108 protein-coding genes, 4 tRNA genes and 3 pseudogenes (1 of these 115 cut by a window edge) are annotated in these 113,618 nt (G+C 67.9%); 55 read left to right on the top strand and 60 right to left on the bottom strand.

From position 1 onward, the window contains the following. Positions 1 to 517, bottom strand: the 5' end (the start) of a protein-coding gene (locus AB0L91_RS29420) for a glycoside hydrolase family 13 protein (RefSeq protein ID WP_365015632.1). 1,085 nt of this gene lie to the left of the window's left edge; only the first 517 of its 1,602 coding nucleotides appear in the window; the start codon lies at positions 515 to 517; its stop codon lies beyond the left edge, outside the window. Positions 518 to 693: 176 nt separating this feature from the next. Then, positions 694 to 1,107, bottom strand: coding sequence for a globin (locus tag AB0L91_RS29415; RefSeq protein ID WP_355276981.1), 414 nt, complete (start codon positions 1,105 to 1,107; stop codon positions 694 to 696). Between the two features lie 185 nt (positions 1,108 to 1,292). On the opposite strand from AB0L91_RS29415, the gene AB0L91_RS29410 reads away from it, so the two are divergent. Next, positions 1,293 to 2,006: an HNH endonuclease gene (locus AB0L91_RS29410; RefSeq protein ID WP_255588610.1), complete on the top strand. Its 714-nt coding sequence runs from the start codon at positions 1,293 to 1,295 to the stop codon at positions 2,004 to 2,006. A 1-nt stretch (position 2,007) separates the two neighbouring features. Here the strand turns inward: AB0L91_RS29410 and AB0L91_RS29405 are convergent, their stop codons facing one another. Continuing rightward, positions 2,008 to 2,577: an XRE family transcriptional regulator gene (locus AB0L91_RS29405; RefSeq protein ID WP_355276977.1), complete on the bottom strand. Its 570-nt coding sequence runs from the start codon at positions 2,575 to 2,577 to the stop codon at positions 2,008 to 2,010. A 67-nt stretch (positions 2,578 to 2,644) separates the two neighbouring features. On the opposite strand from AB0L91_RS29405, the gene AB0L91_RS29400 reads away from it, so the two are divergent. The 3 genes from AB0L91_RS29400 (at position 2,645) to AB0L91_RS29390 (ending at position 4,846) form a co-directional block, all read left to right on the top strand. Further along, positions 2,645 to 3,343, top strand: a complete 699-nt coding sequence (locus tag AB0L91_RS29400; RefSeq protein WP_365015629.1) for an AzlC family ABC transporter permease — start codon at positions 2,645 to 2,647, stop codon at positions 3,341 to 3,343. 118 nt (positions 3,344 to 3,461) lie between these two features. Beyond that, a complete protein-coding gene (locus tag AB0L91_RS29395; RefSeq protein ID WP_365015627.1) occupies positions 3,462 to 3,782 on the top strand; it encodes an AzlD domain-containing protein in 321 nt (106 codons plus the stop codon). 554 nt (positions 3,783 to 4,336) lie between these two features. Then, on the top strand, positions 4,337 to 4,846 hold the full coding sequence (locus AB0L91_RS29390) for a DinB family protein (RefSeq protein WP_365015625.1): 510 nt from the start codon (positions 4,337 to 4,339) through the stop codon (positions 4,844 to 4,846). 48 nt (positions 4,847 to 4,894) lie between these two features. On the opposite strand, the gene AB0L91_RS29385 is transcribed toward AB0L91_RS29390, so the two are convergent. From AB0L91_RS29385 to AB0L91_RS29355, 7 genes are all read right to left on the bottom strand, one after another. Then, on the bottom strand, positions 4,895 to 5,566 hold the full coding sequence (locus AB0L91_RS29385) for a hypothetical protein (protein ID WP_365015623.1): 672 nt from the start codon (positions 5,564 to 5,566) through the stop codon (positions 4,895 to 4,897). Positions 5,567 to 5,571: 5 nt separating this feature from the next. Beyond that, on the bottom strand, positions 5,572 to 5,997 hold the full coding sequence (locus tag AB0L91_RS29380; protein ID WP_355277193.1) for a thioesterase family protein: 426 nt from the start codon (positions 5,995 to 5,997) through the stop codon (positions 5,572 to 5,574). A 41-nt stretch (positions 5,998 to 6,038) separates the two neighbouring features. After that, positions 6,039 to 10,919 (bottom strand): NAD-glutamate dehydrogenase, encoded by a 4,881-nt coding sequence (locus AB0L91_RS29375; RefSeq protein WP_365015621.1) that lies wholly within the window; start codon positions 10,917 to 10,919, stop codon positions 6,039 to 6,041. A 246-nt stretch (positions 10,920 to 11,165) separates the two neighbouring features. Continuing rightward, entirely contained in the window at positions 11,166 to 12,842 is a 1,677-nt protein-coding gene (ettA, locus tag AB0L91_RS29370) for an energy-dependent translational throttle protein EttA (protein ID WP_355276963.1), read from the bottom strand. Between the two features lie 69 nt (positions 12,843 to 12,911). After that, positions 12,912 to 13,475: a single-stranded DNA-binding protein gene (locus tag AB0L91_RS29365; protein ID WP_365015619.1), complete on the bottom strand. Its 564-nt coding sequence runs from the start codon at positions 13,473 to 13,475 to the stop codon at positions 12,912 to 12,914. Between the two features lie 125 nt (positions 13,476 to 13,600). Next, entirely contained in the window at positions 13,601 to 14,554 is a 954-nt protein-coding gene (locus AB0L91_RS29360) for a serine/threonine dehydratase (protein WP_365015617.1), read from the bottom strand. A 17-nt stretch (positions 14,555 to 14,571) separates the two neighbouring features. After that, positions 14,572 to 16,638: a cytochrome c oxidase assembly protein gene (locus AB0L91_RS29355; RefSeq protein ID WP_365015615.1), complete on the bottom strand. Its 2,067-nt coding sequence runs from the start codon at positions 16,636 to 16,638 to the stop codon at positions 14,572 to 14,574. 135 nt (positions 16,639 to 16,773) lie between these two features. On the opposite strand from AB0L91_RS29355, the gene AB0L91_RS29350 reads away from it, so the two are divergent. After that, positions 16,774 to 16,847 (top strand) — tRNA-Arg (locus tag AB0L91_RS29350). Positions 16,848 to 17,104: 257 nt separating this feature from the next. Here the strand turns inward: AB0L91_RS29350 and AB0L91_RS29345 are convergent. Further along, positions 17,105 to 17,362 (bottom strand): hypothetical protein, encoded by a 258-nt coding sequence (locus AB0L91_RS29345; RefSeq protein WP_365015613.1) that lies wholly within the window; start codon positions 17,360 to 17,362, stop codon positions 17,105 to 17,107. Positions 17,363 to 17,435: 73 nt separating this feature from the next. Here AB0L91_RS29345 and AB0L91_RS29340 point away from each other — a divergent pair, with 73 nt between their 5' ends. Continuing rightward, positions 17,436 to 17,588 carry a hypothetical protein gene (locus AB0L91_RS29340; protein WP_365015612.1) on the top strand — a complete coding sequence of 51 codons (153 nt, stop codon included), beginning with the start codon at positions 17,436 to 17,438 and terminating at the stop codon, positions 17,586 to 17,588. Between the two features lie 109 nt (positions 17,589 to 17,697). Here the strand turns inward: AB0L91_RS29340 and AB0L91_RS29335 are convergent, their stop codons facing one another. Further along, the gene (locus tag AB0L91_RS29335) at positions 17,698 to 17,820 is read right to left on the bottom strand and encodes a hypothetical protein (RefSeq protein WP_365015610.1); all 123 of its coding nucleotides are present in this window, start codon (positions 17,818 to 17,820) and stop codon (positions 17,698 to 17,700) included. Positions 17,821 to 18,154: 334 nt separating this feature from the next. Here AB0L91_RS29335 and AB0L91_RS29330 point away from each other — a divergent pair, with 334 nt between their 5' ends. Beyond that, entirely contained in the window at positions 18,155 to 19,243 is a 1,089-nt protein-coding gene (locus tag AB0L91_RS29330) for a hypothetical protein (RefSeq protein ID WP_365015609.1), read from the top strand. A 267-nt stretch (positions 19,244 to 19,510) separates the two neighbouring features. Here the strand turns inward: AB0L91_RS29330 and AB0L91_RS29325 are convergent, their stop codons facing one another. From AB0L91_RS29325 to AB0L91_RS29310, 4 genes are all read right to left on the bottom strand, one after another. Beyond that, complete coding sequence (locus AB0L91_RS29325; RefSeq protein ID WP_365015607.1) at positions 19,511 to 22,207, bottom strand: NAD-glutamate dehydrogenase domain-containing protein; 2,697 nt, start codon at positions 22,205 to 22,207, stop codon at positions 19,511 to 19,513. Next, a complete protein-coding gene (locus tag AB0L91_RS29320; RefSeq protein WP_365015605.1) occupies positions 22,194 to 22,565 on the bottom strand; it encodes a hypothetical protein in 372 nt (123 codons plus the stop codon). The genes AB0L91_RS29325 and AB0L91_RS29320 overlap by 14 nt, the downstream gene beginning before the upstream one ends. Positions 22,566 to 24,449: 1,884 nt before the next feature. After that, complete coding sequence (locus AB0L91_RS29315; protein WP_365015603.1) at positions 24,450 to 25,577, bottom strand: XRE family transcriptional regulator; 1,128 nt, start codon at positions 25,575 to 25,577, stop codon at positions 24,450 to 24,452. Beyond that, positions 25,574 to 26,227 (bottom strand): hypothetical protein, encoded by a 654-nt coding sequence (locus AB0L91_RS29310; protein WP_365015601.1) that lies wholly within the window; start codon positions 26,225 to 26,227, stop codon positions 25,574 to 25,576. The genes AB0L91_RS29315 and AB0L91_RS29310 overlap by 4 nt, the downstream gene beginning before the upstream one ends. Before the next feature lie 751 nt (positions 26,228 to 26,978). On the opposite strand from AB0L91_RS29310, the gene AB0L91_RS29305 reads away from it, so the two are divergent. After that, positions 26,979 to 27,191 carry a hypothetical protein gene (locus AB0L91_RS29305; RefSeq protein WP_218720840.1) on the top strand — a complete coding sequence of 71 codons (213 nt, stop codon included), beginning with the start codon at positions 26,979 to 26,981 and terminating at the stop codon, positions 27,189 to 27,191. A gap of 60 nt (positions 27,192 to 27,251) precedes the next feature. On the opposite strand, the gene AB0L91_RS29300 is transcribed toward AB0L91_RS29305, so the two are convergent. The 3 genes from AB0L91_RS29300 to AB0L91_RS29290 form a co-directional block, all read right to left on the bottom strand. Continuing rightward, positions 27,252 to 27,431, bottom strand: a complete 180-nt coding sequence (locus AB0L91_RS29300; protein WP_355276921.1) for a hypothetical protein — start codon at positions 27,429 to 27,431, stop codon at positions 27,252 to 27,254. Positions 27,432 to 27,522: 91 nt separating this feature from the next. Continuing rightward, positions 27,523 to 27,861 carry a hypothetical protein gene (locus tag AB0L91_RS29295; RefSeq protein WP_365015599.1) on the bottom strand — a complete coding sequence of 113 codons (339 nt, stop codon included), beginning with the start codon at positions 27,859 to 27,861 and terminating at the stop codon, positions 27,523 to 27,525. 217 nt (positions 27,862 to 28,078) lie between these two features. Then, entirely contained in the window at positions 28,079 to 29,938 is a 1,860-nt protein-coding gene (locus tag AB0L91_RS29290; protein WP_365015597.1) for a cellulase family glycosylhydrolase, read from the bottom strand. Positions 29,939 to 30,042: 104 nt separating this feature from the next. On the opposite strand from AB0L91_RS29290, the gene AB0L91_RS29285 reads away from it, so the two are divergent. The 5 genes from AB0L91_RS29285 (at position 30,043) to AB0L91_RS29265 (ending at position 35,360) form a co-directional block, all read left to right on the top strand. Continuing rightward, positions 30,043 to 30,993 (top strand): LysR substrate-binding domain-containing protein, encoded by a 951-nt coding sequence (locus tag AB0L91_RS29285; RefSeq protein WP_365015596.1) that lies wholly within the window; start codon positions 30,043 to 30,045, stop codon positions 30,991 to 30,993. Positions 30,994 to 31,227: 234 nt separating this feature from the next. After that, the gene (locus AB0L91_RS29280; RefSeq protein WP_357348203.1) at positions 31,228 to 32,598 is read left to right on the top strand and encodes an ATP-binding protein; all 1,371 of its coding nucleotides are present in this window, start codon (positions 31,228 to 31,230) and stop codon (positions 32,596 to 32,598) included. Positions 32,599 to 32,660: 62 nt separating this feature from the next. After that, positions 32,661 to 33,536: an ABC-2 family transporter protein gene (locus tag AB0L91_RS29275; RefSeq protein ID WP_365015594.1), complete on the top strand. Its 876-nt coding sequence runs from the start codon at positions 32,661 to 32,663 to the stop codon at positions 33,534 to 33,536. Further along, positions 33,529 to 34,362 carry an ABC-2 family transporter protein gene (locus AB0L91_RS29270; protein ID WP_218720845.1) on the top strand — a complete coding sequence of 278 codons (834 nt, stop codon included), beginning with the start codon at positions 33,529 to 33,531 and terminating at the stop codon, positions 34,360 to 34,362. Before AB0L91_RS29275 ends, AB0L91_RS29270 begins: the two co-directional genes overlap by 8 nt. Before the next feature lie 2 nt (positions 34,363 to 34,364). Then, positions 34,365 to 35,360, top strand: a complete 996-nt coding sequence (locus AB0L91_RS29265; protein WP_355276906.1) for an ATP-binding cassette domain-containing protein — start codon at positions 34,365 to 34,367, stop codon at positions 35,358 to 35,360. Between the two features lies 1 nt (position 35,361). On the opposite strand, the gene AB0L91_RS29260 is transcribed toward AB0L91_RS29265, so the two are convergent. Then, positions 35,362 to 35,670: a hypothetical protein gene (locus tag AB0L91_RS29260; protein ID WP_355276904.1), complete on the bottom strand. Its 309-nt coding sequence runs from the start codon at positions 35,668 to 35,670 to the stop codon at positions 35,362 to 35,364. A gap of 368 nt (positions 35,671 to 36,038) precedes the next feature. Here AB0L91_RS29260 and AB0L91_RS29255 point away from each other — a divergent pair, with 368 nt between their 5' ends. Further along, positions 36,039 to 36,569 (top strand): DUF4254 domain-containing protein, encoded by a 531-nt coding sequence (locus AB0L91_RS29255; RefSeq protein ID WP_355276901.1) that lies wholly within the window; start codon positions 36,039 to 36,041, stop codon positions 36,567 to 36,569. 3 nt (positions 36,570 to 36,572) lie between these two features. Here the strand turns inward: AB0L91_RS29255 and AB0L91_RS29250 are convergent, their stop codons facing one another. The 3 genes from AB0L91_RS29250 to AB0L91_RS29240 are packed head-to-tail and all read right to left on the bottom strand — an operon-like array spanning position 36,573 to position 39,171. Then, entirely contained in the window at positions 36,573 to 36,890 is a 318-nt protein-coding gene (locus tag AB0L91_RS29250) for a hypothetical protein (RefSeq protein WP_365015591.1), read from the bottom strand. Beyond that, on the bottom strand, positions 36,891 to 38,039 hold the full coding sequence (locus AB0L91_RS29245) for an acyl-CoA desaturase (RefSeq protein WP_365015590.1): 1,149 nt from the start codon (positions 38,037 to 38,039) through the stop codon (positions 36,891 to 36,893). Between the two features lie 40 nt (positions 38,040 to 38,079). Continuing rightward, positions 38,080 to 39,171, bottom strand: coding sequence for a ferredoxin reductase (locus tag AB0L91_RS29240; protein ID WP_365015588.1), 1,092 nt, complete (start codon positions 39,169 to 39,171; stop codon positions 38,080 to 38,082). Between the two features lie 170 nt (positions 39,172 to 39,341). Here AB0L91_RS29240 and AB0L91_RS29235 point away from each other — a divergent pair, with 170 nt between their 5' ends. Then, positions 39,342 to 39,962: a TetR family transcriptional regulator gene (locus AB0L91_RS29235; protein WP_355276893.1), complete on the top strand. Its 621-nt coding sequence runs from the start codon at positions 39,342 to 39,344 to the stop codon at positions 39,960 to 39,962. 125 nt (positions 39,963 to 40,087) lie between these two features. Here the strand turns inward: AB0L91_RS29235 and AB0L91_RS29230 are convergent, their stop codons facing one another. Beyond that, positions 40,088 to 41,422 carry an MFS transporter gene (locus tag AB0L91_RS29230; protein WP_365015586.1) on the bottom strand — a complete coding sequence of 445 codons (1,335 nt, stop codon included), beginning with the start codon at positions 41,420 to 41,422 and terminating at the stop codon, positions 40,088 to 40,090. Positions 41,423 to 41,536: 114 nt separating this feature from the next. On the opposite strand from AB0L91_RS29230, the gene AB0L91_RS29225 reads away from it, so the two are divergent. After that, a complete protein-coding gene (locus tag AB0L91_RS29225) occupies positions 41,537 to 42,091 on the top strand; it encodes a PadR family transcriptional regulator (protein WP_355276889.1) in 555 nt (184 codons plus the stop codon). Continuing rightward, complete coding sequence (locus AB0L91_RS29220; RefSeq protein ID WP_365015584.1) at positions 42,088 to 44,118, top strand: NADPH-dependent 2,4-dienoyl-CoA reductase; 2,031 nt, start codon at positions 42,088 to 42,090, stop codon at positions 44,116 to 44,118. Before AB0L91_RS29225 ends, AB0L91_RS29220 begins: the two co-directional genes overlap by 4 nt. 112 nt (positions 44,119 to 44,230) lie before the next feature. On the opposite strand, the gene AB0L91_RS29215 is transcribed toward AB0L91_RS29220, so the two are convergent. Beyond that, positions 44,231 to 44,776, bottom strand: coding sequence for a phosphotransferase (locus tag AB0L91_RS29215; protein ID WP_365015582.1), 546 nt, complete (start codon positions 44,774 to 44,776; stop codon positions 44,231 to 44,233). Beyond that, positions 44,658 to 45,296, bottom strand: coding sequence for a phosphotransferase (locus AB0L91_RS29210; protein ID WP_365015580.1), 639 nt, complete (start codon positions 45,294 to 45,296; stop codon positions 44,658 to 44,660). Before AB0L91_RS29210 ends, AB0L91_RS29215 begins: the two co-directional genes overlap by 119 nt. A gap of 229 nt (positions 45,297 to 45,525) precedes the next feature. Between AB0L91_RS29210 and cmrA the strand changes: the two genes are divergently transcribed. The 3 genes from cmrA to AB0L91_RS29195 all read left to right on the top strand — a co-directional run bounded on the left by cmrA (position 45,526) and on the right by AB0L91_RS29195 (position 48,219). Next, a complete protein-coding gene (cmrA, locus tag AB0L91_RS29205) occupies positions 45,526 to 46,329 on the top strand; it encodes a mycolate reductase (RefSeq protein WP_355276883.1) in 804 nt (267 codons plus the stop codon). Positions 46,330 to 46,483: 154 nt separating this feature from the next. Continuing rightward, a complete protein-coding gene (locus AB0L91_RS29200) occupies positions 46,484 to 47,785 on the top strand; it encodes an alanine racemase (protein ID WP_365015579.1) in 1,302 nt (433 codons plus the stop codon). Positions 47,786 to 47,886: 101 nt separating this feature from the next. Further along, entirely contained in the window at positions 47,887 to 48,219 is a 333-nt protein-coding gene (locus AB0L91_RS29195) for a hypothetical protein (protein ID WP_365015578.1), read from the top strand. 62 nt (positions 48,220 to 48,281) lie between these two features. Here the strand turns inward: AB0L91_RS29195 and AB0L91_RS29190 are convergent, their stop codons facing one another. Next, on the bottom strand, positions 48,282 to 49,943 hold the full coding sequence (locus AB0L91_RS29190; RefSeq protein WP_365015577.1) for a helicase HerA-like domain-containing protein: 1,662 nt from the start codon (positions 49,941 to 49,943) through the stop codon (positions 48,282 to 48,284). Positions 49,944 to 50,045: 102 nt separating this feature from the next. Between AB0L91_RS29190 and orn the strand changes: the two genes are divergently transcribed. From orn to AB0L91_RS29175, 3 genes are all read left to right on the top strand, one after another. Further along, positions 50,046 to 50,684 carry an oligoribonuclease gene (gene orn / locus AB0L91_RS29185; protein WP_357348227.1) on the top strand — a complete coding sequence of 213 codons (639 nt, stop codon included), beginning with the start codon at positions 50,046 to 50,048 and terminating at the stop codon, positions 50,682 to 50,684. Between the two features lie 55 nt (positions 50,685 to 50,739). Next, a tRNA-His gene (locus AB0L91_RS29180) sits at positions 50,740 to 50,812 on the top strand. A 122-nt stretch (positions 50,813 to 50,934) separates the two neighbouring features. Then, positions 50,935 to 52,245 carry an FAD-binding oxidoreductase gene (locus AB0L91_RS29175; RefSeq protein WP_365015575.1) on the top strand — a complete coding sequence of 437 codons (1,311 nt, stop codon included), beginning with the start codon at positions 50,935 to 50,937 and terminating at the stop codon, positions 52,243 to 52,245. A 2-nt stretch (positions 52,246 to 52,247) separates the two neighbouring features. Here the strand turns inward: AB0L91_RS29175 and AB0L91_RS29170 are convergent, their stop codons facing one another. Then, positions 52,248 to 52,775: a CGNR zinc finger domain-containing protein gene (locus AB0L91_RS29170; RefSeq protein ID WP_365015573.1), complete on the bottom strand. Its 528-nt coding sequence runs from the start codon at positions 52,773 to 52,775 to the stop codon at positions 52,248 to 52,250. Positions 52,776 to 52,800: 25 nt separating this feature from the next. Between AB0L91_RS29170 and AB0L91_RS29165 the strand changes: the two genes are divergently transcribed. Both AB0L91_RS29165 and AB0L91_RS29160 read left to right on the top strand, forming a co-directional pair. Then, entirely contained in the window at positions 52,801 to 52,977 is a 177-nt protein-coding gene (locus tag AB0L91_RS29165; RefSeq protein ID WP_355276869.1) for a hypothetical protein, read from the top strand. A gap of 108 nt (positions 52,978 to 53,085) precedes the next feature. Further along, a complete protein-coding gene (locus tag AB0L91_RS29160; protein ID WP_218720864.1) occupies positions 53,086 to 53,439 on the top strand; it encodes a hypothetical protein in 354 nt (117 codons plus the stop codon). Positions 53,440 to 53,503: 64 nt separating this feature from the next. Here AB0L91_RS29160 and AB0L91_RS29155 read toward each other — a convergent pair whose 3' ends face one another. After that, positions 53,504 to 54,712 carry an Ig-like domain-containing protein gene (locus AB0L91_RS29155; RefSeq protein WP_365015570.1) on the bottom strand — a complete coding sequence of 403 codons (1,209 nt, stop codon included), beginning with the start codon at positions 54,710 to 54,712 and terminating at the stop codon, positions 53,504 to 53,506. A gap of 353 nt (positions 54,713 to 55,065) precedes the next feature. Between AB0L91_RS29155 and AB0L91_RS29150 the strand changes: the two genes are divergently transcribed. The 3 genes from AB0L91_RS29150 (at position 55,066) to AB0L91_RS29140 (ending at position 56,805) form a co-directional block, all read left to right on the top strand. Then, a tRNA-Lys gene (locus tag AB0L91_RS29150) sits at positions 55,066 to 55,138 on the top strand. A 618-nt stretch (positions 55,139 to 55,756) separates the two neighbouring features. Further along, on the top strand, positions 55,757 to 56,386 hold the full coding sequence (locus AB0L91_RS29145) for a transglycosylase SLT domain-containing protein (protein WP_355276867.1): 630 nt from the start codon (positions 55,757 to 55,759) through the stop codon (positions 56,384 to 56,386). 74 nt (positions 56,387 to 56,460) lie between these two features. Next, positions 56,461 to 56,805, top strand: a complete 345-nt coding sequence (locus AB0L91_RS29140) for a hypothetical protein (protein ID WP_365015567.1) — start codon at positions 56,461 to 56,463, stop codon at positions 56,803 to 56,805. A 9-nt stretch (positions 56,806 to 56,814) separates the two neighbouring features. Here AB0L91_RS29140 and AB0L91_RS29135 read toward each other — a convergent pair whose 3' ends face one another. Next, a complete protein-coding gene (locus AB0L91_RS29135; protein ID WP_365015565.1) occupies positions 56,815 to 57,435 on the bottom strand; it encodes a LysE/ArgO family amino acid transporter in 621 nt (206 codons plus the stop codon). Between the two features lie 72 nt (positions 57,436 to 57,507). Between AB0L91_RS29135 and AB0L91_RS29130 the strand changes: the two genes are divergently transcribed. After that, complete coding sequence (locus AB0L91_RS29130) at positions 57,508 to 58,407, top strand: LysR family transcriptional regulator ArgP (RefSeq protein ID WP_365015563.1); 900 nt, start codon at positions 57,508 to 57,510, stop codon at positions 58,405 to 58,407. An 11-nt stretch (positions 58,408 to 58,418) separates the two neighbouring features. On the opposite strand, the gene AB0L91_RS29125 is transcribed toward AB0L91_RS29130, so the two are convergent. Then, the gene (locus AB0L91_RS29125) at positions 58,419 to 59,222 is read right to left on the bottom strand and encodes an alpha/beta fold hydrolase (RefSeq protein ID WP_365015562.1); all 804 of its coding nucleotides are present in this window, start codon (positions 59,220 to 59,222) and stop codon (positions 58,419 to 58,421) included. A 52-nt stretch (positions 59,223 to 59,274) separates the two neighbouring features. Continuing rightward, a complete protein-coding gene (locus AB0L91_RS29120) occupies positions 59,275 to 60,255 on the bottom strand; it encodes a helix-turn-helix domain-containing protein (RefSeq protein ID WP_365015561.1) in 981 nt (326 codons plus the stop codon). Positions 60,256 to 60,306: 51 nt separating this feature from the next. Here AB0L91_RS29120 and AB0L91_RS29115 point away from each other — a divergent pair, with 51 nt between their 5' ends. Further along, positions 60,307 to 60,693 carry a cupin domain-containing protein gene (locus AB0L91_RS29115; protein WP_365015559.1) on the top strand — a complete coding sequence of 129 codons (387 nt, stop codon included), beginning with the start codon at positions 60,307 to 60,309 and terminating at the stop codon, positions 60,691 to 60,693. A gap of 160 nt (positions 60,694 to 60,853) precedes the next feature. On the opposite strand, the gene AB0L91_RS29110 is transcribed toward AB0L91_RS29115, so the two are convergent. After that, positions 60,854 to 61,723 carry a hypothetical protein gene (locus AB0L91_RS29110; protein ID WP_365015557.1) on the bottom strand — a complete coding sequence of 290 codons (870 nt, stop codon included), beginning with the start codon at positions 61,721 to 61,723 and terminating at the stop codon, positions 60,854 to 60,856. Positions 61,724 to 61,786: 63 nt separating this feature from the next. After that, positions 61,787 to 62,251: a MarR family transcriptional regulator gene (locus AB0L91_RS29105; RefSeq protein ID WP_365015556.1), complete on the bottom strand. Its 465-nt coding sequence runs from the start codon at positions 62,249 to 62,251 to the stop codon at positions 61,787 to 61,789. Between the two features lie 69 nt (positions 62,252 to 62,320). On the opposite strand from AB0L91_RS29105, the gene AB0L91_RS29100 reads away from it, so the two are divergent. Together AB0L91_RS29100 and AB0L91_RS29095 are read left to right on the top strand one after the other, a co-directional pair. Continuing rightward, positions 62,321 to 63,298 (top strand): pirin family protein, encoded by a 978-nt coding sequence (locus tag AB0L91_RS29100; protein WP_365015554.1) that lies wholly within the window; start codon positions 62,321 to 62,323, stop codon positions 63,296 to 63,298. A 135-nt stretch (positions 63,299 to 63,433) separates the two neighbouring features. Then, a complete protein-coding gene (locus tag AB0L91_RS29095; RefSeq protein WP_355276847.1) occupies positions 63,434 to 63,730 on the top strand; it encodes an excalibur calcium-binding domain-containing protein in 297 nt (98 codons plus the stop codon). Positions 63,731 to 63,797: 67 nt separating this feature from the next. Here AB0L91_RS29095 and AB0L91_RS29090 read toward each other — a convergent pair whose 3' ends face one another. Beyond that, positions 63,798 to 64,025 carry a DUF3618 domain-containing protein gene (locus tag AB0L91_RS29090; protein WP_022567119.1) on the bottom strand — a complete coding sequence of 76 codons (228 nt, stop codon included), beginning with the start codon at positions 64,023 to 64,025 and terminating at the stop codon, positions 63,798 to 63,800. An 80-nt stretch (positions 64,026 to 64,105) separates the two neighbouring features. On the opposite strand from AB0L91_RS29090, the gene bcp reads away from it, so the two are divergent. Continuing rightward, a complete protein-coding gene (gene bcp, locus AB0L91_RS29085) occupies positions 64,106 to 64,579 on the top strand; it encodes a thioredoxin-dependent thiol peroxidase (protein ID WP_365015553.1) in 474 nt (157 codons plus the stop codon). On the opposite strand, the gene AB0L91_RS29080 is transcribed toward bcp, so the two are convergent. Further along, complete coding sequence (locus tag AB0L91_RS29080; protein ID WP_365015551.1) at positions 64,580 to 65,296, bottom strand: TetR/AcrR family transcriptional regulator; 717 nt, start codon at positions 65,294 to 65,296, stop codon at positions 64,580 to 64,582. A gap of 112 nt (positions 65,297 to 65,408) precedes the next feature. Here AB0L91_RS29080 and AB0L91_RS29075 point away from each other — a divergent pair, with 112 nt between their 5' ends. Together AB0L91_RS29075 and AB0L91_RS29070 are read left to right on the top strand one after the other, a co-directional pair. Then, entirely contained in the window at positions 65,409 to 66,368 is a 960-nt protein-coding gene (locus AB0L91_RS29075; protein ID WP_365015550.1) for an ATP-binding cassette domain-containing protein, read from the top strand. A 23-nt stretch (positions 66,369 to 66,391) separates the two neighbouring features. Next, positions 66,392 to 67,168 carry an ABC transporter permease gene (locus AB0L91_RS29070; protein ID WP_365015548.1) on the top strand — a complete coding sequence of 259 codons (777 nt, stop codon included), beginning with the start codon at positions 66,392 to 66,394 and terminating at the stop codon, positions 67,166 to 67,168. 58 nt (positions 67,169 to 67,226) lie between these two features. On the opposite strand, the gene AB0L91_RS29065 is transcribed toward AB0L91_RS29070, so the two are convergent. Continuing rightward, positions 67,227 to 68,462 (bottom strand): hypothetical protein, encoded by a 1,236-nt coding sequence (locus AB0L91_RS29065; RefSeq protein ID WP_365015547.1) that lies wholly within the window; start codon positions 68,460 to 68,462, stop codon positions 67,227 to 67,229. A 313-nt stretch (positions 68,463 to 68,775) separates the two neighbouring features. Between AB0L91_RS29065 and AB0L91_RS29060 the strand changes: the two genes are divergently transcribed. Beyond that, the gene (locus AB0L91_RS29060) at positions 68,776 to 69,393 is read left to right on the top strand and encodes a TetR/AcrR family transcriptional regulator (RefSeq protein ID WP_355277186.1); all 618 of its coding nucleotides are present in this window, start codon (positions 68,776 to 68,778) and stop codon (positions 69,391 to 69,393) included. A 13-nt stretch (positions 69,394 to 69,406) separates the two neighbouring features. Here AB0L91_RS29060 and AB0L91_RS29055 read toward each other — a convergent pair whose 3' ends face one another. After that, entirely contained in the window at positions 69,407 to 69,844 is a 438-nt protein-coding gene (locus AB0L91_RS29055; protein WP_189032848.1) for a holo-ACP synthase, read from the bottom strand. 11 nt (positions 69,845 to 69,855) lie between these two features. Continuing rightward, entirely contained in the window at positions 69,856 to 79,194 is a 9,339-nt protein-coding gene (locus AB0L91_RS29050) for a fatty acid synthase subunit beta domain-containing protein (protein ID WP_365015544.1), read from the bottom strand. Positions 79,195 to 79,565: 371 nt separating this feature from the next. Between AB0L91_RS29050 and AB0L91_RS29045 the strand changes: the two genes are divergently transcribed. The 3 genes from AB0L91_RS29045 (at position 79,566) to AB0L91_RS29035 (ending at position 81,278) form a co-directional block, all read left to right on the top strand. Next, positions 79,566 to 79,647, top strand: a tRNA-Leu gene (locus tag AB0L91_RS29045). Between the two features lie 171 nt (positions 79,648 to 79,818). Then, positions 79,819 to 80,250: a hypothetical protein gene (locus AB0L91_RS29040; RefSeq protein WP_365015542.1), complete on the top strand. Its 432-nt coding sequence runs from the start codon at positions 79,819 to 79,821 to the stop codon at positions 80,248 to 80,250. Then, a complete protein-coding gene (locus AB0L91_RS29035; RefSeq protein ID WP_365015541.1) occupies positions 80,247 to 81,278 on the top strand; it encodes a tyrosine-type recombinase/integrase in 1,032 nt (343 codons plus the stop codon). The genes AB0L91_RS29040 and AB0L91_RS29035 overlap by 4 nt, the downstream gene beginning before the upstream one ends. 138 nt (positions 81,279 to 81,416) lie before the next feature. Here the strand turns inward: AB0L91_RS29035 and AB0L91_RS29030 are convergent, their stop codons facing one another. From AB0L91_RS29030 to AB0L91_RS29015, 4 genes are all read right to left on the bottom strand, one after another. Continuing rightward, a complete protein-coding gene (locus AB0L91_RS29030) occupies positions 81,417 to 81,671 on the bottom strand; it encodes a hypothetical protein (protein WP_365015539.1) in 255 nt (84 codons plus the stop codon). Between the two features lie 11 nt (positions 81,672 to 81,682). Continuing rightward, on the bottom strand, positions 81,683 to 82,096 hold the full coding sequence (locus tag AB0L91_RS29025; RefSeq protein ID WP_365015538.1) for a hypothetical protein: 414 nt from the start codon (positions 82,094 to 82,096) through the stop codon (positions 81,683 to 81,685). 39 nt (positions 82,097 to 82,135) lie between these two features. Continuing rightward, positions 82,136 to 82,699, bottom strand: coding sequence for a Scr1 family TA system antitoxin-like transcriptional regulator (locus AB0L91_RS29020; protein WP_365015965.1), 564 nt, complete (start codon positions 82,697 to 82,699; stop codon positions 82,136 to 82,138). A gap of 244 nt (positions 82,700 to 82,943) precedes the next feature. Beyond that, the gene (locus tag AB0L91_RS29015; RefSeq protein ID WP_365015536.1) at positions 82,944 to 83,435 is read right to left on the bottom strand and encodes a DNA-directed RNA polymerase subunit beta; all 492 of its coding nucleotides are present in this window, start codon (positions 83,433 to 83,435) and stop codon (positions 82,944 to 82,946) included. Between the two features lie 609 nt (positions 83,436 to 84,044). Between AB0L91_RS29015 and AB0L91_RS29010 the strand changes: the two genes are divergently transcribed. Then, on the top strand, positions 84,045 to 85,295 hold the full coding sequence (locus AB0L91_RS29010; RefSeq protein ID WP_365015535.1) for a hypothetical protein: 1,251 nt from the start codon (positions 84,045 to 84,047) through the stop codon (positions 85,293 to 85,295). Here the strand turns inward: AB0L91_RS29010 and AB0L91_RS29005 are convergent. Further along, positions 85,292 to 86,110, bottom strand: a complete 819-nt coding sequence (locus AB0L91_RS29005) for an alpha/beta fold hydrolase (RefSeq protein WP_365015533.1) — start codon at positions 86,108 to 86,110, stop codon at positions 85,292 to 85,294. The two genes, AB0L91_RS29010 and AB0L91_RS29005, sit on opposite strands and share 4 nt — an antisense overlap. Positions 86,111 to 86,143: 33 nt before the next feature. Further along, the gene (mobF, locus tag AB0L91_RS29000) at positions 86,144 to 90,253 is read right to left on the bottom strand and encodes a MobF family relaxase (RefSeq protein WP_365015531.1); all 4,110 of its coding nucleotides are present in this window, start codon (positions 90,251 to 90,253) and stop codon (positions 86,144 to 86,146) included. A gap of 594 nt (positions 90,254 to 90,847) precedes the next feature. Here mobF and AB0L91_RS28995 point away from each other — a divergent pair. Together AB0L91_RS28995 and AB0L91_RS28990 are read left to right on the top strand one after the other, a co-directional pair. Next, positions 90,848 to 91,915: a tyrosine-type recombinase/integrase gene (locus tag AB0L91_RS28995; RefSeq protein ID WP_365015529.1), complete on the top strand. Its 1,068-nt coding sequence runs from the start codon at positions 90,848 to 90,850 to the stop codon at positions 91,913 to 91,915. Positions 91,916 to 92,024: 109 nt separating this feature from the next. Continuing rightward, positions 92,025 to 92,231 (top strand): annotated as a pseudogene (locus tag AB0L91_RS28990) (hypothetical protein); the annotation flags it as partial. 151 nt (positions 92,232 to 92,382) lie between these two features. Here AB0L91_RS28990 and AB0L91_RS28985 read toward each other — a convergent pair. After that, entirely contained in the window at positions 92,383 to 94,533 is a 2,151-nt protein-coding gene (locus AB0L91_RS28985; RefSeq protein WP_365015528.1) for a hypothetical protein, read from the bottom strand. Between the two features lie 589 nt (positions 94,534 to 95,122). Between AB0L91_RS28985 and AB0L91_RS28980 the strand changes: the two genes are divergently transcribed. The 3 genes from AB0L91_RS28980 (at position 95,123) to AB0L91_RS28970 (ending at position 98,434) form a co-directional block, all read left to right on the top strand. Continuing rightward, positions 95,123 to 95,548 carry a hypothetical protein gene (locus AB0L91_RS28980; protein ID WP_365015526.1) on the top strand — a complete coding sequence of 142 codons (426 nt, stop codon included), beginning with the start codon at positions 95,123 to 95,125 and terminating at the stop codon, positions 95,546 to 95,548. Positions 95,549 to 95,619: 71 nt separating this feature from the next. Further along, positions 95,620 to 97,707 (top strand): tetratricopeptide repeat protein, encoded by a 2,088-nt coding sequence (locus AB0L91_RS28975; RefSeq protein ID WP_365015525.1) that lies wholly within the window; start codon positions 95,620 to 95,622, stop codon positions 97,705 to 97,707. A 121-nt stretch (positions 97,708 to 97,828) separates the two neighbouring features. Next, entirely contained in the window at positions 97,829 to 98,434 is a 606-nt protein-coding gene (locus AB0L91_RS28970) for a recombinase family protein (RefSeq protein WP_365015524.1), read from the top strand. Between the two features lie 237 nt (positions 98,435 to 98,671). Here AB0L91_RS28970 and AB0L91_RS28965 read toward each other — a convergent pair whose 3' ends face one another. Together AB0L91_RS28965 and AB0L91_RS28960 are read right to left on the bottom strand one after the other, a co-directional pair. Next, on the bottom strand, positions 98,672 to 99,607 hold the full coding sequence (locus AB0L91_RS28965; RefSeq protein WP_365015522.1) for a hypothetical protein: 936 nt from the start codon (positions 99,605 to 99,607) through the stop codon (positions 98,672 to 98,674). 231 nt (positions 99,608 to 99,838) lie between these two features. After that, positions 99,839 to 100,021, bottom strand: coding sequence for a hypothetical protein (locus tag AB0L91_RS28960; protein WP_365015520.1), 183 nt, complete (start codon positions 100,019 to 100,021; stop codon positions 99,839 to 99,841). A gap of 258 nt (positions 100,022 to 100,279) precedes the next feature. On the opposite strand from AB0L91_RS28960, the gene AB0L91_RS28955 reads away from it, so the two are divergent. The 3 genes from AB0L91_RS28955 to AB0L91_RS28945 all read left to right on the top strand — a co-directional run bounded on the left by AB0L91_RS28955 (position 100,280) and on the right by AB0L91_RS28945 (position 102,390). Next, positions 100,280 to 100,798 (top strand): hypothetical protein, encoded by a 519-nt coding sequence (locus AB0L91_RS28955; RefSeq protein ID WP_365015518.1) that lies wholly within the window; start codon positions 100,280 to 100,282, stop codon positions 100,796 to 100,798. A 129-nt stretch (positions 100,799 to 100,927) separates the two neighbouring features. Continuing rightward, a complete protein-coding gene (locus tag AB0L91_RS28950) occupies positions 100,928 to 102,034 on the top strand; it encodes a hypothetical protein (protein ID WP_365015516.1) in 1,107 nt (368 codons plus the stop codon). A gap of 41 nt (positions 102,035 to 102,075) precedes the next feature. Then, entirely contained in the window at positions 102,076 to 102,390 is a 315-nt protein-coding gene (locus tag AB0L91_RS28945) for a hypothetical protein (protein ID WP_365015514.1), read from the top strand. A gap of 76 nt (positions 102,391 to 102,466) precedes the next feature. On the opposite strand, the gene AB0L91_RS28940 is transcribed toward AB0L91_RS28945, so the two are convergent. Continuing rightward, positions 102,467 to 102,595: a hypothetical protein gene (locus AB0L91_RS28940; RefSeq protein WP_365015974.1), complete on the bottom strand. Its 129-nt coding sequence runs from the start codon at positions 102,593 to 102,595 to the stop codon at positions 102,467 to 102,469. On the opposite strand from AB0L91_RS28940, the pseudogene AB0L91_RS28935 reads away from it, so the two are divergent. Continuing rightward, a pseudogene (locus tag AB0L91_RS28935) lies at positions 102,572 to 102,868 on the top strand (hypothetical protein); the annotation flags it as partial. The gene AB0L91_RS28940 and the pseudogene AB0L91_RS28935 overlap by 24 nt on opposite strands. Positions 102,869 to 102,879: 11 nt before the next feature. Here AB0L91_RS28935 and AB0L91_RS28930 read toward each other — a convergent pair. After that, a complete protein-coding gene (locus tag AB0L91_RS28930) occupies positions 102,880 to 103,149 on the bottom strand; it encodes a hypothetical protein (protein ID WP_365015512.1) in 270 nt (89 codons plus the stop codon). Positions 103,150 to 103,333: 184 nt separating this feature from the next. On the opposite strand from AB0L91_RS28930, the gene AB0L91_RS28925 reads away from it, so the two are divergent. The 3 genes from AB0L91_RS28925 to AB0L91_RS28915 all read left to right on the top strand — a co-directional run bounded on the left by AB0L91_RS28925 (position 103,334) and on the right by AB0L91_RS28915 (position 104,400). After that, a complete protein-coding gene (locus tag AB0L91_RS28925; protein WP_357158154.1) occupies positions 103,334 to 103,525 on the top strand; it encodes a DUF305 domain-containing protein in 192 nt (63 codons plus the stop codon). A 549-nt stretch (positions 103,526 to 104,074) separates the two neighbouring features. Further along, positions 104,075 to 104,257 (top strand): hypothetical protein, encoded by a 183-nt coding sequence (locus tag AB0L91_RS28920; RefSeq protein ID WP_365015511.1) that lies wholly within the window; start codon positions 104,075 to 104,077, stop codon positions 104,255 to 104,257. A 2-nt stretch (positions 104,258 to 104,259) separates the two neighbouring features. Then, complete coding sequence (locus AB0L91_RS28915; protein ID WP_365015509.1) at positions 104,260 to 104,400, top strand: hypothetical protein; 141 nt, start codon at positions 104,260 to 104,262, stop codon at positions 104,398 to 104,400. Between the two features lie 267 nt (positions 104,401 to 104,667). On the opposite strand, the gene AB0L91_RS28910 is transcribed toward AB0L91_RS28915, so the two are convergent. From AB0L91_RS28910 to AB0L91_RS28885, 6 genes and pseudogenes are all read right to left on the bottom strand, one after another. Further along, entirely contained in the window at positions 104,668 to 104,922 is a 255-nt protein-coding gene (locus tag AB0L91_RS28910; protein WP_365015507.1) for a hypothetical protein, read from the bottom strand. A 211-nt stretch (positions 104,923 to 105,133) separates the two neighbouring features. Beyond that, positions 105,134 to 105,724, bottom strand: a complete 591-nt coding sequence (locus AB0L91_RS28905; RefSeq protein ID WP_365015505.1) for a hypothetical protein — start codon at positions 105,722 to 105,724, stop codon at positions 105,134 to 105,136. Positions 105,725 to 105,878: 154 nt separating this feature from the next. Beyond that, positions 105,879 to 106,214, bottom strand: a complete 336-nt coding sequence (locus AB0L91_RS28900; protein ID WP_365015504.1) for a YnfA family protein — start codon at positions 106,212 to 106,214, stop codon at positions 105,879 to 105,881. 22 nt (positions 106,215 to 106,236) lie between these two features. Continuing rightward, complete coding sequence (locus tag AB0L91_RS28895) at positions 106,237 to 106,539, bottom strand: hypothetical protein (protein WP_365015503.1); 303 nt, start codon at positions 106,537 to 106,539, stop codon at positions 106,237 to 106,239. Continuing rightward, positions 106,529 to 106,986: pseudogene (locus AB0L91_RS28890) on the bottom strand (MerR family transcriptional regulator). Before AB0L91_RS28890 ends, AB0L91_RS28895 begins: the two are co-directional and overlap by 11 nt. After that, complete coding sequence (locus tag AB0L91_RS28885) at positions 106,983 to 107,327, bottom strand: hypothetical protein (protein ID WP_365015501.1); 345 nt, start codon at positions 107,325 to 107,327, stop codon at positions 106,983 to 106,985. The pseudogene AB0L91_RS28890 and the gene AB0L91_RS28885 overlap by 4 nt, the downstream one beginning before the upstream one ends. 152 nt (positions 107,328 to 107,479) lie before the next feature. Here AB0L91_RS28885 and AB0L91_RS28880 point away from each other — a divergent pair, with 152 nt between their 5' ends. From AB0L91_RS28880 to AB0L91_RS28870, 3 genes are read left to right on the top strand one after another with little or no spacing between them, the layout of a single operon-like run. Then, a complete protein-coding gene (locus tag AB0L91_RS28880) occupies positions 107,480 to 107,857 on the top strand; it encodes a metalloregulator ArsR/SmtB family transcription factor (RefSeq protein ID WP_365015499.1) in 378 nt (125 codons plus the stop codon). Further along, positions 107,854 to 108,654, top strand: coding sequence for an MIP/aquaporin family protein (locus AB0L91_RS28875; protein ID WP_365015497.1), 801 nt, complete (start codon positions 107,854 to 107,856; stop codon positions 108,652 to 108,654). Before AB0L91_RS28880 ends, AB0L91_RS28875 begins: the two co-directional genes overlap by 4 nt. Next, positions 108,563 to 108,967 (top strand): arsenate reductase ArsC, encoded by a 405-nt coding sequence (locus AB0L91_RS28870; RefSeq protein ID WP_365015495.1) that lies wholly within the window; start codon positions 108,563 to 108,565, stop codon positions 108,965 to 108,967. The genes AB0L91_RS28875 and AB0L91_RS28870 overlap by 92 nt, the downstream gene beginning before the upstream one ends. Positions 108,968 to 108,976: 9 nt before the next feature. Here the strand turns inward: AB0L91_RS28870 and AB0L91_RS28865 are convergent, their stop codons facing one another. From AB0L91_RS28865 to modA, 4 genes are all read right to left on the bottom strand, one after another. Beyond that, positions 108,977 to 111,133 (bottom strand): elongation factor G-like protein EF-G2, encoded by a 2,157-nt coding sequence (locus tag AB0L91_RS28865; RefSeq protein WP_365015493.1) that lies wholly within the window; start codon positions 111,131 to 111,133, stop codon positions 108,977 to 108,979. Between the two features lie 275 nt (positions 111,134 to 111,408). Then, positions 111,409 to 111,951 (bottom strand): molybdopterin-binding oxidoreductase, encoded by a 543-nt coding sequence (locus AB0L91_RS28860; RefSeq protein ID WP_365015491.1) that lies wholly within the window; start codon positions 111,949 to 111,951, stop codon positions 111,409 to 111,411. A gap of 84 nt (positions 111,952 to 112,035) precedes the next feature. Next, a complete protein-coding gene (locus AB0L91_RS28855; RefSeq protein WP_365015489.1) occupies positions 112,036 to 112,674 on the bottom strand; it encodes a dienelactone hydrolase family protein in 639 nt (212 codons plus the stop codon). 33 nt (positions 112,675 to 112,707) lie between these two features. Beyond that, on the bottom strand, positions 112,708 to 113,487 hold the full coding sequence (gene modA, locus AB0L91_RS28850) for a molybdate ABC transporter substrate-binding protein (RefSeq protein ID WP_365015487.1): 780 nt from the start codon (positions 113,485 to 113,487) through the stop codon (positions 112,708 to 112,710). Positions 113,488 to 113,618: the final 131 nt, after the last annotated feature.

Raw genomic sequence — 113,618 nt, 5'->3', positions numbered from 1 at the left:
CCGGCTCGGTGACCCTGGTCCAGGCCGGGCCGCCGAAGATGCTCGGCCAGTTGTTGGGCGGCTCGGCGCCGTCGGGGCCGCGGCCGTCGCGGAACAGATAGCGGGCCCGCTCGGGGCTGCCCGGTGACGCCTCCAGCGCCGCGGCGAACCACGGGTGCTCGACGCTGGTGTGGTTGGGCACCAGGTCCATCGTCACCTTGATCTCGCGGTCGTGTGCCTCGGCGATCAGCTCGTCGAAGGCGGCCAGCCCGCCGAACAGGGGGTCGATGTCGCGCGGGTCGGCCACGTCGTAGCCGCCGTCGGCCTGCGGCGAGCGCATCACCGGACAGATCCACAGCGCGTCGATGCCCAGTAACTCCAGGTAGCCCAGCTTCTCGCGAACGCCGCCCAGGTCGCCGACGCCGTCACCGTCGGAGTCCGCGAACGAGCGTGGGTAGACCTGATAGAACACGGCGGTTGTCCACCACGGAGCGGTGCTGTTTTCCCCCGGCACCGGCGAGGCAGGTGTCTGTGTCACAACCGCAATATTGCCAAAGATTGCCCGGGATATTCCTACGGCGCGAGACTTTCTGCGAATCTGGCAAATCGCCAGCGTTCGCCACGCCGGGGTGAAACACCGGGGTAAACCTCGGCATCGAGCCGAAACCGCGGCGCCACCTGCCGGTCATCAGCGAACGCGGGGCACCCTCACCCTCAGCCGGGCGCGTTCTGCAGCGAGGCGGCCGCCATCTGGAAGTAGTCCATCAACTGCTTGCGGTGCGCGTCGTCCAGGATCGACGGCTCGATCTCGCCGACCGCGATGGTCATGCACCGCATCCAGGCGTCGCGCTCGAGCGGGCCGACGACGAACGGGTGGTGCCGCATCCGCAGCCGCGGGTGCCCGCGCTCGTCGGAGTAGGTGCGCGGACCACCCCAGTACTGCTCGAGGAACATCCGCAGCCTGCGCTCGGCCGGGCCGAGGTCCTCCTCCGGGTACAGCGGGCGCAGGATCTCGTCGGCAGCGACCTCGCGATAGAACACGGACACGATGCGGCGGAACGTCTCGGCGCCACCCACCGCTTCGTAGAACGAGGTCGTTGTCTGCTCACCTGAAGTCACGGCCTCCATTGTGCCCCGATGGCCCGGCGGGCGGCCGGGCGGCAGCCGCGGTCACGAACGCGCGGCCCTTCAACCACAGTTCACCCGAAAGTTTGAAAAATAGCCGTGCAATACCGGCGGAACCATGGTCAACTGGGGGGCAGTATCGGCCCCAGATACCACATGATCCTGCCAATCATGAAATTGAGGTCAAGATGAAGCAGCGACCAGGCGCCCGGTCACACGAGGCGCGCGCGCACCGACAACTCCAGCCCGCCGACGTCCACAATCGTGGCTCGGGGGCCATTCCGCTGCACATCTTGTCCGATCACCATCCGGGCGCACACGGTCATCACGACCTGCCGCATCACCCCGCGCCATTGCACCTTGCCGGAGACCACGACGCCGCCGCATGGCGCAAACGCCGGGTCCTCCTCCTCAACGCCACCTACGAGCCGCTCACCGCGCTGTCCGCGCGCCGTGCTGTCGTCCTGCTGATCTGCGCCAAAGCCGACGCCGTTCACGACAACCCCGAAGCCCCGGTCCTGCATTCGGCGGGTGCCGAAGTGGCGATTCCCTCCGTCATCCGGTTGCGCACCTATGTGCGCGTGCCCTATCGCGCCCGGGTGCCGATGACCCGTGCCGCGCTCATGCACCGTGACCGCTATCGCTGCGGATACTGCGGCGGCAAGGCCGAGACCATCGACCACGTGATCCCGCGCAGCCGCGGCGGCGAGCACTCGTGGGAGAACTGCGTCGCCAGCTGCGCCCCCTGTAACCACCGCAAGGCCGACAAGATGCTCACCGAGCTCGGCTGGACACTGCGCCATCCCCTGGTTTCCCCCAAGGGCCCGCACTGGCGGCTGCTGTCCACCACCGCCGACCTGGATCCGATCTGGTTGCAGTACCTCGGCGAAGGAGCCGCCTGACTCAGGGGCTCTCGATGACCATCGAGGCCCAGGTCCCCGGCTCGAGCGCCTCGAAGATGTGCGGAAGATCGCCCAGGTAGCGGACGTAGTCGCCGGGGCCGATCTCGATGGGCTCGTCCGCCGGGCCGACCAGCGCGCGCCCGGCGGCCAGCACCACGTGCTCGACCACGCCCGGGTTGTGCGGGTCGGAGCGGCGGGTGTGGCCGGGCTCGGCCGCGACCCGGTAGACGTCGCAGCGGGTGTGTGACTGGCCGGCTGCGAGCAACGTCACTCGGTAGTCCGCGTCGGCCGACGGTACCGGCGCGCCCTCGTCGGCGCGGATCACCTGGACGTTGGGCCGGGGCGGGTCCAGCAGCCGCGAGAACGGCATCTCCAGCGCGACGCACAGTGCCCACAGGGTTTCCAGGCTGGGATTGCCGGTGCCCGATTCCAGTTGGGACAGTGTCGATTTCGCGACGCCGGCCCGGCTCGCGACCTCGGTCAGCGACAAACCCGCGCGTGCGCGTTCGCGACGCAGCGACGCCGCGATCACCGCTTGGGGTGGTCCGGTCACCGGGTCCTGCCGGTCCATCTACGCCTCCTGGGAGCTGGCGATGTCGCGTTGACTTTACCCACCCGGCCCGTTCATTATGAGAAACATGCGTTCGATATGGCGAACACTCGATCGGCGAACCCTCACCGCCGTGGCCGCGGCCTGCCTGGCCGTCGGCCTCTTCGGCGTGTCCTACGGCGCGTCGACGATCGCGGCCGGATTCCCGGTCTGGATGCCGATCGTGATGGCGGTGACCGTGCTGGCCGGCGGGTCCGAGCTGCTGTTCTTCGGCATCGTCGCGGCCGGTGGCAGCCCGCTCGCCGCCGTGGTCGCCGGACTGCTGCTCAACGCCAGGCACCTGCCGTACGGCCTGTCCGCGCCGGAGGTGTTCGGCCGGGGCTGGCAGCGGGCGCTCGGCATCCACGTGCTCAACGACGAGTCGGTCGCGTTCGCGACCGCGCCCGGTGACCAGGAGCGCAAGCGCGCCGCGTACTGGGCCTGCGGCATCGGCGTCGCCCTGAGCTGGCCGCTCGGCGCGAGCATCGGCGCCGCCCTCGGTTCGCTCGTTCCCGACACCTCGGCCCTCGGCCTCGACGCGGTCTTCCCGGTCATCCTGCTCGCGCTCATCCTGCCCGCCCTGCGCGACCGCGCCACCCTGCGCCCGGTCCTGGTCGGCGCGGCTCTCGCCGTGGTCGCCGCCCCGTTCGTGCCCGCCGGGCTGCCGGTGCTGATCGCCCTGCTCGGCCTGGTGTTCGCGCTGCGTCCGCCGGAGAAAACCATCACCCCGACGGCGCAACCATGCTGACCTCGACCACTCCACCGGGCCTACGGACAACCCCGGCCCGAGCGATGTCCACCCGGCAAGCACCGTCGCCGCGGGCTGTACCCACCGCGGTCGCCAACGCTGCACGGCGGTGTGCCGCGTGAACACCCCGTACCTGCTCCCCGCGATGCTCGCCCTCGCCGTCGGCACCTACGCGCTGCGCTGGACCGGACCCGCCCTGCGGCATCGACTCCGCTTGTCGCCCAGGATGATCCACTTGCTCGACACCGGCGCTCTGATCCTGCTCGCGGCGCTGGTCGCGACAGCCACCCTCCCGACCGGCTCCGGTGACCTGGGCATCGCGCTGCCCGCCGGAGTCGGCGTCGGCGGCGTCCTCGCTTGGCGTCGCGCTCCTCTGCTGGTCACCGTGATCGCCGCCGCGGCGACCACGGCACTCCTGCGTCTGGCCGGCGTGCACTGACCCGGCTCACCATCCGGTGCCACCGCTCGCGACGCGTCGCCTCGCGGGTGTCCACCGACTGTGTCGTCGCACCGGGCAACACCGCCCCGGTGAACCCCACCGGGGCGCCGCGATGGCGGGGTGCTCGCGGTGTCCACCGGCGTCCTCGTCGCACCGGGCCACACTGTCCAGGCGAACACCCCATCGGGCGCCGCTACGGCGGGGTGCACTCAGGTGCCCACCGACGTTCTCGTCGCACCGGCCCACGCCGTCCGGGTGACCCACCGGGCGCCACGATATCGGGGTGCTCGCGGGTGTCCACCGACGTCCTCGTCGCACCGGGCCACGCCGCCCGGGTGACCACACGGGGCGCCGCGACGGCGGGGTGCACGCAGGTCCACCGACGTCCTCGTCGCACCGGACCAGGCCGTCCAGGTGAACACCCACCGGGCGCCGCGATGGCGGGGTGCTCGCTAATGCCGTGCGCCGGATCCGGCGGCGACGACCGCCGCTTCACTCGGTGGCACGTCGTCGACTCGGAAACGATGTCCGACCGGACTGGCACTATGTCGGCCGTGACCACCATCGAACGGCCGATGCCGCCCCTGGATGCCGATGAACGCGCGACCGCGGAGGCGTGGCTCGACTTCTATCGCGCGACGCTGGCGCTCAAATGTCAGGGCCTCGACGATGCCCAGTTGCGGATCGCGGCAGCGCCGTCGGTGCTGACACTGCTCGGTCTGCTCCAGCACATGGCCGAGGTGGAACGGAACTGGTTCCGCCGGGTCCTCGCCGGGGAGCAGGCGCCGCCGATCTACGACCCGACCGCCGACACCGCCGGACACGACGGCGGGTTCGACCTCGCCGACGACTCGTCCTACGACAAGGCCATCGCGATCTGGCACGACGAGATCGCCCAGGCCCGCCGCAACTGCGCCGCACGCGACCTGGACGACACCAGCCCGTTCCTGGACGGCCGGGTCAGTCTGCGCTGGATCTACACACACATGATCGCCGAGTACGCGCGCCACTGTGGCCACGCGGATCTCCTCCGCGAACGCATCGACGGCACCACCGGCGTCTGATCCGTCGCAGGCCCGCGGTTCTGCCGACCGCGCCGGGCCGGGCGGACGTCAGCTGGGCGACAACGGGATTCCGCCGCCGAGGCGACGCGCGACCGAACCGTAGCGGGCGTCGAGGCGCAGCCAGGTGCGGGTGGCGCGGACCCGGACCAGTTCCGTGGGCTGGATGCGGCGCGATTCGGCCTTCTCCCCCGCGTGCGGGATGAAATCCATGGCGGTGAGGGCGAAGACCACGCGCATCGGGACCTCGACGGCGAGATCGTCCGCGCCGGTGACGGTGAGCACCGACTGGTCGAGCAGCGAGGCGGGCGGGCCGTGGGCGCCGCCGTGCTCGCGGGCCAGGTCGGCTCCGCGCTCGGCCAGCTCGACGAGGGCCCGGGCCGGGACGTCGTCGACGTGGGTGAAGCCTTCGGCGGGTGGCAGCGCGCCGCGCCAGGCCGAGTCCATCGAATAGCCGAGGTCGATCGGATGACCGGTGCGCAGCCCCGCCAGCACCGTGTCGGCGCCGACGGTGACATCGTCGACGCCGAGCTCGGCGGTCACGGTGCGCACCGCGAGGGTCTCGAAACCTGTTGCGACCCACGCGGAGACGAGGCTGGAACCACGCCGCCGCAACCGGACGACGGCGGCGGCGTCGAGCCGGATCGCCCGGGTGAGGAAGGTGGCCAGGTTCTCGCGTTCGGCCGGATCGGGCGCGTGCAGCACCCGCTGTTCGGAGCTCACGGACGTCAGGCCCGCCACAGGGCCAGGTAGTCGCGTTCGGTGTCGCTGAGCCTGCGCAACCGCTGGGTCTCGATGTCGAACGCGGCGAGCTGGGTGGTGGCGGTGACCGCGGGTGTCGAATCCGGGGCGGCGCCGCTGGCGCGCACCTCGTAGCCGATCGTGAAATCGACCGCCCGCAACTGCTTGACCCACATGGCGATGTCGAGCGGGGTGTCCTCGTGCCGCAACTGACCCCGGTACTTCACATGCAGGTCGACCAGCACACAGCCCTGCCGCCCCATCGACGCCGTCGGCTTGTCCTCGTCGAACAGCCACGGAATCCTGGCCTCTTCCAGCAGGGTCACCATCCGCGCGTGGTTGACGTGCTGGAACACGTCCATGTCCGACCAGCGGATCTCGACCTTGGCGTGAAAGCGCTGGGGCAACACCAGGTTCGCCCCCGGCGCGGCCGTGGCTGTGTTCGGCGAGCTCGTCACCGTGGTACCTCCGATTGGGCGCCCACCCCGCTCACCATGCTCCGCACCTGTCGCGCGGCGACCGACAGTGTGGCGAGGTCGTGGGTCCCGGACTCGAACAATTCCGACAGGGCCGCGCGCGCACGACCCAGCCGGGACTGGTTCTTCGACTCCCAGTATGCAATTTTCTCGTCGGCCGTCTCCTCCGGGTCACCCGCGGACAGCACATCGAGGGTGAGCGAGCGCAGCGAACCGTACATGTCGTCGCGCAGCGCGAGCCGGGCCAGCGCGTGCCAGCGGTCGCCGCGTTCGAGGTGGCTGACCGCCTCGAGCAGCCAGTCGATCTTGAGGTGCTCGTTGAGCGCGTAGTACAGCGCGCCCACCTCGGTGCCGTCCCGGTCGGCGATATCGGCGATGTCGACGATGTCGAGCAGCGGGTACAGGCTCAGCAGCCCGAACACCTCGGTCGCCAGCTCGGTCGGCGCGCCACGGGCGATCAGTTCGGCCGCGCCCTGGGTGAGCGAGGTGACGTGGTGCCCGCGCAGCCAGCCCGGCACCTGCGGCGCCAGCTCCTGCACCCGGCGGTGGTAGCGGTTGATCTCCGCACCGACCGCGATCGGCTGCGGCCGGTTGCTGAGCAGCCAGCGCGAGGCCCGGTCCAGCGTCCGCTTGGACTCCAGCTCCAGCAGATCGCACACCCCGGCGGGCGCGTCGGCGCTGCGGATGCGCGCCCACACGTCGTGCAGCTCGAAGATCTCGGCGGCCGCGGCGAACGCGCGCACGGTATCGGAGGTGCTGGCGCCGACCTCCTCGTTGAGCCGGTGCGCGTAGGTGATGCCGGCGTAGTCGACGACCTCGTTGACGATCATCGTGGTGACGATCTCGCGGCGCAGCCGGTGCTTCTTGATCGCGGCGCCGAACCGCTCGCGCAGCGGCGTCGGGAAGTACAGCGGCAGCCTGCGCGCGAAGTAGACGCTGTCGGGCAGATCGGTGTCGAGCAGATCGGCCTTGAGCCCCAGCTTGACGTGCGCGAGCAGGTTGGCCAGCTCCGGCGAGGTGAGCCCGCGGCCCTCCTCGTCGCGCCGCTTCAGCTCGACGTCGGTCGGCAGCGCCTCCAGCTCACGATCCAGGCCGCGCCGCTGCTCGAGATCGTCGATGACGCGGGCGTGCACGCTGACCATCTGCGGCGCGTCGGTGCGCGCGATGCCGATCAGCACGTTCTGATCGACGTTGTCCTGCAACACCATCCGCGCGACCTCGTCGGTCATCGAGGCCAGCAGCGGATTGCGGTCGGCGGGCGCCAGCGCGCCCGCGCTCACCACGCCGTCGAGCAGCACCTTGATGTTGACCTCGTGGTCGGAGCAGTCGACGCCCGCGGAGTTGTCCAGCGCGTCGGTGTTCATCTTGCCGCCGCCCCGGCAGAACTCGATCCGGCCCAGCGCGGTGGCGCCCAGGTTGCCGCCCTCGCCGATCACCTTGACCCGCAACTGATTACCGTCGACCCGGACCGCGTCGTTGGACTTGTCGCCCACCTCGGCATTGGATTCGCTCGCGGCCTTGACGTAGGTGCCGATGCCACCGTTCCACAGCAGCTGGACGGGGGCGAGCAGGATCGCCCGCACCAGTTCCGGCGGCGTGAGCGCCTGCACCGAGTCGGGCAGACCCAGGGCGAGCCGGGCCTGCGGCGAGATCGGCACCGACTTCACGGTCCGCTCGAACACACCGCCGCCCGCGCTGATCAGCGACCGGTCGTAGTCGGCCCAGGAGGACCGCGGCAGCGCGAACAGCCGCTCGCGTTCGGCATAGGAGGTGGCGGCGTCGGGGTTCGGGTCGAGGAAGATGTGCCGGTGGTCGAACGCGGCGACCAGGCGGATGTGGCGCGAGAGCAGCATGCCGTTGCCGAACACGTCGCCGCTCATGTCGCCGACGCCGACGACGGTGAAGTCCTGGCTCTGGGTGTCGATGCCCATCTCGCGGAAGTGCCGCTTGACCGCTTCCCACGCGCCCCTGGCGGTGATGCCCATGGCCTTGTGGTCGTAGCCGGCCGAGCCGCCGGAGGCGAACGCGTCACCGAGCCAGAAGCCGTAGCGGGTGGCCACGTCGTTGGCGATGTCGGAGAAGCTGGCGGTGCCCTTGTCGGCGGCGACGACCAGGTAGGTGTCGTCGCCGTCGCGGCGGACCACCCGGGCGGGCGGCAGCACGGCGCCGGTGGCCAGGTCGACATTGTCGGTCACATCGAGCAGGCCGGAGATGAAGGTGCGGTAGCAGGCGACGCCCTCGGCGATGCTCGCCTGCCGGTCGACGGCGGGATCACCGGTGGCGGCGGGCGGGTTCTTCACCACGAAGCCGCCCTTCGCGCCGACCGGCACGATCACCGCGTTCTTCACCGCCTGCGCCTTCACCAGACCCAGGATCTCGGTGCGGAAGTCCTCGAGCCGGTCCGACCAGCGCAGACCACCACGCGCCACCGACCCGAACCGCAGGTGCACGCCCTCGACCCGGGGCGAGTAGACGAAGATCTCGAATTGCGGTCGTGGCTTGGGCAATTCGGCGATCTCGCGCGGCTCCACCTTGAACGACAGGTACTCGCGCGGGCGGTCCTCGGCGTCGACGACGTAGTAGTTGGTGCGCAGCGTCGCCTTGATCAGGCCGAGGATGGCGCGCAGGATGCGGTCGGCATCCATGCTGACCACCTGGTCGATACCGGCGCGGACCTTCGTCTCGAGCTCCACCGCGACCTCGGCCGAGACGGTGTCCGGATCGAACCGCGCGGCGAACAGGTCGACGAACGCGCGCGCGACCTCCGGATGTGCCAGCAGCACCCGGGCGATATTCACCTGGCTGTACGGGAAACCGGCCTGCTGCAGGTACTTCGCGTACGCGCGCAGGATCGCCACCGACCGCCACGGGAGTCCGGCCCGCAGCACCAGCTCGTTGAGGCCGTCGGCCTCGGCCCGGCCGTACCAGACCGCCTCGAAGGCCTCGGTGAACCGGGAGTGCAGCTCGTCCTCGTGGGTGGCCTGCTCGAGCAGTTCGGCGTCGAGGTCGCCACCGAGCGCGTTGCGCAGCAGTTCGGGGCGCGCTTGCAGGCCGAAGTCGTAGATCCAGCGCTCGGCGCCGGTCTCCAGTTCCAGCTGGTAGGGCCGCTCGTCGACCACCTCGACGCCGAGACTCTGCAGCACCGGCAGCACCTGGCTCAGTGAGACGCCCGATCCGGCGATGTAGAGGCTGAAGCGCCACGACCCGGGCGCGGCTTCCGGCTTGCGGTACAGGTGCTGACCGATGCCGCCCTCGGTGAGCCGTTCCAGCCTGCCGATATCGGCCAGCGCCCTGGCCGGACCGAAGTCCTCCTTGTAGCTTTCCGGGAACGCCTCCGAATACCGTTTCACCACAGCGGGATCCAGCACCGTGGAGGTGGAGACCGCGTCGTCGATCCGGTCGTCCCAGGTGTGGCTGGCGGCGTTCAGCAGGGCCTGCAGGCGCAGCCGGTTGTCCTCGGAGGTGTCGGGTGCCGCGGTGGCGTCGGCGGGCAGCGTGACCGTGAAATACACACTGGCGAGCTCGCTTTCGCTCACCCTCGCCGAGTAGTCGATGTCGGCGCCACCGAGCTCGCGAACCAGGATCTCCTGCATCTGCAGCCGCACGGCCGTGGTGTAGCGATCCCGCGGCAGGTACACCATGCAGGCCACGAAACGGCCGTAGCTGTCACTGCGCAGGAACAGCCGCACCTGCCTGCGCAGGGCGACACCGAGCACGGCAACCGCGGTGCGGCGCATCGCCTCGGTGTCGGCGGAGAAGAGTTCGGTCCGCGGGAAGGACTCGATCACCTCGAGCATGGCCTGCCCGGAGAACGAGTCCTTGTCGAACCCGGCGGCCTCGATCGCGGTCCGCACCCTGGTGTTGATGACCGGGATGTCGAGCACGTTCTCGTGCACCGCGCTGACGGTGAACACGCCGATGAACAGGTGCACGCCGACCACGGCACCCGCGTCGTCGACATCGGCGACACCGACGAAGTAGGGGTACACCGAGCGGTGCACGGTCGCGCGGACCAGGCCCTGGGTGAGCATCAGCAGCGGACGGTCGCCGCCGTTGATCGGCACCTGGAAGTCGGTGCCGATGTCGGCGCGCAGCACGCCGAGGCTCGCGCCGGCCACCTGCGTGGACACGGTGTGGCCGTGCTCGGTGTCGCGCCGGTAGCGCGCGTAGCCGAGCAGCGTGAAATTGCCGCGGGACAGCCAGCGCAGCAGCTGCGCGCATTCGGCCAGATCGGTGGCGGGGAACGGGGCCGAACCCGAGCCCGCGGTGCGGTCGAGCTGGTCGGCCAGCGAGCTCTGCACCCTGGTCATCGCCTCGGTGTCGTCGATGACCTGACGGACGTCGGCGACCACCTCGGGCAGCGTGCGTTCGATGTGGTCGAGCTGGGCCCGGCTGGTCGACGGGTGCAGCTGCAGGTGCATCCACGACTCCGGCTTGCCGGTCGCGCCGTTGCCGTCCACCTCGTGCGGCGCGGCGGTGACCAGCGCGCCGTGCTCGTCGCGGGTGACCTCGAAGATCGGGTGGATGACCTCGGTGACACTCACCTGCATCCGCCCCAGAGCCGCGGTGATCGACTCGACCAGCAGCGGCATGTCGTCGGTGACCAGCTGCACCGCCGCGCCCATGCCCGAGCCGTCGTCGGGATGGTAGACCCGCACCAGCGCCGTGCCGGCGGGGCGCTCGGCGGCCAATTCCATGTGCCGCCGGAAGATCTGATTGATGCCGGTGACCGGGAAGTCCGCGTCACCGGCGTCGACGTGTCGGAAATACGCCCCCTCGAGTGTCGCGAGATCACCGCGCAGACTCTGCGGGATTCCCGCGGCCCACGCCGCGCTCGACATTTCCGACGAGACCGTCATCGTTTCGCCCACTCCCATGGATTCGGTTCGCTTCGATTCCGCAACTCAGGTGACGCAAATTCGAGACTAGCCGGGGCTCCACGGACACGCGGAGGGAATTTCAGCTTGCCGCGCCGGTAACTTGGCCAACGTTCGGTGAACGCCGGGGAAGGCGTCGCTACCAGTCGTTTTCACGCGCTGACGCCGACGGCCCGGCGGAAGGATCATCGAGGATCGTTCCGCCGGGCCGCCGCAGCAAACTCTGGATCAGTCGCGGGTCAGCTTGCGGTGGGTCACGCGGTGCGGGCGCGCCGCTTCGGCACCGAGGCGGTCGATCTTGTTCGCCTCGTAGGCCTCGAAGTTGCCCTCGAACCAGAACCACTTGGCTTCGTTGTCGCTGTCGCCCTCCCACGCCAGGATGTGGGTGCAGGTGCGGTCCAGGAACCACCGGTCGTGGGAGATCACGACGGCACAGCCGGGGAACTGCTCGAGCGCGTTCTCCAGCGAGCTGAGGGTTTCGACGTCGAGGTCGTTGGTCGGCTCGTCGAGCAGGATCAGGTTGCCGCCCTGCTTGAGGGTCAGCGCCAGGTTCAGGCGGTTGCGCTCACCACCGGAGAGCACACCGGCCGGCTTCTGCTGGTCCGGGCCCTTGAAGCCGAACGCGCTGACGTAGGCGCGCGAGGGCATCTCCTGGTTGCCGACCTCGATGAAGTCGAGCCCGTCGGAGACGACCTGCCAGACGTTCTTGTTCGGGTCGATGCCCGCGCGGTTCTGGTCGACGTAGCTGAGCTTGACCGTCTCGCCGACCTTGACCTCGCCGCTGTCCGGCGCCTCCAGCCCGACGATGGTCTTGAACAGCGTGGTCTTACCGACACCGTTGGGGCCGATCACGCCGACGATGCCGTTGCGCGGCAGCGTGAAGGACAGATCCTTGATCAGCTGACGATCGCCGAAGCCCTTGTCGAGGTTCGACACGTTGACCACGATGTCGCCCAGGCGCGGACCCGCGGGGATCTGGATCTCCTCGAAGTCCAACTTGCGGTGCTTCTCGGCCTCCGCGGCCATCTCCTCGTAGCGACCGAGGCGGGCCTTGTTCTTGGCCTGCCGGGCCTTGGCGCCGGAGCGCACCCAGGCCAGCTCCTCCTTGAGGCGCTTCTGCAGCTTCTGGTCCTTCTTGCCCTGGACCTCGAGGCGCTGGGCCTTCTTCTCCAGGTAGGTGGAGTAGTTGCCCTCGTACGGGTACGCGCGGCCGCGGTCGAGTTCGAGGATCCACTGGGCGACGTTGTCGAGGAAGTACCGGTCGTGGGTGACGGCCAGCACGGCGCCCGGGTAGGCGGCCAGGTGCTGCTCGAGCCACAGCACGCTCTCGGCGTCAAGGTGGTTGGTCGGCTCGTCGAGCAGCAGCAGGTCGGGCTTGCTCAGCAGCAGCTTGCACAGCGCGACGCGACGGCGCTCACCACCGGAGAGGTTGGTGACCGGCTCGTCCGGCGGCGGGCAGCGCAGCGCGTCCATGGCCTGCTCGAGCTGGGAGTCGACATCCCACGCGTCGGCGTGGTCGAGGAACTCCTGCAGCTTGCCCATCTCGTCCATGAGCTCGTCGGAGTAGTCGGTAGCCATCAGTTCGGCGATCTCGTTGAAGCGATCCAGCTTCACCTTGACCTCGCCGAGGCCCTCCTCCACGTTGCCGCGGACGGTCTTCTCCTCGTTGAGGTGCGGCTCCTGCATGAGGATGCCCACGGTGGCGCCGGGCGCGAGGAACGCCTCACCGTTGTTCGGCCGGTCCAGCCCCGCCATGATCTTCAGCACGGACGACTTACCCGCGCCGTTCGGGCCGACCACACCGATCTTGGCGCCGGGCAGGAAGTTCAGCGTCACGTCGTCGAGGATGACCTTGTCGCCGTGCGCCTTGCGAACCTTGATCATCTGATAAATGAACTCAGCCATATACGGAAGCCTATCGGTGCGGTTAACGGGGGTGAGATGCGGAGCGGGCCGGTGCCGCGGATGCGACCCTCAGGCCTCGACCTGCACGGGCGTACCGGAGATCGGCACCGCAACCGGCGATCGCGCCGGGAGGGAATCCGCCGCGGTCGTAGAGGCTACGGCAGTGGGTACCGTCGGCGCATACTCGGTCGCGTCCGCCACGGGGACCGGGGGTACAGCACCCCGGCGGTCCGAAATATTCCGCACGGCGTGCGGAGCGGAGCGGGCAGCGTCGGATCGCCGGACGACCGACGCGCTGCACCGCCCCAGATCAGGGCCGACGGCGACCGCGCGCATCTCCAGATCCCGGCGCTCGGTGCCGTCCTTGCCGCGGTACTCGTGCGAGCGCAGCTGACCGTAGGCGATCACCGGATCGCCCCGATGCAGCGACCGGTCCACCCCGGTCACCAGCCTCCGCCAGCAGCTCACCGTGAGATACAGCGTGCCGTTGTCCACCCATTCCCCGGCCGCGGCGTCGAACCGGCGCGAATTGCTCGCCATCCGGAAGGTCACCACCTGCTCACCGTTGGCCAGATCACGCCGGGCCGGATGGGTCACCACCGTGCCGATCACCGTCGCGTGTGCCTCGTACATCGAATCCGCCCCCACTCGGTCGCTGTTTGTTGCGCTGACCATCCAAGGATGGACTCGCGAACAGCCGAACGGGCGGGCGCGGACACGACTGGGGACAACCTCGACGGTTGTGGAGATCTCCTGTGTCAGAGCACGGGGAGTTCGGTGTTCGCCCCGCACAGGACGACGATCGGGCGCACGCCCGGGTCCGGGCGGTAGACACCGCTCTGCACCGCGGCCAGCGCGGCGGCGCCCTCCAGCTCGACGACGACGCGGAATTCGCGCCACAGGTACTCCCTGGCCGCGGTGATCGCGTCGTCGGCCACCGACAGGGCGGGCATCCGATGCCTGCGTGCGATGTCGAAGGCGATCTCGCCGACCCGGGTCGCGCACAGCAGCTCGGTGGCCCTGGCCTTCGCGTCGATGTCGACCGGCCTGCCCGCGGCCAGCGCGGCCGAGAGCGCGGGGGTGTGTTCGGACTCCACGCCGACGATCTGCCTGCGCCTGCCCAGCGCGGCGCCGAGACCGGCGATCAGCCCGCCGCCACCGATCGCCGCCAGCACCGGCGGCCGCCCGCGCACCTGTTCCTCCAGTTCGAGGCCGATCACACCGGCGCCCGCGACGACGGCGGGCATGTCGTAGGCGTGCAGGTGCTGGGCGCCGCGTTCGGCGGCCAGCGTCACCGCCCTGCGTTGCGCCTCGGCGTAGCTCGTGCCGTGCCAGAGCACCTCGGCGCCGTGCGCCCACATCGCGGCGACCTTGGTGTGCGGGGCCGACTCCGGCACCACCACCGTGCAGGCCTTGCCCAGCTGCGCGGCGGCCAGCGCGACCGCGATCCCGGCATTGCCGCCGGACGCGACGACGACGTGGTCGGCGCCCTTGTCCGCGGCCAGCAGCGCGTTGAGCGCGCCACGCACCTTGAACGTGCCGCCGTGCTGCAGGAACTCCAGCTTCAGCGAGACCGGGACGGCGCCGTCGGGCCCGTCGACGGTCGTGTGGAACACCGGGGTCTTGCGCACCCGGCCCGACAGCCTGCGCCGCGCCGCCCGCACATCCGTGCGCTGCACGCGATGCGGTTCGGCGCGCTGTGTCGCATTCACCGGCACACCGCAACCACTCACTGACGCACCTCGCCGTCGCGACGCGCCAGCTCGGCGTACATCGCGTTGTAGGCGGTGAGTTCGGCGTCGTTGTCGCGGTCGGCGGCCCGGTCGGTGCGCTTGGCCAGGCGCTGATCGCTGCGCGACCACTGGATCAGCAGGGCCAGCATCACCACGACCAGCGGCACCTCGCCGCTGGCCCAGGCGAAACTGCCGCCGTTGCGCTGGTCGGCGAGCAGATCGATGTTCCAGCCGAGGCCGAGGGTGCGGTAGAACCAGCCGCCGAGCACGGTGTTCATGCTCATCAGCGCGATACCGAAGAACGCGTGGAACGGCAGAGTGCCGAACACCATGGCGAGCTTGGTCAGCGGCGCCACCTCGCGCGGCTTCGGATCGATGCCGATCACCACCCAGTAGAACAGGTAGCCGCTGATCAGGAAGTGCGCGTTCATCATCAGGTGCGCGGCGTGCGAGTCGACGTAGGTGTCGAAGATCCCGCCCAGATACAGCGCGTAGAACCCGGCCACGAAGATGATCGACGCCACTACCGGCTGGGTCAGGAATCGGGAGACCGGGTTGTGCACCGCGGCCAGGATCCACTCGCGCGGACCCGGCACACCCTCGCGTCCGGCGGGCGGCAGCGCGCGCAACGCCAGCGTCACCGCGCCGCCGAGGGCGAGCAGGATCGGCGCCAGCATCGACAGCGCCATGTGCGCGCCCATGTGCACGCTGAACATGGCGGGCGAGTACCGGCCGACACCCGAGGACGTGGCCAGCAACAGCACCAGACAGCCGCTGCACCAGGCGATGGTCCGCCCGACCGGCCAGGCGTCGCCGCGCTTGCGCAGGCGGTACACCCCGAGCAGGTAGAGGGCCGCGAGCACGATCGCGAGGGTGCCGAAGATCAGATCGAAGCGCCAGTCGAACAGCAGTCGGCCGACCGTCGGCGGCCCGGCCAGGGTGTAGCCGAGTTCCACTTCTACCGGCGTCGGGATCGAGGTGGGCGGCGGGGGCGGGGTGCGCCCGAGGCCGACGGCCAGGCCGATGGTGGCCGCGAAGATCAGCATCTCCACCCCGGCGAAGCGGATGAGCGCCCTGCGGTCGCGCGGATCGGCGGCGAGCGCGGGCAGCGCGGCCCGGCGCTGCAGGTAGCCGAGCACGCCGAGGACCAGCAGCGCCGCCACCTTGGCCAGCACCAGCTTGCCGTAGGTCGTGCTGAACAGGTCGGCGGCGGGCAGCCGGACCCAGGCGTTGACCACGCCGCTGAGACCGATCACCACGAACGCGATGGTCGCGGCGACCGAGAACCGCCGCGCGGCGACATCGGTGCCCGCACCGCCGCGCAGGGCGTGCGCGAGCACGGCGATCAGGCCGCCGACCCAGACCGCGGCCGCGACCATGTGCAGGATCAGCGAGTTGGTGGCCACATCGTGGGCGCCGCCGGAGGACGAATGCCCGGTCAGCGCGAGCGGCATCATGGTGATCAGCGAGCCCGCCAGCAGCAGCGGCGTCCAGCCCCAGCGCAGGGCCAGGCGGCAGCCGATGGCGACGATCAGCGCGAGCAGCGTGGTGGTCCGCCACGCGCCGGCGACCTCGACCTGGGCGATCACCGGCCACAGCACCTCGGGCCGCCAGATGTCACCGACCGGCTGCCCGGTCGTGTCCGAGACCGTCAGCGGCACCAGCAGCGCCGCGCAGCCCGCCCAGACCAGCGCGGCGTCGGCGGCCCGGCGCACCGCGCGGTAGCCACCGGCTTCGAGCAGTCCGCTGTCGCGGGGCGGCAGCAGGAACGCGGCGAACAGCAGCGAGCCGACGGTCACCGCGGCGGCCAGATCGGCCACCGCCCGCAGCGCGGGCAAGCCATATGTTGTCAACGGCCCCGGATCGGGTATACCCAGCAGACTGAGGGCCTGCGCCGCCGACAATCCGACCACGATCGCCGCGACGACCGCGGCCATCGCTCCGGCGACGACGCCCAGTACCCCGAACGTCGCGGCGTTCCCTGTCGGCGCAGCCCGACCCGCTTCCACCGGTGGCGCGCCGTCCACGGCGGGTCCAGCGGAACGGTCCTGCGATAACGACATGACAACGAGGGTAGTTCGACCTGCCCGGAGCCGACCCGATGGGGCGGCGCTGCCGATCCCAGCACTCGTTCTGGTCGGTCGCTATACTTTTCGCGCTGGACACCGGCGCCGAGTTCGGCCAAGGTGGATGCCACTGCCTCCGTAGCTCAGTTGGATAGAGCAAGGGCCTTCTAATCCCTAGGTCGCAGGTTCGATTCCTGCCGGGGGCGCAATCAGCCCCTGACCTGCATAAATTGCGGGTCAGGGGCCTCCTTGTTCTCAGCACAATGCTCCAACAGCTAAGCTCCAACAGCTAGGGATACCGATGCTGCGGAAGAAGTGGCCGAGACGTGCCCGGTCTCCTTCCGAGCGCCCGGCGCGCTGCGCCTGCCCGCCTGAACTTTGCAGGTAAACTGCCTGCATCCGGCAGGATCTGGCGACATCAATGAACTGCTCGAAGACTTCACGGGCGTAGTGCGGTAGCAAATCAAATCCGAAGAGACGATCGACCACCTACGCCAAGGACATCGGGTCCTTCCGCAAGCACCTGACCAGCGAGAACCTGCCTCCGACGCTCGAATCCCTGACGCGTCAGGTGCTCGGCACGCACATCGAGCACACGCTGAATCGCCTGAACCAGCGCACGCAAAACCCTGTGACGCCGGAGTTCGCGCACCGGCAGAACCGCAGTTTGCAGCAATTCTGCAAGTGCCTCGTTCGCGAGGAGCTTCTCAAGCTGGACCATTGGCGAAGTTGTCGCCGCTGACGGTTCCAGAGAAGAAGATCCCTGTTCCGCCCCTCGCCGCGCGGTGCGCAAGATGCTCGCAGATTGCGACGGCACGATCTTCGACGACCGGCGCTCCTCGGCGATCATTCGGCTGATGGTCGACGTCGGCCCCCGTATCGGCGAGGTCGCGAACCTCGACCTTGACGCCCTCGACTTCGCCGAGAACACAGTGATGGTCCGCTGAAAGGACGGCGGCCGCGCACTCTGCCGTTCAACGACAAGACGCGGACGGCCCTGCGCCGATACTTTCGAGACCGATCCAAACACGCCTTCGCTGTGAACGACACCCTTCTCTATGGCTTGGAAGGTCCGGCCGCATGACCGCCTCGGGCAGCCAGCAGATGATCGAGCAGCACGCTGACGCCGCGGGTATCGACCACATCCACCCTCACCAGTTCCACCGCTTCTTCGCTCACAGTTGGCTCTCTAACGGCGGTCAGGAGCAAGATCCAATGATGCTTGCCGAGTAAGGCTCGCGTCAGATGACCACCCGATACGGAGCATCAGTCGCCGATGAACGCGCCCGGGAAGCCCATCGCCGTGCGCGCCTCGGCGACCAAACTCTGATCCTTTGTGCTCATGCACCCTGTTGTGGTGAGGCTGAAAAAGGTCGCTCTTGAGGCCGGGATCGACTGGGAATCGCTGCACGTTGGCCATCAGTCTCCCGCGACACATCTCCTAGATCTGGCTCCAAAGTCTGACCTAACAACTCTACGGGCAATCCATCGACTGATACACCAATTCGATGCCATGATCACAATGATCGGCCCTACAGAGGTCAATTTTACAGATCTACTACTGCTCACATTCCTTCGAGTCCAGTACCCTTCGCTCTACGATGCGCTACGTGGGTGGAAAAGAGATCTCAATCGCGACCTCACTTCGCTGATCTTTTCCAGCAGAACCCTCGATAAACGGACCGTGACATCGACCATAAACGAGTCAGCGAATCAAAATACTTCGACCGATACTTCGGCTTCACGGTGCCTGTCGACGACATCAGCGACGCTGCAGTTCTCGATGGACTGTTTGCAGCTGGCAGAGCACGGAGAAATGCCTGCTACTAGTGAATTGTCCGTGGCATTCTCCGACCTACGCCGAAGGGTTGCTTTCGAAAAACCACGCATTCCTATTTACGGCGTTCGCTTCACCAGCGCCACCGCATTTCAGGGCGCGATCAATCTAGCCCGTCGATTCAATCTACATTCCCACCCCCAGCCAACATGGTCACTAGAGATGAGCATGGTTGCCGACCTCCTAGATATTGCCACTATTAGCGCATCAACTGAAACCGATTACAAGAGCATCATAGACAGCTACAATCAGAATTTCGGCCTCAACGCGACTGCCATGGTTGTCGCGTGCGTCAGTCGCCGACCCAGCGGTAACCGCGGCAGCGACGACCGCAGACTAGCAATATACGAGGCCGCGCTGACCAACCATCGGGAGCGTCAATTGGAAGCCTGCAAGAATGATTTCGACACCGGTCCCACGAACCCATCCACAGGAGATGTCCTGTTCCATCTACTGGACGATCCGACACGAGCACGGTTGAACGCCATCGTCGAACCTCGGATCTCAGACTGGCCCGGCTTCCTCGAAGTGGCCGACCGCTTCCTCGACACGTCAGCAGTCGACGTGAACGGACAGCCGTCCGTTCACGGCTTCTACATCGAATCTCTCTGTAAATTCATCGCTCCCGACAGGTGGCCAACTCCGACTCCTGATCCACAGCTCGGTGAGGGCCATCCCGGCGGACCGATCGTTCGGACCGACATCACCTATTCGAATCGCGCACGGCTCATAGACATGGAGCTCCGACGTCGACTCGATCTGTAGCTGGGTTGCAGATCTTGACCCGACCGCTTGTCCTCGCCGTAGCGCGCGAGGAGCACCACTGCTCGACATCGAGGCGTCCTCGACCGTTCGCGGCCGGCACGGTGCCCGATACTCGCGCGATCCACGACCCTCGGTCGGTTCGCACCCACGTGTAAACCCAACCAGACACTCTGCACACGAGCTTGGGCCGCCGTTCCTCACTCGTAGCTCGGCCAATTGTCGGCATTCGAGGCGTGCGACCGGTGGGACAACGCGCCTTTCGCGATGCTAGTAGGGCACCGCCCATGCCGGATACCTTGCGATATGAGATAGATCGCCCACGAGAATAGAAAGTCTCGCTAGGTCATATGACCATGTTGGCGACCAAACGAAATTCGAGCCAGGCTCCCATGCAGAGTGACGTGCTCGCATTTTCTCCCACTCGTCTAGACGCCGCTGAAGCACATCACCTTGTGACGTATAGAGAACCAGGTTCCGCATTGCCATTGATGCTTCTTCATGTAATAGAACCAAGGCCACATCGTGCCAACGACCTCCAGTAAAACCCGAAAGCAGAGCTGAGCGAACTCGACCAATCGGCAGCTCATGCCGCGCGGAAATGTATGCCCCCACAATAGAGGAGTACGCAACTTCGGCGATCATATGAATGTCGACCATGTTAAGCAGATCGGGCCAGTACTCACAGAACCGTATATCATCGGAAACCCAACTGGGCAAGCCATCCGGCAGAGCCCGGCCCGAATCGACGGACAGGAAACTCGAACTGCTACTCTCCTTCAGACCTGCAAGTACGGCTCGAATACTTTCAGCACCCCTGGAATACTGATTGAATTCGAAACCGATACTGGCCGGCCGAGGGCGATTGTTGATGAACCACCGCGTCATACCGTCCAAGCAAGATCTCAACCATATGACAAGGTCGATCTTTTCAGATTCAGGAAGGCTACTTTGCCAAATCTCTGCCACGATCCGTCGGAGCCCCAGTATTTCGGTCGACAGCTCGAAGGCGGAAGCAACGTCCCGAATGGTTGCCATGGTCTGTTCAGTGATTCTCTTGACGTAGCCGATCCCTCCCAAGTAGATCATATCGCGAGCGATCAGTTCTGCACCTATCATTCTAAGATGAGGGTGCTTTTGCATCTTATCTCGTAGGTCCGAATTCCAGAGACCATCGGAAAAGTATTGAGGAAGTGCATGTAGCCATAATCTGCTCGGCGCATCAGCCCACTCTGCCAGATTCTTGGACAAACGAATTTCCTCACAGGCTGCAAGCTGCGCCAGTTCCCATGTAGTCAGCCCTTGTCCGCGCTGCGCCCTGCGTTCGATCTCGGTATCGAATGGAAATTCCACCTCAGACAGGGATTCTTTTTCCGTATGCCGCAGCTCTTCTATCAAACGTGAGAAGATTCTAGAGCCTCCAGGCAACCGTTCACGCTGAGCCGTTCGGAGCACCCTGGAACGCTGGACATCGGCTTGAAGTCTGTATTTATTCGATGCGCGAGTTATAGAATCCCTGTAGTCGTTCTCAACAAATCCGTCGATGGAGCTTCCGGTGTTGCAAAAAATGATCTCCAGATTACCTTCATAGTTTTGGTCACCTCCGACACCGGAATCTGGTTCGATCCTTTCAAACCGGCCACCCGCAGCGAGAAATTCAACTTGGGCACGCGGTGTTGCAATTCGATTTCCAGCCTCGCATATCACAGCAGCGCGTACAGAACTGGCATCGACGTGGACCTCACCGTCGACCGATCCAGACAAGGCTGCGATCGATTCGACAGATGCCTTTATCAGAATTCGCGCACCACCGTTCAGCAGGACATCTACAGGGGCGCGAAGCACAGCATCTATGAGATCCGCTGGTGAAACCTCCGTGATGTCCGAATGTAAATCTAGCGCGACACTAGCCTGCGGGCTTATGGGTATAGACGGAGCTTCTCGAGACCAGATTCCTCCACCCGTACTGATCAGATTCCGATCATATTCTTGCCATGTCCCCTCGGGCTGTCCGAAAATTCGCTGCCGTTCTCGCGCTGCGAGTATCGCAGTTGGATCGGGATCGATAAATATGTAGTCGTCATCGAACGCTGCGACCAGTCGCATCCGATCCGCCAATATTGGCCCAGGGCTCGAATCACCACTGATGTAGCCGACACCTATGGCGGTAAAGTCCTCGATCGGCAGTTCCACGTCCCTGTTTCGGAAGAACCTCTTGTGTTGCGATTCGAGCCACTGAGGGTTACGGGAGAGCGCGAGCCCGTAGGCAGTATTTCGGCCACTGGATCGAGGAGTTGGATGATTCTCGCCCCTCAGCCTGGCCTGCAGCAAGGGAAACAAAGTGGCCAACGATATGAACTGATCCTGCGGGCGGGTTCCAGCACGTAGCACATCAAGGAATGCGCCGGTAAACGCGGTACAACCCCCATTGCCAGACGCTGACGCAAAGTTGCGAGTGGTTCCTGTTGCGGTCAGAACATACGCTCCTTCGATGACCGTTTGATCATCGATATTTTCGTCAGCGAGATTACCTAAATATCCTTTTCCGTGAACCTTTCCACTATAGCAGCAATCCAAAATAACCACCTTTATACTCGCCGATGATCGCGCTATGTCTTCACGAATGGCCGAATAGGGCACAGTTGTATACTTCGCCTTGTCCGCAGAGGACGCCGAATACGTCAAGACGAGTTCGTCATTGACGGTTGTACCGTGCCCCGAGTAATAGAAGAGCAGTAGATCATCCGCCTCCTCCACTGCGCTGGACAAAGCGTCACCGAAAGAGACCGCGGCGGGCGGATTCGTCACATTTACGATATGCTGCAGCCCTGTCTGAGTTCGAAGGAAGTTTTCAATTTCCATAAGGTTATTCTCCACGGCTGGGAGCGCGGAGAACCCCGAATTGACGTCGTAGGCTGCCGTTCCAATTATGACAGCCCTCGACGACTGACTATTAGGAAGTCTCACTCGCCTCAGATCCTACTGCTACTTCGATCGCGCGCGTCACGGTTTCGATTGTGGATGGCTTCACGTGCCCGTTTACGTCGATTTCGGCCATCCCACCGGGGCCCACGACCTTTATTCGCAAACGCGATTTGCGCGTTATCCAGGCAGTGACGCATGCAGACAATGCCGCTGTCACACTGGGCTCCAGAATGAGCCTAATCACGTCCTCGGCACCCATGTCGTCAGCGTTGAGTTGAGCGCGGGAAATGGACTTCTTGATTTTCAGAACACTGTCGTCTTCGACGATATTCTTGTAGAGAGAATCTATCTCTGCAGCAGCATCATCAGCATGACTTATCATAAAATTCAGCTCGACCACCAATTGACTCCATTCCAAGTAGCAGTGACATGCGGGTCAAGCACTCCCGACCTCCAGAGCGCTCTACCGTCACGCCTCACTGGCATCGCAGATTCATACTAGCCTCGAAAATGAGACCGCAGGGTCGGATAATCACTGGCTACTCCATCCCCCAAAAACGGTTGCCGCAGGGTAGTTCCGCACGCAACTACGAACAAGTTGCCCGATCCGCTGTCGATAGTATTTGTGCCACTTCACCCGATACCCGCCCCGAGGACAGACCGGCGCTGCGACAAGGCACCACGGGTGCGAGAACATCTCGTCGGGCGAAACCACCACGCCTCGTCGGCTGCGCAGTCAGCGCCGGTCAGGTTGTAGCCGGTATGACGAACGTCCCGGCCGCGATCAATCCAAAGGACGCGATTGTGCAACAGAGTCAAGACGTCCTCACTTGAGGCCAAAGTCCTAAGATCATCGGTTGTCAAGAGGAGGAGACGCACTTTCTCCTGGAGGGCATTAGCAGCAGCCTGGTAGGCAGCCACCCGTTCATACGAGTCCCCGTGACACCCTCGCCGCCACCAGCACACCCAGCTCGCAGCCTCGGTGCAGAATCTTCGTCGCGAACGTGCTCACTGTCGCCGAATCGACAGGCTGACTCCAGTTCTTGCATTCGACCAGGAATATCTCCGGAAGTAGCTGCAGCCCGCCGCTTGCCCGAAGATTGCCGCCTGCGATGTCCACTTCCTCTGACCCGAACCGGTTCGAAGCATTGCGTTGCACCGAGCAAGCTGACACGAACTCGGAGACAGAGCGCGTCCTCGTATGCCCGGCCGCGTTCGTTGGTCGAACTGCTTCGATCCGCGGCCTTCTGCAGGTGCTCATGAAAAGCGATGTCAAGATCACCCACAGCCTGCTTCGGACATATAATGATGCCACGCCAAGCTCTCACACCACGGCGTCTCAAGCAAGACCTGGACCGATCAAACCCAGCCACCATGCAGGCAGACCGATCCGAAGACCTGCGTGATCGAGGGGCTCAAGCCTTCCCTCACACTCGAATCGCCGGCAAGTCTGCCAACTGCATGGCTAGGCGACGCAGCTGAGCTGCCCATCCCAGCGGACAGTCCGCGTCGAGCGTAGCTGCAGCGGCGACGGCAACCGCACGGATGGTCCGGACAACACTCGCGGCTGGCAATCCGGGACAGCGGCTGGTGTTCGAGCACCCCGCTAGCCCGCCACACGTCGGGCGAACTGCGAGCCTGCTTGACATCACACGCAGCGGCGACCAAAAGTGGCGTTGGCTTCATTGGATGCCATTCCCTCTGCTATCAGCTGCCTTCGTTGTGACGCCGAGCCAGGGATGAAGAAGCGTGCATGCTCAACCCGCACCGCCTCTCCGACCACTGCGTACCCTACCTGGTAGCGCCTAACCTGGGCTCTTAGCGGCAGCACCCGGGATCACTTCATCAACGAAAGCCTGCGCTAGTCCAGGGATTACACCGGGGAGTTGGTTCAGCGCATCGAAGAGCAACTTCGTGAACAGGTGGCTGTTGACGGCCGCTACCGGTGCCCAAACGCGCGACCGCATGCGGTCACTCGGTCCCGTATCGGCCTTCGCGTTCGACGGATCACTGACCACGACCTAGAACTCACACAATGGGGCATCCCCCGAAGCGGGATGGTGTCCGTTACCCTCCGATGCCCGCAGAGCGAGAGCTGGAAACGCACTGTCCCCGCGGTCGCCGGGGCCACAACTAGCAGCTAGGCGCAGTGTCGGACTGTTCCGCTAACTCGGGTTGCAGCGGAGGCACTCAGCCAAGCTCGCAACCACCGAGGTCGCGACATACCTTGTGGGTCGGCCCTTCTCCCGGCGATGTCGCCGTCCTGTCCGTGGAGGCACCGGGACTACCTGACGGAAACATGATCCGACACGACACTCAGCTGTGGCCGAGGAACCTCGTCTGAAACCTTCCGAGTCCCGCTGCCAACATGCTGGGTCATCGTCAAGCCGAACATGTACTCATTCACCCCGTCCGGAGTGAGACCGAACTGCTTCGCAATCTCGCGGACCGTCATCCCTTGCCCACGCAACGCGGCCAGTACTTTGCCAAGGACCTGCGACGATTCATGAGCTAGCACCGAACCTGGTTCCGCCGAGCGAAATCCACGCTTGCTCAACTCCACCAACGTTGCCCGGTACGTCCAGTCGGTCATCAGACCCAGCGAATGCAGCCTGTTCGCCAACGCTGTCGCGGATACATTCCACCGAGCCTTCGCACGTATGATCTGAGCCACGCTCGGGTTTCGCAGGCCAACCGCCAGCACATCATTGCGAGGCATGAGCAGCGCACTAGCGAACTGATTCGCCGCAGCCTCCGCCTCGCGTCCATGCGGAACAGCATGAGCACAGTGGATACACAGATGGCCCAGCTCGTGGGCAGCATCGAAACGCAGCCGCTCGGCGGTCTTGCTCGTATCGAGAAAAACGAACGGGGTGCCACGATGGTAGAAGCTAAAGGCATCGACGTCACGGAAGTCGCTGGCGATGCTCATAATTCGAACACCGTGCAGCTCCATCGTCGCGAGGAGATGCCTGATCGGCCCAGGTCCGAGATTCCACGCCGCGCGAAGCATCTCAGCCGCGACCTCTGGATCGCGGTCGGTCAGCGGCGGAATATCGTTGGAGGGCAGCGTGAACCGCTGCTCGATCCAATCCATGATCGCCACGCCCTGCCGACCAGCCGTGCGCGCGCGGTCACGTTCCCGGGCCGTCATCTTGGTCAGGGCACGGAAACTGACCGCTTCGACCTCAAGCAGGTCCATCTCGGCCATACCGAAGAACTCGGGCAACACCTTCAACACTCGCGCCAGCTCAGCGCACCGCTCTGCCGAAGGTTCCTCGGAGCCGTTCTCCCACCTCTGAACGGTCTTGTCGGACACTCCGATCGCCGCGGCCAGGTGTGTGCGTGCAATCCCAGCTCGTCGTCGAGCGAAGACCAGCCGGGATGGCACGAACTCACGGTCAGTCGTCATTTGGGAACGACCGGAACTTCAGGCCCCCCATGATCATCGCCGTCCGAATCGATGTCGATATCGACTGCGCCGCTCAGGTCGAGTGGTTCCAGGATAATGCGGTCGAGCCAGTCGACAGGGAAGTCGCGCTCGTCGAGCCGCCCAGGCTTGCTGACCTCGACGAAGACGCGGTCCTCGGCCCGGCGATGTGCTAAATACCACACCTCCCAGGTTCCTTCCACCGTCGGACTGACAGGAAAGGACTCATCGACGGCGTCGAAACCCTCGGCGACGTAGCGTTCCCCCGTCAGTGCGCAGCTACCCTTAGGCCACTTGGTGGTGAAATCCTCATCAGTCCCCGGCATACCTGTGTATTCGTTACCGACTGCCACGATGATCGCCAGTCCCCGCTCAGGGTGAACAGTCCTTGCCACGCCGCTGCGCTCGTCCTTCTTCCAGCCGCGCGCGAAGAGCAGCTCGCGAAGCACTGCGACCCCGGCCTGGTACGCCCGTTGCCCCGCTGCCCCGGGCGGCGCGAGCGGATGCGTGTTATCGGCCGCATCCACCACTGCGCGAATGACGACGTCAAGTACCTCCTGCTCGGACAGATCGAAACGCAGAAGCGGATCAGGATCTGATTGAGCGAGGTGTTTCCGGTACCGGAGGGCCACTTCCGCCGCCTTTCCTATGACTCAACTAGGCGATGTCCAAAAAATCTACCACATATGAGGTTGCATTTTCGGACACGGCCGAGCGTGAGAGCGTCCCGCCCTGTCGCCGCATCGACACCCTTGCCCGCCGTACGCCAGCACCCGGCTACCGCACGCCAGATCGAACAAAGTTTCGACAAACCGGAGGTCAAGGAAGTGCGAGCAGCCTCCACCCGCCTCCTCCTTCGAGCACATCGGTCATCGAGACCACTACAGAGCCGGTCGCCGGGCTCTCGGACTTCCGGTAGGCGCCGATATCGAACGATCACCTTGCTGGATGGCGGCACCAATGTCGCGAAGATAGGGCGAACGATATTTCGACGACCAACCGACCAGTGCGATTCCCCAGGTAACCAGCGTTCCCATCTTGGATGTGCCCCGCCGGGGGCGCAGAATGGCCCTGACCTGCGTGTATTCCAGCTCAGGGCCGCATATGGCCCGGAGCGCCAGGCGCTCCAGGTAGGGATTGCCCGTGGTTGGACCGGGCAGATCACCCCTATTCCGTCGGCCGTGATGCTCGGCGACTCTCTCGAATTCCGAAATCCGGCGGCCCCCGCCGCGCCCGGATCCCGACTGTTCGGCGCTCCATGGAGCGAGAAACCATGAGCGCCAACGGAATCGACATCGCACCGAATGCGCGAACCACGAAGACCCGCTCGACCACCATCGCGCCGCGCTCGCGCGGACGCCGCCGATGTGCATAATCGAACACATGTGCGAATCCATCCGGCCCTATCTGCGTGCCGGCGTATGGACCGAACCGTCGCCGCGCTTCTGCCCGAACGGGCACCGGCTCGGGGCCGGGCGCGCGTTGGTCGTCGCGATGCCGTGCCGCCGGATCGGTGGTCACCACCGGGTCCATACCTGCCTGGCCTGCGGTGCCGTCACCTACAGCCCGCCCGCGCACAACGACTGCGAGCACTGAGATCCACACGCCGAGACGCGCCGCCCCCGGCTCGCCGGAGCGACCTGACCTCGCGCAGCCTCAGTGCGAGTAGTCCCGGAAGGTCATGACACCGCCCACCACGACGATGATCGCCGTGAGGATGTAGACCATGACGCGGAACCACGTCGGACCGTAATAACTGACTGCCATCGACGCGCCGAGCGCCGCGAGAATCATCACCACGCCGTAGGCGGGCGTGCGCTGCTCCCTGTCAACCATTCCTCCAGTGTCCGCCGACGACGCGGCGGTGCCAATGCCCGCGACCGGGCCGACGCCGGAGCGCCACACCACCGTGCCCGACGGCCAACGCTCACCGCGCCCCACCGACGGCGACGCCGGGCGCGGGCAGCCGCATCCGGTTGCCCACCGGGGCCGGGAACCACACCTCGGCCGACACGGGCGCCGGACGGCGCCGGTGGACGCGCCGCCACGCCGTCGCGAACAGCGCCGCGGCGACGGCCAGCGCCACCACCACCGCGCCGATCGCCAGCCACAGCGACACCGCCACCGCCGTGCCCTCCCGCCCCGCGCCGCTGCGGTAGATGAGCACAGCGGCGGCCACCGGCCCGGCCATTCCCCCCGCCGCGATCGTCAGCAGCATCGCGCCGGTGAGCAACTCGACCACCCGCAACGGCCGCCGCGTCCGCACCCGGACTGCGCGATGGCTTCCTCCCAGCGAACCCCATGATCTCCCGACCAACGCCACAGCCAGCCCCTTCCGCTCCTCTGCCAACACCTGCATTCGAACCGGACACTGCACGGTATACCGCTGCTCGACCGCCGGACGAAAATGAAACCGAACAGTTGCCGAGTCAGACGGCAGCAACCATGCAGCGATCTAGGTGTTGGCGCGAACGAAAGAGTGCTCAGCGCAGGGCGCGGCAGTACAGCGCGTCGGGATGGGCGCCGCGGGCGTTGGCCCACGAGAAGGCGATGCCCGCCGCGTACTCGGTCGCCGCGCACTGGGCCTTGTAGTACCCGTGCGCGTAGTCGCCGCCTTCCCCGGAGGCGGGACGGCTGTCGCCGCGGTCGTCCCAGAGCGTGCGGCCCGCACCGGCCAGCGGCAGGCGGGCGGGAGCGCACAGGATGGCCGACATCTTGTCGCCGCGCAGGCTGTAGCCGATCATGAACTGCCCGTCCCGGCACTGGTACTTGGTGAAGCCACCGGCCCAGTCGGTGCTGACCCGCTCCGAGTCGACCTTCACGGCCGTGGTGCCCGGCTGCCAGAGCGCGCCCTCGGTGGCGTCGGTGCACAGCCCGCCCTGCCCGCGCGAGCTGATGCCGATCAACCGCTGATCATCGGGGCAGACGAGTTTGTGCGCACCGCTGTCCCAGTCGGCCGCGGCCCACACCGAGCGGTTGTCGTCCTCGTGGATGCCGTTGAGCATCGACCAGGTCCGGACCGGCGCGACCGGTCCGGTCTTGCCGTCCGCCGCGAGCAGCCGGCGCACGTGCGCGGCGCGCCAGTCGTCGGCGTCGGTGACGCTGCGCAGGCCGCCTGCGGTGTCGTAGCGCAGCAGGCCCCACTGATTGCCCGCGTCGTTCTGATGGAATCCGACGAGCGGCCAGTAGGCGAAGTCCAGATCCTTCTCGACGAGGAAATCGACCATGGCGCCGAACCAGGCGCGATCCAGCGGCTCGGCGTCCTTGCCGATTCCGAATTCGCTGATCCACACCGGCGCGGTGAAGTGCCGGTCCGGCGTGGTCGCCACGAACCCGGCGAGTTCGTTCATCGCCTGGAACAGTTCGGCGCGCGACAGATCGCGGAAGCGGGGGTCGGTGGTCTCGCCCCAGCCGGTCGCACCGGTGTGATGACGGCCGATATAGCCGTAGAAGTGCGCCGCGTAGACGACCTTGTGCGACTGCTTCAGCGTCACCGACAGCCGGTTCAGCGGCTCGAGCATGGGACGTTCGTGCGGGGTCAGATCGGTGGGGATGCCGATCCAGTTCAGGCCCTCGATCATCACCAGCAGATCCGGATTCGCGCCACCGACGATGGCGTCGCCGGCCTCCTGCGCGGCGTCGTACCAGTCGTGGTTGTCGCCGAGGCCCCAGTTCGGGTCGTCCCAGGTGTCGCGGCGCACCTCGTTGCGCAGGTCGGCGCCGACGACGCCGGCGTTGCCCCGGTAGCGGGCGGCCATGAAGGTCCAGTCGTCGATCCACTCGTCCCACGACTGTCCGGAATTCCAGCGCTCGTTGCCGTCGACGGCGCAGCACCAGCGGGTGGAGGTGGTGTGATTGTTGAGGATGACGGCGAGTCCGGCGTCGGTGAGCGCGGTGACCGCGCGATCGAACACCTCGAGCGGACGCAGCCCGTTGAGCTGCGGATTGGCGGACAGCCCCTGCACCGGGCGGGCGTCGGTGATCATCTCGTTGGAGAACGGCAGCCGAATGCTGTTGAGCCCCAATGCCTTGAAGTCGGCGATCAGGACGTCCATGCGGACCCGGTCCAGCCCGAGCGGCGCCCGGTGCCCGTTCTCCTCGGCGAAGTTGGCGGCGTCGGTCTCGTCGTCGCCGCTGCCGTTCCAGGTGCCGCTCGACCCGTGCCAGTTCCCGGATTTCAGCTTCACCCGATTCCCGTTCGCGTCCACGATGTAGCGCCCGCTGGTACTGAGCGGGCCGTGGATTCCGCCCGGATCGGCGACCGCGGGCGCGCTGTCGCGCAGAAGCGGAGTGAGGAGCGCCCCGAACAGGCAGGCGACGACGGCGAAGATCCTGAGCTGCATGCCGACGAACGCTAACGCACCGGAAATCCTCTGTGAAACAGCTGAATTTCACCGATTCATCGGATTCGGTTGTCAATCGCCGCACCCGCACTAGGCTGCGCGCCATGGAGGTGCACACCCGGCAGTTGCGATACTTCGTCGCGGTGGCCGAGGAGCTGAACTTCACCCGCGCCGCCCAGCGTCTGCACGTCTCCCAGCAGGGCTTGAGCACCCAGATCAAACAGCTGGAGCGAGAGCTGGACGTGGCCCTGTTCGCTCGCACCACCCGCACCGTCGAGCTCACCGCCGCCGGTGCCGTGTTCCTCCGCGACGCCAGGGCGGCGCTGACCGGCCTGCACGCGGCGATCGAGCGGGCCAGGTCGACGCACCGCGGGGAACGGGATCGCCTGGTCCTCGGGCTGATGGAGGGCGGCGCCCTCACTCTCACCGAGCCGATTCTGTCGGCGTTCCGGGAGCGTCATCCCGAGGTCTCGGTGGAGCTGCGGCATTTCAGCTACGCGGACCCGGCCGTCGGACTGACCGACGGCTCGGTCGACGTCGCCTTCGCCCGGCGCCCGTTCCGCGACGACGGCGTGCGCTTCGAGCCGCTGTTCACCGAGCCGCTGATGGTGATGCTGCCGTCGAACCATCGGCTGGCCGACCGCGCCGAGGTCGCGGCGCACGAGCTGCTCGACGAACCGCTGCTCGGCGCCGCCACCGCGGATCCGGTCTGGAATGCCTACTGGGAGCTCGCCGAGCATCGGAACGGGCTGGCCGCGCTCGTGGTCGGCCGGTCGAGCTCGTTGCTCGAGGAGCTGAACAAGGTCGCGACCGGTGTCGGCATCGTGCTCACCGCGGCGTGCGCCAGGTGGGTCCCGTTTCCGCGGGTCCGGTTGGTCCCGGTCGCCGGAACCACGCCGAACGAGGTCGCGGTCGGCTGGCGCGCCGACCACGAAACGCCCCTGATCCGCTCGTTCGTCGAGATCGCCCGATCGGTGCGCGACGCCAACCCCGACCTCGTCCGTGATCTCCAGGACCCCGACTTCGCGGACTGTTCGGTGCCACCCCAGCTCTGAGCACCGAACCGCCGTGACCTGCGGCGACGCCCCAGCACGACGGTGCGATGACAGCGACACGCCCGGGTACGGGTAACCTTCCCCCTCATGTGGATCATTCTCGCCATTTCCGTGGTCAGCTCCGTGATCATTGCGATCCTGTTCGCCACCGGCTTCCCGGAGCACTGAGCCGCCGCGGTAGCCGTCCTATAGCTGTCCGGCCCCGTTCGCGGGAGGCGGTGAGAAGATGGCTGGGTGCCGAACAGTAGCCAGCCCAGTGCGCGGTCCGACGACGGCCGCTCGTTCGTAGTCGCCGACGCCACCGACAGCGCGCTGGTCGCCGGTTCGCTGGCCGTGGTCGTCGCGGCCGAGCGCCGTCAGCTCGTGCTCGTCGAGGAGCGGTCGGAGACGACTCCGGTTCGCCTGCGCGGCCGGTTGATCGGCGAATTGAACGACGACGGCATCGACGTCCGCGCCGGCTACGCCTTCACCGAGGGCACGGTCGAGATGGTCGACGCCGCCACGGTCCAGACGCTGCACGAGACGACCGGCGCGCTGCTCGAGGTCGGGGTGAACCTCACCCCGCCCGGCGGCCCGGCCCGGCTGCTGCCCAAGCGGTTCAACCGGCACACCTTCTGGTGCGGGCAGAGCGGGTCCGGCAAGACCTACGCGCTCGGCGTCGTGCTCGAGCAGGTGATCGCGCACACCGCGCTGCCCGTGGTGATCTTCGACCCCAATTCCGATTTCGTCCGGCTCGGCGAGATCGCCCCCGGTGCGACCGGCCCCACGGCCGACGCGTTGCGCGAGCGCGACATCCGGGTGCTGCGCCCGCATTCCGCGCACCCGCTGCGGGCCAGGTTCACCGCGCTGCCGCTGACCTCCAAGGCCGCGATCCTGCGGATCGATCCGATCGCCGATCGCGAGGAGTTCAACGAGCTGATCCACCTCGCCGACCAGCTCGCCGCCGCCGAACTCGAGGAAACCCTGCCGTCGCTGCTGCGCTCGGAGTCCGCGGCGCAGCGGCGCCTGGCGATGCGCATCGAGAACCTCGGGCTGCACGAGTGGGAGGTGTGGGCCCGCCAGGACCGCGCGGTCACCGAGGTCGTCGAGGAACGCCCCGACGCGACCGTGCTCGATCTGGGCGGATTCTCCACCGCCGCACAGCAGCTCGTGGTCGCGCTGGCCCTGCTCGACGACCTGTGGGCCCGCCGCGAGGAGCGCCGTCCGATCCTGCTCGTCATCGACGAGGCGCACAATCTGGCCTCGCCCCGGCTGGATTCCCCGATCGCGATCGCGGTGCGCGAGCGGTTGATCCAGATCGCCGCCGAAGGCCGCAAATTCGGGCTGTGGCTGCTGCTGTCGACGCAACGTCCGTCGAAGGTGCACTCCGGCATCATCTCCCAGTGCGACAATCTCGCGCTGATGAAGATGACCTCCCCGGTCGACCTCGCCGAACTCGGCACCTACTTCGGGTACGCGCCCTCGGCCCTGCTCGGCCGCTCCCCCTGGTTCCGCCAGGGCGAGGCGCTGTTCGCCGGCGGTTTCGTCCCGGCGCCCGCGCTGGCCAAAGTGAGCGCGCGGATCACGCCCGAGGGCGGCAGCGACGTCGGGGTTCCGCTGCGCTGAGCAGTCACGATCGTCGGCGTTTTCGTCCGGATCACGGTGGGGCCGCCTAGAGTTGACTGATTGTGCGGGGCGATGCGGAGGGGGACGGCCGAGTTGCCCTCGCGGTGCGCCGGTGCGCATTCCGTCGGCGCAGGCCGAGCGCCTTCGGCGTCTATTGGAAGCTGGCGCGGGCCGGATTCAAACGGCAGGCCCAGTACAAGCTGGCGATGTTCGCCGGGCTGTTCACCAACTGCGTGTTCGGTTTCGTCCGGGCGGCGGTGATGGTGGCCGCGGTCCGCGCGGCCGGTGATTTCGGCGGCTACGACGAGGGCACCATCGGCGCCTACGTGTGGCTGTCGCAGGCCTTGCTCGGCGCGACCCAGTTCATGGGGCCACCGATCGACCTGGTGGAACGGATCAAATCCGGTGACGTCGCGATCGATTTCCTGCGCCCGGTCGACGTCCAGCTGGGCTACCTGGCCACCGATATGGGCCGGGCGGCCTGCACCTTCCTGCCCCGCGGCGTGCCGAGCATCATCATCGGCGCCGCGACCTTCGGGCTGTCGATGCCGACGACGCCGGTGGCCTATCTGCTCGGCCTGATCAGCGTGCTGCTCGCGGTGGCGCTGTCGTTCCTGTGCCTGTTCGCGGTCGCGCTGATCGGGTTCTGGGTGGTGGAGATCCGCGGGATCCGGGTGCTGTACCAGATCGTCGGCACCTTCCTGGCCGGGCTCTTCGTCCCGGTCCACATGTTTCCGGACTGGTTGCGGACGATAGCGATGGCTACCCCGTTTCCCTCCATCCTCCAGGCACCGATCGATACGCTGTCCGGGCGGGTCGCCGGCATGGACGCCTTGCTCACTGTTGCGGCGCAAGGCTTCTGGGTGCTGGTGATCGGACTGCTCGGCAGGGTGTTGCTGCGGGCGGGACAACGCAGGTTGGAGGTACAGGGTGGCTGAACCGGATTCCGCGCGCATCGTGGCCGGGACCTGGTTCACCCCCTATCTCGCAGTATTGCGTTCGCGTGTGAAAGCACAGCAGGTGTACCGGCTCTCGTTCGCCACCGAGGTGTTCAGCGCCTTCCTGATCGGCCTGGTCGAGTTCGCCGAGGTGTGGGTCATCTTCCACAATGTCGGCACGCTCGGCGGGCTCGACACCAACGCGGCGCTGCTGCTGTTCGGGCTGTCCAACACCTCCTTCGCGCTGGCCCAGGTGCTGGTCGGGCACCTGGACTCGCTGCCGGCGATGATCCGGATGGGCACCCTCGACGCCTATCACCTGCGCCCGCAACCCCTGTTGCTGCAACTGATCACCAGCGATATCTCGCTGCGCAGGCTCGCGCGCGCCGCCGTCGCGGTGATCGTGCTCGGGGTGGGGCTGTGGCGCAACGAAATCGACTGGGGCATCGCCCCGGTTACCTTGATCGTGATCACCCTGATCAGTGGAATTGCCCTGTTCTGTGGCCTTTTCGTATGCGCGGCGGGACTACAGTTCTTTCTGATCGACGGTGCCGAGCTCACCAACAGCTTCACCTACGGCGGATCCTTCGCCGCGATGCAGCCCGCTTCGGTGTTCCCCGCGCCGCTGAAGCTGTTGTTCGGGTTCGCGATACCCGTCGCGTTCACCGCCTACGTGCCGACGATAGCGCTGCTCGGTCTCCCCGGACCGCCGCTGTTGCCCGCGTGGTCGGCCTGGTTGACACCGGTGGCGGCGGCATGGGTGTGGTTACTGGCCTTCGCAGCGTGGCGGATAGGAACGAGGCACTATCAGGGAGGAGGGGGATAGCGATGGAGGACGAGTACGGCTCCGCGGAGCCGATCATCGACATCGACGACCTCACCCGGCAGTTCACGGTCTACCGCAAGAACGGCAGCCGCTGGCGCAGACACCGGGACACCATCACCGCGGTCGACCGGATGAGCTTCCGGATCGAACGCGGTTCCGCGGTCGGCTATATCGGCGCCAACGGCGCGGGCAAGTCGACGACGATCAAGATGCTCACCGGCATCCTGGTGCCGACCACCGGCAGCGTCCGCACCTGCGGGCTGGAGCCGGTGCGCCAGCGCAGGGAACTGGCCGCGCGGATCGGCGTCGTGTTCGGGCAGCGCTCGCAGCTGTGGTGGGATCTGCCGCTGCACGAGTCGTTCTCGATCCTGGCGGCGATCCACCGCCTCGATCCCGACATCGCCGACAAGCGCACCCACGAACTGGTCGAACAGCTCGAGATGGCCGACACCCTCGACACCCCCGTCCGCCAGCTCTCGCTCGGCCAGCGCATGCGCGCGGAAGTGGCCGCCGCGCTGCTGCATTCGCCGGAGCTGGTGATCCTGGACGAGCCGACGATCGGCCTGGACGTACTGTCCAAACAACGATTACGCGAGTTCTTGCGCGCGGAACGGATCGAGCGCGGCACCACGCTGCTGCTCACCACCCACGACATGGGCGATATCGAACGGCTCTGCGATCGCGTCCTGGTCGTCGATCACGGCAGGCTGGTGTACGACGGTTCACTGGCCGGGCTCGGCGCCACCGTCGGCGCGCGCCGGGTACTGGTGGTCGACCTGGCCGCGCCCACACCGGATCTCGACGATCTGCCCTGCGGGGCGCAGCTGCTGTCCAGTGAGGCGGGCGGCATGCGCCAGCGCCTGGCCTTCGACGCCGAACACACCACGGCGGCGGCGTTACTGGCCGCGGTGTCGGACCGGGCGCAGGTGCGCGACCTGTCGATCGAGGAACCGGGCATCGAGGACGTGGTGCGCCGGATCTACGAATCGGCGCGCTGAGTCAGCTCGGCGCGTTCGGCGTGCCGGAATACAGGCTGACCTCGCCGTTCTCGCCGAGAAAGGCGTTGACCAGCATGATCCGCTGCGCCTGGAGGTCGCCGGGCTCCGGCGCGCTGGTGGTGATCGAGATCTGCGGTATCGCAGCCCAGTTCACCACGTAGCGTTCGGGCGGGCCGTCGTCGTCGGACAGGCGCGCGAGCCGGAACACCGAGACCGCGCGGCGCTCCATCAGGTCGCGCACGACGTCGGCGATTCGCTGCGGGTCTTCCAGCGCGAACAGGAACCCGAAGGTCAGTTCGGGTGAGGACACATAGGCCGGCACATTTATCGAGGTTAGTGCATGCGGCGGCATTCGCGGTGGGTACGGTCCCGCCGATTGCCGGGAATGTGCGGATGGGTAACACGGGAGACGTCTCGTGGTGACCCCGCCGTAACGGTGCATAACAATTTCCGCAGACCGGGCGATTTGTACACCATACTATTGCGCGGTCGCGCCGAATCGCGCTTTCCTGAGAGGGTCCCGATTTTTCCCCGGGTCGTCTTCCTCGCCGCAGCGTCGCGGATATTCGTCGACGCCCGGGCGGGGCTACGCCGGTGCCGGGGAGTGCACCTCCCCCGAATCCTCCCCGGCTCTGGCGTATCCAAGCACGAAATTCAGCGTATTCAGGGGCGTGCATCATGCCGTTCGATCCCGGCCATCGTGTGGATGCCACGCAATTCCCGCCACCCTCGGCGCTGTTGCGGGCCTTCCTGGAATCCACCGACCCCGACCCGGCGCGGCACCGGGTCCTCGAGGCCGCGAATCGGCTGGCCCGCTGCCACGACCGCAGGCACCAGGCGATCGAGGCGGCCCGCGCGCCGGAGGCCACCAGCGGCCGGATCGCGGCGTGCGGCAAATTGATCGACCAGATCGACGGCGACCGCGCCACGCTCATCGACCGCATCGACGAGTGGGTCGCCGCCAATGTGGCGCACCGGGCGGGCGCCTCGCTGCACACCGAGACCCTCGGCGCGGTGATCGACCGGATGGCGGCGAAATGGATCGCCGCCCAGCGGGCGCTGGGCGGCGATCCGGTCGAGAAGACGACCCCGCGGCAGTGGGAGGCACGCACCCATCTGCACTGGTGCCGGCTGGCCGAATTGACCGACGGCTACCGGGATCTGATCACCGATGTCACCGAACACCGCAGGCGGCTGCCGGTGTGGTGAGGATCAGGCCTTGTCGCCGGGAACCGGCTCGGTGACCTCGGCTTCGACCTCGACCTCGACCGCCTCGACGGGCTCGTCCTCGGTCTCGGCCTCGACGAACTCGGTGTAGGCGCGCTCGGCGTCGAGCTGCTGCTCGGCGTCGCGGCGAGCCGCCGCGGCGGCCTCGTTCATCTCGATCGCGTCGGTGATGAACTCACCGATCTCGCGCGCGACCTCGGCGACCGCCCCGGTGATCAGCGTGGCGATATTGCCGACGTGCCTGGCACCGGAGGACGTCAATTCCTGGACAAGATCTTTGTTGCTTTCGAATTTGCCGACCATTTACACGCCCACTTCGGTTGCCTTCCGATTACGCATAACGATAACACTGGGCTTGGGGGCCCTCTTGACGAAGCGATCCGGCACCGAGAGCAGGAAGATCTTGGCCCACACCGAGCCGATCTGCTTGGAGAAACGGCCGGTGTTGTACGGCAGGCCGTACTTCTCGGCCAGCGCCTTCACCTCGGGCGCCATCTCCGGGTAGCGGTTGGCCGGGATGTCGGGGAACAGGTGGTGCTCGATCTGGTGCGACAGGTTGCCGGACAGGATGTGGAACAGCTTGGAGCCCTTGATGTTGGCCGAGCCGAGCATCTGCCGGACGTACCACTCGCCGCGGGTCTCGACCTCGGTCTCCTCCTTGGTGAACGTCTGTACACCCGAGGGGAAGTGACCGCAGAAGATGATCGAGTAGGTCCACAGGTTGCGCACCAGGTTGGCCGCGGCGTTGCCGGCCAGGGTGTGGAAGAACAGCGGGCCGGTGAGCAGCGGGAAGGCCACGTAGTCCTTGACGACCTGCCTGCTAGCCTTCTTGGCCTGCCCCTGGAGCAGCGGCTTGATCTCGGCCCAGGTGCGCTTGCCCTTGACGATGTTGTCGAACTCGAGGTCGTGGAGCATCACGCCCCACTCGAAGAAGGTCATCAGCAGGAAGGCGTACACCGGGTTGCCCAGGTAGTACGGGTGCCATTTCTGGCCCTCGTCCATGCGCAGGATGCCGTAGCCGATGTCGCGGTCCATGTCGTGGACGTTGGTGTAGGTGTGGTGCATGTAGTTGTGCGAGTGCTTCCACTGGTCGGCCGGGCAGACCGTGTCCCAGTCGAATTCGCGGGAGTTGATGCCACGCTCACGCATCCAGTCGTACTGACCGTGCATGACGTTGTGGCCGATCTCCATGTTGTCCAGGATCTTCGACACACCCAGTGCCGCCACGCCCGCCAGCCAGAACGGCGGCAGGAAGCCCAGGTACATCAGGCCGCGGCCGGCGATCTCCAGGCCGCGCTGGGTCTTGATGATCTTGTAGATGTAGTCGCGGTCGCGTTCGCCCAGATCGGCTTCGACGCGGGCGCGCAGTTCGTCGAGCGCCTTGCCGAGCTCTTCGACCTGGTCCGGGGTCAGGATGACCGGGCCGTCTTTGCCTTCGGTGAGGATCGTCATGTCGGTATCTCCCCTTGGTTGGTTTCTCGGTACTCGGTGTCTAGAGGGCGATGTCGACGTCGCCGACGGCCGTGTTCACGCAGATCTGGATCTGCTTGTCGGGATCGGCGTCGAGCTCGCCGGTGCGCAGGTTGCGGGTGCAGCCGGAGACCTTGGTCGCGGTGCAGGAGAAGCAGATGCCCATCCGGCAGCCGTATTCCGGGGTCAGGCCCGCCGATTCGGCCTGCTCGAGCAGCGACGCTCCGGTGTTGTCGGCGGCGACGTCGCTGCCGGAGAAGGTGATGGTGCCGGTGGCCTCGGCCGGGTCGGCCGGCACGGTGGTGAGGGTGAACTCCTCGCTGTGCACCCGATCGGCGAGACCCTCGGCCTCGAAGATCGTCTGCACGGCCCGCATCAGCGGCGGCGGACCGCAGACGAAGGTCTGCGCGTCGGCGAACCACGGTGCGACCCGCTCGAGCTCGTCGTAGTCGAAGAAGCCACTGCCGGTGGAGGTCTCACCGTCGACGACGGTGCCCGGCTCGACCGGGTAGCGGTACTCGATCCGGAAGTTCGGCCTGCGGTTGGCGATCGCGGTCAGCTCGGCCCGGTGCGGCACCATCTCGGGCTGGCGCGCGTAGTGCAGGAAGGTGACTTCGCCGGTGAAGCCCTCGGCATCGAGCGTGCGCAGCATCGACAGCACGGGGGTGATGCCGCTGCCGCCGCTGACCAGCAGCACCCGGTCCGGGCGACGCTCGGGCAGGGCGAACACGCCCGCGGCGGGCGCCAGGTCGACGACCATGCCGGGCTTGGCGTGCTCGTGCAGGTAGTTCGACACCAGCCCGCCCGGGTGCGCCTTCACGGTCAGCTGGAGGAAGCGGTCGCCGCGGCTCTCCGGATCGATCGGCGAGTAGCAGCGGGTGTGCCGGACACCGTTGATCGAGACACCGATCTGCACGTACTGACCCGCGCTGTGGCCGCGCCACTGCCGGGAGGCGCGCAGGGTGAGCGTCACCGAACCGGGCACCGCGTGCGAGACATGGGTGACCTCGGCGCGCAGCTCCCGCGCGGTGAGCGCGGGCGAGACCAGCTCCAGGTACCGGTCCAGCGGATGCGGCGTCGTCAACGTCTGCACCAGGTCGATCAGTCCCACCATGCGTCTTGCCCCTCTGCGGAAGTTGTGCGGCATGCGATTCACATTTCAGTGCACGCCTGTACACTCACCAGTGTGCCGGATGGACCCAGCCCGCTGTCAACCGGCAAAGATGTGAGGCGGGCAACATATCCAGGGAAGCGACTATGGTGAACGGATGTATGCTCACCGATGTGACTGAGCAGGCAGGAACCCGCAACGAGCGCAAGGCGCACACCCGTGCGGCCCTCCTCGAAGGCACCCTGACGCTGGCCGCCGACCGCGGATTCGCGGCGTTGAGCCTGCGGGAGATCGCCCGCTCGGCCGGCATCGTGCCGACCGCGTTCTATCGCCATTTCGCCTCGCTCGACGACCTCGGCGCCACGCTGGTCGACGAGGGCGTGACGGCGCTGCGCCTGGCATTGCGCGAGGTCAGGCGCAAACCGGACGCGCATCTGGCCGATACGGTGCGGTTCGTGTTCGAGCAGGTCAGGGCCAAGCGCGCACTGTTCGGCTTCCTCATCCGCGAGCGCCACGGCGGGCCCGCCCCGCTGCGCCAGGCGATCGCGATGGAGATGCAGCTGATCGTGCGCGAGATCGTGGCCGATCTGTCCCGGCTGCGCGCACTGGACACCTGGAGCACCACCGAGCTCGAGATCGCGGCCGACCTACTGGTCACCACGGTCACCGACGGGATCGCCGCCTACGTCGCGGCGACACCGCGCGAGGAGTCGGCGGTGGTCGAACGCACCGTCATGCAGATGCGCCTGATCGCGCTCGGCATCGGCGGCTGGGTTCCCAAAACCGCTGACTGAGGGATGTTTCCGGGGCTGTGGCCGCATGCGGTCCATGGTGTAACACACCCCACATGCCGCACAGCCGGAATTTCAGAGTACGGGCGTACACACAGTGCGGGCCGCCCCGTTCTGGTGAACCACCACTACGCCGCGGTCACCGTGGACGCCGGCGCGCGCACCGGCAGCAGGACGAGCAGACCCGCCGCCAGGACGACGAGCAGTCCGGCGATCCCGGCCCGGTCGCTGTGGAAGATCGACACGAACACACCGAACAGCAAGGGCGCGAGGAACGAGACCGCCCGCCCGGTGGTGGTGTACAGCCCGAACAGCTGACCCTCCCGCCCCGGCGGCGCCAGCCGCGCCAGGAACGAGCGCGCCGAGGCCTGCGCGGGCCCGACGAACACGGTGAGCGCGAGCCCGAAGATCCAGAACATCAGCGAGCCCGACACCACCAGCAGCACCAGCCCGCACGCGAGCATCCCGATCAGCGAGGCCACGATCACCCGCTTGGGCCCGAGTCTGTCGTCGAAGCGACCCGCCGCGATCGCCGCCGCGCCCGCCACGACATTGGCGGCGATGCCGAACAGCAGCACATCGGCGTCGGCGAAGCCGTACACCTGCACCGCGAGCACCGCGCCGAAGGTGAACACCCCGGCCAGCCCGTCCCGGAAGACCGCGCTGGCGAGCAGGAACCACACCGTGTGCCGGTCGCTCGCCCACAGCTCGCGCACATCGCGCCACAGGACCCGGTAGGAACCGAGCAGCCCGGCCCGCGCCGCGCCGGGGTCGGCGGTGGTGCGCGGGAGTTCGGGCACCGCGAACAGCACCGGCAGCGCGAAGACGGTGAACCAGACCGCCGCCAGCACGATGGCCAGGCGCACGTTGAGCCCCTGATCGGTGGGCATGCCGAGCACGCCGCGGGTGTCGCCGTCCCCGGCCAGGAACCCCACATAGCAGATCAGCAGCAGCACGATGCCGCCGAAATAGCCCATCGCCCAGCCGAATCCGGAGACCCGCCCGACCGTGGCCGGCGTCGACACCTGCCGCATCATGGCGTTGTAGGGCACACCGGCCAGCTCGAACACGGCCGAGGCGAAGGCCAGCAGCGCGAGCCCGAGCCACAGATCGTGGTAGTCGTCGTGGACGAAGAACATCAGCGACATCGCGCCGACGGTGAGCGCGGTCAGGGTCGCCAGCGCTCGCTTGCGGGAACCGACCGCGTCGAAGTACTGCCCGCAGACCGGCGCGGTCAGCGCGACGACCAGGCCCGCCGCCGCCAGCGCCCAGCCCAGCCAGGCGCTGGCCGGGGTGTCACCGGGCAGGTCGTCGCCGACCTTGTCGGTGAGATACACCGAGAACACGAAGGTCAGCGTGACGGCCTGGAACGCCGAGGACCCCCAGTCCCACAATCCCCACGCCACTACCTGCCCGCGCCCGGCCGCCTCGCCGACGGTCTCGGCCGCGTTCACCTCGGTCATGGCCGAAGCGTAATGGGGATCACGGCTCGCGGCAGGACACATCGGCGTTTCGGCACGCCGTCATTCATATGAACCTGGTTGCATAGTACCGAGCGTTCCGGATACCCTCGTCCCATGGCACTGGAGCACGCGCTGCTGGTCTCGCTCAGCGAACGGGCCGGCTCGGGCTATGAACTCGCTCGCCGATTCGACAAGTCGATCGGCTATTTCTGGAGTGCCACCCACCAGCAGATCTACCGGGTACTCAAGCGTATGGAGGATTCCGGCTGGGTGACCGTGGAATCGGTCGCCCAACAGGGAAAACCCGACAAGAAGGTGTACTCGGTGGCCGCCGCGGGCCGGACCGAGCTCGCCCGCTGGATCGCCGAACCCACCGAGTACAGCCCGTCCCACGACGAACTCGGCGTGAAGATCCGCGGCGCCGCGCACGGCGATATCGACGCCGTGCTGGGCGAGGTGGCCCGCCACCGCGCCCAGCACGCGCAGCGGCTCGACGAGTACCGCCTCAGCGAGAAGAAATTCTTCCCGGCGCCGGACCAGCTCTCCGGCGCCGCCCTGCACCAGTATCTGGTGCTGCGCGCGGGCATCCGCGCGGAGTCCGGCTACGTCGAATGGTGCGACGAAGTACTGCAGGCCCTGCGACCCCGAAAAGGTGACGACCTTCCATGACTTCCTATCCCCACCTGTTCGAGCCACTCGATCTCGGCCACACCACCCTGCGCAACCGGGTGGTCATGGGCTCCATGCACACCGGCCTCGAGGACCGGGCCTGGGACACCAACAAGCTGGCCGCCTACTTCGCCGAGCGCGCCCGCGGCGGGGTCGGCCTGATCATCACCGGCGGCTACGCCCCCAACCGCACCGGCTGGCTCTTGCCGTTCGGCGGCAAGCTGACCACCAAGTCCGAGGCCTACCGCCACCGCAAGATCACCAAGGCGGTCCACGCGGAGGGCGGCAAGATCGCCATTCAGATCCTGCACGCCGGTCGCTATTCCTACATGCCGACCAGTGTCTCGGCCTCGGCGATCAAGTCCGCGATCAACCCGTTCAAGCCGCGCGCGCTCTCGGCCAAGGGCATCGAGAACACCATCGACGACTACGCGCGCTGCGCCGAGCTGGCCAAGTTCGCCGGCTACGACGGCTGCGAGATCATGGGTGGTGAGGGCTATTTCATCAACCAGTTCCTCGCGCCCAGGGTGAACAAGCGCACCGACAAGTGGGGCGGCACCGCCGAGAACCGGCGCAGGCTGCCCGTGGAGATCGCCAAGCGCATCCGCGCCGCCGTCGGCCCCGACTTCATCATCGTGTTCCGGCTGTCGATGGCCGAGCTGGTGGAGAAGGGTCAGACCTTCGAGGAGATCATCGCGCTGGCCCAGGAACTGGAGGCCGCGGGCGTCGACATCCTCAACACCGATATCGGCTGGCACGAGGCCAGGGTGCCCACCATCGTCACCTCGGTGCCGCGCGCGGCGTTCGTGGAGTTCACCGCCAAGGTCGCCCGCCGGGTGAACATCCCGGTCTGCGCGTCGAACCGGATCAACATGCCCGAGATCGCCGAGGAGATCCTCACCCGCGGCGACGCGGCGCTGATCTCGCTGGCCCGGCCGCTGCTGGCCGATGCCGAGTGGGCCAACAAGGCGCAGGGCGACCGCGCCGACGAGATCAACACCTGCATCGCCTGCAACCAGGCCTGCCTCGACCACGCCTTCGGCAACAAGAAGGTGTCGTGCCTGGTCAACCCGCGCGCGGGTAGCGAGACCACGTTGCAGCTGCTGCCGACCCGGCGCGCCAAGCGATTCGCGGTGGTAGGTGCCGGTCCGGCCGGTCTCTCGGCCGCGGTCAGTCTGGCCGAGCGCGGTCACCACGTCGACCTGTTCGAGGCCGACGACAAGATCGGCGGCCAGTTCGACATCGCCCGCCGCATCCCCGGCAAGGAGGAGTTCGACGAGTCGATCCGCTACTTCCGCCGCAAGATCGAACTCACCGGCGTCACCCTGCACCTGGAGAAGCGGGTGAGCGCCGACGAGCTGATCGCGGGCCGGTACGACTCGGTGGTGCTGGCGACCGGCGTGCGCCCGCGTATCCCCAACATCCCCGGCATCGACCACCCGATGGTGCTGTCCTACGCCGAACTGGTGAAGGAGGAGAAGCCGGTCGGCAAGAAGGTCGCGGTGATCGGCGCGGGCGGCATCGGCTACGACGTGAGCGAATTCCTCACCGTCGAAGGACATCCCACCCTCAAGCTCGACGAGTGGAAGGAGGAGTGGGGTGTGGACTCCGAGGACGAGCAGGTCCGCGGTCAGCTCAAGCAGCCCAAGCCCTCCCCCGCGGCCCGCGACGTGGTGCTGTTGCAGCGCAAGTCGACCCCGTTCGGCAAGGACCTGGGCAAGACCTCCGGCTGGGTGCACCGCGCCGCGCTCAAGGCCAAGGGCGTCGAACAGGTCGGCGGCGTGAACTACGAGCGCATCGACGATCAGGGCCTGCACATCAGCTTCGGTGAGAAGCACGAGAAGCCGCGGGTGATCGAGGTCGACAACGTGATCGTCTGCGCGGGACAGGAATCGGTGCGCGAGCTGGAAGAGCCGCTGCGTGCGGCGGGCGTGGACCTGCACCTGATCGGTGGCGCCGACGTGGCCGCCGAGCTCGACGCCAAGCGGGCCATCGCCCAGGGCACCCGCCTGGCGGCGCGCCTGTAACCGCAGACCCGGTCGTCCGACGCGAGGGACGATCGCCGCACCGCCCCGTACACCGAACTCGCATCCGGTGTGCGGGGCGGTGTTCTGCGTCCACGACGATAGGCGCGGATCGCTAACCGGCGGCCGTGTCGCGCACGAGGGCGCGCAAGGCACGTCCGTCCGAGGTCTGGAACCAGGACAGATGGCCGAGCAGCCAGTCACGGTAGGCGATCTCGGCATTGCGCGGCTCGGCGGCGACACTCAGGAAGTAGTCGATCTCCGACAGCTCGTAGCCGAGATGGACCAGCGGGAGGAGGTCGGCGAGCAGCACCTGTTCGGCGGCCGCCAGCGGCCGCTCGGATCGGTAGCCCTCGAGCAGCGCGCGCACCTGCTCCGCGCGGACGTGGGCAGGCCCACCGTCCCGCAGCGACACCCAGTCCACCGCAGCGCGTTCGATCGCGGTGGCGAGGTCGAAGACGGCCGTCGTGCGGTCGGCCAGGCCGAAGTCGAAGACCGAGGTGACCTCGGAGTCCGTCCAGAGCAGATTGGTCGCGTGCCAGTCACCGTGTGTCCACAGTGGAGCGACACCGGTGAGATCGACGCGCAGATCCGGGATTTCGGCCCGCCAGTCCCGATCGGCCAGGAAACGGGCGACGGCCGATGTGCCACTCGAAGGCACGCGCGACGTCGTCGCCGTGCAGGCCGGCGACCAGGGGCCGAGCCGGTCGCGCCGGAGCGTCGAAACCCGCTGCGGCCAGGTGCATCCGGGCCATCATCGCCCCGGCGGCCGCCGCATCGGCGGTGTCACGGTACGGCGTCCAGGAGAAGTCGGCGCGATACCGGTCCTCGCCCACCCCCGCCCGCTGGACTTCGTAGACGAAGCCGGACGCGCCACCGACCGGCCGAGCGCCGAGAGTTGCCCGGACTTCGGGCACCGGGATGCCCCCGGCGCGCAGGTGCGCCATGAACCTGTGTTCCTCGGCGAGCGCGGCCAGGTCACGGAGGTGCAGCGGCAGCCGCTTCACCACGACCATGGCCCCGTCGCCCAATCGCACGCCCACCGTCGACGACAGCGGACGCGCACTGCGCCACACGATCTCGACGGGCTCGGCTCCGCCCCAGGTCGCCTCGACGGGCCCGGCGATCTCGTCCTCGGTCGGCGACGGCCAGGTCGGCGCGGCGGACGACTCATCGCCCATTCCGAACACCTGGTGTTCAGCCATCACGGCCACCGCCGATCGGCGGATCCGGCCGGAAGACGAGAGTGCGCGGCGGCTCGAGGGTGCGCGGCGCTTCGGGATCGGCACAGCGGTTCGGCGATTCGGTCGTCATGGCAGGGTCAGCGTAGGGCCACGGCGACCCGATCGACTGAGCTCGGTGCGCGACGTGGCCACCGCCCGGCCGGAACCGATCCCCTAAGCTCCCCGTGTGAGCTTGCCCTCCCCCACTGCAGACAATCGTGCCGTCGTCACCGGCGCGTCCTCCGGAATCGGCACCGCGCTGGCCGCCGAACTGGCCGGACGCGGTTACTCGCTGATCCTGGTCGCGCGGCGTGGTGAGATCCTCACCGAACTGGCCCAGCGGCTGACGCTGGCGCACGGGATCACCGCCGAGGTGCGCGCGGTCGACCTCGCCGACCGGACCCAGCGGGCGAGCCTGGTCGACGAACTCGCCGTGCGCGATATCGCGGTCCTGTGCAACAACGCCGGCATCGCCACCTTCGGCCCGGTCGCCGAGCTGGACTTCGCCTACGAGCGCGCGCAGATGGAACTCAACGCGACCGCCGTGCACGACCTGACCCTGGCCGTGCTGCCGGGCATGATCGAGCGCAAGGCGGGCGGCATCCTGATCAGCGGCTCGGCCGCGGGCAACATGCCCATCCCGAACAACGCCACCTACGCCGCGTCCAAGGCGTTCGCCAACACCTTCTCCGAGTCGCTGCGCGGCGAGCTCAAGGGCACCGGCGTCAACGTCACCCTGCTGGCGCCCGGCCCGGTGCGCACCGAGACCCCGGCGCCCGAGGACGCCTCGATCGTGGACAGGATGGTCCCCGACTTCCTCTGGGTCTCCTCCGAGTACACCGCCAAGGTCTCCATCGACGCGCTGGCCCGCAACAAGATGCGCATCGTGCCCGGCCTGATCAGCAAGGGCATGAGCGTCGCGGGGAACTACGGTCCGCGCGCGGTGACCGCCCCGATCGCCGGCGCGTTCTACAAGAAGCTGGGCGGCTGATCGCCCCCTGACGGGTCGCCCGTGTCAGCAACCCGTCAGGAACTCCGCCCGGGTGGTCAAGGACTCGTCAATACCGAGTTCAGCGGCCCACGCACGGCGTAGTCCTGGAATCGGCCCCGCCATCGGAACGCGGGGGCGTCCCCAGGAGACCACCGTGACGTTGCTCGACATCTTCCCGTCGTTGCGCGCGACCACCGTGCCGCGGCTCGACCCCGCTGTCTGGCCGGCCGACACCCACTACGACCAGGACGGCCGGATCACCCTCGGCACGGTCGCCCTCGCCGATCTCGCCGACGAGTTCGGCACCCCCGTGCACGTGGTCGACGAGGCCGAGGTGCGCGAGCGCTGCCGCGCCTACCGCAAGCACTTCCCCGATGCCGAGATCGTCTACGCGGGCACCGCGCTGATGGTGGGCGCGGTGGCGCGCTGGGTCGTCGAGGAGGGCCTGTCGGTGCAGGTCGGGTCCGCGGGTGAGCTGTCGGTCGCGCTGGCCGCAGGCGTCGAGCCGCGCCGGATCGTGCTGCACGGCAACGGCAAGACCTTCGACGAGCTGAAGACCGCCGTCGGCTGCGGCGTCGGCCGCATCGTCGTCGGGTCACTCACCGAGATCACCCTGCTGGCCGCGCTGGCCACCGCGCCCCAGCAGATCCTGCTGCGCGTCGCCACCGGGATCGATGTGCCCGGCGGCCCGCAGTTCGGCTTCCCGCTCGGCAGCGATTCGTTCGAGACCGCGGTCGCCCGGATCGCGACCCAGCCGAATCTCCAGCTCATCGGCCTGCACTGCCACCTGGGAGCGCAGATCCACAATCCGGACCACTACGGCGAGGCCATCCGCCGGATGGTCGGCGAGCTGGCCTGGATCGACAACGAATACGGCATGCTGCTGACTCACCTCGACATCGGCGGCGGGCACGCGGTGGCCTACCGCAGCGGCGACGCCGAACTGAACCTGCGCGAACTCGCCGACATCCTCGACGACGCGCTCGACGCCGCCTGTGCCCGGCACCGCTTCCCCCGCCCCGCGATCACCATGGAACCGGGCCGCGCGATCGTCGCCAGGGCAGGCGTCACGCTGTACCGGGTGCTCTCGATCACCGAGACGGCCGAGGGCGGGCATCGCGTGATCGTCGACGGCGGCAGCTGCGGTGGGCAGTGCCGCGGGCAGGGTGGCGCGCTGGTGGTCAACCGGCATCCCACCGGCGCGCAGCTGACGGCGTCGATCGCGGGCAGGCACAGCGAATCCGGCGAACTCATCGCCACCGAGGTACGGCTGCCCGCCGATCTGCGTCCCGGCGAAGTGCTCGCGCTGCCGTGCACCGGCGCGTACCACCACGGGCTGGCCTCGACCTACAGCACCGTCGGCAGACCGCCGATCGTCGCCGTCGCCGAGGGCCGCGTCCAGCAGCTCCGGCGCCGGGAGACGACGGCCGATCTGCTGATGCGTGAACTCGGCTGAACCGGGCATCGGGCGCCGTCAGGGGCTGGTGGCGACGCCCGTACCGAGCCTAGGATCGGACATGTCGGGGAAATCGAACAAATCCGACCGACGAGGCAGCCATGAAGACCGACACGACACATCAGGCAGGCAGGCGCCGACTGTTCCTGGGTCTCGCGGTAGTGGGTGCGACCCTCACCCTTCCGCTGACGGTGGCGGCACCCGCCATCGCCGCGCCCGCCGTCACCCCCGGCGTGGTGCAGACCGAGTATCCGCGCTGCGACGACTGGAACCACCGCGGCTGGGAGTACTGCGACCGCGACCGCGGCTACCGCTGTGACAACGACTGGTACGGCCGCGACCACCGGTACGACCGCAACTGGGAATACTGTGACCGTGGCCGCGGCGGCGGCTACCACAACTGGTTCCCCTGGGGCTGGTTCGGCAGCAGCTGAGACCCATCGCCCCGCATCGCACGACCGGGGACGACCACCGGCCGTGCGATGACCGGTGCTCGCTAGCGCCGCCGCGTGCCGAAGATGCTGCGGCTGATCTCCCGGCCCGCCGCACTGGCCGCCGAGCGCAGGAAGCTCTTCACCGCCGGGTTCTTCATGATCCGCTCGGCCGCCGAATCCTCTTCCGGCTGTGCCCGTCCCGGCGCCCGCGGCGCCTCGGGGGCCGGATCGGCGGCGGCCACACTCGCCAGCAGCATCTCGTAGGCCGATTCGCGATCGATGCTCTGTCCGTACTTGCCCTGCAGCGGACTCGACAGGGCCTTGGACTTGATCGCCTCGTCGCCGATGGTGTCCATCAGCGAGCGCGGCGGCGCGATCTTGGTCCAGGCCACCGGGGTCGGCGCGCCCTTCTCCGAGAGCACGGTGACCACGGCCTCGCCGGTGCCCAGCGAGGTCAGTGCCTCCTCCAGGTCGTACACCGTCGACTTGGGATAGGTCCGCACCGTCTTCGACAGCGCCTTCTGATCGTCGGGGGTGAACGCGCGCAGCGCGTGCTGGATGCGCGCGCCGAGCTGGGACAGCACCGGATTCGGGATGTCGGTGGGCAGCTGGGTGCAGAAGAACACGCCGACGCCCTTGGACCGGATCAGCTTCACCGTCTGCTCGACCTGCTGCAGGAACGCCTTGGACGCCTCGGCGAAGAGCAGGTGCGCCTCGTCGAAGATGAAGACCAGCTTGGGCTTGTCGACGTCGCCCACCTCGGGCAGCGTCTGGAACAGATCGGCGAGCACCCACATCAGGAAGGTGGAGAACAGCACCGGACGCGCCGCCTGCTGGCCGAGCTCGAACAGTGTGATCACGCCCTGGCCGCCCGCGGTGCGCAGCAGATCGGCCGGATCGAGTTCGGGTTCGCCGAAGAACGTGTCGCCGCCCTCGGCCTCCAGGTTCACCAGGGCGCGCAGGATCACCCCCGCCGTCTGCGCCGAGACGCCGCCGATGCCCTTGAGGTCTTCCTTGCCCTCCGGGCTGGTCAGATGGGTGATCACCGCGCGCAGGTCCTTGAGATCCAGCAGGGCGAGGCCGCGCTGGTCGGCCCAGTGGAAGATCAGGCCGAGCGTGGATTCCTGGGTGTCGTTGAGGCCGAGCACCTTGCTGAGCAGGATCGGGCCGAACGAGGAGATGGTCGCCCGGATCGGCACGCCGATGCCGCCGGTGCCGAGCGAGACGAACTCGGTGGGGAAGCCGCTGGGCGCCCAGTCGGTGGCCCCGGTCTCGGCGGCCCGCGCGGTGATCTTGTCATTGGTCTGGCCCGGTTCGCTCAGGCCGGACAGGTCGCCCTTGATATCGGCCATCACCACGGGAACGCCCGCCCGGGACAGGTGCTCGGCGATGCCCTGCAGCGTCTTGGTCTTGCCGGTGCCGGTGGCACCGGCGACCAGACCGTGCCGGTTCATCATCCGCAGCGGAATCCGCACCCGCGCAGCGGGATCGGTGACACCGTCGACCATCACGGTGCCGAGTTCGAGCGCGGGTCCGTCGAAGGCGTAGCCCGCCGCGATCTCGGCGGCCGCGCCGGACGCCGCGGGCGCCTGCGCCGCTTCGGCGCTCGTCGCGGCGGCTTCCGCCTCGGCGGCTTCCGCGGCCGCGGCGGCCTCCGCGGCGACCCGCGCCGCCTCCTCGGCCGCCTTGCGTGCCGCTGCCGCCTTCTCCTGGGGGGTGGTCATTCGCGCGTCCTCCGTCTGGTCACAACTGCCGTACGCAAGAAATGCTCGAAACGTCTGCCGGGGAATTCCAAGCAAACTGTATCGCCCGTTAGGGTGGCTCAGGTGTCAGACAAACTCTTGGTCTGGATGGATTGCGAGATGACGGGGCTCCGCCTCGACAGCGACAAGCTGATCGAGATCGCCGCGCTCGTGACCGACAGCGACCTGAACATTCTCGGTGACGGTGTCGACATCGTCATCCACGCCGACGACGCGGCGCTGGCCTGCATGCCCCCGGTCGTCGCCGACATGCACGCGAAATCCGGTCTCACCGAAGAGGTTCGGCGCTCCACCGTGACCCTCGAGCAGGCGCAGGCCGAGGTACTCGACTACATCCGCCAGTACGCGCCCACCGCGCGCACGGTGCCGCTGTGCGGTAACTCGATCGCCACCGACCGCGGCTTCATCGCCCGCGACATGCCCGAACTCGACGAGCACCTGCACTACCGGATGGTCGACGTGAGCTCGATCAAGGAGCTGTGCCGCCGCTGGTACCCGCGCATCTACTTCGGGCAGCCGGAGAAGGGCCTGGCGCACCGCGCCCTGGCCGACATCAAGGAATCCATCCGCGAGCTCGAGTACTACCGCCGCACCGCGTTCGTGCCGCTGCCCGGCCCGTCCACCACGGAGATCGCGGCGGTCGCCGAGGCGGTCACCGAGGCCGTCGATGTCACCGGAACAAGCCCACGACCAGCCGATTAGGGCCTGAGGGCCGAGACAGGCTACTATTTACCGCGCCGGTGAATAACCGGCGATGGTGACTGTAGTTCAGTTGGTAGAGCACCAGGTTGTGATCCTGGCTGTCGCGGGTTCGAGTCCCGTCAGTCACCCCTAGTGAGAAAGCCCGGTCCACACGGACCGGGCTTTCCGCATTCCCGGCGCCTTCATGTCACACTCGCGGCCCCGCCGTCGTCGACTCGGTGGACCACCGAGAGAAGTGAGGATTTCGAGCATGGGTATCGACGAACTGCGCGGCACCGTCCAGGGCACCGTGCTGCTGCCGGGTGACGCGGACTTCGAGCAGGCCGCCCGGCCGTGGAACGTGGCGGTGACCCAGTCGGTCGGCGCCGTCGTCACGGCCGCCGACGCCGACGACATCGCCGCCGTCGTGCGCTGGGCGGCCGGCGCGGGCCGCACGGTGGTGACCCAGCCGACCGGCCACGGCGCCACCGGCGACATCGACGACGCCGTGCTGCTGCGCACCGGCGCGCTCGACGACATCGCGATCGATCCGGCCGCGCGGCGGGCCAGGGTGGGGTCCGGCGCCCAGTGGGGCCGCGTGCAGGCCGCCGCGGCGGCGCACGGGCTGTCCGGCCTGGCGGGCAGCAACCCCGTCGTCGGCGTGACCGGCTACACCCTGGGCGGCGGCTTCGGCTGGCTGGCCCGCGCGCACGGCTGGGCGTCGAACGCGGTCCGCGCGTTCGACATCGTCGACACCGACGGCGTCCGGCGCCGGGTCGACGCCGCGTCCGATCCCGACCTGTTCTGGGCACTGCGCGGCGGCGGTGGCGATTTCGCGATCGTCACCGCGCTCGAGTTCGATCTGGTCGAGCTGCCCCAGCTCTACGGCGGCCGGGTGAGCTGGTCGGCCGAGCGCACGCACGAGGCGTTCGAGCTGTTCACCGCGCTCACCACCGACGCGCCCGCCGAACTGTCGGTGTGGCTGCAGCGCTATCAGCTGCCGGGCGCCGCGCCGACGGTCGCGATCGACTTCGCCTACCTCGGCGACCCGGCTGACGGCCGCGCGCTGACCCGGGGCCTGGACGCCCTGCCGGGCGCGCTCGTCGACACCAGGGCGGCGATGACGGCCGACCGGCTCGGCACCATCACCGCCGAGCCGACCGATCCGAGTCCGTCGCTCTCGCGCGGCGAACTGCTCACCGACCTCGGTGACGCGGTGGTGAAGACGCTCATCGACGCGCCGGTGGCGCCGCTGCTCAACATCCAGCTCCGCGGCCTGGGCGGAGCGCTCGCCGCATCCGGCCCGCACGACGGCGCCCGCGGTCCGGTCACCGAGCCCTACGCGCTCTATCTCCTCGGCCTCGGCCTGCCGCATCTGGTCGACGACGTCGCCGCGGGCTTCGCCACCATCCTCGACGAGCTCGGCCCGCACCTCACCGGCGCCAAGCCCTACACCTTCCTGGCGCCCGGCGAATCGGCGAGCGCGGCGTTCGACCCGGCGACGCTGGACCGGCTGCGCCAGCTCAAGCAGGATCGCGACCCGCACGGCGTCCTGCGGGCCAACTTCCCGGTCCTGGGCTGACGCTAACGGGCGGCGGCGCGGCTCGCCCGATGTCTGCGCACGGCCGAACGGTTCGCGCAGGCCGGGCTGCAGAAGCGCTGCCTGCCGTTGCGTGAGGTGTCGGCGTACACCCGCGCACAGCCCTCGGCCGCGCAGCCACCGAGGCGATCCATGCCGAGCCCGGTCAGGTGCAGCGCGGTGCCGACGGTGATGAGCGCCGCGATCTGCCGGTCGGTGGGGACGCCCGGATCGCGGAAATGCAGGTGCCAGCCGTCGCCCGCGTGATCGGTCAGCCGAGGCGCCGAGGCGTACTCGCCGAGCAAGGTGTTCAGCAGGGCGGCGCGCGCGGTGTGGTCGGCGCAGTCCACCACCCGGCGCCAGCGCGCCAGAAACGCCGTCACGGACGCGAGATCGGCGGCGGTGGGCGCGGTGGACAGCACCAGTCCCGACGCCACGCAGCGCGCGCCCAGCTCCGCCGCGTCGACACACGGCCGGTTGAGCAGATCGACGCCGAGCTGCACCGGCTCCCGTCCGTAATGGTTGTAATGCACAATGCCATTACATCAGACTCGAAGCATGACCAGCCACCCCACGCACACCTGGCGGATCGAGTCCTGCCACCGCACCAGCGAGGGCCTCGTCGCCTATCAGCGGTGCCGGTGCGGCGCGCGCCGCGTCGTCGTCGGCGATCCCGGCGTCAGCATCTCGGGCGAACTGCGCGGCCACGACGACGGGCTCGCCGCGACCGCCTGAGGCTCTCCGACCAGGGCCATGACGAACATCACGTTTGCCCGCTACACTCTGGACCACTGCCCAGATGTGGGGCATATCTCGTCAGCGTTCGACCGGAAAGACCACTTGATGAAGCGTTCCACCGTCGTCGCGGCCTTCGCGGCCGCCACCGCGCTCGGCCCGATCGCGGGGACCGCGGCGGCCGAGTCGCCCGGCCTGCCCCTGTCCCCGTATGTCGCCGCCGCGCCGACGGCCACCGGCGATTTCGGCCTGCCCAGCGACAAGCCCGAGTCCGGCTCGGCGCAGAGCGGCTCGACCACCGGCGTCGAGACCACCGGGTCCTCCGGCACCGGCTCGGCCGGCCTGCCCAATCTGGACCGGCTGCTGTTCGGCGGCCGCATCCTCTGCGGTGCCCTCGGCAGCGCGCTGGCCGTCGCGGGCGAGGCGATGATGGACTGCGCCGACCTGCCGACACCCGCCTGACCCACCCCGCAACGAAACGAAGGGCCACCGGAAATCTCCGGTGGCCCTTCGTTTGTCGTGTGGATCAGGGGGCGTCGGCGTTGCCCGCCTTCCATTCCGGCCACGCGATGTTCCAGTCGCCGAGGCCGTCGACGCCGGACAGGGTGCCGCCGACGGTGTTCTTGATGATCGTGATGTCACCACGCTTGGCGTTCTCGTACACCCATCGTGCATTCGCCGGGCTCAGGTTCAGGCAGCCGTGGCTGGCGTTGGAGTAGCCCTGCTGCCCGATCGACCACGGTGCCGAGTGGAAGAAGATGCCGCTGTAGGAGATTCGCGTCGCGTAGTCGACCGGGGTGCGGTAGCCGTCCGGCGAGTTCACCGAGACGCCGTAGGTCGAGGAGTCCATGATGATCTTCTCGTGCCGGTCGCTGACGATGTAGATGCCGTTGTCGGTGGGCGTGGAATCCTTGCCCATCGAGGTCGGCATGGTCATGATCACCTGACCGTTGCGCTCCACCGTCACCTGGTGGGTGTTGTCGTCGGCGGTGAAGACCTGCGCATCGCCCACGGTGAAGAACGAGTGGATGTTGTCCTGACCGAACAGGCCCTTGCCGAGGTCCTTGCCGTAGACGTTCACATCGATGGTCACCTTGGTGCCCGGCGCCCAGAAATGCTCTGGGCGCCACCGCACTTCGCGGTTGTTCACCCAGTAGAAGGCGCCCTCGACCGCGGGCTCGGTGGTGATCTTGATGGCGTCCTGGGCGGCCCGGCGATCGGGGATGTTCTCGTCGAACTGGATGGCCACCGGCTGACCGATGCCGACCACTTCGCCCTCGCCGGGCAGCAGGTACGGCTTGGTCTGACTGTTCGGGGAGCTCGTGGTGAAGCTGAGCGTGGTCGAGTTCACGCCGCCGAGGCCCATCGCCGAGGCCGTCAGCTGGTAGGTCTTGCCGTAACCGAGCACCTCACTGGTCGCCCAGGAGCGGCCGTCGGCCGCCAGCTGGCCCGCGACCGCGCGGCCCTCCTTGTTCGTGAGCGTGACCTCGGTGAACTTGCCGTCCTCGACCTGGAAGGCCATCGGCATGCCGGGCGAGACGCCGACCTGCCCGTCCTTGATGGTCGACACCAGCTTCGGCTTGATGAGTTCGGTGATCGGGTTGCGGTCGATCGCGACCTCGACCCCAGCGCCCTCGGCGGCCGAGCAGGCGGACGCGCCGAGCGCGAACACCGCCAGCAACGCCACCGGAACGATCGTCCGCAGCGACCGATGTCGCCCCCGCGTCTTACTCATGTCAACCCCGTTTCCGTACCGACGCAATAACTGTGTGCGCCGCAGATCCCACCGACGCCTATCGCTCGTGCCATCCGCGCCGGCGGGGGCGGACGAGATCGTCGTCCCGCCATTCTGCCAGCCCGCCCGGCCGCCACCAACGGGAAAGGCCCCGCGACACGACCAAGTCACAATCGTTAGATACGCGGCGGGGCCTCCGCCGTTAACAACGCGAAGAGCCTCGCGTTACCGCTGGTCAGAGCCCGATTTCACTTTCCGGCCCCAAGCCTGTTAATGTTTGTTCCGCACCGGAGAGCGGGGCTGAGGGAGACACCGAGAGGTTCTCTCCCAGAGTCGCGGTCCGAGCAAACCAAGCGCCATTAGCTCAATTGGCAGAGCAGCTGACTCTTAATCAGCGGGTTCGGGGTTCGAGTCCCTGATGGCGCACAACAGACCGCATCCCGGCAGTTACCGAAACTGCCGGGATGCGGTCTTTCTACGTCCGGGTCGCCCGTTCGGTAACGGTCACGAGGTCGTTATCGAAATGCCATGGACAGCGGCCGTCACATCACAGCAGTCCCGATCCGGACACGCTGGAGCTGCGCAAACGCTCCCGAAACCAGATTTGGGCAAACTTTTTCTGTGACGCGCGGCACATCGTTCGAGGCGGCAAACCCCCTGCATAGATAACGATTCTGCAACTGCGCGGGGAACCGACCAAGATCGGCAGCGTTTGCCGTTCAGATTCCGTTTACCTTCTGTTCACCCGTCGTGACCATTCTGCAATCAGGTCACAAACAGACCTGCGGTTTGGTTAGCCCCGAGGTATCCAACTTCCGGAGCACAGAACCGAACAGCGCGTGGTCTCCCCGCAGCCAGCTGTGGAGCACCGTGCGACGCGCGGACCGCCATCGAGCGAGTCCGACCACTACAGCGTCGCACATTCCCATACAGACAGAAACAACACATCGCCTGACCGGCGTGCGCCGCTGCGCGCGCTGCGCGATCCACCGCGCCCCCATCGGGCCCGCGGTCGCCAGACAGAGATGAAGGAACAGAACAGCAATGCTCAACAAAGACAAGCTCAGCACCGTTATCGGCCGTCGTTCGCGCCGTGAGGCGTTCACCGTGGCGGTCGCCGCGGTCGGTCTGGTCGCCGTAGCCGCGTCCTCCGCCGTCTCCTTCGCCGACGACAGCGTTCCCGAGCGTGCTGCCATGGTCGTCGAGCAGGCGGAGAGCATCCCCGCCGTCGGCGCCGCCCCCGCCGTCGAGGCGATCCCCGCCCCGGCCCCCGCGCCGCAGGCCGCTCCGGCCCCCGCGCCCGCTCCCGAGGCCGCTCCGGCCCCGATGCCCGAGCCCGCCGCCCCCGTCTACCCGGACAACCTGGACGGCTGGATCCGCCAGGCCCTCGACATCATGGCCGCCAAGGGCATCCCCGGCAGCTACGAGGGCATCCACCGCAACATCATGCGCGAGTCGACCGGTAACCCCCAGGCGATCAACCTGTGGGACTCCAACGCCGCGATGGGCATCCCCTCCAAGGGCCTGCTCCAGGTGATCGACCCGACCTTCGCCGCGTACCACGTCGAGGGCACCCCCTTCGACGTCTGGAACCCGGTGTCCAACATCGTGGCGGCCTGCAACTACGCGGCGCACCGCTACGGCTCGATGGACAACGTCAACAGCGCCTACTGAGCCAGCTGACGGGTGAACGCCCGCGCCCCGGTCATCGCCGACCGGAGCGCGGGCGTTCGTCGTAGAATCGCCGGGTGCCAGACAGCGCCGATCAGGCACCCGATCACGCGCATTCCGACGCGGCCACCGCCAGCCGCGTCGCCAAGGCCCGTCGGCTGGCCGGCTACGTCTGGGATCGCGATATCCGCGGTGCCGAACTGCTCGCCCTGCCCGCGGCCACGCTGCGCAAACTGGCCAGGGCCGCCGACACCAATCCGCCGAGCACCGGTGAGACCTGGCAGGTGGTCGCCGACCTCCTCGACCAGAAGGACGCCTGGGCCGCCCGCAACCCCGGCCACGCCGCCGCGGTGCGGGCCAACGCCGACGAGAAGCTGCTGTGGGTGAAGCCGCCCGTCACCCCGTGGACCGCCGGGTCCTGAGCGGCGCCGTCAGGAGACGACCAGCCCGATCGCGAGCGCGAACATGATCACCGCGATCAGCGAATCGAGCACCCGCCACGCGCCCGGCCGCGCGAACAGCGGCCCCAGACGGCGCGCGCCGTATCCCAGCGCCAGGAACCAGACGACGCTCGCGAGCATCGCGCCCGCGGCCAGGAACCAGCGATCCGGGCTCGCGTAGGTACTGGCGAAGGAGCCGAGCAGCACCACGGTGTCCAGGTAGACGTGCGGATTGAGCCAGGTCAGCGCCAGGCAGGTGAGGACCGACGCCCCGACGGCCACCGAGGCGCCCGCCGCCTCGGCGATCAGCGCCGACGAACTCAGCGCCCGTCGCGCCGCCAGCAAGGCATAGCCGAGCAGGAACGCCGCACCCGCGTACCGCGCCACGATCAGCACCGCGGGCGCGGCCTCGACGACGGTCCCGAACCCCGCGACCCCGGCCGCGATCAGGACGATGTCGGACGCCGCGCAGACCGCGATCACCGGCAGCACATGCTGCCCGCGCACACCTTGGCGCAGCACGAACGCGTTCTGCGCGCCGATCGCCACGATGAGCGAGAGCCCGAAGCCCAATCCGGAGAGGGCGGCCAGTGCCGCAGAGGATGTCGTCACGTCTTTCGACGTTAAGAGACCATCAATTTTCAGACCAGCTAATGATTCTTCACTACCATTAGAATTTCTTACATGGATCTCCAGCTGGACCAGCTGCGCGCACTGGACGCGGTCCTCACCGAGGGCACCTTCGACGCGGCGGCGCGGCGCCTGAGTGTCACCCCGTCGGCCATCAGCCAGCGGATCAAGGCGCTGGAGGAGGCGGCGGGCCGCATCCTGGTGCAGCGCTCGAAACCGGTGCGCGCCACCGAATCCGGGCTCGCGGTGCTGCGGCTGGCCCGGCAGGTGGAACTGCTCACCGGCGACACCGCCCGCGAGCTCGGCGACGTCGACCGCCCCGCCGGGCGGCCGGCGCGGATCCCGATCGCCGTCAACGCCGACTCGCTGGAGACCTGGGTGATGCCCGCCCTGGCCGCGGTGGGCAGCGGGATCTGCTTCGAGCTGCATCGCGAGGACGAGGAGCACACCACCCGGCTGCTGCGCGACGGCACCGTGATGGCGGCGATCACCGCGACCGCGACGCCCGTCCAAGGCTGCAAGGTCGTCCCGCTCGGCGCCATGCGCTACCAGTCGCTCGCGACCCCGGCGTTCGTGGCGCACTGGTTTCCCGACGGCGCCCGTCCCAACGCATACGCGCACGTGCCGATGATCCAGTTCGACCGCAAGGACGATCTCCAGTTCCGGCACGTCGGCCGCCGGTCACCCCAGCCGATCGACCCGCCGATGCACTTCGTACCGTCGTCGAACGCCTTCGGCGACGCGGTGCGGCTCGGCATGGGCTGGGGCATGCTGCCCGACCTGCAGACCGAAAAGGAGAGGGCCACAGGCACACTCGTCAACATCAGCGGCCACGCCCATATCGACGTCCCGCTGTACTGGCAGCAGTGGAAACTCGACTCCCCCGCCCTGAGCAAGACCGCGGCGGCCATCGTGGCGGCCGCCGCGGAAAAACTGATCCAGCCGCAGCGCTGATCAGCGAACCGTCACGTGGCGGAGAGGAATTCGACGAGGACGCGGTTGATCTCGTCGGGCTGTTCGAGGTAGCCGTAGTGCCCGCAGCGTTCGATCTCGGCGTAGCGGGCGCCCGGAATCGCCTCGGCGACCTCGCGGCAGAACCGCGGCGGCACCATCTGGTCGTCGGCGAATCCGACGACCAGGCTGGGCACGGTGATCGCGCCGTAGGCCGCGCGCCGGTCCTGGGAGCGGTCCATCCCCAGCTGGGCGCGGGTGCCGGGGGTGCCCTTGCCCGAGGTGAATTCGAAGATGTCGAGCCATTCCTGGGCCTTGGCGGGGTCGGCCAGGGTGTGCGGGGACAGGTTCAGCATCGCCTTGACCGCCGCCGCGTACTCCGGCGGCAGCGCAATTCCCTTGTCGAACAACGCCTGTTCACCACGGTTGAGCGTGCTCGACACCGGATGCGGCCGCGCGGTGGCGGCGAACATCACCGCCTTGCCCAGCAGCTCGGGCCGCGCCAGCGCGAGCTCGGCCACCACCCGCGACCCCATCGACGTCCCGACCACGTGCGCGGGCGCGCCGAGGTGCTCGATCAGCGCGGCCGTGTCGCCGACCAGGTCGGCCATGGTGATCCCCGCCGCCGACTCCGACGACGGCGCGATCCCCCGATTGTCGACGGTGACGACCTGGAAGCCCGCCTTCACCAGGGCGGGCACCTGATAGGTCCGCCAGACCCGGCCGGGGCTCCCGCTCCCCATCACGAGCAGGACCAGTGGGCCCGACCCGGTGACGTCGTAGTTGAGCTGGATGCCGTTGAGCGAGACGAGGGGCATGTCCCGGGACGATACCGGCACCGCGGAATCGGATTCGTGCGGACCGAGCGGATCACGCGGGCCGGGTGCGGAACTGCCTGCGGTAGGCGGTGGGGGTGAGGCCGGTCGCCGCGGCGAGGTGGGTGCGCAGGTTCACCGTGGTGCCGAGGCCGCTCGCGGTGGCGACCCGGTCGATCGGGAGGTCGCTCGCTTCGAGGAGGCGGCGGGCGTGGTCGAGGCGGCGGGCGGTGAGCCAGGACAGTGGGGTGCAGCCGAGTTCGGCGCGGAAGCGGCGGTGCAGGGTGGCCACGCTCACGCAGGCGTGCGCGGCGAGATCGGCGACCGTGATCGGTTCGGTGGCATGGTGTTCGGCCCATTCCACCGTCGGTGCCAGGGACGGGCCGGGGTCGCGGGGCACCGGGCGGTCGATGAACTGGCGCTGGCCGCCGCGGCGGTGCGCGGCGAAGACCAGGCGGCGGGCGACCGCGGTGGCGATCTCGGTGCCGTGGTCGCGGCCGACCAGGTACAGGGCGAGGTCGAGGGCCGCCGCGCTGCCCGCCGAGGTGAGGATGTCGCCGTCGTCGATGAACAGCACGGCGTCGTCGACCGCGGTCTCGGGGAAGCGGCGGCGGAACTCGGCCGCCCACTGCCAGTGCAGGGTGACGGTGCGGCCGGTCAGCACCCCGGCCTCGGCGAGGGTGAACGCCCCGCTGCACATACCCACCAGCCGGGCGCCACGGGCGTGCGCGCGGGCGATCGCCGCGAGGACGGCCGGGTGCCGTGGGGTGCCGGTGTCGGGGCGGTTCGGGACGATCACGGTGTCGGCGGCGTCGAGCAGGGTGAGGTCGGCCAGGCCGGTCATGGTGAAGAAGTTCTGCCGCATCGGCACCTCGCGCCGGTGCGCGCAGAGCCGGAAGTCGTAGAGCAGGCCGCCGATCTCGGGCCGCTCGATCCCGAACACCTCGGTCATGCAGGCGAGCTCGAACGGATTGGACCCGTCGTCGACGAGCGCCGCGATGCGGTGCAGTCCCGGCTGCGAGAAATCTTGCGACATGTGCCATTCATCGCACTGTTCAGCCCGCCACCGCAACCGCGACGATGAGGCATGACCGATCGACCGACGAACATCGACGCCGCGCTCGCCACCTTCGACACCCTGTGGAGCCCGCGCATCCTGGCCCAGGTCAACGACTGGGACGTGCGCCTGGCCAAGGTGCGCGGCGAGCACCTCTGGCACGCCCACCACGACACCGACGAGTTCTTCCTCGTCCTCGACGGCACCCTCGACATCGATCTGCGCGCACCGGACCGTCGAATCACCCTGCACCGCAACGACACCTACGTCGTCCCGCGCGGCGTCGAGCACCGCCCGTCCTCGGCCGAGGGCGCCACGCTGCTGCTGTTCGAACCCGCGGGGACCCTGACCACTGGCGACTATTCGGGCGAGGTCCCCGACCACATCACCGCCACCACCGGCACCGCGCTCACCTGAGTCGGGACACCTCCGGCCGATGACCTGAGCGCACCGAATCCACGCCCCGGCCGAATACGGTAGCGGCGGCACTGCCCAGCCGGACTGGGGTCGGAGGCCACACCGCCGAGATCCGCCGGACCGGGCGCGATAGTCACGACCGCAGCGGTGGTTCGTCCGGTCAGCCCGCGGTCGCGGCGAAGTACGCGGTGCGCACGGCGACAGCGGGTGGGGGCGGGAAGTCGGGGTTGCCCGAGCCGAGCGGGCCGACCTTCACCGTCCAGGTACTCGACGATGTGTCGACCGCGGTGCGCGCGTTCGCGGGCTGGAGCACCACATCGTGGCCACCGTCGCAGGAGTACGCGCCGACCAATCCGTCGGAGCGCCCACCCCAGGCACCACCGACCCGGATGCGGCAGTGCCTGCCGTCGGCCAGTTCCAGCGCCCACGGCTCGGGCGACTCGGTGCGACCGACCGGCGTGAGCTGCGGCGTCACCGTGTAGCGGCGCAGCGTGCGCTGCCAGGGATCACTCGCGCAGAGCAGGGTGGTGTTGCCCGGCGGTGCCCAGCAGACATCGGCCGAGTCGGCGGACGCGCCGCAGCCGGAGTAGATGCCGGGAGTGTTACCCGAGCGGCTGGGCTCGGCGTATTTGCAGTCCAGCGCGCCGTACGGATCGGGGCTGACGACGGTGAAGCCGTCGCTGGGCTGACCGGCGGCGGTCACCGCGACGACCGAGACGACGGTGGTCGCCGGGCCGGACGGGGCGAGTGTGATCTGGCCCGAGGTGACCGGCGCCCCGGGGTCGGTCGTCGGGACGGGTGTCCCTGGCTGCCCGGACGCCTGAGTCGGCGTCGCGCCCGACGGACCCGGCAGCCCGGTCGCCTGGGTCGGCGTCGCGCCGGACGGTGCCGGTTGCGCCGTCGACTGGGTCGGCGTCGCACCCGACGGTTGCCCGGTCGGCGTCGCGGAATCCGGCGAGGACGAACACCCGGCGAGGACGACGATCAGCGCCGCGCCCACCGCACCGGCAACTCTTGCTCGAACAGTCATAGCCACCCCTGGGTTCGACGAGCCCGACCTACGCGTTGTCCATCGACCGTCAACGCGAGTTCGTTAACCAGGCAACGTGGTTCGGGCGTCGCTGGCCCCGACCACCTTCGCCGAGAGCGACCGGAGCGCGTCGCTCTCGGGCTCGCTCAGCCGGTCGACGAACACATCGCGCACCAGCTCGACATGCTCGGGCGCGGCCCGGCCGAGCACCGCGCGACCCTGTTCGGTCAGCGAGACGACGATCCCGCGCGCGTCGTCCTCGGCGGGCCTGCGGTCGACGAGCCCGCGCGCCGCCATCCGGGCCAGCTGCTTGGACAACCGGGACTTGTCCCAGCACACCTCGCTCGCCAGTTCCTTGGCCCGCAGGCACCCGCTCGGCGTGGCGGAGAGCGGCACCATCAGCTCGTAGTCGGCCATCGACAGGCCGTGCTCGGCCAGCCCGGCCGCGATCGCCGCGTCCAACCGCTGGCGCATGCGGATATAGGCCTGCCAGGTCTGCTGCTCTTCCTCGGTCAACCATCGGGTCACGGGAATGATCCTAGAACCCATTTGGTTGACATGGAAACAAAGCACGTGACCGACCAGGAGGCACATCCCATGCCCGCAATCACCGTCGACGACATCATGGTGCTGCCCCGGCTGCCCCGGCCCGATGTCACCGAGACCCAGCGACCCGTCCGCCAGATCGTCACCGCCGCGCGCCAGCAGGAAGGCGCGGGCTTCGAGGTGACCCGGCCGTTCCCGAGCATCGATCTGCGCTCGGCCGACCCGTTCATCCTGCTCGACCAGATGGGCCCCGTCGCCTACGAGCCCTACGAGGCCAAGGGCGCACCCTGGCATCCGCACCGCGGCTTCGAGACCGTCACCTACATGCTCGACGGCACCATGGTCCACCACGACTCCCAAGGTGGTGGCGGCGTCATCAGCGAGGGCGACACGCAGTGGATGACCGCGGGTTCGGGCATGCTGCACGACGAACTGCCCGAGGAGAAGCTCGTCATCTCCGGCGGCACCTTCCACGGCATCCAGCTGTGGGTGAACCTGCCGCGGGCGAACAAATTCGCCACCCCGCGCTACCAGGACCTGCGCGCGAGCGAACTGACCCTGGTCAGCTCGCACGACGGCGGCGCGCTCGTGCGCGTCATCGCCGGGGAGCTCGGCGGCTTCGCCGGTCCCGGCTCCACCTACACCCCGATCGCCTACGCGCACGCCTCGCTGGTACCCGGCGCCCAGCTGGAGACGCCGTGGCCCAAGGACTACACCGCGATGGCCTACGTGCTCTCGGGCAGCGGCACCGTCGGCGTCGACCGCAGGCCGATCAGCGCCGGGCAGCTGGTGGTCTTCGGCAAGGGCGACGCCATCACCCTGACCGCCGACCGCACCCAGCACAGCAGCACCGGCGATCTCGAGGTCCTGTTGCTCGGCGGAATGCCGTTGCGCGAACCCGTGATCCAGTACGGACCGTTCGTCATGAACACCCGGGAGGAAATCATTCAGGCCATGGAGGATTTCCAGGCCGGTCGAATGGGTACTGTTCCGGCCGAACATCTGACCGGACGCCGCCTGGGCGAATAACCGACCGCGATTCGCGGCGATTAGGGGCACCGCGCGGTTGACAACCGGACGCCCCGTTCACGATTGTGGACGGGGCCGCCCGGGGTGCCAAGTGTCCGGGCCCACAACCGAACCGCAGCAGACATCGAGGAATTCATGAACGTTCGCCGGCTCTCCGTGAGCCTCGCCGCCGCAGGTCTGACCCTGCTCGCCGTCCCCGCCGCCCACGCCGATGTGGTGTCGGGCTCGGCGGGCACCGGCTCCTCCAGCTTCGACTCGCTCCTCGGCGCGACCGGCTCGGCCAACCTGGTCCAGTCCGGCTCGGCCGGCGGTGCCTTCCGCAGCTGCGACGACGCGATCGCGGCCGGGCGCGCGCCGCTGTTCCGTGGCGAAGCGGGCTACTCCCCCCACCTCGACCCCGACGGTGACGGGCTGGCCTGCCCCACGCAGTAGCCCTGCGCTCGAACAAGAACACCCGATGCGGCTCGGCCACATCGGGTGTTTTGTTTCGCCTGCTGGGTCAGCGGCGGAAGATCTTGACCAGGACCAGGCCTGCCACCAGGGCACCTGCGCCGATCAGCGTGTATTTGACCTTCGGCTCGTTCAACTTGGCGACCACGATCGCCTTGGTGTCGTCCGCGATCCGCTGTGGATCGGCGCGCACCGCCAGTTCGTCGAGCGTCGTCGCCAACCGGGCGCGCGCGATCTCGATCTCGCGCTCGATCCGGTCGGTGTCGTCCTTGGCCACCGTCACCTCCAATATGTGTCTGCTGCTCGCCGACGAGTCTATCCATGCGTTCGCCGGACCCGGTCGGTTACCGTGCGGTGGTGACCGACAACCATCGCCTCTCCCCCGGAGACACCGCCCCCGCATTCACGCTGCCCGACGCCGACGGCAAGGACGTGTCGCTGTCGGACTACCGCGGCCGCAAGGTGATCGTCTACTTCTACCCGGCCGCCAGCACCCCCGGCTGCACCAAGCAGGCCTGCGATTTCCGCGACAACCTCGCCGAACTCGGCGGCGCGGGCATCGACGTCATCGGCATCTCGCCGGACAAGCCGGCCAAGCTGGCCAAGTTCCGCGACAACGAGGGCCTGACCTTCCCACTGCTGTCCGATCCCGAGCGCGACGTGTTGAAGGAGTGGGGCGCGTTCGGCGAGAAGATGATGTACGGCAAGACCGTCACCGGCGTCATCCGCTCGACCTTCCTGGTCGACGAGCAGGGCAGGATCGAGCTCGCCCAGTACAACGTCCGCGCCACCGGCCACGTCGCCAAGCTGCGCCGCGACCTCTCGGTGTAGTCAGCCGCCGAAGGTGCGGATGAACACCTCGTAGCCGTCGAGCAGGCGGGCCAGCCCGAACTCGAAATCGGCTGCGCTCCAGTCGATATCGTCGGCGTCGAAGGCGGAGGCGGACAGCGCGGCCGACACCGCGGGAAAGCGCTGCGGGTCGAGCACCCGCGCGAGTACCGAGGCGAAGTCGCCGTCCTCCTCCGCCTGGAGGTCGCGAACGGCCCGCCGCTTTCCCACCACGAACATCGACAGGTTCATCACCAGCTGGAGCTTGACCGGCTCGGGCACCGCCGTCTCGCCGAGCACCCGCAGCCCGGCGTCGAGCCAGGCCATGTTGTTGGGCCCCAGCGGAGGCCGGTTCAACGGGATGTCGACCCACCACGGGTGCCTGCCGATCCGCTCGAACTCCGCGCTCGCCCATTGCTCGAGCCCGGCCCGCCACGGCGTCCCGGCCGCGATCACCGGCGGCACGCCGACCACCCGGTCCAGCAGCAGGTCTTCCAGCGTGTTCTTGCTGTCGACATAGCGATACAGCGACATGGCGGTGAAGCCGAGCTGCTTGGCGACCCGGCCCATCGACAGCGCCGCGTAGCCCTCCGCGTCAGCCACCTCGACGGCGGCGTCGAGGATCTGCTCGAGGGTCAGCGTGCGCCGGGGCCCGCGCGTGCCGGGCTGACCAAGCCCCCACATCAGCTCGACCGCCTTCGGTAGCGCCGCGTCCGTCATCCACTCTCCTCCTCCGCTCGGGTCGACTCTAGCGGGACCACTCTTGCGCCGATTAACTGCTTACTCTATAAACTATGTTTATCTCATAAACAGTTTCTCGATCGGAGAACTCATGACGCTCGAACCAACGCCCGCCCTCTCGGTCCGGCGGCTGCGCAAGAGCTTCGGCGCGCGGGTCGTGCTCGACGACCTCGAGCTCGAAGTCGCGCCCGGCACCGTCTTCGCGCTGCTCGGACCCAACGGCGCAGGCAAGACCACCCTGGTCCGCATCCTGGCCACGCTCGTCCGGCCCGATCAGGGCGACGCGCGCGTCTTCGGGCACGACGCGGTGCGCGCGGCCGACACCGTGCGCGGCCTGATCGGCGTCACCGGGCAGTACGCCGCCGTGGACGGCGTCCTCACCGGCGCCGAGAACCTGCGGCTCACCGGCAGGCTGCTGCACCTGGGCACCACCGAGACCCGGCGTCGCGGCGCGGACCTGCTCGATCGCTTCGACCTCGCCGACGCCGCCGACCGGCCGGTGTCGGCCTACTCCGGCGGCATGCGCCGCAGGCTCGACCTCGCCATGAGCCTGATGGGCAGGCCGCGCCTGGTCTTCCTGGACGAACCGACCACCGGCCTGGACCCGCGCAGCCGCCGCGACCTCTGGGCCGCGATCCGCGACCTCGCGGCCGAGGGCACCACCGTCTTCCTCACCACGCAGTACCTGGAGGAAGCCGACCAACTGGCCGACCGGATCGCCGTGCTCGACGGCGGGCGCATCGTGGCCGACGGCACGCCGGAGGAACTCAAGCGGCTCGTCCCCGGCGGGCACCTCCGGTTCCGCTTCGCCGACCAGCGCCTGCTCGCGGCCGCCGCGCACGCCGTCGGCGACCAGGCGGGCCACCTCGACCCCGACCAGCTGACCCTGCAGGTGCCCTCGGACGGCAGCGCGGTCGAGATCAAGCGGCTGCTAGACCGTTTCGCCGAGCTCGACATCGCGATCGACCAGCTCAGCGTGCACACCCCCGACCTCGACGACGTCTTCTTCGCCCTGACCGGCCGCGCCCACCGGGCCGCGTCGGCCGCCTGAACTCCCACGAAACGAGACCGACCATGACCACCCAGTCCCCCGTGCACATCGCCCAGGACTCGATCACCATGCTGGACCGCAATATCCGGCACACCGTGCGCAGTCCCGACACGATGATCATGACCATCGCGCTGCCGGTGATGATCCTGCTGATGTTCGTCTACGTCTTCGGCGGCGCGATGCAGGCGGGCCCCGGCCCCTACATCGACTACGTGGTGCCCGGAATCATCCTGCTGTGCGCGGGTTTCGGTGCCTCCACCACGGCGGTGGCGCTGTCGACCGATCTGGCCGAGGGCATCATCGACCGGTTCCGCACCATGGCCATCGCCCGGTCGGCGGTGCTCACCGGCCATGTCGCCGAGAGCGTGCTGCGCAATCTGCTCACCTCCGCCGTCGTGATCGGGGTGGCGATAGCGCTCGGCTTCCGGCCGACCACCGATCCGCTGCGCTGGCTCGGTGTCCTCGGGGTGCTCGCGATGTTCGTCTTCGCGCTGTCCTGGCTCGCCGCGGCGCTGGGCCTGCTCGCCCGGAATCCCGAGGCGGCCAACGGCTTCACCTTCTTCTTCATGTTCCTGCCGTACGTGAGCAGCGCGTTCGTGCCGACCGAGACGATGCCGACCTGGTTGCACACCTTCGCCGAACACCAGCCGGTGACCCCGGTGATCGAGACGATGCGCGGGCTGCTGATGGGCACGCCGATCGGGGACAGCGCGCTGCTCGCCGTGCTGTGGTGCGCGGGGATCGCGATCGCCGGGTATCTCGCGGCCGGTGTGCTGTTCCGCCGCCGGACCAGCGTCTGACCAACGAGCAGGGGCCGCGCGACGAATCGCGCGGCCCCTTTCCCGTGTCTCGGGCGGACTAGTCGGCCGAGGCCGAACGCGGGCCCTCCGGCACCGGCGCCTGGGCGGGCTGCATCCCCATCGGGATGCCGGTGCCCGGCAGGGTCGGCGCCGCGGCGGGCGTCTGCGGGACGACCGGCGCGGCGGGTTCCAGCGGCAGCGGCTCGTCCTGCGGCGCGTCGCCGTAGAGCTGGGTGGGGTACTCGAGCGGGAACCGGCTCGGGTCGACCAGCTGCGGATTCGGCGACACCGTCTCGTACGGCGAGGTCTCCGACGGCTCGGCCGCCGGGCTCACCTGCAGGCCGCTGCTGGAACCGACGCCGCCGGTCGAGCCGGTCTCCGCCGACCCGGTGTCGGCCGTCTCGTGCAGCTGCGGCCCCGGCGACGCGACCGGCTCGGCCGGATGCGCACCGGGCTCGGAGGACACCGCGGTGTTGTCGACCGCCTGCGGCCCGCCGTTCATCACCGCGTACGACCCACCGGCGACGAGCCCGCCCGCCAGCAGACTCGCGGCCGCGGCCACCAGCGCCGTGCCCCGCTTGGAGTGCGCGGCGGCGGCCACCGGCACGTCGACGGAATCACCGAGCGCGACCAGCGCGGCACCGGCGGCGGGGGCGAACGGCGCGAGCCGGCACGGCAGCACCGGCACGCCGAACCCGGCGGCCGCCTCCCGCACCGCGGGCGCGTCGGCGGTCGAGCCGATCAGCACCACCGCGCCCGGCTTCACCCCGGCCGCCTCGAACTGGTCCCAGGCCGCCGACACACCGGCACGCAGCGCGTCGGGGGTCGGCGCGCCGGTCTGCGCGGAGGCGGCGAGCACGCGATGCCTGCCCGGATCGAGCAGGGTCATCGCCTGGTGACCCGGCACGGCCTCGTAGACCAGCAGATTGTCGAATTCGTCGAGCCAGGTCATCGCACCCGCGACGAACAGATGCGCCGATTTGGCCGAGACCAGCGACGCCGTGCGCCACGGTGTCGACGCCAGCCGGGTGACGATCGCGCGCCGCTCGGCGGCATCGCGGTAACTCACTGCCACTCCGGCGATCTCGTGCTCGTCGTCGAGTTCGGCGGCCATCGTGTCCAGCGCGGTCTGCACCGCGACGGCGACCTCCGCCTTGCTGTCCCCGCCCGCACGCACCGTGCGCCGCAGCAGCATCCGGTCGGTGAGGGTCGCGCCCGACTCGGCGAAGGCGACCGCGTGCACGGCCCCTCGCTCGGTGCTGACGCCGAGGGTGATCACAGATCCTGCAGCCACAAGTCATGCCTTCCCTGTGCGAAACGATGCGGGACGGGCCCGCACGGGGCCCATCACTTCGCGGTAGGTCGGTTGCGACGAGAGATCGCCGCGAATAAGCGTGCGGATGCACGCACGCTCATCTGATGATTCGTCACCAGCCGTGGCATGGATGGGAGGAATTTCGCCCAGTTGTTGACACGCTGTCGGTAGACGCGTGTCGGGGATGTGTGTATACCGCTAGCCTGGATGGGTGGAAGTACACGCGCAGGCCCGGTCCAAGCAGAGCCGTCCGGACCCTGCGCTGGAATTGCAGGACGACCCGCAGGAGCTGATGCCGCGCAAGCGGCCCACCCAGGAACGCAGCAAGCGCAAGTTCGACGCGCTGCTGGCGTCCTCGCGCGAACTGCTCGTCGAGGTCGGTTTCGAATCGTTCACCTGTGAAGAGGTCGCGCAGCGCGCCGAGGTGCCGATCGGCACCCTGTACCAGTTCTTCGCCAACAAGTACGTGATCGTCTGCGAGCTCAATCGGCAAGACCTGGTTGCGGTTTCCCGTGAGCTCGCCGATTTCCACGGCGAGGTGCCGTCGCTGGACTGGCTGCGGCACATGAACCAGTTCGTCGACCACCTGGCCGGCCTGTGGACCACCGATCCCTCGCGGCGCGAGGTGTGGCTGGCCATGCAGTCGACCCCGTCCACCCGGGCGACGGGCGCGCTGCACGAGAAGGAATTCGCCGAGGTGGTCTCGCAGATGCTGCGGCCGCTGACGCCGCGCACCCCGCGCGCCCGGCGCACGATGATGGCGGAGGTGCTCGTGCACGTCGTCTACTCGATGCTGAACTTCTCCGTGCAGGACGAACAGTCCAACGCCGACGCGGTCGCCGAACTCAAGCGCCTGATGGTCGCGTACCTGCTTGTGGCGGAAAAAGAATCGCGCACCGCCACGGAGTGACGGTGCGCGATGTCTAACGGGTAGTTTCCCTACCCTCGATCAGATCGGCGAGTTCGCCGGGATCTTCCAGTACCACCATCGCCGCCGCGGTGTCGCCGTCGTGGGTCAGCGACAGGTGGACGCGGGCGCGCGGCAGGAACTCCGCGGCCAGGCCGTGCAACTTGATGCTCGGCCTGCCCCAGGCGTCGTTCACCACCTCGATCAGCGGATACGGGTTGTCCCCGATCTGCGGGCTGCGCGCGAAGCGAGACGATGCCCAAGCCTTGAGCACCGCCTCCTTCGCGGCCCAGCGTGCGGCGAAGCTGCGGGCCGGGTCCGTCTGCTTGCTCTGGCAGTAGCGGCGTTCACCAGCGGTGAAGCTCTCCCTGAGCATCGTCGTCCCCGACCGTTGCAGCTGCTCGGCGAACTCGGAGATGGTCACCAAGTCCAAACCGATTCCGAGAATCGTCACGAAGCGGCAGCCTACGACGCTTCGGTCGACTGCGGAGCGGAACCGATTCGCCCGGTGCCGCAACCCCATCCGTTCGCCTGGTACACGCCGTCGCCGTCGAGCCTGGCCTCCGGCGAGAGCAGCATGTCGGCCTCGAGCTGACGGATCTGCTTGGCCGGGGTGCCGTCGGCACCGAGGCGGCGATCCGCCGGCTTCTCGTACAGCGCGCCGCCACCGCACATCGCCTCGGCGAAGCGCTGCCGACCGACGAGCTGACGCGCCTGCGCCCGCTCCTGGTAGTCGGCCCGCGCCGCCGGGTCGATCGCGGCCAGGAACGCCTGCGGATGCACCACCGCGAGCAGACCCGACACGTGGCCGAAGCCGAGCGAGGTCACCAGACCGGCCTTGAGCGCGAACTTGTCGCCGAAGCGCAGCGGCTCGCGCGCCCACACCAGGTGCGGGTAGGCCGCCATCTTCTCGTCGACACAGTCCAGGCTCCGGTTCGGCGGCACCACACCGTTTTCCAGCACCTGGCACAGGCCGATGAGCTGGAAGGCCGCCGCGCCGCCCTTGGCGTGGCCGGTGAGGCTCTTCTGCGAGACCACGAACAGCGGGGCGCCGTCGGTACGGCCCAGCGCGCCGGCGAGCCGCTCGTGCAGCTCCGACTCGTTGGGATCGTTGGCGGCGGTGGAGGTGTCGTGCTTGGAGATCACCGCGATGTCGTCCGGGGTGACGCCGAGCTTGCGCAGTTCCGCGGCCAGTCGCGAGCCGCTGCCGCCTCGACCGGCACCCAGCGCGCCGAGACCCGGTGCGGGGATGGAGGTGTGCACGCCGTCGGCGAAGGACTGCGCGAAGGCGAGCACACCGAGCACCGGCAGACCCATCTCCACCGCCACGTCACCGCGGGCCAGCAGCACGGTGCCACCACCCTGCGATTCCACGAACCCGCCGCGACGGCGGTCGTTGGCGCGGGAGAAGTAGCGGTCGCTGATGCCCTTGGCGCGCATGGCCGCCGAGTCGGCGGTGGCCGACATGTCACCGAAGCCGACGATGCCCTCGATGCCGAGATCGTCGTAACCACCGGCGACCACGACCTCGGCCTTGCCGAGCCGGATCTTGTCGACGGCTTCCTCCACCGACACCGCCGCCGTGGCGCACGCCGCGACCGGGTGCACCATGGCGCCGTAGCTGCCGACGTAGGACTGCACCACGTGCGCCAGGGCGACGTTGGGCAGCGCCTCCTGGAGAATGTCGTTCGGGCGCGGCTCGCCGAGCAGGTTGTCGACGTAGAGCGAGCGCATCGAGGACATGCCGCCCATGCCGGTGCCCTGGGTGTTGGCCACCAGGCTCGGGTGCACCCAGCTCATCAGCTCGTCGGGGCTGAAGCCGGCGCCGACGAACGCGTCGACGGTGCAGACGATGTTCCACAGCGCGACCCGGTCGATCGAGGCGGCCATGTCGGCGGAGACGCCCCAGATCGTGGGGTCCCAGCCGGTCGGGATCTGGCCACCGACCACCCGCGACAGCTTCGCCTTGCGCGGCACCCGGATCTCGGTGCCCGCCTTGCGGGTGACGGTCCAGTCGCCGGAGTCGGCGACCGGGGTGATCACCGTGTGCTCGGGATCGGCGGTGTGGAACGCGCGGGCCTCGGCCTCGTTGGCGACGGTGAAGCTCAGGTCCTGGTCGAGGAAGACCGAGGTGAGCAGCGGCGCCGCGTTGTCGAGCATGGCGCCGTCGTCCTCGTAGCGCCGCACACCGCAGCGCTCGACGACGGTGTCGTGGTAGCGCTCGGCCAGCTCCGACTCCGGCACGAAGTCCCCGGATTCGGTGTCGTACCAGCCCGGCTTCGGGTCGTTCTCCCAGCGGATCAGACCGGTGGTCCAGGCCAGCTCGAGCACGCCGGCGGCGGAGAGCTTGTCCTCGACCTCCATCTCGAAGCGGGTGCGCGAGGAACCGTACGGGCCGAGCTCCGCCGCACCGACGATGACGACCATGTCGGCCAGGTCGGCGGTCACCGCACCCCACTCCGGCACCGGCAGCGCCGAGCTCAGGGTGGGCGGCGCGGGCAGCGCGGCGATGGTAGCGGCGGTGCTCGCCTCCTCCTCGCTCGCGGCCGCGGCCTCCTGGGCCTGCTTGGCCAGTGCGGGCAGGTCGAGCTTGGCACGCGCCAGACCACCGGTGAGGTCGATCTGCTGCGGGCCGGTCTCGGTGACCTGACGCGCCCGCGAGGTGCACCACTTGAGCAGCTCGTCGGCCATCTCGGTGGTCGACCAGGTGTGCACGCCCGCCTTCTCGACGGCCTCGACCATCGGGTCGTTGTGGCCCATCAGCCCGGTGCCGCGCACCCAGCCGATCAGCGCGTGCACCATCGTGACCCGCGCGGACCACGACTTCTCGGCCCGCCAGCGGGTGACCACCGCGTCGAGCGCGGCCTTGGACTCGCCGTAGGCGCCGTCGCCGCCGAAGAGGCCACGGTTGGGCGAACCCGGCAGCACCACATGCAGTTTCGCGTCGACGTCGTGGTCGGCGCCGAGGGCGGACAGGCCGCCGATCAGCCGCTCGACCGACCAGAGCAGAACCCGCATCTCCATCTCGGCGCGGGCGCCCGCGTCGGCGAGGTCACCGGCGACGCGCGGTGCCGCGAACGGCAGCAGCAGCGTCGGGGTCATGGCGTCCTTGACCTTGATCTTGGCGCCACCCGCGTTGTCGACCTGCTCGGTGCCGACCCAGTCGATCAGCGCGTCGAGGTCCTGGTAGGAGGCCATGTTCGCGGGGACGACCCACAGCGCCGCGCCGTGGCGGGCGTTGTCGCGGTAGAGCGCGCGGTAGAACCGCAGCCGCGCGTCGTCCAGGCGCGAGGTGGTGACCACCACGGTCGCGCCACCCGAGAGCAGCCTGCCGGTGACGGCGGCCGCGATGGAACCCTTGCTGGCGCCGGTGATCACGGCGACGTCGTCGGACCACAGACCGGGGTCGGTGGTGTCGAGGGCGGCGTCGGCGATCTGCGCGTACACCCCGGCCAGCACCGAGCGGGCCTCGTGCATGGCCCGCTGACGCCACCAGTTCGCCTGCGCGGCGACGGCCGCACCGGCCCCGACGTAGCCGCCGATCGACAGCTCCGCGGTGGCGGCATCGTCGCCGAGCCACATGGTCGCGAGGTCCTCGCGGGCGGTGGCCCAGCGGTCGTCGATCAGGACGGCCTTGCGGGCGTCGAACGCCGGGGCGACCAGGCGCGGCCAGTCGGTGCCGAGTTCGGCCGAGACGAGGTCGACGAGGGTGTCCTCGGTGGCCTCGGGCGCGCTGACCTGCTCGCTCAGGCCGAGCTGCTCGAGCACGACCCGGGCCGCGGTGGCGAGCACGCCGTCCCGGCCGGTGATCTGCTCGGTGAATTCGCCCAGTGCCGCCGCGTCGACGGTGCCGCCGGACGCGCCACCCGCCGAGGGCAGCGTCACCGCGACACCGCGTCGCGCCGCCACCGCCTGCACGGCGGCGTCGATGGCCGCGTCGACCGAGGCGGCGTCGGACAGCGCGCCGCCGGCGAGCCCGCCGAGGTCGCCGCCGCGCACGCTGGCGCCTTCGCGGGTGCCGAGGGAGACCTCGGCGGTGACATGGCTGGCCCAGCCGTCGCCGAGTTCCCAGGTCTTCTTGACCCGGTCGGCGATGGCGGCGGGCCGCTTGCCGGAGGGACCGAAGACCTTGCGCAGGTGGTCGCCGATGGCGTCGGTGAGCACCGTGCCGAACGGCTTGTAGGTGCGGGCCAGGCGCTCGACGGTGCCCGCCAGGGCGCCCATGTCGGCGTCGGCCGCGCCGTCGATGGCGCCGAGCGAGAGCTCGGAACCGAGGTCGACCAGCAGCTGGTTGCGGCGCGAGGACACACCGTCGCAGAGGCCCTCGATGGTGTCGACCGGGCCGATCTGGTCCAGCCGCAGCTTGGTCCACAGCGCGATGAGCACGCGGGTGGCGTCGGCGGCGGTGAAGGAGATGTCGTCGGGACGCGGGCCACCGGTGGCGACCGGCGCCGCGGCGACCGGTGCGGCCGCGGCGGCGGGAGCGGCCGCGGGCGCCTCGGCCGGGGTCTCCTCGATGTCGTCGACCGGCGCGGGATCGGTGTCGGTGGCGTAGACGACCGCGGCGTCGCGCTCGACGTTGACCACCTCGACCGTCGCCCCGCCGAACGCGGGCAGCTTCAGCGTCTGCGAGGCCAGGTTGGCCACCGTCGGGGTGGCGCCGAGGCCGATCTCGACGAACCGCTCCACGCCGAGGCCGCCGTGCGCGGCATCGGTGAACAGCAGGTCCTGGGTCTCGATCCAGCGCACCGGGCTGGCGAACTGCCAGGCCAGCAGCTCGATCAGCACCACGCGGCACAGCTCGGCCTCGCGGTCGGCCCAGCTGTCGAAGTCGGCCAGCACCGCGGCGAGCGGCTCCGACGGCACGAGTTCGGCGATCTCGGTGAGGAACTCACGCCGCAGCGAGAACGGGCGCGGCACCAGGTTCGGGATGTAGCGGCCGACGAGCACCTCCGGGTGCACCTCGGCGGGCAGCAGCTGCTCGAGCTTGTGCCGGAACTCCGGGACGCCGTCGCGCAGCACCGAGGAGTGGAACGGCACGTCGATGCCGGGCACCAGGATGAACGCCCGCTTGCCACCGAATTCCTCGCGGCGGCGGTCGATCTCGGTCTCCAGCGCCTCGAGCCCGGCGACCGTGCCCGCGATGGCGTACTGCGAGCCGCGCAGGTTCAGGTTGACAACCTCGAGGAACTCACCGGTCGCCTCGCCGATGCCGTTGACGAAGTCGATGACCTCGGCGTCGGGCAGCCCGATCTGCGACGGGCGGATGGCGGCCATCCGGTAGTCGCTGCGGCCCTGGGCATCACGCGGGACCAGCTCGTGCATGGCCGAGCCGCGCTGGAACACCACCTCGAGCACGGCCTCCAGCGGCAGCACTCCGGCGACGGCGGCGAGCGCGTTGTACTCACCGACCGAGTGACCGGCGAGCATCGCGCCCTCGACGAAGGCGCCCGCCTCGCGCAGCTCGGCGACCTGGGCGACGCCGAGGGTCGCCATGGCGACCTGGGTGAACTGGGTCAGGTGCAGCACGCCGTCCGGGTGCCGGTGCTCGACACCGCGCGCCTTGAGGTAGGTCGGGTTGTCGCGCACCACCGCCAGGATCGAGAAACCGAGGGCTTCGCGGGTGTGCGCGTCGGCACGCTCCCACACCTGCTTGGCCGCCTTCGAGCGGGTCAGCGCGTCCAGACCCATCCCCTTGCGCTGGATGCCCTGGCCCGGGAAGGCGTAGACGGTCTTCGGGGCGGCGGTGCGCCCGGTCGCGGTCATGACCAGGTCACCGTCGACGCGGCAGGAGACCTCGATGATCTCGCTGCCCGCGTCCACCGCGATCCGCTCCACCCGCACGTCCACGGTCGCGCCGGGGCGGACCATGCCGAGGAACCGGGTGGTCCAGGACGTGAGAGTGCGTGCGGGAAGGGAGCTTTCGGGATCCACGGCGACGACCGCGTGCTGGGCGGCGGCGGAGAGCCACATGCCGTGCACGATCGGGCTGCCCAGCCCGGCCAGCTTGGCCGCGGCGTCGGAGGTGTGGATCGGGTTGTGGTCACCGGAGACCGTGGCGAACGCGTGCATGGCGCGCGGCGCGGTCATCGAGACGTCCCGGCGCCGGCGACGCGGGGTGTCGGTGGCCTCGGCGGAGACCGCGCCCGCCGCGCGCGGCGGATCGGTGAGCTCGCCCGCGCCGTTGCGGCCGCGGATGGCGAACCGCTCGACCAGCCGGGCCAGCGGGGTCGGCTCGAGGCCCTGATCGAGGATCAGGCCCACGTTCACGGCCACCTCGACGACCCGGCCCATGTCGGTGTCGACCACCGCGCCGCTCTCGGCGCGCACGACGAGAATGCCGGTCTCCGAGGGCAGTTCGGTCAGCAGCTCGATCTGGTGGTCGAGGTGGACCAGGTCCAGCATGCCCTCGATCACCGAACCGCCGTTGCCGGTGCGGGCCGCGCCGAGCACCGCGAAGACCGCGGGCCAGCAGGCGCCGACCAGCACGTCGGGCGCGGTGCGGCCGAGGGTGCTCAGGGTGGCGGGCAGACCGGAACCGGTGACACCGGCGTGGTCGGCGACCAGATCCGGCATCCAGGCCAGGTTCAGGTGCGCGACACCGGATTTCACCTCGGGCAGCGACTGGCCGGCGGCCACGCCGAGCAGCGCCGACATGGCGGTCTCGGCGTCGGCCTCGGTGATCACCGGCGCGCCACCGGAGTAGACGCTCACCGGCACGGTGATGCGGATCTTCACGGCGTCGCGGCCGAGCAGCGGCACGGCCAGCTCGACGTAGCTGAATTCGGCTTCGGGACCGGAGATCTCGGTCAGCGTCGCGCCGGTGCCCTGATGCACCGCGCTGCCCTGCTCCACGACCCATTCGGCCTGCGCGCCGAGCCGGTGCACCGGGTTCACGGTGGTGCGCCCGGCCCACTGCACGTCGGGCGCCGCGAGCACGGTGTCGAGCGCGCCTGCCACCACACCGGCGACGCGTCGCGCGTCGACCGGCGCGGGCACGACGCCGGCGCGGACCAGGCTGTAGGCGGTGTCCTGCTCGAAGCGGTCGAGCAGCTCGCCGACCGGCTCGTCGACGCGGGTGATCCCGGCGACGGCGACGGTGCCGGGGATGATGCACACCTGGTCGGCCGAGTAGCGCGGGTCATGCGCCTGCCACAGCGAATCCGAGCGCCACCAGCGCCGCACGTCGCCGTCGACGACGGGCACGAAGTTCACCGGCTTGCCCGGGGTCTTGCACAGCGCGACGAAGAACGGCACGTCGGCCGGGTGCAGCACGGTCTCGGCGACCGAGGGGTACTGCTTCTTGAGCGCGCACAGCGCCTGCACCGGGTGCTCGAAGGCCTCGTCGTCGGCGAACAGGGTCTCGATCTCGCCGCTGTCGGCGGGGTGCAGCCGGGCCTCGGTGCGCCGCATCATCTCCGCGAACCGGTCGCGCCAGCTGATGTCGAGCCAGTCCGAGCGGGTGGCGTCGATGATCGCGTCACCGATGTCGCTGCCGCAGTCGAACGAGATCGGGACCTCGCTCGAGACCGCCAGCGAGACATAGCGTTCCAGCCACTGCTGGTAGGTCATGGTGGCGACGTCGCCGAAGTAGGGCTTGGCGGTGGCGTCGAGCGCCGCGATGATCTCGGCGCGGCGGGCGGCGACGGCCTCGGCGTCACCGGCGACCTCGTCGAGCAGGCGGCCGGTGCGCGAGGCGGCGTTGTCGATCTCGTGGATGTCGGCGCCGAGCTGGCTGCGGCCCGAGGCCATGCCGCCGTTGGCGGTGCCCGCGCCGACCCAGTCGGGGGTGCCGGGGGTGTCGACGAGCAGCTGCTTCACCTCGGGGGCGGTGGTCGCCTCCAGGGTGGCCATGGCGGCGGTGCCGACCAGGACGCCGTCCAGCGGCATCACCGGGTAGCCGTGCGCGGTGGCCCAGGTGCCGGTCAGGTAGTCGGTGGCGCGCTCGGGCGTGCCGATGCCGCCGCCGACGCAGACCACCACATTGGCCCGGTTGCGCAGCTCGGCGTAGGTGTCGAGCAGCAGGTCGTCGAGGTCTTCCCAGGAGTGGTGCCCGCCGGCCTTGCCGCCCTCGATGTGCATGATCACCGGGTAGTCCGGCACGGCGTCGGCGATCCGCAGCACGGCGCGGATCTGGGCGACGGTGCCCGGCTTGAACGCGACGTGGCTGATGCCCGCCTCGGTCAGCTCCTCGATCAGCGCGACGGCTTCCTCCAGCTCGGGGATGCCCGCGGTGACGATCACGCCGTCCAGCGGCGCACCCGCCGCGCGTGCCTTCTGCACCAGGCGCTTGCCGCCCAGCTGCAGCTTCCACAGGTACGGGTCCAGGAACAGCGAGTTGAACTGCACCGCGCGACCCGGCTGCAGCAGCTGACGCAGCTCGGTCATCCGGTCGGCGAAGATCTGCTCGGTGACCTGACCGCCACCGGCCAGCTCGGCCCAGTGCCCCGCGTTGGCCGCGGCGGCGACGATCTTGGCGTCGACGGTGGTCGGGGTCATGCCCGCCAGCAGGATCGGCGAGCGGCCGGTGAGCTTGGTGAACGCGGTCTCGACGACGATGCGGCCGTTGGGCAGCCGCACCGGCTTCGGCGCGAAGGCCGACCACGGGGTGGCGGGCTCGGGCGCGGCGCCCGGGGTGAGCAGGCTGCGCTGGCCCGGACGGGTGGCGGCGGCGATCACGCCGACGCCGGTGCCCTTGAGCGAACCGCCGGTGATCCGGGAGAGCAGGTCGCCGGGGCCGAGGTCGAGAATCCACTCCGCGCCCGCCTCGACGACACCGTCGACGGTGGCGACCCAGTCGATCGGGTCGACCAGCACCTGCTGGGCCAGGGTCGCGGCGAGATCGGCGTCGAGCTCGCACTGGCGGGCCCAGCCGGTGACCAGGTCGACGGTCTCGGCCAGCGCCGGGTGGTGGAAGGCGACGTCGACGGAGATGTCCTCGAACACGGGCGCGAAGACAGCGCCACCGCGCGCCTTGCTCTCCCGCTCGCGGGTCTGCTCGTCGTGCAGCTGCGCGCAACGCACCCGCACGCGATCGATCTGGGCCGGGGTACCCGACAGCACGACGCGCCTGCGGCCGTTGCGGATCGACACCACCGCGGCACTCGCGGGGTCGACACCCTCGGCGACCTCAGCGACGATCGCCCGCAACTGCTCCGGATCGACATTGGACACCGCGACCATCGGCGAACGCTCGCCGATCGGCATCAGCCCGCGCCTGCGCGCGACCAGCCCGGCCGCGGCACCGATGAACTGGGCGATGGCCAGCAGCTCGGCATCGCGCTCACCACGGGCCTCGACCGCGGCGGCGGCCAGCAGACCCTGCGAGTGCCCGACGATGGCGACCGGCGCGTGCTCGGTCGTGTCCAGGCCCTGCAACCGCAGCGCCTTGATGGCCGCGAGCTGGGCCAGCAGCACGCCCGGCATCGAGACCGCGGCCGAGCGCAGCACCGCGTCGGCGGGTGCCGAGGACGGCTCGTCCGGCTCGTCCAGCTCGCTCTCCAGCATCCAGCCCATCGGGTCGAAGCCACCGGGGCGGACCACCAGCAACTGCGCCGCAACCGGCTCGACCAGCGCCTCGGCCGCGTGCACCAGCGCGGTCAGCTCGGACTCGAGCGCACTGTCACGCCCGATCTCCTCGAGCTCACGCAGCCACTGCGCACCCTGCCCACCGAACGCCAACGCGTACCCGGCCCCGTTGCGCAGCTGCTCCAGCAACGCTGCGCGGACACCCGACGTCTGGCCACGACCACCAGCTTTCGCGGTCGACCCCGTGCCCATCTCGGTGCTCTCGTTGATCGTCAAGACGCTCGACTTCCTTCTCCTGGCGCTCCGCCCACCGACGGAACGCACACGTATCCGGCAGCCCCTCGGGCCTGTTGGCAGCCACGATCGCACAAAATCATGAGGAAAGCCTCACGTTTCCCGCCCCGACGGCAGCTACCGCCGAGTATTTTTGTACGCCAGTACCAGTTTTTTCTGAAACATGACCCCGCCTCATGTTCAAACCGCAGGTCCAGCCTGTTACTTCGCTTCGCAAACATGAGTGGCCCTCATGTTGAGGTTTATCAAATCGTTATAACCCCAGGTCGTGTTACCGGCGAGTACGCCACGCCGCCCGAACGCTTCGCGAAGCCGGATTTGCCCGGTAGAGTTTGGACGGTCGTACACATCCAGCGCGAGTGGCGAAATTGGCAGACGCGCCAGATTTAGGTTCTGGTGTCCACGGACGTAGGGGTTCAAGTCCCCTCTCGCGCACAGATTCCTGGCTTTCGAGCCAGATCAGGGCTCCGGCGTGTTCGAGTGCACTCGCACACGGAGGAGATACGACATGCAGGGCCATGACCTGCGTAAACACGATTCATCGGGTGGCAGCTGTGCCACTTTTCGCACCCTACCGGCACCTCGCCGCAGGCGTGGTGATCGCCGGTGATCGAGCCACTCATTCCGCCCCAGACCGCGCTCCAGGACCGTATCCACGGCCCACTGCCGACGTGCGCCATCCCGGGCACCGCCGACCCGAATCTCGCCTACGGCGTCGCCGTGGTCGGCGATGCCGGGCGCGTGGCCGACCGCGCGGTGTTGTCGGCACTGAGCTGGTCTCCGGGGACCCGGCTGACGATGTCGTGCACGGAGGGCGGCCTCGTCCTTGTGCGCGCCGCCAGCGAAGGCCCTGTCCGGGTGACCGGTGCCGGATTCTTCCGCGTTCCGTTCCGCCAGCGCCGACGCGTCCGGCTACTCGAAGGCGACCGCGTGCTGCTGGTCGCCCACCGGGAACAGAAGCGGTTGTTGATCTATCCCCCGGCCGCGCTCGACACCCTGACCCGTGAGAGCCGACGAATCCTGGAGGACTCGCTGTGACGATCCACAGCCCCGTCCGCCCGGCCCCCACCGCAGATACCTTGGCCGCTGCACAGTTGCTGCTGACCCAGATGGGCATCACCGCAGCAGACCTCATCGGTAGTGCCCCCGCGGCACCGACGTTCGCCGAAGTGATCCCGCGTGTACGGGCACGTTTGTCGGCGGGCACCGCACGCACCTACGGGACCCATTTGGACCTACTCGAATCGCGTTGGCCGGACCGGTCGTTGACCGGGCCCACCCGTCACGAACTCGAGGAACTCACGCGATCAGTCCAGGCGTCTGCCCGCACCAACCGAGCATCCCGGGGCGGGACCAGCGCGGTCGAACATTTCGTGTCCGCGGTGCGCGCTGTCTACCGCTACGCCGAGGAAGCCGGATGGGTTCGCCCACAAGACAATCCAGCACGGCAGCTACCGATCCCGTCTCGCCGGGCGTCACAGCGATACGCGATCCCGTCGGCCCAGATCGCCGAGATCTGCCAGGTCGCGGCCACCTCCGGTGACGACCCCGAACTCGACAGCCTGATCCTGCGGTTCCACCTCGAAACCGCGTGCCGTCGCGGTGGTGCGCTGGCCTTGCGCCCGCAGGACCTCGACCGAGACCAATGCCTGGTGTATCTGAGGGAGAAGGGCGGCTCGGATCGCTGGCAGCCGGTCTCACCGACCTTGATGCAGCACCTCGACGACCACGCGACCCGATGCCAGGCGCCCTTCACCGGCCAGTTGCTGCGCTACGGGCACGGACGCCCGATCACCGCCCGCCGATACGACTACATCTGGGCCAAGGTCGGCGAGTCACTGCCGTGGGTGGCCGCCCAAGGTGTCACAGCTCACTGGCTGCGCCACACCACTCTGACCTGGGTCGAAAGAACGTTCAGCTACGCAGTGGCTCGAGCCTTCGCCGGTCACCATGGCAAGAGTTCCGGCACGACCGACACCTACGTCAAGTCCCACCTGCACGAAGTCGCCGCCGCCCTGGCGGTCCTCACCGGTGAGCCGCATCCTCTCGCACGCGGCGTCGGTTAGGCGAGCACATCGAATGCCCGTGCGCTGCGGCGGTGCGGGTGCTCGATCCCGAATGGCCCAGGTACACCCAGAAACTCTGGCTCTTGCGCAGAGAAACGGCCCGGCAGGAATCCTGCCGGGCCGCGCATGTCTGATGAGTTAGCCGATGCCGAGTTTTTCCATTGCCCAGTCCGCCGCGCCGCTGTCGTCGGCTGCGGTGAACCTACGCGTGTAGTACAGGGGCGGCGTGACCCAGCGCACCGAGCGCCACCCGCGATCGGGGCGGACGGCCCACCCGCCGTACTCGCGCCAGAGCGGGAACCCTGGACGGTCACTGCGATAGAGCCGCCGATCACGTACCGCGATCATCCGGCGGCGTAGCCACGAGGTCAGCGCGTTTGCGGCTCGTTTCATCTCGCACGTCCTCAGCACGTCATGATTCTGGGCGCTGATGGGAAAGCGGTTTGCGTCGTGGTCCCATCGGCCGCAGTCTCCCATATGGTGGCGACACCCTTCCACGCCCCGTCCTCACAGTCGGCGTTAGTCGCGATGTTGAGTCGAGGTGCGGGGATCCGTATCGACGGCTGGGAACTGCGGGTGCTCCAGTTGCCGCCGCGTGGCTTGAACTGCAACGTCAGATTGAGCGAGAAGGCGGCCGGGGCCGTGGTGCACTCGGCGTATCCGCCGCCGATGATCTGTCCGTGCTGGTCGTAGACGGTGCCGGTGTAGAAGGTGAACGTGCACGACGGTGCGGGTGCGGCCGTCGCGGTGCCGCTGGCTTGGTTGGCGATCAGCGCGACCGCGATCGTTAGTTCGGCGGTGAGGGTCTTGAACGTCATCAGGTGTCCCCTTCGATTCGGCAACTGCGTCGACCGGAGCTAGCTGGAGGTGTGAGTCGCGAGTGCCCGGTTGAGGATTGTTCTGGCGTCCTCGCCGTAGACGGCCTGGGCGGCGAGTCGATCGAAGCTGCGCGCGGCCAGGGCGACGTCTTCGACACTGGTGGCGGTGACCGCGCCTGTGACGGTCTCGATATCGACCGACACCATGTCGTTGACGACGAAAAGCGTTGCGGGAGTGACGAATGTGGCGGTGATCGGAATGATCCCGATTTCCACGTTGGTTCGGGCAGCGAGGATTTCACGAAGGAACCGGATCTGGGATGCCATCACCAGCGGGCTGCCGACCGTACGCAGCAAGGCGGCCTCGCTGAACAGCAGCCGGAAGCGGTGGTCGGGGGCGTCGAGTAAGGCTTGCCGGTGCAGGCGGGCGGTGACGGTGTCTTCGGTGTCGTCGGGCACCTCGAGGGCGGAGACGCACGCGGAGATGACGGCGCGGGCGTAGGCGGGGTTTGCAGCAGCCCGGGGATCAGGTCTGCGCTGTACCCGCGCTGGTTGGTGGTGGCGTCTTCGAGATCGACCAGGCTGCGTTGCAGGGTCGCCAATCCGTCGTCACAGGTTTCGTAGTAGCTGGTGTAGGACATAGTGATCTAACCCTTCATTAGAGTTTTGATGGTCGACGGGATTGATGGGTGGTCCCGTCCGGGGATCGTGAGTGCGGGTATCCCCCGGAGGTCGCGGCGGGGGCTGCGACCTCCGGGGGAACCTCCCCACCCTCGAGGCCGGTCGGCCTCAGCGCTGGGATCGCTGACGGCCTCGGGTATTCGGGTGGTTTCGGTGTGCTGTGTGGTCAGTAGGGGCTGCGGTTTCGTGGCTTGGCGGCCTCCAATAGTTCGCGCACGCAGGCCAGGACGGTGGTGCCGGAGGGGCGGAACGGTGTGGTCGCGGGGGCTACCCAGGTGCGGGCGATGTGGTGCTCCGGTCCCGGGGATGGCAATGCGATCTCGCCGTCTCGGACTACCGCTACGTGTGCACGCCACAGTTGAGCGACCGCGACCGGGTCACCGATCGGGTCCATGTCGGCCCGGACGAGAAAAGACCACGTTCCGGCGCGAGGGTGGCCGATGATCGGGCACGGTCCCACGTTGCGGCGGCGCAATTCGACCTTGACCCGCTGAGCGAGGTCGGCGGGCATCATGACCGCGCCGGTCGATCCGGCCGACATCATGATCCGCCCCGTTGTCGGGTCCACGAAGGTCGGCAGGCCACAAACCTTGCGGTAGAACAGGCTTCGTGATTGCGGCGAATCCTGTGTGGCTGCTGATGTGTGCGCGTACGTCACGAATTCACTCCCGCGATGAGGTGTGGCCGAGGATCGTGGCGGTGAGCCCGAAAGCGATGGGGCGAGGGTTCCCGACGTTCCGTCCGTGAGGTCACCGGTGCCGGGAGCGGATTCATCCCGGCACCGGGACAGTTGTGAGGCCCATGCGCGGACGGCGGCGGCGACCCGGGCCACCTCCGTCGGCGGAGCACCGATGTAATCGGTTGGGGTGGAACCGAAACCGGGCACGTACCGACCGGGACTGCGCTGCGGCAGTGGCAGCGGCAACAACCGGATCAGTCCGAGGCGCTCCAGACTTGCGAGCACTTGTGGAAGGTCGCTACCGCCGGGTCGGGGTTCGGGAGTCTGCCTGGTGGGGTGGCTCATTCGGGCCTCCTGATAACGCGTCCTGCGGGGATGGGGCTGCGTCTGCTGATTCGTCGCTGGTCCCCCGTGTTGGTTCCGCTTTTCATCGTGGGTGTTCGGTGGCATCGCCAGGAACCGCGTAGTGGAGGGGTACCGTAGGCGTATCGTGTGCATTTCCCAGGTCAGAGGCTGGAGACGTAGGTAGCGGCGATGATTCGAGGGCGTGGCTGGACAGGGTTTGAGGCGGCAGCGCTGCAGGAGGCGATGCGGAAGTCGATCCGGGAGTTCGCCGCGTTGCTCGGCGTCGAAACAACCACCGTCAACAACTGGCGTTCGGGATTGAGCAGGGTGAAACCCCGCTCGGAAAAGCAAGCGATCCTGGACACGGTCTATCTGCGCCACACGACCCCAGAAGATCGGGTGCGGTTCAATGAGATCGTGGCCGAAGGCGAGGACACATGGAGAAGCCGCCATCAGTCGCCCAAACGTGCGACTCCCCCGACACACAAACCGGCTGACGCGCTAGCGCTGGCACATTGGTTGGCGAGCGACGGCACCGGTATCCCCCCGATCAGCCGCAGTGACGATCTGGAGCGAGTGAGCCTGGCGTTGGACCGCGCTCGGCGGTACTTCGATGGCTCCGTTCTGGATTTCTTCCGTTCCCAGCTTGCGCGCTGCAAAGCCGACGACGGTTCGCTCGGCCCCGCGGAGGCCTTGCCGCTGACGCTCGCGGTTGTCGGCGCAATTCGACGGCACAGCAATGACGTTCCGGCCGACCTGCGTCGGCAGTTGCTGGCCATCGGGTCCGACGGCGCGGAGTTCGCGGGCTGGCTGTATCGCGACCTCAACGACCCCGTGACGGCCACATTCCTGTACGACCGCTCGATGGAATGGGCCCAGGCAGCGGGCAGCTTGCCCATGCAGGGATACGTTCTGCTCAAAAGGTCCGAGATGGCATACGACTCACGCGACGCAGGGACGCTGCTCGGACTCGCACGGGCTGCGAAAGAGGGGCCGTGGCAGCTCCCCCGTCGAGTGCAGGCGCAAGCCGTGCAGCAGGAAGCACTAGGGCTCGCAATGACTGGTGAACCAGTCGCAGCGGTCGAGGAATGCATCGGCCTGGCAGAGCAACTCCTCGAGCAGGCCGATGGTGCCGATGACCGTGGGCTAGTCAGCAACTTCGACGAGAGCACGCTGCGGGTGCGCGCTGCGGTGTGCTACACCGAGGCGGGCAAACCGCAGCGGGCGACGGAACTGTTCGGGCAGGTGCTGACGGCTGGAGGGTTGTCCCGGCGCGATGCCGGCTTCTTCAGCGCTCGACAGGCCAAGGCGCTCGCACTCAGCGGTGAACCGGACGAGGCTGCCGCCGTCGCAACCAAGTCGGTCGCCGTAGGGATGGAGACCCGGTCGGAGCGAACGATCAAGGTCGTGGTGGACGTCTTGCGAACGCTGGCCCCGTGGGATCACCGGCCGGGAGTGCGGCAGCTGCGCGAAGCTGTGGAAGCGTCCGGCTAGGTTGTCAGCCAATCCGCGACGATCCGGATCACGTCAGCCTGGTACTCCCGGCTTTTCGGGTTGAGGTATCGCGGATCGTCGTGGACGGCGAATCCATGTTGGGATCCGTCGATTTCGACCAGCTCGACGGGCGCAGTGAACTGGGCGACGGCGGCGCGAGAACCGTCGATCGGGACCAATGTGTCGGCATTGCCGTGCACGATAAGGGTGTCCACCGTGATCTCGCCCAGCACTTCGTTCGGCTTCAGCCAGAAGACTTCGTTGAGCAGTGGCCGACCATGCTTCAGAGTTGGGGTGAACTGAATGGCTCCGGTCGCGTTGAGCTCATAGGCCTTTTCGTCGTTGATGACCTCGTTGGTCCAGTAGTCGCGAGTGTCGATGGTGCGCTTCTTGTAGTCGAGCTGCGGATTCAGCAGCACCAGTCGACTGAGGTCTGCTGGCCGTTTTGCGGCGTAGTACCCGCAGATGCCGCCACCGAAGCTGGCGCCGAGTAGTGCGAGATCATGGGCACCTGTGGCGGCCTTGACGGCGGCCAGGCTGGCGCGGATGTCGTTGAGGATGGTGGAAAGGGTCAGTTCTTCCTGTCGGCCTTCGCTGTCTCCGTGACCGCGAAGGTCGAACCGTAGCGAGGCTATGCCCGCGCTGGCGAGGCCTTCCGCGAGCCTGGTGAAGAACCCTCCTTCCTCGCGGGTGACGCCACCACCGTGCACCATCACGACCGCTTTTCCACTCGGCCGGTCGGCGGTGACGAGTGTGGCGGCAAGGTGCAGGCCGTCGAAGGTGCGAACGCTGGTGATGGTGCTCGTCGAAACCACAGCCTCACTCAACCAGACCGGGCGAAAGCTGTGCTACCAGTCGACCCCGTGGCCGGGGTCATAGTGGCGATGGTTGTTCCCGTCGAGCTCGTTGATGCTGTCGTCTTCCCAGTCGTACTCGACGTAATTGCTGCCGAGTACGAGGTCAACGGCATCATTGATCGCTCGACCGGCGAGGTCGGGTTCTTGGGTGTTCTCGGTCGGGTCGTGGGCGGTGAGGTCAGCGTCGGCTATTTCCAGACGTGCCCAGAGCGCGGCCGCGGGCATCTCGTCGGGCAGGGGGCGGGTCCGGGCGGCCTCGGCGAGTTGGTGTTCTATCTCGATTCCGGCGTCGGCGGCGGCATCGATGTGAGTAGCGACCACGGGCCACGTCGGGTCGGCGCTGATGCGGGGGTCGATGCGGTAGACGGTCGCTGCCCACCGGTGTTGCGGTAAATGCGCGTTGCCGTCGACCTCGCGGATGCGGCGTTGCAACCGTTGTTGATGGACGCGTTCGATCGCGAGGTGTCGGGCGGGTCCGGTCGGGCGGTGGTCGGTCTCGGGCACGTGCAACCCGGCACGCCAGATGGCGAGGTCGGCGAGCAGCTCAGGGTCTCGCCCGAGTAGCGGTCGCGCCCACTTGGGCGCGCTGTGCGGGGTGTCCAGGCGCGCGGTGTCGCTGACCTGTCGGGCGAGTTCGGCCACAATCCGTTCTCGCGCTTGCACGGGTGCGAGGGTGCCGGGATCGGCGGCGTCGGTCGTGGCGATGGGAAGTCCGGGTGTCCAGGCCAGCGGGCCGGGTCCAGCGGAGTGGTTGCCGGTGGTGTCCAATCGCCAGTCCAGGACGGCGGCGGGGTCGGTGACGGTGTCGAGTTCGTGGGAGGCGATGGCGGTGCGCAGTTCGGCGATCGGGTCGGCTCCGCTGAGGGCGATCATTGCCAGGTGCTGGCGTAGGACCGGGTAGGCGTCGCTGTCGGTGAGTCCTGGAACGAGGAGTTCGGCTGTTCGGTCGATGGTGTCGAGTCGTGTTGTGCCAATGGCGTGTTCGGCGGTCATGCCTAGTGTGTCGAGGTAGATGTCGACGGCGTGGCCGATGCGGCGTGCGGGGTCGAGGGCGTCGCGGAGTTCGGTGTGGGCGGATTTGCGGGTGCCGTCGCGGTCGAGGATGTGGGTCAGGTGTTCGACGGCGGTGCGGGGGTAGTGGGCGGCGACGGTGTAGATGTCGCCTTCGGCGCCGTCGAGTGCGGTGGCGATGTAGGCGTGGTTGGTGTGGCGTCCGCGCGTCATCGCGACGTAGAACTGTTGGCGTGACTCGCGCCCGGACAGGGCGACGTGGCAGGAATCCGCGGTGATGCCTTGCGCGGAGTCGATGGTGGTGGCGTAGCCCAGGTGTAGGTGTTCACGCACGTACTCACCCGGCAAGCGCACAACGGCTGCCGTGTCGCGCCCGTGTACGCGCCGCTCGACGGTCACCGATTCGTCGGTATGAACCTGGCGGATGGTCCAGGTGTAGCCGTTGCGGACCCAATCGTGGTCTCCCAGTCGGAGTCGGCGATCGTTACGGCGGGTGCCTACGGTGTCGCCGGCTGACGCCACCAACCCGTCACCGAGGAACACATGCGCGTCGGCTGCGATGACCGTGGAAGAGTCGCTGTGGGCGATCCGGTGGGCGCGGGCGCGCACGTTCAGTTCGGTCACGATGTCGTTGGTGGGTGCGAGCATGACCGCGTCGGAGCCGTTGGCGGTGTCGGCGGCCCATGCTCGGTAGGTGTCGTCGTAGACACTGCCGAGGTGTCCGGCGTGGATTCGGCCGTTGTCGAGGTACCAGGCGAGTGCGGTCGGATCGCCGTCGCGGAGGCCTTTGGAGGCGAGCGCTTCTCCTCGTTGGGTGAATCGCACGACCTCGGACAGGGTCGGTGTCTGTTGTGGTGAGGCGTCGGCCATGTCGGCGTCGACTCCACCGGCGTCGATCGCTGGGAGCTGTTGATCGTCGCCGATGCATCGCACGGTCGCACCTCGCCCGGTCAGAAACCGAAGCAACTGTAGGCGTTTGGCGGTCGGGAGGGTGACGTGTTCGTCGACGATGACGAGTGTCGTGTCGTCGATATCGAGTACCCACTGCGGCAGGACCGGCGGGTGTTCGATGGTCGCGGTGTCGCTGTGGTGACGGTCGATGACGTGCAGAAGTTTGTCCACGGTTTCGGCGCGGGTGCCGATCGACTCACCCAGCACGGACGCGGCGGCGGCCGTGGGTGCCATGCCCAGCACGGTCCCTCCGGCGGATTCCCATGCGGTGGTGAGGACTTCCATGGCGGTGGTCTTTCCGGTTCCGGCCGCCGCGTTGGCGGTGTGTACGCGCAGTCCGGCGCTGGAGAAGGACTCGATGACGCGGATCTGGCCGGGGTTCAGTGGACGATCGGGGTGCGCGGTGTCGTATTCCGCGACCGCGAGCGCGACGTGTCCGGGGTCGAGGATGCGTCCGCCGGGTTCGACCGAGAGGGCGATGAGTTCGGCTTCGTCGGCGAGTGTGGATTCGGTGGTGTAGATCTGGGAGTTCGCGCGGGTGTGCATCGGGGTACCATCACGGCGGCGTAGCCAGGTCGGGACCGCCCTCAGGTCTGGTTGCTCGGCCAGATCGGGGTCGCCGCGTGCGATCGCCGAAGTCGGTGAGAGTGCTTGTTCGACAACCTCCTCGGCCACGCGTGACCAGTCGTCGGGGGCCACGTTGCCGCGGAGTTGGCGTTCGACTTCGGCGCGGAGGTTGAACTCGCGCCAGGTCGCGCGGCGCTCGGAGACCGCCGCCAGCGCTCGGTCGGCGACGTGGGTGATGAACGCACGATCCGGTACCGGACGCGGCGTGTGTGGAGCGGCCAGGACGCGGGGAATGATGGCGTCGACGGCGTCGGGGCCGCCCAGTAGCGCTTCGGCTTCGGCCCGCCAGGTGGCGTGTTGCTCGGCGCGGCAAAGCGGAGCATGTTTCTTGGGGCGGGTTTCCAAGGTGGCGCGTTGGGCCAGATTGTGCACCTGGCCTGGTCCGGGTTCGTGCCCGAATTCGGCCTGCCATTGGGCGGTGAGGGTGTCGAGTCGGTCGGTGATCGCGGCTGCGCGCCGGGACCAGTGGTGGATCAATTCCAGGGGGACGCCGACGATTTCGCGGACTCGGACTTGGTCGGGGGTGCGGTCGGGGCGGGTTTCGAACCGGATTCCCAATGCGATTTCCAGGTGGTGCTCGACGCGGGTGTCGAAGATTTCCGACATCGTGACGCCGCCTTCGTGAAGAACTTTGCCGTCGATGGTGCGCCACTTGCCGTCAGGGGTCCGGACGCGGTTACTCACCAGGACGTGGAGGTGCAGGTCGGGATCACCGGCGCGGGAGTCGCGGTGCAAGAACGTGGCGGCGATGATGCCTTCCACATCGACTTGCCGGACACCGTTGCGTCCCAGTCGGGTGAACAGTGCGTTGTCCTCGGCGAAGGTCAATGAGTCGATGGCAGCTCTGCGGACGGCGGTCTCGATGATCGCCTGCATCTCGGGTGTGCCGATCGCCCACAACACCGCGATGCTCTTGACCGCGCTGAAGGTGAAGTCGTAGCCGGCGACCGCGGTGCGTTCCGGGCGTGAGTTCTTGGCGACCCATCCGGACAGTTCGCGCGCGTCCAGGGGCGTGCGTTTGTACTCGGTGGTAAACATGGCAGTCGCGACCTCGGTGCGGATGCGGGCGCGGGTCTCGTCGGAGATGTGGGCGGTGACGCAGACTCCCACGCTGGAGTTGTAGTCGCGGTATGCCTGGGACTTGGCTTTTCGGTACTCGGACACCGAGGTGTAGATCGCATATCTGTTGCCGAGCCGGGTCGCATTCGCTGCTCTCCTGGCGGCTTCGGCGGGCCGGACTCCGAGGCCGAGGTACCGGGCTTCGGTGCGCTCGCGGACCGCCTCGGCGTTCGGGTGTAGCCCTTCCCCGAACAGATTCCGCATCTGGGCCTCGGTGACCTCCGAGCCTTCGTCGATTCCGAGCGCGGACAGTCCGGTGCCGTACCAGGTTCCGGGAGCCTCGCCGTGCTCGTCGTAGTACTGCGACAGGGAAGCGCGTCCGCGCTCGGTGTCGTTGGCGGCGGTTTTCCGCATGTAGTACTGGTAGCCGCCACCTGCGGCGACTTTGTGCATTGTCGCGACCATGCCTCTATGAAGCACCCGCGAATTCGACTGCCGCAAGGGGCAATTGAGATGCCCGGATCGCTCAGGACAACTTTGGACAACTCTGGACAACTATCTACACCGGCCGTAATCGAATTGTGTCCGGCCTGCGGCCCTGAGAACCCCGAAGAACCCTGAGATGCAAGATGTCTGATCGTTTTTCGAGGGGGCGGAGAGTGGATTTTGGATGGGGAGGTGGCGTGAGAGTGGTGGTGGTGTTTGGGCTGCGTGGGGCGGTGCAGCGGGGTGTTGGGCGGGTGGTGTGATGCACGTCTTCGATTGATGCCGGGGCGAAGCGGAATTGCGGTCGGAGCCGATCCAGGTGCGGCGGCCGATGATCGGCGACGGCAATTCAGCAGTGCGCGTGCGTATTACCGGCCAGCGACGTCGGCGACCTCGGAGGGTTGGTGGCGCGAGCGGTCGAGTTCAGGTCTACTGGATTGTGGAAGAGCCGTTGATCGGGCAGAAAGGATGTCCGATGTTCGTTCATGCTCTTCTCGATCCCGGCTCGGCCGTGAGGAACGGCGACCGCGGCGGAATCCGTCGAGTGGTCCGGAGTCGGCGATGACCGAGTCTCCGCACGACATCGCGCGACGGCTGCTCGAACAGCTCGGCGTGCAGGCCGAAGACCTTGTATCCAGATCGAATCCCGGACCGGTCCCGACATTCGACGAGTACATCGCCCGCATCATCCCGACAGTCCGAGCGGGAACGTTGCGGACCTACCGGCCGTATTGGCAACGACTGCGCGAGGACTGGGGTTCGCGGCCCATCGACGACCCGACGACGCTGGAGATGCAGGCATTGGTCGAGGAGACCCGCGCGCGAGCGGTGTACCGCCGCAACTCCCGCGACGGTCGGTCAGCTGCCGAACACATGGTCGGTGCACTGCGATACCTGTACCGCTACGCTGCCAGCGACGGCTATGTCCAAACGGTCAACGCGGCCACGGAGCTGGCGAAGCCGCGCCGGCTTCCGAGCCCACGCGGCGCTATCACGGCCGATCGCCTCGGCGCGATCATCGAGGCGGTGACCACAACCGGTGATGACACCGAACTGGACGCGCTGCTGCTGCGCCTGCACCTCGAGACCGCGTGCCGCACCGGTAGCGCGCTTGCGCTGCGGCCCTCGGACCTGGATGCAGGGCAGCGGCTGGTGAAGCTACGCGGGAAAGGCGGCACGGTTCATTGGCAGCCGGTCTCGTCGACATTGCTGGCGATGCTCACCGCCCAGTGCGATCGGGGCGCCGCGCCGGGTGAGCAGTTGTTGCGCTACCGGCACGGCCGCCCGATCTCCCGCCGTCGGTATGACCACCTGTGGATGCGAGCGGGGCGTGAGCTGCCGTGGGTGGCGACACAGCAGATCAGTACGCATTGGCTGCGGCACACGGTGTTGACCTGGGTGGAACGGAACTTCGGCTTCGCTGTCGCTCGGGCGTATGCCGCGCATGCAATCCAGTACACCCCCGGTGGGGCAACGTTGACCTATGTTCGGGCCAGCGTCCACGAAGTCGCGGGTGCGCTGTCGGCGCTCACCGGCGAGGTTCATCCGCTGGCCGAGGGCCAGTCGACAACCCCGCCGGTGCTGCCGCCTCTACCGCTTCCGGACCGGCCCCGCGCTCGACGCCGCTGAGCACAGCCGTCGCTCAGGACGAGACCGTCACCCCGGTTCGGATCTGCTCGGCGAGGTGCGTGACGCGACGCGGGTAGTGATCTCGTCGCGGACCAGGCGCATACGTTCGCAGTTCCTGACCGTGCCGATCAGCGCCGAAACCCGCGGCCCGATCATCCAGGAGAACCGCGTGGCGGTCTGCGTGCAGCACCCCGGCGAGTCCGACTCCGCCACGCCGGACAAGCCGACCTCGCACTGGCCCGAGGGTGGCCCCGCCCAGCCGCGCCCGTCGGCCGTGGCCGCGTGGAAGAAGAACGGAGGCCGCATCGGGTGCTGATCCCTTGGGGTCTAGCTCGGATCAAATACGCCTGAGCTACACCCCGAGACGAACTCTGGTTGGGCGCCGAGGTGGTGCAGTAGGCATAGGTCGAATAGGCGCAGGCGGTGGACACTGTCGGGGGCTGCCGTGCACCTACCACCAGCTCTATCTAGCTCGCGCTGTCGGTGTCTTGGGAATTCCACACCGACCGGTACAGGCGCAATTCATCCTCGGTGAGCTCGAGATCGCCGTGTATTGCACTCATTGTGGTGTCCCACTCGCGGTAACCGTCGGTACGCGGCGTGAGCAGGACGCCGATTGAGATCAGCTCGTAGGTGCTGAGTCGCTCGCATCGCTCGTGATGACGAAGCTCCAGCCAGGCCCTGAATCTGGCGCGTGTTTCCTCGGTCAGTTCGGAACAAACTGCGAAACCGAGTTGAGCCTCGTCGGGCATGCCTGCGAAGATCCGAGATCTCCAGCTAATCGCGCCGTCAGCAACGGCTCGGGCGGCTGCCAGCTCATCGCGCAGAAGCTGGCCTAGTTCCGTGCGGTGGCCGACCGGCAGACTATCGATCGAGGCGAGGACGTCTTGTAGAACGTCGATGCGGTCCGCGTCGGATGCGCTGGTGGCGATGTCCTCCAGCATGATGCGCACCATGCCGTGCGCTTCGTCGTCGTCGCTGCCCGCAGGGGCTGTCGGCAGCAATGGGAGCGACTTCCGTACGCCCGGTCCGACCAGCTGTGGATCGACGCTGGTCGGTGCCGCGTCTCGATCTGCCCGCGCGAATTCGTAGTACCTTTCGGGCTCGGTTCCGAGGATCTCAGCCGACTCACCTACACGATGCAGGTAGCTGACCACCGCGGAGGTCGAACGAAGCTGGTCGAATAGAAACTCCCAGTCGCGCCGCAGCAACACGATCACGGGAACCGTGCAGTCGACGCCAGGCACGGGATGATCTGACGGCGGAGCCGGGTGTTCGATAACGACGACACCGACCCAGTCGATGACAGGACCGTCGATTCGAACGGTACGTCCGCGACCGTTCTTCATCTGGGTCTCTTCACGCAACAGCCGCCGGGCGGTGCCCTTGACTTGGCCAGCGGCTTCCCGAATCTTCTTGTCGATCCATGACTTTTCTCGCTCACGCGAACCCGGCTCGGTCTCGCGGGCTTTGGACTGGACGATGACCCCGCGTTTGCCTACGACGAGCAGGCCGTCACTGATTTCGCGGACGCCCTTCCCTTTGCGTTCCACGCTGGGCACCGTCACGAAGTCGGGTAGTCCCCAGGTGGCTGCGGCATCGCGTATGGCTGCTTCGGCGGCGATTCCGATCTGTGGATGGTCACGAACCGGTGAAACCCGCGGAATGACGCGCTCGAAAGTTCCATCGCCCGTGTCGACTATAAGGACCAGGCCATCGGTTTCGTTGGCGACCCGTCCCACACCGAAGTCTGATTCCGCGACCGATGTCAGCTCTTCGGCACTCCACTGTCGAGGTGACTGTGTTGCGTCGTACCAGCTTGCTAGTGTTCGCGCGATTGATCCAAGCAGGACTTGTCGGGGGCGTTGGACCTCGTCGGACAGATGCGCAAAGTAGGCGCAGACATACTTGACGACGTCGAAGACCTCGTTGAGCCGCTGGTGAAAGGTGTCGTCGCGGTCGGCAGGTGAGAATCCCTCTGGCAGGCACAGGTCGATGATCGTTCGGGACCGGGCCGCCACGCTGTCGACCGAGTCGTAGTTCTCGAGCCGGAAGGTAGCGACTACGCGCTCATCGACCAATTCGCCAGGTTCGGAAACAGTGAAATCGGCGACCATCACCAGGTTTTGGGTCCGGAGTTCAGGCGAAACCGGCGTAACCCAGGCGCCGAGTTGAGAACCCGCTTCCAAGAGGTGGTCCCATTCCAGAAGCTGACGCAGCGCTATGCGAAACCTGCCGACTATCGCGTGTTCGGATGGCCCGAGAAAAGGTTGGCAATCACGTACCAGCTGGACCTGACGCATGGGAACGCCGTCGAGGCAGGACTCGGCCAGCAACGCCTCCAGTCCTTCGGCCGAGTCGGCAATGGGAAAATACCGGGCCTGCTGTGGGTTTCGAGGACGATGTAGGACGCTGAACTGTTCGACCGACTCGGCCACCAGCGAATCCAGACATCCCCAAAGCTCGTCGACGCACTGGCGGAACAGCGCGGTCAGCCGCATTCGGCTATCAGTCGGCCAGTCCGCATAGATGACGATTCGCCCGGTGTGGTCGGGGTCGATCACGACCTCGTCGTCGAAGAACCGCCCATCGAGGAGCGACTTCCAGAGTGCGGCCATCTCCGAATCCCGCGCTCGCGCCGACTCGAGATGTTTGCATGCCCGCGGGTAGAACCGCCTGATCACAGCAGCAACGCTAGCAACCACCACCGACAAGCGTCGTGCTGGGCTTGCACCCTGCGACTGGCTGCTGCCAGGCGACTCTGCCAGGGCGTATCCGATTGGATGGGTAATAACGTCAGACCGCCCCATGAGACGTTCGACCGCCGATCCGGGGCAACGATAAGTTGCGCAGGCCCGCGTGTGGCCGGTCCGCGTTTCGGACGGGCCTGGGGACGGTCTGCGCCGTGTCGATCGCGTGACTTGCGTCCGCCTAAGAGCTCGCTGATGCGGCGGCCTCTGCGTGCCAGGCTCCGTCCACCGTCGGTGCGGTGCTTCCGCTCAAGCGTTCGGAAAACGACCGTTTACCGAACAGTCCCGGGCTGCTCTGCCACTGGGCTGTTGGTCGACGGTGCGGCGGTCGGGTCCTGGTCAGGTTGCCCGGTTGCTGTGGCCTGCCGCCGTAACAGTGTGGTGGGTCGCGGGGATCGATGATGATGTGATCGTCGGGTGTGTAATCCCGGCAACCGGTTCCGGGTGGGAGGTAGGCATGGCGTCGTGGGTGAAGGTGGCCGCGCCCGCGGTCGCGGGTGCGGTGGTGAGCACCGGATTGGCGGTGGTGGTGAATCTGGCCACCGGTGGCGGACCGTGGTGGCTATGGGTCGTGGTCGCGGTATTGACCATGGTGGGGTGCGGCACGTCGTTGTGGCTGTACCAACGCCAATCGACGCCGGACAGCGCGCCTTCGGTGACCGCGTCCGGTGTGGGAGCGGTGGCCGCACACGGCATGGTCGGCAACGTCGATACCACCGGTGCCGCGACCTCGCCCGGAACACCGTCGCCGTCGGCCGGGCAGGCGCCGCCGGTAGCACCCGTGCCGGGTTCGGTGACCGCGTCGGGTGCGGGGTCGGTCGCGATCAGCGGCACCGCGGGTGACATCTCCAGCGGTCAGCGTGGCGGGCAGCCCTCGGCGTGAAGTGGTGGTTCGGGTCGAAAGGTAAGGCGGTCGCTTCGCCGCCGCCCACGCCTCCACCGCCTGTGGTGCCGGTGACCGCGTCGGGTGAGGGCGCGGCGGCGGTCAACGCCGCGGGTGGTCGAGTCGGCGGTATCCAGACCGGTGCCGGTTCGGTGATGATGACTTTCGCACCGGAAGCTTCGCGGCCAGCGCGGTCGATGCGGGAGTTGGTGCGGGTCTACGGGAGCGAGGACCTGCCCACGATCGCCGACCTCGACCCGTATCGGCTGGGGTCGACGAGTTCGGTGTTCGGCCGTTCGGGCGAGTACGGGATGCGTGACGGCTACCTTCCCCGAACTGCCCACGACGTCGACACCCGTCTGGCCCACGCTCTGACCGGTGTGCGCCTGGTGGTCGTGGTCGGGCCTTCGAAAGCTGGTAAGACCCGCACTCTGTTCGAGGCCGTCCGCGCGCACGATCCCGGGGCGCGGGTGGTGTGGCCGGTCCGTGACGGGGTCGGTGAGCTCGCCGCCCATCCACGGATCGCCACCAGCACCGACCCGCTGGTGGTGTGGTTCGACGATCTGCACGAATACCTGACCGGCGCAATCGGGCTGACACCGTCCGTGCTGGCCCGGTTCGCGGCGCGGCCGGGGCCGACGGTGGTGGTGGCGACGTTGCGTTCGGAGATGCGCGCCCAGTTACGCGGTGGTGGTGAGCTGGGGCAGGACACCCGGATGCTGCTCGAGCAGGCTGTGACCATCGATCTGGCCTCCACGAGCGCCGACGCTGACGAACGTGCGGCCGCCGACCGTGCGTATCCCGGTTATGGCGGAGATCGGTACGGGCTGGGCGAGGGATTGGCCGGGGCGCCGGAACTGCTGGCTCGCTATGACGATGCTCGCGCCGGCGACCCCGCGCTGTACACAGTGATCGCGGTCGCGGTGGACTGGGCCCGCATCGGACGCACCGAACCGATCCCCGCCCCCGTCCTCATCGACCTCGCTTTACGCGAACTCCGCACGACCCATGCCCATCTCGACACCACCACCGCCGATCTGCGTGCCGCGATCAAGACAGCACGCACACCACCCCCCGGCGCCGGCCGCACCGCCGCGCTGCACGCCAGCTTCCTTGACGACGACACCCGTGGCTATCGGGCCTTCGATTACCTCACCGCCGCCGACGACGGACAAGACCACCGAACACCACGTCCCATCCCCGAAACCTACTGGCACGACGCCACCCACGACTGCGACATCAACACCTTGCTCGTCGTCGGTATCGCTGCATACCGCCGCGACAACACACCCGCCGCGACAATACTGTTCCGTAAACCCGCTGAGGCCGGGATCAGCGGCGCGATGCTCATGCTCGGGGTCCTGCTTCAACAGCGTGGTGATCTGGTTGAGGCCGAAACCTGGTCTCGCAAGGCAATCGAGGCTGGTGATAACACCGCGATGCTCATGCTCGGGGTCCTGCTTCAACAGCGTGGTGATCTGGTTGAGGCCGAAACCTGGTTCCGCAAGGCCATCGAAGCTGGGATCAGCGGCGCGATGAACCATCTCGGAATTCTGTTTCAACGGCGTGGTGATCTGGTCGAGGCCGAAACCTGGTTCCGCAAGGGCGCCGAGGCCGGTGAAGACACCGCGATGCTCATGCTCGGGTCCCTGCTTCAACGGCGTGGTGATCTGGTCGAGGCCGAAATCTGGTTCCGCAAGGCCGCCGAGGCCGGTAATAACACCGCGATGTTCATGCTCGGGGTCCTGCTTCAACAGCGTGGTGATCTGGTCGAGGCCGAAACCTGGTCTCGCAAGGCAATCGAGGCTGGTGATAACACCGCGATGCTCATGCTCGGGGTCCTGTTTCAACAGCGTGGTGATCTGGTTGAGGCCGAAATCTGGTTCCGCAAGGCCATCGAAGCTGGGGACAGCGGCGCGATGCTCATGCTCGGGGCCGTGCTTCTTCAACACCATGGTGATCTGGTCGAGGCCGAAATCTGGTTCCGCAAGGCCGCCGAGGCCGGTGAAAGCACCGCGATGCTCGTGCTCGGGGTCCTGTTTCAACAGCGTGGTGATCTGGTCGAGGCCGAAATCTGGTTCCGCAAGGCCGCCGAGGCCGGGGACAGCGACGCGATGAACAAACTCGACATCCTGCTCGCTGATCGCGACAGAGAGTGATGGCCCGACCATCTTCTGTTCGGAAATCGAACGTTTACCGAACACCCCCGCCGCGGCCGGGCATCGTCGACGGACTCGCAGGGGCAGGTGTTCGGAAACCCGTTCGGATACAGGTAGGCTCATGCCCGGTTCTCGAACACGTTTCCTGAACGGGCGGAGGGGTTTTCATGGCGTTGGTGGTTCGGTTCGGGTCAGCACGAGCAAACAGGAGACCGCGCGCCAGCACGACGACCTCGACCCGATCTGCGTGAAGGTGTTCGAGGAGAAGGTCAGCGGCACCATCAAGGTCGCCGACCGGCCTGGCCTTCGAGCCGCCCTCGACTACCTGCGCCCCGGCGACCTGCTGACCGTGCAGGAGGCCGACCGGCTCGGCCGCAACCTGCTCGAGGGGCTGATCGTGCTCAACGATCTGTTCCAGCAGGGGATCCAGGTGAAGGTGCTGCACGGGATCGCGGCCGGGGAGCACACCGAACGCAGCCTGATCCTGGACCTGGACCTGGCGCTTGCGCTGGCCGAGGACCGGCGCCGCGACATCGCCCGCAAGACCCGCAACGGCCTGGACGCCGCAGCTCGCCGCGGACGAAAGGGTGGACGGCCGCGGGTGGTCGATGCTGACAAGCGCCGCGCGATCCTGGCCCGTCATGCCGAAGGTCAGTCTTTGCGTGAGATCTCCCGTGGCGTCGGGGTCAGCCTGGCTGTGGTGCACGGCGAAGTTAAGGCCTCGTAGGAGCCTGCGGCGTCGGCCGAGCCAGCGTGAGCGGCCTTCGATCTCGTTTGTCGGTGGCCCGGTGTACAGTCGGGGCAACTGCGAAGGTCGCGGGTTCGAGTCCCGTCACCTCCACACAGGGGGGTGTAGCTCAGTTGGTAGAGCATCGCTGTGACCTCAGGGCCCAGCTGCCCGGTCAGAAAGGCCCCGCCCGATCGGCGGGGCCTTTCGCGTAGCTCTTCTATCCGCGTGAGACTGCTATGCGTCCCAGAATCGAGGTGCCCACTCGGTGATGGTCGGGCGCAGCCGAGCCGGAAGGTGGTCGTTCTGCCACTGCTCGCCAGGAACCAGCATCTGGGCCTCGAACAACGAGACCGCGGTTTCTGTCATCAGTACTGCGGTCATGAGCAGATCAGCGACCAACCCGTACAGCTCTTCTTGTGTGTCGATGACATTCAGCGTCCAGCTGTAGCCATGGGTGAAGCTCGAACCGGCCGAGTACCAGGCCTTCATCAGAAGCCCAAAGGGCTTGTCGTCGAGTAGCTCGCGAGCGTGCTTTGGTGGATTGGCGTCGATCCATGCAGCACCAGCAACCGTCATCGCCGTGAAGCCGGGCACCTTGACTGTGCCGCTAGCCTCTTTTGCCTTCGCGATCGCCGTCTTCAATTTGGCTGCCGAGGCTTCAAATGTCGCCACATCGCGGCCGCTAGCCACGCTCGCTTCGTGGTCCTGCCCGGCCCACTTCAGCATCTCCCCCAGCTCGCTAGACGCCTCAGCCGCACACCGCTGTCGGCGAACCTCCCTGTCGGGATCACCGAGCAGCCATATCGTGCGCGCAGCGGATTCCATTGCAGACCTGCACATCACCAGCACCGAAGACGGCCAGGATCTCGACATCGCTGGCGGAGGGACCGCGCCGTTGAACCAATCAGAAACGAGCACCTCGGCGGCTGCCAGGTGCTCAGACGCTGCCGAGGTCGGGAACCTGGCATACCGAGCTACCGGTTTAGCCGTCCCGATCTCCTGCAGGAAACCGTCATCGTCGAGCTGCAGCGAGCTTCCTTGAGGGGGCTCTGTCAACGTCACCGCCCACTGACGGAACTCGGCGGCGCGCGTGGCACGTTCTACGATCCGCGTTTGGGCAGGTTGCCTGAAGAGGGCCGCGAAGGCTGCCTCCATCTCCGGTGTACTCACTTGACCGATAGTGCCTTCCCGCATCCGATGGCCCGCGCGGCGGCCGAGCGCCGCGCGGGAGTTCTTGCTCAACCGCGCGCGGAGCGCAGCTCTTCTCGTATGCGCCTGTGTGCCAGCGGCGCTCACCCTCCCAGACATAGCTCGATTCTGGCCGAATCCATGCCCGGCCGCCCAGATGTCCGCGTGAAGCGGCACCACTGTCACCGCGTTCGCTGTAGGGGAGCGGATCGTTCACGACACATCGCGGAGACGGGACAGCACTCGGCATGGCTCTGCCTCACACCATCGTGCAGCCTCGGGATGATGATCGTCGTGGTACCTCCGCTGTGCGTCGATCAGCGCTTCCAGATCACCGCGCAGCCTGTTCCGTTCAGACAGCACCTGATGCCATTGCTGATCGACGTCGTCGATCATCTCGATCACCTCCGCAAGTCCTGTCGCCCTGGAGGGGCGATAGTTCCGGCCACCCTTGTTCTGGGGGCAGCTGGCGTTCGTTGACGCCATACACCAATGCTGACCTGCGGATTTGGGTGGTATTCAACAGAAGTCGAACTGATGCGGTGGGCGAATGCGCGGGAGTTGAAGCCAGTCGAAGCGTGGTCAATGGCAGTCAAAGAGAGGCATACGTAGTCTTATCTGGTCGATGAGGAGGAGCCGACCATGCCGCGACGGATGTCCAAGCCAACCAGTGTGCCCACGGACAGCCAGCGCCTGATCGACATGCTGTGGTGGTTCCACATGGCCGCCGGCGACCCGTCGATGAGGGACATCGCCGATGCCATCGAAGCGTTGGATGAGGACCAGTGGAAGGGCACGGCCAACCACGAGACGGTCCGCCGCACCATGGGCGCGATAACTCTCCCGCAGTGGGAGACCGTGGAAGTGATCTTCCTAGCGCTGTGCGAGCTCGCCAACGTGGACCCGGACGACGTCGAATCCGACGAAGACGAAAACCCTGGCTTCAACGGATGGGAACCGCCTCGATCTCATCGCGAGGAGCTTCACCGGCACTACCGGTTGGCCAGGTATGGGACGGTGGTCCCGCTGCCGCGGACCCGAGATGTGAAGGCCCGGTTGGAAGCCGAGGCGGAAGCGGAACGGCGGGCACGGGAAGCTGGGCGGGCGGCCGCAGACCCTGACCCCTGGGGAACCGCGCCTGTGCCTGCCCCCTCCGACGAGCCGCTGTTCTAACCACCCCAACGGGAGATCGGCGACGTGACGTCGCGGCCGGTCTAAGACCGGATCGGTTCCCCACCGCTCGACGGGCCCATTCCTTCAGCACCACCCTCCAGTGTCACTGGGGGATGGTGTGATTCGTAGATGGCTTTCCCTGATACCGACAGTTCGAGCCCGGGTGTTCTGACAGCGAAGCAGGCAGCGGCGCTCGCGGATGCCTACGAGAAGGGACAGCGGGCATGGATCGCGTCCATGCGCGAGAGCCAATCGGTCGCGCGGCTCTTCGATCGCGTCACTCCCATGCTCTGGAAGCACGACTACGGCGTCGAGTACAAGAACATGCTCGCCAGCTCACTCGGCCCGAACGGGCTCGAGGCCGTGGACCAGGCAATGATCATCATCCTCGGAATTGAATGCCTCAAGGTGTGGCAGCGGACTCGCGTCGTCTACCGAGTGCACCCGGAACTGGCGGTCAGCCTCGCCGATACCGACCCCAACTCCTCCATCCCGTGCGAGGTGTTCACCCGGCTACCCCATCCGGACCCCTTCGTCGCCTTCCCAACGCCGATCCCCGCGCCTCACGGCGCGAGCTCCGGAAAGCTGGCCGAACCAGCGGTCTACGTGGGCATGCTGGTGACGGGGCTGAGCCGCAGTCTCACGATGTGCTCGACGACCGATCCCGACCTGTGCCTGCTGAACGTCGCGCTGGTCGGCCGCTTCCGCTACACCGGCCAGAGCGAGCCAGAGTTCCGGGAGTACAGCGTCCGGATTCCGTGCCTCGGCGACCGCTACACCGTCGACGAGATGATCGACACCGCCGGCCGTTTCATAGCCACCACCGACCCCGAAGCACGCGAGAACGGCGCGCAGCGAAACGCCTTCCGCCTCGCGGTCAGCATGCTGCTCTACCTGTGCAGCGGCCAATCCGACATCGGCGCCCGCACCACCGTCGCGGCCGAAAAGAAGAAGCGTCGCCAAGGATCGAAACCCAGCACTGTGATCGACGTGGGGTTCGACATCGCCCCCAAGCTCCACGCGGCCGGCCAGGCAGCCGCGGCAACCGCGAACAGCGGCACTGGATCCCACGTTCGCGCTCATATCCGCAAAGCGCACTGGCACACCTACTGGACCGGCCCAAAAGACAAGCAGGTGGCAGACGTGCGGTGGATGCACCCGATCCTGGTCAATGCCGCCGATCGCGACCCGGCCCGGGCGGTGGTGATCGGCGTCGACCTGCCGTCGAGGTCGTGATCGCCGTGGGAGCTGTCGGCCCGCCGGTGCACCATCGCGGTATGAGCGCGCACGATGCCGTCAACACCGCGAACCTCGATTCAGCCCGCCGGGCGGGATGGCCGGAGCTCACCGGCACCCCCGCACAGATCGGCTGGGCGGCCACCATCCGGGCAGCGAGAATGCGCGAGTTCAACGGCGCCGAATCCCCCGTATCCGAGACGACCGACGCGGCGCGGGCCGCGCTTCGCGGCGTGCTGCTCGAGGTCACCAACGCCAGCGACTGGATCGACACGCAATCCCATGCCTATTGGCACCTGGTTCTCCTGGTTACCAAGCGATCCACCGAAGAGATTGCCGTGCTCGGCGCGCTGTAGCCGACCCGGCGTCAGCCATCCTGGTCGTGAGCTGCCAGCTCTGCCTACGCCGGGCCACCAGCTCACGCGCGGAGGGTCAGGCCGCGGTCGGGCTGTCGTCGTCGAGGTCGGTGGATGCGCTGGTCACCTGGCGCAGAGTCAGGTCGACCGTTTCCAGCTCGGGGATCGAGGTCTCCTCACCCTGCAGCTCACCAACTCGCCCCACGCGCTCGCGTCGCTGATCGGCGTGCCGGGCCTGTCGAGCGCCGCCGCGCGATCGATCCTGGAAGGCCAGTTCGACCCGAGCGTATTGCTCAACCCGCGGACCCTGCACGTAGCCTTCGGCGACCTGTCCTCGGACTGGTGCTTCTCCCCGCCGGAGTGGCGTGGAACCCAACTGTGGACGACGTGCGCCGACAACGGGTTCATGGCGCTGCAACTGGACAACGACGTCTACTCCCCACCCGCGGACCAGAACTCCACGATCGGGCAGGGTTGAGCATGCATCGCCTACTCCGCCACAGTGTTCACGGCATCGTCGCGGTCTCGATGCTGGCGCTGCTCGCCGCCGGTGCCACACTGCGCCCCCTGATCGTCGACGACGCGGGACCGTCCGGAATCACGCTCTCGGACCTCGAGATCGGATTCGCCCAGGACATGAACCAGCACCACCATCAGCAAGCATTGGTCCTCGTCCAGCGACTCGACTCCGGTGTCGACCCGGTCGTGCGGCGCCTGGCGGCAGATCGACTCCGCCCAGCGCATCGAGATCGGGACCATGCTCGGATGGCTCCAACTCGTCGGTGCCGCACCGACCAACACCGAGCCGATGGCATGGATGCACTCCGGCACCGACTCCCCCGCCGCCCATGGCCCCACCTCCACCGTGGGGGACGGATGATGCCCAGATGCCGGGCATGGCGAGCTGGCCGAACTCGCCGAGGCCCGCGGGCGCGACGCCGAAGTGCTGTTCCTGCAGTTGATGGTGCGTCACCACCAAGGCGGTGTCACCATGGCCGGGGCCCTGGACCAGCAACTGGCCTCGGGCCCGGTCAAGGAAACCGCCCGGGGCATGATCCAGGAACAACGCCAGGAGATCGGCACCATGTCGATGCTGCTCGACACCCTCGGCGCGACACCGCTGCCCTACCCCTAGCCGGAGAGACACCGGCACCGAGCAGACCCCGGAATCCGATCGCCGATAGCGCCACCACCTCAGCGCTCTCGGCGATCGATCCGGCGCCTGCGAGTTTCGGATCAGTCAGAAGTCCTCCGGATTGCCGGGAACCTCGACCCTAGAACACCGCGTCTTCTCAGCTCAGCGCGATATCCGCCTCGATTACTAGTCGGCCAGAGCAGATTCGCAGGTCGCCCGCGTTCCCTTCTTCGATGTGCCCGCCGAGGGTGCAGTACCGAAGCAGCAGCTCGTATATGATTGGTGCGCACCAGCTTCGCGATATGTATTCGATCGCTCTCGATCACACATTTCCGAAGCTTTGATCCGAAATCTGTATGCGAGTCCCCTCTCGCGCACAGATCGGTGGCATACGTGCCACTTTCGGGGCTCCAGCGTGTTCGAGTGCACTCGCACACGGAGGAGAACGACCTTGCACGTCACCGACCTGCGGGAACACAAATCACAGGTGGCAGATCTGCCACTTTCCGCCCTGCTCGACACTCCCGGCAGCGGGGGTGGTGAGTGCCGGTGATCGAGCCGATCATCCCGCCCCAGACACCCCTTCAGGAACGCATCCATGGCCCCTTGCCGGTGCTGGCCATCCCCCGCACCGCCGACCCTGACATCGTCTACGGCATCTCGATTGTCGGCGATGCGGGACGCGTCACCGACCGCACGATCCTCTCAGTACTCGACTGGCCACCCGGCTGACGGTGTCGCGCCCGGAGGATCGCCTGATCCTCGTGCGCGCCACGACCGACGGACCCGTCCTGGTGACACGTGCCGGGTTCTTCCGGGTCCCGGTCCGCAAGCGCCGCCGCTGCGGGCTGCTCCAGAGCGAACTCCACACCTGACACCAGCTCGTGCTGCGCTTCGCAGTAGATCGAAATGGCCACCGGAGTGAGGAAGTCCAGCGCGGCTGGTTCATCCCCGGATTCCGCAGCGGTAAAGCGTGTCCTGGTCCGGCATCCCCTTGGGCACCTTCGCCGAGCAGGTCGGACCTTGCGGCGCCTGAATTACGTCGAAGGCCACTGCCTGGCCGACCTCGATCGGGCGGAGGTCCGACGAATTCGATGGCGGAGAAGTGCACAGGCCGAAGAATCCCGCCGAACGCCGACCAATCAGCTGTGCAGCGAACACCACCATCTCGCGAGGTCGAGCGCTTCCAAGTCCGTGAGGTCGCGGTGAATCTCACCGCTGGACAGCTTCACGGCGAACAGATCGAACTCGACAGGACCCTCGCCCTCATCCACTGTCGCCAGCTCGACCCCGGCCGGATCCGGCTCGATGAGAGCGAACCGGTTGTCGATCGTCAGGTTCATCCGCTGCACTGCGCGGACAACCCGAACCACCTGAGCTCGATCTTGTTCTGCCACCAGCGCGACGCTAGTCCGCCTGGGGCTCCCGCCTGGAAACTTCGACCGTTTCGTACTCACACGATCAACAATCAGGCACTGTGAGGCAACAACTCTCGAGAAGGACGCGCTCGGGCCCCGAAACAGCGAGACTCCCGGCGAGACTGCGGTTTTCACCGCAGCAGCACCGGGAGTCCGCGAGCCGGGGGCAGTTATCTGCCTGCCCGATCGCTCAGGGCAGGACCTGGGGAACGGCCTCGGGGTTCACGTGGCCGACGACGCCACCGATGATGGCACCGACGATCGCATGGGGGATCGTGCCGAGGATGAGGCAGATCGGGTAGCCGACGCCGAGCAGGACCACGGACGGAAGGCAGTTGACCAGGGTGGCGAGCGCACCGATGCCGGCGCCGGCGAGAGCGCCGTTGACCACCGGGTCGGAGTTCTCGGCGGTGGGATTGGTCGCCACCTCGTGCAGCTGGGTCTCGATCACGTCCGAAACGACGGGAGCGACCTCGGGATCGATCGCCTCCGAGACAGCGCTGTCGCCGGAAAGCTCAGTGTCCTGCGAAATCTCCGCGCTTACCGGGGTCGCGGTTCCGAACGAGAACTCGGCGATGGCGGTCGCGACGCCGCCACCCGGGATGACCGTCGCGATGGCCGGCTGAGCCTGCTGGTCGGCGAAGGCGTCCGCCGACGCGACACCGTTACCGGCGAAGGTGACCGCCACAACCACCGGCAGTGCACCGAGAAGAAAAAGGCGAGTTGAGCGCATGAACATTGAGTAATCCCTCTCGACGTTGTGCCCCCCAACCCGGACCAATCGAATGTCGACCGAGCTATTAGTAATAGCTCTACCGTCTTAATGGCAACTTTTATGATCTATTTCACATTGACAGCGGAGTACCAATCCGCAAGCGCCTGTGTCTCGGTGCCGCGCTATGCCGGTTCCGAATGCGGATCAAGTCATTGAATATTCAAGCGGGACGTGGGGCATACATGATGACCGCGACGCCGATCAGACAGATCATCGCGCCGATGACGTCCCATCGGTCGGGCCGGAATCCGTCGAGCGCCATGCCCCACAACAGCGATCCGGCCACGAAAACTCCACCGTAGGCGGCGAGGATACGACCGAAATTGGCGTCGGGCTGCAGTGTCGCGACGAATCCGTAGACGCCGAGGGCGACCACACCGGCACCGATCCAGGCCCAGCCACGGTGTTCGCGAACGCCCTGCCAGACCAGCCAGGCGCCGCCGATTTCGGCGAGCGCGGCCAGGACGAACAGCAGGATCGAGCGCACCACGGTCATCGGCCGAGCCTAAATGTCCGGGTCACCGGGTAGCGACTGTGGCGGAGCAACCACACGCCGAGCCCGCGCACGACCCCGCTGTCGCTCCGGTGCCGCATTTGTTGCGCCGCGCCCGCGCGCGGGACCAGATGAGCCCGGCCACCCCGATCGCGATCAGCGCGAAGCCGAGCGGCTCGAGCCAGGACACACTGACCAGCACGGTGCCGCCGCCGAGAATCCCGGCCGCGATCAGGATCGGGGCCAGGCAGCACCCGATGCACAGCAGTGCTCCCGCACCGATCGGTGCCCACCAGCGCCGTGTCTCGGTGTTCGGTTCAGCAGGCACAGCCACCACCGCCGGATCTCGAGGCGTGGATGCCGTCGTCGAACGGGACCGGGCACGTGGGGGTTTCGCTGCAGGCGACCAGGTCGTCGCAGCCCGCCGCGAGCGCTGCGCGCAGGGTGTCGCGGACCGCGGTCAGGTCGGCGAGTTTCGCGTCGACCTCGGCCAGTTTCTGTGCCGCGCGGGCCTGGAGCCCGGTATCAGCGCGGTGGCGCCGGGTGCCGAGCTGGGTGGCGGCCAGTAGCTCGGCGACCTCGTCGAGGGTGAACCCGAGGCGTTGGGCCGCCTTGATGACCCGCACCACGGTGACGGCCTGCTCCGGGTACAGGCGTGCCCGCCCAGGGAGCGGTCCGGTTCGGCCAGCAATCCGCGGCGTTCGTAGTAGCGCAGGGTCTGCGCGTTCACACCGGCGGCCGCGGCGAGCTCGCTGGTGCGCAGGCCGGGTGTCATCGCTGGGCCCCGTTCGCGGCGGCGACGCGGGCGGCGAACGCGTCGAGTACCTCGACATAGGCGACCGGGACGCCGATGCGCAGCACCACGCCGGTGTCGGTGATGTCGAAGTCGAAGGTGAAGAACGAGCAGCAGCTCGACTCCCGGGCGGCGAGATCCCGGGCGACGGCTTCGGCGCCGACGTCCAGGACCAGTTCCAGCCGCGTCGGGTCGGTCCGGTTCGAGCCGCGTACCGACTCGGCGAAGAACCGGTCGAACTCGGCTATCCGGATCGGTTGCTCGGCGGTGGGCAGGGTGCACGCGGCCGGCACCCAGTCCCCCGAACCTGGTGAGATCGTCATGAATCCACGGTAAGCCTGTACCCGGGTACAGGATGCAAGTGCTGATTCCGGTTCTTCCGGCGTATGCGAGCCTTCGGCCCGCCGATCGCCCCCGGGGTGCGTTCACCCACTGTTTGCTTGTCAACTGATTCGACATTCGTCAATATCGATGGGTGTCGAAACCGCTCTCGTCCTGTCAGCCGCAAGACGCTTCCCCGTGTGAGGTCACGCCGCTGACCCGGGAACCGCTGTCCGCCGAATCCGCCGCCGAACTGGCGGCGACATTCAAGGCGCTGTCGGATCCGGTGCGGTTGCGACTGCTCAGCCTGGTCGCCAGCCGCGGCGGCGGCGAAGCCTGCGTGTGTGAGCTGTCCGCCGGGTTCGAGGTGAGCCAGCCCACCATCTCCCACCATCTCAAGGTGCTGCGCGAGGCCGGGCTGCTGTCGAGTGAGCGGCGTGGGTCGTGGGTCTACTACCGGATCGAACCGCGCGCGCTGGCTCCCCTGGCGCAGCTGCTCGATGTCACGACCGTCCCGGCGGACGCGCGGTGACCGATATTCGACGTCGGCTCCTGGCCGAGTTCGTTGGCACGGCCGCGCTGGTCACGGTCGTGGTCGGCTCGGGTATCGCCGCCCAGCAGCTCACCGACGATGTCGCCGTGCAGTTGCTGGCCAACTCCACCGCGACCGTCTTCGGCCTCGGCGTGCTGATCCTGGTCTTCGGGCCGGTGTCCGGCGCGCACTTCAATCCCGTGGTGTCCCTGGCGGATTGGCTGCTCGGACGCCGTCACGGCACCGGCCTGGACTTCATCGACGCTCTCGCCTACGCGATCGCGCAGATCGGCGGCGCGGTCGGCGGCGCCGTGCTGGCCAACATCATGTTCGACCTGGACGCCTGGCAGATCTCCACCCACGACCGGATCACCACCGGCCACCTGGTCGGCGAGGTCGTCGCCACCGCCGGACTGATCGCGGTGATCTTCGCGCTGGCCCGCAGCGGCCGGGCGGCCCTGTCCGCGGCGGCGGTCGCGGCGTATATCGGTGCGGCGTACTGGTTCACCAGTTCCACCAGTTTCGCCAATCCCGCGGTCACCATCGGCCGCGTCTTCTCCGACACGTTCGCCGGAATCGCACCCATGTCCGCCCCCGGATTCATCGTCGCCCAATTCGTCGGTGCGGCACTGGGCCTGGCGTTGATCGTGGTGCTGTATCCCGGTTCGCCTCCCTCGACATCACCACCCCGTGAAAGGACACCCCGTGTCGACCAAGCCCAGCGTGCTGTTCGTCTGCGTCCACAACGCCGGACGATCCCAGATGGCACAAGGCTTCCTGACCCACCTCGCCGGTGACGCCATCGAAGTGCGGTCCGCGGGCAGCGCTCCCGGCGCCGCCCTCAACCCCGCCGCGGTCGAGGCGATGGCCGAAGTCGGCATCGACATCACCAGCCAGGCGCCCAAGATCCTCACCCCGGACGCGGTCGAAACCTCCACGGTCGTGATCACCATGGGGTGCGGTGACGCGTGCCCGTACTTCCCCGGCGTCGACTATCGCGACTGGCAGCTGGAGGATCCGGCGGGCAAGGGTGTCGAGGACGTCCGCCCGATCCGCGACGAAATCCGTACGCGTATCGAGAAGCTCATCGCGGAATTGATCCCGGCGTAGCACCGCCGCCTAGGCCGACACCTCGGCGGTCTGCTTGCGGGCCCGTTCGGCGACGGCGGCGGGCATCGGCTCGTGCCGGAGATAGCCGCGGGCGAACGAGCCCGCACCGTGGGTGAGTGATCGCAGGTCGATGACGTACCTGCTCAGTTCGAGTTCGGGTACCTCGGCCCGGATATGGGTGCGGCCGGCCTCGGCCGGTTCGGTGCCGAGAATGCGGCCGCGCCGGGTGGACAGGTCGCCGAGAACGGCGCCCAGCTGGTCGTCGGGGACCGTGACCCGCACGGCGGCGACCGGTTCGAGCAGCAGGGTCCCGGACGCGTCGGCCGCGTCGCGCAGGGCGAGGGCACCCGCGGTCTGGAAGGCGGCGTCGGAGGAATCCACCGAGTGCGCCTTCCCGTCCACCAGGGTCACCCGCACATCCACCAGCGGATATCCGGGAGTGACCCCGCGCGCGGCCTGCGCCCGTGCCCCTTTCTCCACCGACGCGATGAACTGCCGCGGCACCACCCCGCCGACCACCCGGTCGACGAACTCGAATCCCGTCCCCGCGGGCAGCGGCTCCACCTGGATCTGGCACACCGCGTACTGCCCGTGCCCGCCGGACTGCTTCACCAGTCTGCCGCGCCCCTCGGCCGCCGCGGCGAGCGTCTCCCGCAGCGCCACCCGATACGGTTCCACGTCCACCCGCACCCCGAACCGCCCGCGCAACCGTTCCAGCGCCACATCCCGGTGGGCTTCGCCCAGGCACCACAGCACCAGCTGGTGGGTGTGTTCGTTGTGTTCCAGCCGCAGGGTCGGATCCTCGGCGACGAGCCGGGTCAGGCTCTGCGAGAGCTTGTCCTCATCGGCCTTGCCCTGCGCCCGGATAGCCACGGGCAGCAGGGGTTCCGGTAGCGGCCACGGCTCGATCAGCAGGGGTTTCCCGGTGCCGGACAGGGTGTCGCCGGTTTCGGCGTGGCCGAGTTTGCTCACGAACGCGATATCGCCCGCGACGGCCTCGAACAGGGTCCGCTGTTGTTTCCCCAACGGCGCGGTGACCCCGCCGACCCGGTCGTCGGCATCGTGCTCGGGTCCGCAGACGTGGACGGTGTCCTCGCTGTGCAGCGTGCCGGAGAACACCCGCACCAGCGATACCCGTCCCACATACGGGTCCGACGAGGTCCGGATGACCTCCGCGGCGAGCTCGCCCGCCGGATCGCAGCGCAGCGCGGTGGGCGCGGCGCCGTCGCCGCGCGACACGGCCGACAGTGGATGTTCGATCGGTGTCGGGAATCCGGCCGTCATCAGTTCCAGCAGTTCGAGCGTGCCGAGGCCCTGTTCCGCGTCCTCGGCCGCCGGTGCTGCGAACAGCACCGGATGGAAGCTTCCGCGGGCGACGGCTCGTTCCAGGTCGTCGACCAGGGTGTCGAGTTCGACGGGTTCGCCGTCGAGGTACCGGTCCATCAGCGTTTCGTCTTCGCTCTCGGCGATGATCGCCTCGATCAGCCGGTCGCGGGCCGGGTCGATCACCGCGAGCTGGTCCGCCGAAGGTTCGGTGCGCACCCGTTTCCCGCTGCGGTAGTCGGCGACCCGTCGCTCGAGCAGTTCCAGCAGTCCGGTCGCGGGCCGGTGCCCGTCGGGGCTCTTCGGCCCGTAGACCGGCAGGTGCAGGGGCAGCACGGTATCGCTCGCGCCGTCGGTCAGCAGCGCCTGACAGGTCTGCACCAGGTCCGCGTACTCCGCCCGCGCGGTGTCCAGGTGGGTCATCACGATCGCGCGCGGCATCCCCACCCGCGCGCATTCGGCCCACAGGTCGCGCGTCGCCCCCGCCACACCCTCCACGCCGTCGGCCGCCGACACCAGGAACAGCGCCGCGTCCGCCGCCCGCAACCCGGCCCGCAGCTCGCCGACGAAATCCGGGCACCCCGGCGTGTCGATCAGATTGATCTTCACCTCGCCCCACTGCACCGGGACCACCGAGACCTGCACAGACCTGTGCTGTCGCCGTTCGACCTCGTCGTAGTCCGACAGCGATGTCCCGTCCTCCACGCGGCCGGCTCGGTTCACCGTCCCGGTCGCCAACGCCAACGCCTCGACCAGCGTCGTCTTCCCCGCACCACTGCTGCCGACCAACGCGACGTTCCGGATGCTCTCCGGTCGCCACGCACCGTTCGTCCGATCCGCCATGTCGCACGCTCCCTCGGGTTGGGACCCGGCCCCTTCGAGCTTCCCACCGCAGGTAGGGGCACGTCCACGGTTTCTTGCCGATCGTTGTCGTGGCACCAGCTGGGGTGGTCCCGAATCGGTTGCGCCTCGATTGCCGTGACCGAGACCGGCGGCTGGTTGTCACCGCCGATGATCGGCCGCAGTCGACCGGAAACATCTGGCCGTCGACCAGCCGCTAACCCGGTGCCATCGCCTCGATCATGTCGAGACACACACCGGATTCGCCCAGCCGAGGCCTACCTGGCCGCGCCGGTGTCGATGACCGTCAGGGACGTCAGATCGCTGACGTAGCGGCCGCCTTTGATGTCTCCTGGTACGACCAAGCGCGGGGCGGTCAGGTCGATGTCGTCTTCGCGGTAGGCGATCAGTACCGGTGTCGCGGCGAAGCCGGGATCGAATTCGCCCCATGACAGCGCGGCTCGGTATTCGTCGGCGCCGGTGGCGACGACGACGAGTCGCAGCGTGGGATTCTTCACCGCAGAATCGGTGACAGGTTCTGCAGCGGCGAGGACGTCGATGATGGAAGCGCCCACGTAGGTGTGGGATTGATCGCCCTTGCTGCTGGCGAAGGTAACGGCCTGAGTTTTCGCCGGGTAGTTACGCAGGTCGGCGACGGTGATCTGTCGTGGTGCGGCCACCGCACCGGTGATCGACACCGATCCCGCTCGAGCGACCGGCGGGATGATGCTCGACGAGGCTGCGCTCGACGGTACTCGGGAGTCGGAATTGTTCGCGCAGGCGCTGCCGAACAGCAGCGCGGTGGTGGCCAGCACGATCACGACGGACCGTGTCGAAGTCAGCGAGCTCATCGAGTCATCCTTGATGGTTGCGGGCGGGGGGCTTCCGCTTCGGTCCCGGGATCGTCAGTTGCGGAAGAGTTCTCGCGCGATGCCGATGATCGTGTCCAGCCCCTCCTGGGAGAAATGCGGGGAGTCCGGGCTACAGAAACCGTGATGGTGTCGAAGTACCTCGACGGTCACGTTGTCGATGGCGCGCAGGCGGCGGGCGAGGTCGTTCGGATCGAAGCTCGGCTCGTGTTCTGCGAACACCGCGTGGACCCGGCAGGTGGGCCGGACGTCGGTGTGATCGCGGATCCGCGATCCGTAGACGGGGACAACCGCATCGAAGCGCTGGTCAGCGGAGGCGATCCAGGCGGCGGTGGCGCCGACACTGAGGCCGAGACAGTAGATCCGATCGTGGTCGGCGCGGCGGCGTTCGGTGTAGTCGAGTAGCCGCTGAGACAACCCGGTGGGTCCCAGGGTCGCCATGAAGCGGCCGTAGGCTGCGGTTTCCTCCGACGGCGCGTAGGGATCGGTCAGGAGCAGGTGTGGCGCGTAAACCGTGGCTCCTGTCGCGTAGCAGAGGGTTTCGGCGAGGCGGCCGAGTGCGTCGGTCAGTCCGAAGACCTCGTGACACAGCACGACCGCCGACCGAGATTCGCTGTCCCCGTGAACGACGGCCTCGCGACCGGTGTCCGGACTGATCAGGGTGTGTCGGTCCATCTCGGACGCTTCGGCCGTCGCGGGGCTGTGCGGTTACGGGTTGTCGAATCCGGCCTCGGTGAAGACCGCACGGGCCTTGTCCGAGCCGATGAACTCGACGAATGCCGCCGCGGCCGCGGCGTTGGGCGCCTTGGCCAGGGGCGCGACCGGGTAGTCGTTGATCGCCTTGCTCGACTCGGGGAAGTCGATGCCTTCGACCTTGGTACCGGCGGCGTGCACGTCGGTGCGGTAGACCAGGGCGGCGTCGACCTCGCCGAGGGTGACCTTCGTCAGCACCGCTTTCACGTCGGCTTCGCGGGTGTCGGGCTGCGGGGCGATTCCGGCGGTCTCGAACACCGTCTTCGCCGCGGCACCGCAGGGGACCTGCTCGGCGCACAGGGCGATCTTCGGTTCGGTCTTGCCGAAGTCGGCCAGTCCGGTGATGCGGCCGGGGTTCCCGGCGGGCACCGCGATCTCGAGGCGGTTGCGCACGAATGTGACCGGTTTCGCGGTGATCTCCCCCGCGTCGACGACCTGCTGCATGTTCTTGGGCGCGGCCGAGGCGAACACGTCCGCGGGTGCGCCCTGCTTGATCTGCTCGGCCAGCGCCGAGCTGGCGCCGAAGTTGTAGACCACCTTCACCCCGGGGTGCGCTGCCTCGAACTGCTTGCCCAGTTCGGTGAAGGTCTCGGTCAGCGAGGCGGCGGCGAAAACGGTCACGGTGCCGGTGACCTTGTCGGCCGAGGCGGGTTCGGTCGCGGTGTCGCTTCCACAGCCGACCGTGGCCAGCGCCAGGGCGCCCGCCATCGCGACGCCACAGACCATGCGAGTCATCTTCAACTTCATCAACTTTCAGCGGTTCCGGTTCAACAGGTGAGGTCGGGCCCGTATAGATCGGGCGACGGACGCAGATGCAGCACGGTAGGCAGTCGCTGTTTCCGGGCGGTCACGACACATCCTCCCAC

It is taken from the genome of Nocardia sp. NPDC051833, from assembly GCF_040681225.1.
Lineage (GTDB): Bacteria > Actinomycetota > Actinomycetes > Mycobacteriales > Mycobacteriaceae > Nocardia.
Note: the sequence above shows the minus strand (reverse complement) of the source record. Positions and strands in the feature narration are given on the sequence as shown.

Excerpts from the sequence above, each read along its gene's own strand:
- AB0L91_RS29095 (WP_355276847.1), top strand. The coding sequence starts at position 63,434 with ATGAACGTTCGCCGGCTCTCCGTGAGCCTCGCCGCCGCAGGTCTGACC.
- AB0L91_RS28855 (WP_365015489.1), bottom strand. The coding sequence starts at position 112,674 with ATGGACCGACACACCCTGATCAGTCCGGACACCGGTCGCGAGGCCGTC.
- AB0L91_RS29195 (WP_365015578.1), top strand. The coding sequence starts at position 47,887 with ATGAAGACCGACACGACACATCAGGCAGGCAGGCGCCGACTGTTCCTG.
- AB0L91_RS29285 (WP_365015596.1), top strand. The coding sequence starts at position 30,043 with ATGGAGGTGCACACCCGGCAGTTGCGATACTTCGTCGCGGTGGCCGAG.
- modA (WP_365015487.1), bottom strand. The coding sequence starts at position 113,487 with ATGACTCGCATGGTCTGTGGCGTCGCGATGGCGGGCGCCCTGGCGCTG.
- AB0L91_RS29340 (WP_365015612.1), top strand. The coding sequence starts at position 17,436 with ATGCTCGCAGATTGCGACGGCACGATCTTCGACGACCGGCGCTCCTCG.
- AB0L91_RS29355 (WP_365015615.1), bottom strand. The coding sequence starts at position 16,638 with ATGTCGTTATCGCAGGACCGTTCCGCTGGACCCGCCGTGGACGGCGCG.
- AB0L91_RS29330 (WP_365015609.1), top strand. The coding sequence starts at position 18,155 with ATGATCACAATGATCGGCCCTACAGAGGTCAATTTTACAGATCTACTA.
- AB0L91_RS28980 (WP_365015526.1), top strand. The coding sequence starts at position 95,123 with ATGGCGTCGTGGGTGAAGGTGGCCGCGCCCGCGGTCGCGGGTGCGGTG.
- AB0L91_RS29345 (WP_365015613.1), bottom strand. The coding sequence starts at position 17,362 with ATGGTCCAGCTTGAGAAGCTCCTCGCGAACGAGGCACTTGCAGAATTG.
- AB0L91_RS29290 (WP_365015597.1), bottom strand. The coding sequence starts at position 29,938 with ATGCAGCTCAGGATCTTCGCCGTCGTCGCCTGCCTGTTCGGGGCGCTC.
- AB0L91_RS29120 (WP_365015561.1), bottom strand. The coding sequence starts at position 60,255 with ATGTCGCAAGATTTCTCGCAGCCGGGACTGCACCGCATCGCGGCGCTC.
- AB0L91_RS28865 (WP_365015493.1), bottom strand. The coding sequence starts at position 111,133 with ATGGCGGATCGGACGAACGGTGCGTGGCGACCGGAGAGCATCCGGAAC.
- AB0L91_RS29245 (WP_365015590.1), bottom strand. The coding sequence starts at position 38,039 with ATGACGATCCTCACCGAAGGCAAAGACGGCCCGGTCATCCTGACCCCG.
- AB0L91_RS29100 (WP_365015554.1), top strand. The coding sequence starts at position 62,321 with ATGCCCGCAATCACCGTCGACGACATCATGGTGCTGCCCCGGCTGCCC.
- AB0L91_RS29190 (WP_365015577.1), bottom strand. The coding sequence starts at position 49,943 with ATGACCACCCCCCAGGAGAAGGCGGCAGCGGCACGCAAGGCGGCCGAG.
- AB0L91_RS29415 (WP_355276981.1), bottom strand. The coding sequence starts at position 1,107 with ATGGAGGCCGTGACTTCAGGTGAGCAGACAACGACCTCGTTCTACGAA.
- AB0L91_RS28995 (WP_365015529.1), top strand. The coding sequence starts at position 90,848 with ATGACCGAGTCTCCGCACGACATCGCGCGACGGCTGCTCGAACAGCTC.
- AB0L91_RS29030 (WP_365015539.1), bottom strand. The coding sequence starts at position 81,671 with ATGAAACGAGCCGCAAACGCGCTGACCTCGTGGCTACGCCGCCGGATG.
- AB0L91_RS28885 (WP_365015501.1), bottom strand. The coding sequence starts at position 107,327 with ATGACGATCTCACCAGGTTCGGGGGACTGGGTGCCGGCCGCGTGCACC.
- AB0L91_RS29130 (WP_365015563.1), top strand. The coding sequence starts at position 57,508 with ATGGATCTCCAGCTGGACCAGCTGCGCGCACTGGACGCGGTCCTCACC.
- AB0L91_RS29175 (WP_365015575.1), top strand. The coding sequence starts at position 50,935 with ATGGGTATCGACGAACTGCGCGGCACCGTCCAGGGCACCGTGCTGCTG.
- AB0L91_RS29230 (WP_365015586.1), bottom strand. The coding sequence starts at position 41,422 with ATGACCGAGGTGAACGCGGCCGAGACCGTCGGCGAGGCGGCCGGGCGC.
- AB0L91_RS28945 (WP_365015514.1), top strand. The coding sequence starts at position 102,076 with ATGAGCGCGCACGATGCCGTCAACACCGCGAACCTCGATTCAGCCCGC.
- AB0L91_RS29075 (WP_365015550.1), top strand. The coding sequence starts at position 65,409 with ATGACGCTCGAACCAACGCCCGCCCTCTCGGTCCGGCGGCTGCGCAAG.
- AB0L91_RS29125 (WP_365015562.1), bottom strand. The coding sequence starts at position 59,222 with ATGCCCCTCGTCTCGCTCAACGGCATCCAGCTCAACTACGACGTCACC.
- AB0L91_RS28955 (WP_365015518.1), top strand. The coding sequence starts at position 100,280 with ATGTCCAAGCCAACCAGTGTGCCCACGGACAGCCAGCGCCTGATCGAC.
- AB0L91_RS29070 (WP_365015548.1), top strand. The coding sequence starts at position 66,392 with ATGACCACCCAGTCCCCCGTGCACATCGCCCAGGACTCGATCACCATG.
- AB0L91_RS29400 (WP_365015629.1), top strand. The coding sequence starts at position 2,645 with ATGCGTTCGATATGGCGAACACTCGATCGGCGAACCCTCACCGCCGTG.
- AB0L91_RS29060 (WP_355277186.1), top strand. The coding sequence starts at position 68,776 with ATGCCGCGCAAGCGGCCCACCCAGGAACGCAGCAAGCGCAAGTTCGAC.
- AB0L91_RS29210 (WP_365015580.1), bottom strand. The coding sequence starts at position 45,296 with ATGGGCGATGAGTCGTCCGCCGCGCCGACCTGGCCGTCGCCGACCGAG.
- AB0L91_RS29010 (WP_365015535.1), top strand. The coding sequence starts at position 84,045 with ATGCGGAAGTCGATCCGGGAGTTCGCCGCGTTGCTCGGCGTCGAAACA.
- AB0L91_RS29115 (WP_365015559.1), top strand. The coding sequence starts at position 60,307 with ATGACCGATCGACCGACGAACATCGACGCCGCGCTCGCCACCTTCGAC.
- AB0L91_RS29155 (WP_365015570.1), bottom strand. The coding sequence starts at position 54,712 with ATGAGTAAGACGCGGGGGCGACATCGGTCGCTGCGGACGATCGTTCCG.
- AB0L91_RS29375 (WP_365015621.1), bottom strand. The coding sequence starts at position 10,919 with ATGACGGTCTCGTCGGAAATGTCGAGCGCGGCGTGGGCCGCGGGAATC.
- AB0L91_RS28950 (WP_365015516.1), top strand. The coding sequence starts at position 100,928 with ATGGCTTTCCCTGATACCGACAGTTCGAGCCCGGGTGTTCTGACAGCG.
- AB0L91_RS29365 (WP_365015619.1), bottom strand. The coding sequence starts at position 13,475 with ATGTACGAGGCACACGCGACGGTGATCGGCACGGTGGTGACCCATCCG.
- AB0L91_RS29025 (WP_365015538.1), bottom strand. The coding sequence starts at position 82,096 with ATGACGTTCAAGACCCTCACCGCCGAACTAACGATCGCGGTCGCGCTG.
- AB0L91_RS29410 (WP_255588610.1), top strand. The coding sequence starts at position 1,293 with ATGAAGCAGCGACCAGGCGCCCGGTCACACGAGGCGCGCGCGCACCGA.
- AB0L91_RS29305 (WP_218720840.1), top strand. The coding sequence starts at position 26,979 with ATGTGCGAATCCATCCGGCCCTATCTGCGTGCCGGCGTATGGACCGAA.
- AB0L91_RS29315 (WP_365015603.1), bottom strand. The coding sequence starts at position 25,577 with ATGACGACTGACCGTGAGTTCGTGCCATCCCGGCTGGTCTTCGCTCGA.
- AB0L91_RS29080 (WP_365015551.1), bottom strand. The coding sequence starts at position 65,296 with ATGACGGACGCGGCGCTACCGAAGGCGGTCGAGCTGATGTGGGGGCTT.
- ettA (WP_355276963.1), bottom strand. The coding sequence starts at position 12,842 with ATGGCTGAGTTCATTTATCAGATGATCAAGGTTCGCAAGGCGCACGGC.
- AB0L91_RS29225 (WP_355276889.1), top strand. The coding sequence starts at position 41,537 with ATGGCACTGGAGCACGCGCTGCTGGTCTCGCTCAGCGAACGGGCCGGC.
- AB0L91_RS28930 (WP_365015512.1), bottom strand. The coding sequence starts at position 103,149 with ATGGTCCCGATCTCGATGCGCTGGGCGGAGTCGATCTGCCGCCAGGCG.
- AB0L91_RS29160 (WP_218720864.1), top strand. The coding sequence starts at position 53,086 with ATGAAGCGTTCCACCGTCGTCGCGGCCTTCGCGGCCGCCACCGCGCTC.
- AB0L91_RS28960 (WP_365015520.1), bottom strand. The coding sequence starts at position 100,021 with ATGATCGACGACGTCGATCAGCAATGGCATCAGGTGCTGTCTGAACGG.
- AB0L91_RS29240 (WP_365015588.1), bottom strand. The coding sequence starts at position 39,171 with ATGGTGGGACTGATCGACCTGGTGCAGACGTTGACGACGCCGCATCCG.
- AB0L91_RS28985 (WP_365015528.1), bottom strand. The coding sequence starts at position 94,533 with ATGGCCGCACTCTGGAAGTCGCTCCTCGATGGGCGGTTCTTCGACGAC.
- AB0L91_RS29405 (WP_355276977.1), bottom strand. The coding sequence starts at position 2,577 with ATGGACCGGCAGGACCCGGTGACCGGACCACCCCAAGCGGTGATCGCG.
- AB0L91_RS28900 (WP_365015504.1), bottom strand. The coding sequence starts at position 106,214 with ATGACCGTGGTGCGCTCGATCCTGCTGTTCGTCCTGGCCGCGCTCGCC.
- AB0L91_RS29165 (WP_355276869.1), top strand. The coding sequence starts at position 52,801 with ATGACCAGCCACCCCACGCACACCTGGCGGATCGAGTCCTGCCACCGC.
- AB0L91_RS29250 (WP_365015591.1), bottom strand. The coding sequence starts at position 36,890 with ATGGTCGGCAAATTCGAAAGCAACAAAGATCTTGTCCAGGAATTGACG.
- AB0L91_RS29265 (WP_355276906.1), top strand. The coding sequence starts at position 34,365 with ATGGAGGACGAGTACGGCTCCGCGGAGCCGATCATCGACATCGACGAC.
- AB0L91_RS29145 (WP_355276867.1), top strand. The coding sequence starts at position 55,757 with ATGCTCAACAAAGACAAGCTCAGCACCGTTATCGGCCGTCGTTCGCGC.
- AB0L91_RS29220 (WP_365015584.1), top strand. The coding sequence starts at position 42,088 with ATGACTTCCTATCCCCACCTGTTCGAGCCACTCGATCTCGGCCACACC.
- AB0L91_RS29300 (WP_355276921.1), bottom strand. The coding sequence starts at position 27,431 with ATGGTTGACAGGGAGCAGCGCACGCCCGCCTACGGCGTGGTGATGATT.
- AB0L91_RS28970 (WP_365015524.1), top strand. The coding sequence starts at position 97,829 with ATGCCCGGTTCTCGAACACGTTTCCTGAACGGGCGGAGGGGTTTTCAT.
- AB0L91_RS29110 (WP_365015557.1), bottom strand. The coding sequence starts at position 61,723 with ATGACTGTTCGAGCAAGAGTTGCCGGTGCGGTGGGCGCGGCGCTGATC.
- mobF (WP_365015531.1), bottom strand. The coding sequence starts at position 90,253 with ATGCACAAAGTCGCCGCAGGTGGCGGCTACCAGTACTACATGCGGAAA.
- AB0L91_RS29255 (WP_355276901.1), top strand. The coding sequence starts at position 36,039 with ATGCCGTTCGATCCCGGCCATCGTGTGGATGCCACGCAATTCCCGCCA.